The organism is Nannocystis pusilla (genome assembly GCF_020073745.1).
Taxonomy (GTDB): Bacteria; Myxococcota_A; Polyangia; order Nannocystales; family Nannocystaceae; genus Nannocystis; species Nannocystis radixulma.
The window spans coordinates 1-115,343 of record NZ_JAIRAU010000057.1 but is presented as its reverse complement, the minus strand read 5'-3'; the positions used below and the strand labels follow the sequence as shown (position 1 = coordinate 115,343).

Annotated in this window: 86 protein-coding genes and 1 tRNA gene (1 of these 87 running past the window's edge); 41 read left to right on the top strand and 46 right to left on the bottom strand. The window is 71.1% G+C overall.

The window, feature by feature from the left end:
• The 3 genes from K7C98_RS40125 to K7C98_RS40115 form a co-directional block, all read right to left on the bottom strand.
• Positions 1-759 carry the 5' portion of a hypothetical protein gene (locus tag K7C98_RS40125; protein WP_224197226.1) on the bottom strand. 705 nt of this gene lie to the left of the window's left edge, so the window shows 759 of its 1,464 coding nt (coding positions 1-759); its start codon is at positions 757-759; the stop codon falls past the left edge of the window.
• Positions 760-794: 35 nt separating this feature from the next.
• Complete coding sequence (locus K7C98_RS40120) at positions 795-1,409, bottom strand: hypothetical protein (protein ID WP_224197225.1); 615 nt, start codon at positions 1,407-1,409, stop codon at positions 795-797.
• Positions 1,410-1,541: 132 nt separating this feature from the next.
• Positions 1,542-3,344: a hypothetical protein gene (locus K7C98_RS40115; RefSeq protein WP_224197224.1), complete on the bottom strand. Its 1,803-nt coding sequence runs from the start codon at positions 3,342-3,344 to the stop codon at positions 1,542-1,544.
• 51 nt (positions 3,345-3,395) lie between these two features.
• On the opposite strand from K7C98_RS40115, the gene K7C98_RS40110 reads away from it, so the two are divergent.
• Positions 3,396-3,875, top strand: a complete 480-nt coding sequence (locus K7C98_RS40110; protein ID WP_224197223.1) for a hypothetical protein — start codon at positions 3,396-3,398, stop codon at positions 3,873-3,875.
• Positions 3,876-3,971: 96 nt separating this feature from the next.
• Here K7C98_RS40110 and gyrB read toward each other — a convergent pair whose 3' ends face one another.
• The 4 genes from gyrB to dnaA form a co-directional block, all read right to left on the bottom strand.
• The gene (gyrB, locus tag K7C98_RS40105) at positions 3,972-6,443 is read right to left on the bottom strand and encodes a DNA topoisomerase (ATP-hydrolyzing) subunit B (RefSeq protein WP_224197222.1); all 2,472 of its coding nucleotides are present in this window, start codon (positions 6,441-6,443) and stop codon (positions 3,972-3,974) included.
• A 115-nt stretch (positions 6,444-6,558) separates the two neighbouring features.
• Entirely contained in the window at positions 6,559-7,716 is a 1,158-nt protein-coding gene (recF, locus tag K7C98_RS40100; RefSeq protein ID WP_224197221.1) for a DNA replication/repair protein RecF, read from the bottom strand.
• A 35-nt stretch (positions 7,717-7,751) separates the two neighbouring features.
• Complete coding sequence (gene dnaN, locus K7C98_RS40095; protein ID WP_224197220.1) at positions 7,752-8,855, bottom strand: DNA polymerase III subunit beta; 1,104 nt, start codon at positions 8,853-8,855, stop codon at positions 7,752-7,754.
• A gap of 520 nt (positions 8,856-9,375) precedes the next feature.
• Positions 9,376-10,764 carry a chromosomal replication initiator protein DnaA gene (gene dnaA / locus K7C98_RS40090; protein WP_224197219.1) on the bottom strand — a complete coding sequence of 463 codons (1,389 nt, stop codon included), beginning with the start codon at positions 10,762-10,764 and terminating at the stop codon, positions 9,376-9,378.
• 922 nt (positions 10,765-11,686) lie between these two features.
• Here dnaA and rpmH point away from each other — a divergent pair.
• From rpmH to K7C98_RS40060, 6 genes are read left to right on the top strand one after another with little or no spacing between them, the layout of a single operon-like run.
• Entirely contained in the window at positions 11,687-11,836 is a 150-nt protein-coding gene (gene rpmH / locus K7C98_RS40085; RefSeq protein WP_224197218.1) for a 50S ribosomal protein L34, read from the top strand.
• A gap of 26 nt (positions 11,837-11,862) precedes the next feature.
• Positions 11,863-12,291: a ribonuclease P protein component gene (gene rnpA / locus K7C98_RS40080; protein WP_224197217.1), complete on the top strand. Its 429-nt coding sequence runs from the start codon at positions 11,863-11,865 to the stop codon at positions 12,289-12,291.
• Positions 12,285-12,521 carry a membrane protein insertion efficiency factor YidD gene (gene yidD / locus K7C98_RS40075; protein WP_224197216.1) on the top strand — a complete coding sequence of 79 codons (237 nt, stop codon included), beginning with the start codon at positions 12,285-12,287 and terminating at the stop codon, positions 12,519-12,521. The genes rnpA and yidD overlap by 7 nt, the downstream gene beginning before the upstream one ends.
• A 3-nt stretch (positions 12,522-12,524) precedes the next feature.
• The gene (gene yidC / locus K7C98_RS40070; RefSeq protein WP_224197215.1) at positions 12,525-14,138 is read left to right on the top strand and encodes a membrane protein insertase YidC; all 1,614 of its coding nucleotides are present in this window, start codon (positions 12,525-12,527) and stop codon (positions 14,136-14,138) included.
• A gap of 14 nt (positions 14,139-14,152) precedes the next feature.
• A complete protein-coding gene (locus K7C98_RS40065) occupies positions 14,153-14,710 on the top strand; it encodes a protein jag (RefSeq protein ID WP_224197214.1) in 558 nt (185 codons plus the stop codon).
• Positions 14,707-16,032: a tRNA modification GTPase gene (locus K7C98_RS40060; RefSeq protein ID WP_224197213.1), complete on the top strand. Its 1,326-nt coding sequence runs from the start codon at positions 14,707-14,709 to the stop codon at positions 16,030-16,032. The genes K7C98_RS40065 and K7C98_RS40060 overlap by 4 nt, the downstream gene beginning before the upstream one ends.
• Before the next feature lie 121 nt (positions 16,033-16,153).
• On the opposite strand, the gene K7C98_RS40055 is transcribed toward K7C98_RS40060, so the two are convergent.
• A complete protein-coding gene (locus K7C98_RS40055) occupies positions 16,154-17,329 on the bottom strand; it encodes an aminotransferase class I/II-fold pyridoxal phosphate-dependent enzyme (protein ID WP_224197212.1) in 1,176 nt (391 codons plus the stop codon).
• Here K7C98_RS40055 and K7C98_RS40050 point away from each other — a divergent pair.
• Positions 17,313-18,005, top strand: coding sequence for a 16S rRNA (guanine(527)-N(7))-methyltransferase RsmG (locus K7C98_RS40050; RefSeq protein WP_224197211.1), 693 nt, complete (start codon positions 17,313-17,315; stop codon positions 18,003-18,005). The two genes, K7C98_RS40055 and K7C98_RS40050, sit on opposite strands and share 17 nt — an antisense overlap.
• Before the next feature lie 1,693 nt (positions 18,006-19,698).
• On the opposite strand, the gene K7C98_RS40045 is transcribed toward K7C98_RS40050, so the two are convergent.
• Positions 19,699-20,760 (bottom strand): rhomboid family intramembrane serine protease, encoded by a 1,062-nt coding sequence (locus K7C98_RS40045; protein WP_224197210.1) that lies wholly within the window; start codon positions 20,758-20,760, stop codon positions 19,699-19,701.
• 369 nt (positions 20,761-21,129) lie between these two features.
• Here K7C98_RS40045 and K7C98_RS40040 point away from each other — a divergent pair, with 369 nt between their 5' ends.
• The 5 genes from K7C98_RS40040 to K7C98_RS40020 all read left to right on the top strand — a co-directional run bounded on the left by K7C98_RS40040 (position 21,130) and on the right by K7C98_RS40020 (position 27,022).
• Positions 21,130-23,391 (top strand): DUF4388 domain-containing protein, encoded by a 2,262-nt coding sequence (locus K7C98_RS40040; protein WP_224197209.1) that lies wholly within the window; start codon positions 21,130-21,132, stop codon positions 23,389-23,391.
• An 11-nt stretch (positions 23,392-23,402) separates the two neighbouring features.
• On the top strand, positions 23,403-24,446 hold the full coding sequence (tsaD, locus tag K7C98_RS40035; protein WP_224197208.1) for a tRNA (adenosine(37)-N6)-threonylcarbamoyltransferase complex transferase subunit TsaD: 1,044 nt from the start codon (positions 23,403-23,405) through the stop codon (positions 24,444-24,446).
• Between the two features lie 184 nt (positions 24,447-24,630).
• Positions 24,631-25,482, top strand: a complete 852-nt coding sequence (gene rsmA, locus K7C98_RS40030; protein ID WP_224197207.1) for a 16S rRNA (adenine(1518)-N(6)/adenine(1519)-N(6))-dimethyltransferase RsmA — start codon at positions 24,631-24,633, stop codon at positions 25,480-25,482.
• Positions 25,466-26,329: a bifunctional DNA-formamidopyrimidine glycosylase/DNA-(apurinic or apyrimidinic site) lyase gene (gene mutM, locus K7C98_RS40025; RefSeq protein ID WP_224197206.1), complete on the top strand. Its 864-nt coding sequence runs from the start codon at positions 25,466-25,468 to the stop codon at positions 26,327-26,329. Before rsmA ends, mutM begins: the two co-directional genes overlap by 17 nt.
• A 78-nt stretch (positions 26,330-26,407) precedes the next feature.
• Positions 26,408-27,022 (top strand): RNA polymerase sigma factor, encoded by a 615-nt coding sequence (locus K7C98_RS40020; RefSeq protein ID WP_224197205.1) that lies wholly within the window; start codon positions 26,408-26,410, stop codon positions 27,020-27,022.
• A gap of 154 nt (positions 27,023-27,176) precedes the next feature.
• Here K7C98_RS40020 and K7C98_RS40015 read toward each other — a convergent pair whose 3' ends face one another.
• From K7C98_RS40015 to K7C98_RS40000, 4 genes are all read right to left on the bottom strand, one after another.
• Entirely contained in the window at positions 27,177-27,851 is a 675-nt protein-coding gene (locus K7C98_RS40015) for a hypothetical protein (RefSeq protein ID WP_224197204.1), read from the bottom strand.
• Positions 27,852-28,056: 205 nt separating this feature from the next.
• Positions 28,057-31,110 (bottom strand): dynamin family protein, encoded by a 3,054-nt coding sequence (locus tag K7C98_RS40010; protein ID WP_224197203.1) that lies wholly within the window; start codon positions 31,108-31,110, stop codon positions 28,057-28,059.
• Positions 31,107-32,945, bottom strand: a complete 1,839-nt coding sequence (locus K7C98_RS40005) for a dynamin family protein (protein ID WP_224197202.1) — start codon at positions 32,943-32,945, stop codon at positions 31,107-31,109. The genes K7C98_RS40010 and K7C98_RS40005 overlap by 4 nt, the downstream gene beginning before the upstream one ends.
• Complete coding sequence (locus K7C98_RS40000; protein WP_224197201.1) at positions 32,945-33,940, bottom strand: hypothetical protein; 996 nt, start codon at positions 33,938-33,940, stop codon at positions 32,945-32,947. Before K7C98_RS40000 ends, K7C98_RS40005 begins: the two co-directional genes overlap by 1 nt.
• Before the next feature lie 51 nt (positions 33,941-33,991).
• Here K7C98_RS40000 and K7C98_RS39995 point away from each other — a divergent pair, with 51 nt between their 5' ends.
• Positions 33,992-35,746 (top strand): tetratricopeptide repeat protein, encoded by a 1,755-nt coding sequence (locus tag K7C98_RS39995; RefSeq protein ID WP_224197200.1) that lies wholly within the window; start codon positions 33,992-33,994, stop codon positions 35,744-35,746.
• A 299-nt stretch (positions 35,747-36,045) separates the two neighbouring features.
• Here K7C98_RS39995 and K7C98_RS39990 read toward each other — a convergent pair whose 3' ends face one another.
• The 6 genes from K7C98_RS39990 to dnaX all read right to left on the bottom strand — a co-directional run bounded on the left by K7C98_RS39990 (position 36,046) and on the right by dnaX (position 41,670).
• The gene (locus K7C98_RS39990) at positions 36,046-36,894 is read right to left on the bottom strand and encodes a hypothetical protein (protein WP_224197199.1); all 849 of its coding nucleotides are present in this window, start codon (positions 36,892-36,894) and stop codon (positions 36,046-36,048) included.
• A 318-nt stretch (positions 36,895-37,212) separates the two neighbouring features.
• Entirely contained in the window at positions 37,213-37,800 is a 588-nt protein-coding gene (locus K7C98_RS39985) for a GTP-binding protein (protein WP_224197198.1), read from the bottom strand.
• Between the two features lie 15 nt (positions 37,801-37,815).
• Positions 37,816-38,277 (bottom strand): roadblock/LC7 domain-containing protein, encoded by a 462-nt coding sequence (locus tag K7C98_RS39980; protein WP_346660338.1) that lies wholly within the window; start codon positions 38,275-38,277, stop codon positions 37,816-37,818.
• Positions 38,278-38,577: 300 nt separating this feature from the next.
• Positions 38,578-39,183, bottom strand: coding sequence for a recombination mediator RecR (gene recR, locus K7C98_RS39975; protein WP_224197197.1), 606 nt, complete (start codon positions 39,181-39,183; stop codon positions 38,578-38,580).
• Positions 39,180-39,506 (bottom strand): YbaB/EbfC family nucleoid-associated protein, encoded by a 327-nt coding sequence (locus tag K7C98_RS39970; RefSeq protein WP_224197196.1) that lies wholly within the window; start codon positions 39,504-39,506, stop codon positions 39,180-39,182. The genes recR and K7C98_RS39970 overlap by 4 nt, the downstream gene beginning before the upstream one ends.
• Before the next feature lie 91 nt (positions 39,507-39,597).
• Positions 39,598-41,670: a DNA polymerase III subunit gamma/tau gene (gene dnaX, locus K7C98_RS39965; protein WP_224197195.1), complete on the bottom strand. Its 2,073-nt coding sequence runs from the start codon at positions 41,668-41,670 to the stop codon at positions 39,598-39,600.
• Between the two features lie 83 nt (positions 41,671-41,753).
• Between dnaX and K7C98_RS39960 the strand changes: the two genes are divergently transcribed.
• Positions 41,754-42,605 carry a class I SAM-dependent methyltransferase gene (locus K7C98_RS39960; RefSeq protein ID WP_224197194.1) on the top strand — a complete coding sequence of 284 codons (852 nt, stop codon included), beginning with the start codon at positions 41,754-41,756 and terminating at the stop codon, positions 42,603-42,605.
• 209 nt (positions 42,606-42,814) lie between these two features.
• Here the strand turns inward: K7C98_RS39960 and K7C98_RS39955 are convergent, their stop codons facing one another.
• The 4 genes from K7C98_RS39955 to K7C98_RS45315 are packed head-to-tail and all read right to left on the bottom strand — an operon-like array spanning position 42,815 to position 46,791.
• Positions 42,815-44,038 carry a hypothetical protein gene (locus tag K7C98_RS39955; protein ID WP_224197193.1) on the bottom strand — a complete coding sequence of 408 codons (1,224 nt, stop codon included), beginning with the start codon at positions 44,036-44,038 and terminating at the stop codon, positions 42,815-42,817.
• A gap of 58 nt (positions 44,039-44,096) precedes the next feature.
• Entirely contained in the window at positions 44,097-44,783 is a 687-nt protein-coding gene (locus tag K7C98_RS39950; protein WP_224197192.1) for a TylF/MycF family methyltransferase, read from the bottom strand.
• Positions 44,783-45,652, bottom strand: coding sequence for a glycosyltransferase family 2 protein (locus tag K7C98_RS39945; RefSeq protein ID WP_224197191.1), 870 nt, complete (start codon positions 45,650-45,652; stop codon positions 44,783-44,785). Before K7C98_RS39945 ends, K7C98_RS39950 begins: the two co-directional genes overlap by 1 nt.
• Positions 45,652-46,791 (bottom strand): O-antigen ligase family protein, encoded by a 1,140-nt coding sequence (locus K7C98_RS45315; RefSeq protein WP_224197190.1) that lies wholly within the window; start codon positions 46,789-46,791, stop codon positions 45,652-45,654. The genes K7C98_RS39945 and K7C98_RS45315 overlap by 1 nt, the downstream gene beginning before the upstream one ends.
• Before the next feature lie 278 nt (positions 46,792-47,069).
• On the opposite strand from K7C98_RS45315, the gene K7C98_RS39935 reads away from it, so the two are divergent.
• From K7C98_RS39935 to K7C98_RS39900, 8 genes are all read left to right on the top strand, one after another.
• Positions 47,070-50,021, top strand: coding sequence for a PD-(D/E)XK nuclease family protein (locus tag K7C98_RS39935; RefSeq protein ID WP_224197189.1), 2,952 nt, complete (start codon positions 47,070-47,072; stop codon positions 50,019-50,021).
• A gap of 800 nt (positions 50,022-50,821) precedes the next feature.
• Entirely contained in the window at positions 50,822-54,307 is a 3,486-nt protein-coding gene (locus K7C98_RS39930; protein WP_224197188.1) for a UvrD-helicase domain-containing protein, read from the top strand.
• Positions 54,308-54,939: 632 nt separating this feature from the next.
• The gene (locus K7C98_RS39925; RefSeq protein WP_224197187.1) at positions 54,940-55,431 is read left to right on the top strand and encodes a hypothetical protein; all 492 of its coding nucleotides are present in this window, start codon (positions 54,940-54,942) and stop codon (positions 55,429-55,431) included.
• A 93-nt stretch (positions 55,432-55,524) separates the two neighbouring features.
• Entirely contained in the window at positions 55,525-59,391 is a 3,867-nt protein-coding gene (locus K7C98_RS39920; RefSeq protein WP_224197186.1) for a protein kinase domain-containing protein, read from the top strand.
• Positions 59,392-59,615: 224 nt separating this feature from the next.
• The gene (locus K7C98_RS39915) at positions 59,616-60,572 is read left to right on the top strand and encodes an ADYC domain-containing protein (protein WP_224197185.1); all 957 of its coding nucleotides are present in this window, start codon (positions 59,616-59,618) and stop codon (positions 60,570-60,572) included.
• Between the two features lie 64 nt (positions 60,573-60,636).
• A complete protein-coding gene (locus tag K7C98_RS39910; RefSeq protein ID WP_224197184.1) occupies positions 60,637-62,685 on the top strand; it encodes a S9 family peptidase in 2,049 nt (682 codons plus the stop codon).
• Positions 62,686-62,830: 145 nt separating this feature from the next.
• Positions 62,831-63,478 carry a hypothetical protein gene (locus K7C98_RS39905; protein ID WP_224197183.1) on the top strand — a complete coding sequence of 216 codons (648 nt, stop codon included), beginning with the start codon at positions 62,831-62,833 and terminating at the stop codon, positions 63,476-63,478.
• Between the two features lie 150 nt (positions 63,479-63,628).
• Entirely contained in the window at positions 63,629-64,210 is a 582-nt protein-coding gene (locus tag K7C98_RS39900; protein WP_224197182.1) for a hypothetical protein, read from the top strand.
• Between the two features lie 55 nt (positions 64,211-64,265).
• On the opposite strand, the gene K7C98_RS45310 is transcribed toward K7C98_RS39900, so the two are convergent.
• Positions 64,266-65,960, bottom strand: coding sequence for a formylglycine-generating enzyme family protein (locus tag K7C98_RS45310; RefSeq protein WP_224197181.1), 1,695 nt, complete (start codon positions 65,958-65,960; stop codon positions 64,266-64,268).
• A gap of 14 nt (positions 65,961-65,974) precedes the next feature.
• A complete protein-coding gene (locus K7C98_RS39890) occupies positions 65,975-66,490 on the bottom strand; it encodes a TlpA family protein disulfide reductase (protein ID WP_224197180.1) in 516 nt (171 codons plus the stop codon).
• Between the two features lie 234 nt (positions 66,491-66,724).
• Between K7C98_RS39890 and K7C98_RS39885 the strand changes: the two genes are divergently transcribed.
• Genes K7C98_RS39885 through K7C98_RS39875 form a run of 3 tightly spaced genes read left to right on the top strand, consistent with a single transcriptional unit; the run spans position 66,725 to position 71,943 of the window.
• A complete protein-coding gene (locus K7C98_RS39885; RefSeq protein WP_224197179.1) occupies positions 66,725-69,289 on the top strand; it encodes a hypothetical protein in 2,565 nt (854 codons plus the stop codon).
• A 3-nt stretch (positions 69,290-69,292) separates the two neighbouring features.
• Entirely contained in the window at positions 69,293-70,162 is an 870-nt protein-coding gene (locus tag K7C98_RS39880) for a hypothetical protein (RefSeq protein WP_224197178.1), read from the top strand.
• Positions 70,162-71,943, top strand: coding sequence for a hypothetical protein (locus K7C98_RS39875; protein WP_224197177.1), 1,782 nt, complete (start codon positions 70,162-70,164; stop codon positions 71,941-71,943). The genes K7C98_RS39880 and K7C98_RS39875 overlap by 1 nt, the downstream gene beginning before the upstream one ends.
• Positions 71,944-71,991: 48 nt before the next feature.
• Here the strand turns inward: K7C98_RS39875 and K7C98_RS39870 are convergent, their stop codons facing one another.
• From K7C98_RS39870 to K7C98_RS39855, 4 genes are all read right to left on the bottom strand, one after another.
• Positions 71,992-73,173: an FAD-dependent monooxygenase gene (locus K7C98_RS39870; RefSeq protein WP_224197176.1), complete on the bottom strand. Its 1,182-nt coding sequence runs from the start codon at positions 73,171-73,173 to the stop codon at positions 71,992-71,994.
• A gap of 41 nt (positions 73,174-73,214) precedes the next feature.
• Positions 73,215-74,315 (bottom strand): hypothetical protein, encoded by a 1,101-nt coding sequence (locus K7C98_RS39865; RefSeq protein ID WP_224197175.1) that lies wholly within the window; start codon positions 74,313-74,315, stop codon positions 73,215-73,217.
• Positions 74,316-74,718: 403 nt separating this feature from the next.
• Complete coding sequence (locus K7C98_RS39860) at positions 74,719-76,242, bottom strand: phytoene desaturase family protein (RefSeq protein WP_224197174.1); 1,524 nt, start codon at positions 76,240-76,242, stop codon at positions 74,719-74,721.
• 7 nt (positions 76,243-76,249) lie between these two features.
• On the bottom strand, positions 76,250-79,378 hold the full coding sequence (locus K7C98_RS39855) for an SNF2-related protein (protein WP_224197173.1): 3,129 nt from the start codon (positions 79,376-79,378) through the stop codon (positions 76,250-76,252).
• A gap of 409 nt (positions 79,379-79,787) precedes the next feature.
• Here K7C98_RS39855 and K7C98_RS45305 point away from each other — a divergent pair, with 409 nt between their 5' ends.
• Positions 79,788-80,831 carry a methyltransferase gene (locus tag K7C98_RS45305; RefSeq protein ID WP_224197172.1) on the top strand — a complete coding sequence of 348 codons (1,044 nt, stop codon included), beginning with the start codon at positions 79,788-79,790 and terminating at the stop codon, positions 80,829-80,831.
• 226 nt (positions 80,832-81,057) lie between these two features.
• Here K7C98_RS45305 and K7C98_RS39845 read toward each other — a convergent pair whose 3' ends face one another.
• From K7C98_RS39845 to K7C98_RS39835, 3 genes are all read right to left on the bottom strand, one after another.
• Complete coding sequence (locus K7C98_RS39845; RefSeq protein WP_224197171.1) at positions 81,058-82,101, bottom strand: PA0069 family radical SAM protein; 1,044 nt, start codon at positions 82,099-82,101, stop codon at positions 81,058-81,060.
• A 392-nt stretch (positions 82,102-82,493) separates the two neighbouring features.
• Positions 82,494-83,042: a hypothetical protein gene (locus K7C98_RS39840; RefSeq protein ID WP_224197170.1), complete on the bottom strand. Its 549-nt coding sequence runs from the start codon at positions 83,040-83,042 to the stop codon at positions 82,494-82,496.
• Positions 83,043-83,157: 115 nt separating this feature from the next.
• Positions 83,158-83,697 (bottom strand): hypothetical protein, encoded by a 540-nt coding sequence (locus K7C98_RS39835; protein WP_224197169.1) that lies wholly within the window; start codon positions 83,695-83,697, stop codon positions 83,158-83,160.
• Between the two features lie 488 nt (positions 83,698-84,185).
• Here K7C98_RS39835 and K7C98_RS39830 point away from each other — a divergent pair, with 488 nt between their 5' ends.
• From K7C98_RS39830 to K7C98_RS39820, 3 genes are all read left to right on the top strand, one after another.
• Positions 84,186-85,034 (top strand): tetratricopeptide repeat protein, encoded by an 849-nt coding sequence (locus K7C98_RS39830; RefSeq protein WP_224197168.1) that lies wholly within the window; start codon positions 84,186-84,188, stop codon positions 85,032-85,034.
• Between the two features lie 89 nt (positions 85,035-85,123).
• The gene (locus tag K7C98_RS39825) at positions 85,124-85,876 is read left to right on the top strand and encodes an alpha/beta fold hydrolase (RefSeq protein WP_224197167.1); all 753 of its coding nucleotides are present in this window, start codon (positions 85,124-85,126) and stop codon (positions 85,874-85,876) included.
• Positions 85,877-86,083: 207 nt separating this feature from the next.
• Complete coding sequence (locus tag K7C98_RS39820; RefSeq protein WP_224197166.1) at positions 86,084-87,244, top strand: hypothetical protein; 1,161 nt, start codon at positions 86,084-86,086, stop codon at positions 87,242-87,244.
• Positions 87,245-87,361: 117 nt separating this feature from the next.
• Here the strand turns inward: K7C98_RS39820 and K7C98_RS39815 are convergent, their stop codons facing one another.
• From K7C98_RS39815 to K7C98_RS39805, 3 genes are all read right to left on the bottom strand, one after another.
• On the bottom strand, positions 87,362-88,351 hold the full coding sequence (locus K7C98_RS39815; protein WP_224197165.1) for a hypothetical protein: 990 nt from the start codon (positions 88,349-88,351) through the stop codon (positions 87,362-87,364).
• A gap of 631 nt (positions 88,352-88,982) precedes the next feature.
• On the bottom strand, positions 88,983-89,318 hold the full coding sequence (locus tag K7C98_RS39810) for a ComEA family DNA-binding protein (RefSeq protein WP_224197164.1): 336 nt from the start codon (positions 89,316-89,318) through the stop codon (positions 88,983-88,985).
• Between the two features lie 391 nt (positions 89,319-89,709).
• A complete protein-coding gene (locus K7C98_RS39805) occupies positions 89,710-90,321 on the bottom strand; it encodes a hypothetical protein (protein WP_224197163.1) in 612 nt (203 codons plus the stop codon).
• Between the two features lie 69 nt (positions 90,322-90,390).
• Here K7C98_RS39805 and K7C98_RS39800 point away from each other — a divergent pair, with 69 nt between their 5' ends.
• From K7C98_RS39800 to K7C98_RS39770, 7 genes are all read left to right on the top strand, one after another.
• Positions 90,391-91,098, top strand: a complete 708-nt coding sequence (locus K7C98_RS39800) for a hypothetical protein (protein WP_224197162.1) — start codon at positions 90,391-90,393, stop codon at positions 91,096-91,098.
• 34 nt (positions 91,099-91,132) lie between these two features.
• Positions 91,133-91,966 carry a pyrroline-5-carboxylate reductase gene (proC, locus tag K7C98_RS39795; RefSeq protein WP_224197161.1) on the top strand — a complete coding sequence of 278 codons (834 nt, stop codon included), beginning with the start codon at positions 91,133-91,135 and terminating at the stop codon, positions 91,964-91,966.
• A 108-nt stretch (positions 91,967-92,074) separates the two neighbouring features.
• Entirely contained in the window at positions 92,075-92,485 is a 411-nt protein-coding gene (locus K7C98_RS39790) for a hypothetical protein (protein WP_224197160.1), read from the top strand.
• A 315-nt stretch (positions 92,486-92,800) separates the two neighbouring features.
• Positions 92,801-95,167: a TonB-dependent receptor gene (locus tag K7C98_RS39785; RefSeq protein WP_224197159.1), complete on the top strand. Its 2,367-nt coding sequence runs from the start codon at positions 92,801-92,803 to the stop codon at positions 95,165-95,167.
• A 133-nt stretch (positions 95,168-95,300) separates the two neighbouring features.
• Positions 95,301-95,681: a helix-turn-helix domain-containing protein gene (locus K7C98_RS39780; protein WP_224197158.1), complete on the top strand. Its 381-nt coding sequence runs from the start codon at positions 95,301-95,303 to the stop codon at positions 95,679-95,681.
• 163 nt (positions 95,682-95,844) lie between these two features.
• Positions 95,845-96,003: a hypothetical protein gene (locus tag K7C98_RS39775; protein ID WP_224197157.1), complete on the top strand. Its 159-nt coding sequence runs from the start codon at positions 95,845-95,847 to the stop codon at positions 96,001-96,003.
• Positions 96,004-96,091: 88 nt separating this feature from the next.
• Positions 96,092-97,264 (top strand): S41 family peptidase, encoded by a 1,173-nt coding sequence (locus K7C98_RS39770; protein WP_224197156.1) that lies wholly within the window; start codon positions 96,092-96,094, stop codon positions 97,262-97,264.
• Positions 97,265-97,405: 141 nt separating this feature from the next.
• On the opposite strand, the gene K7C98_RS39765 is transcribed toward K7C98_RS39770, so the two are convergent.
• Complete coding sequence (locus K7C98_RS39765; protein WP_224197155.1) at positions 97,406-97,834, bottom strand: hypothetical protein; 429 nt, start codon at positions 97,832-97,834, stop codon at positions 97,406-97,408.
• A gap of 194 nt (positions 97,835-98,028) precedes the next feature.
• On the opposite strand from K7C98_RS39765, the gene K7C98_RS39760 reads away from it, so the two are divergent.
• The 3 genes from K7C98_RS39760 to K7C98_RS39750 are packed head-to-tail and all read left to right on the top strand — an operon-like array spanning position 98,029 to position 101,060.
• Positions 98,029-98,736, top strand: a complete 708-nt coding sequence (locus K7C98_RS39760; RefSeq protein WP_224197154.1) for a Crp/Fnr family transcriptional regulator — start codon at positions 98,029-98,031, stop codon at positions 98,734-98,736.
• 4 nt (positions 98,737-98,740) lie between these two features.
• Positions 98,741-100,183 carry a S41 family peptidase gene (locus K7C98_RS39755; protein WP_224197153.1) on the top strand — a complete coding sequence of 481 codons (1,443 nt, stop codon included), beginning with the start codon at positions 98,741-98,743 and terminating at the stop codon, positions 100,181-100,183.
• 25 nt (positions 100,184-100,208) lie between these two features.
• On the top strand, positions 100,209-101,060 hold the full coding sequence (locus tag K7C98_RS39750) for a hypothetical protein (protein WP_224197152.1): 852 nt from the start codon (positions 100,209-100,211) through the stop codon (positions 101,058-101,060).
• A 92-nt stretch (positions 101,061-101,152) separates the two neighbouring features.
• Here the strand turns inward: K7C98_RS39750 and bfr are convergent, their stop codons facing one another.
• From bfr to K7C98_RS39735, 3 genes are all read right to left on the bottom strand, one after another.
• Positions 101,153-101,617 carry a bacterioferritin gene (gene bfr, locus K7C98_RS39745; protein WP_224197151.1) on the bottom strand — a complete coding sequence of 155 codons (465 nt, stop codon included), beginning with the start codon at positions 101,615-101,617 and terminating at the stop codon, positions 101,153-101,155.
• Between the two features lie 84 nt (positions 101,618-101,701).
• A complete protein-coding gene (locus K7C98_RS39740) occupies positions 101,702-101,914 on the bottom strand; it encodes a (2Fe-2S)-binding protein (RefSeq protein WP_224197150.1) in 213 nt (70 codons plus the stop codon).
• 917 nt (positions 101,915-102,831) lie between these two features.
• Entirely contained in the window at positions 102,832-104,685 is a 1,854-nt protein-coding gene (locus K7C98_RS39735) for a S8 family peptidase (RefSeq protein ID WP_224197149.1), read from the bottom strand.
• Between the two features lie 131 nt (positions 104,686-104,816).
• Between K7C98_RS39735 and K7C98_RS39730 the strand changes: the two genes are divergently transcribed.
• A tRNA-Arg gene (locus K7C98_RS39730) sits at positions 104,817-104,893 on the top strand.
• Between the two features lie 281 nt (positions 104,894-105,174).
• Here the strand turns inward: K7C98_RS39730 and K7C98_RS44270 are convergent.
• From K7C98_RS44270 to K7C98_RS39695, 7 genes are all read right to left on the bottom strand, one after another.
• Positions 105,175-106,953, bottom strand: coding sequence for an FG-GAP repeat domain-containing protein (locus K7C98_RS44270; protein ID WP_263430248.1), 1,779 nt, complete (start codon positions 106,951-106,953; stop codon positions 105,175-105,177).
• On the bottom strand, positions 106,950-108,062 hold the full coding sequence (locus tag K7C98_RS39720; RefSeq protein ID WP_224197148.1) for an FHA domain-containing protein: 1,113 nt from the start codon (positions 108,060-108,062) through the stop codon (positions 106,950-106,952). Before K7C98_RS39720 ends, K7C98_RS44270 begins: the two co-directional genes overlap by 4 nt.
• A 128-nt stretch (positions 108,063-108,190) precedes the next feature.
• On the bottom strand, positions 108,191-109,114 hold the full coding sequence (locus K7C98_RS39715; RefSeq protein ID WP_224197147.1) for a divergent polysaccharide deacetylase family protein: 924 nt from the start codon (positions 109,112-109,114) through the stop codon (positions 108,191-108,193).
• Between the two features lies 1 nt (position 109,115).
• Entirely contained in the window at positions 109,116-110,513 is a 1,398-nt protein-coding gene (locus K7C98_RS39710) for a S41 family peptidase (RefSeq protein WP_224197146.1), read from the bottom strand.
• A gap of 4 nt (positions 110,514-110,517) precedes the next feature.
• Entirely contained in the window at positions 110,518-110,736 is a 219-nt protein-coding gene (locus tag K7C98_RS39705) for a type II toxin-antitoxin system HicB family antitoxin (RefSeq protein ID WP_224197145.1), read from the bottom strand.
• Between the two features lie 84 nt (positions 110,737-110,820).
• Positions 110,821-111,018, bottom strand: coding sequence for a type II toxin-antitoxin system HicA family toxin (locus K7C98_RS45300; RefSeq protein WP_224197144.1), 198 nt, complete (start codon positions 111,016-111,018; stop codon positions 110,821-110,823).
• Positions 111,019-111,170: 152 nt separating this feature from the next.
• Positions 111,171-114,809, bottom strand: coding sequence for a vitamin B12-dependent ribonucleotide reductase (locus tag K7C98_RS39695; RefSeq protein ID WP_224197143.1), 3,639 nt, complete (start codon positions 114,807-114,809; stop codon positions 111,171-111,173).
• Between the last annotated feature and the right edge of the window lie 534 nt (positions 114,810-115,343).

Below are 115,343 nucleotides of genomic sequence, written 5' to 3'. Positions count from 1 at the left end.
GACGCGCGAGAGGTCGTCGTCGAGGCCGACGAACTTCCAGCCGCCGTTGCACGGGTTGGTGTCGAGGTCGAGGCTGAAGGCGCCGATGGCCTCGGGACGCAGGTCGTTCGGGTCGACGACGAGGACCTCGCTCGGGTCGGGCCAGCTGGCGGCGCGGAGGTCGTTGGCGAACACGCCGACGAGGATCTTTCCGCCGGGGTGCTGCAGGAGGAAGATGGCCTCCTGGCGGCCGAACGGCAGCGCCTGCACGCCGCCGATGAACTTGTCGGTGTCGAAGTACCGGTCCTCGCTGAAGAGCTCGCCCTGGCCGAGGCCGGCGAAGGCGCTGCGCGGGAAGCCGACGAGCGAGCCGCGGTCGGTGTCGGGGTAGTGACCGATCGCCGCCCAGAGGTGGCCGTCATCGAGCAAGAGGCCGTAGGGCTCGTCGAGCCGGTTGCCCTCGGTCTGCTCGCCCGAGGGATCGGGCTTGAGGTCGGTGCCGATCCGCCCGCGCAGGTACGGGGCGGCGGTGACGTCGTAGATGTCGATGCGATCGTCGAGGGTCTGGCTGACGACCAGGACGGTGCAGGGCGGAGTGGCGCAGGCGAGGAGGCCGTCCTCGGGGCCGGCCGTCGTGTCGCCGCCGGTCGTGTCGTCGGTGTCGCTGCCGGACGTCGGCTCCGTCGGGTTGTCCTCGAGACAACCGTTCGACGACACGAGGCTCATCGAGCAGAGCGCGAGGCCGAGACCTCGAACACGGAGCGCGCGGGACGATGCCATTGCCCGACACGCTAGCACAGGGCGAGCGCGAGGGTTCAGCCGTCGCGGCGACCCAGCGCGACCTTCATCAGCAGCAGCGCCTCGCGGGCGGCGTTGCCGACCAGCTGGCTCTCTTCGGGCTCGCCGGTGACGGCGACGAGGCCGCCGCGACCCATCGTGAAGTTGGAGTCGAGGACGCGGCCGCGGAGCTGGTTGAGGAAGGCGTCCTGGGTCAGGCCGATGTTGCCGCGGTAGTCGTAGACCCTGATCCGATTGATCTTGCCCTCTGCGTTGACACCGATCCCGACTTCAAGGGTCAAGATGCCGCCGTCGAGGATCTTCGGCTTGGTCCGCGGGTCGATGAAGATGGCGACACCGAGGAAGTTGCCCTGCGCGTCCGAGGCGATGAAGAACTCGGGCAGCTTGTCCTCGGGGTAGAGCTCGAACCCGAGCTCGGCCTCGAGCATCTTCACCTCGGCGTCGGAGTACTGGTAGCGCTTGATCCGCCAGCCGTTCGGGTCGGCGTCCGGAAACAACTTCATCAGGTTCCGGTGCGTGATCTCCCAGCTGCCCCACTTCGCCAGGTGGGCCCGGGACTCCTGAGGCGCGAGCGCGAGGCAAAAGAGCAGTCCCAGACAGACCTTGGCGGCGAGGCGAGTAAGGCGGGTCATGAGCGGTCCTGCGGGCCTTCAAGGCGAAGCATCCCCGCGCCAGGGCCGGGACGTCAAGGCACCTGAAAAGCTTCAGCGAGCCGAACCGCCGCGCCACCGGCCCTGTGCGGGCTCGCACGGGCGCACCCGGCGCTAGAAGTCGGCGACGGCCTGGAGGCTGAAGGCGTCGTTGAACACGCGGTTGCTGCGCCCGCCCTCCTCGAGCACGAACATGTATTCGCCCTTGAGGTTGAAGCGCGGCAGCACCGGGAAACGCAGGCCGACGACGTGCGCCTGCAACGCCTCGTCGTAGAGGTAGCGATCAGCGAAATCGGACAGGACGTTGCCGTTCTGGGTGCGCCGCGGGACGTTGCGATCGGGGTCGGCGAAGTCGAAGCGGTACTGGACGATGAGGCCGGGGAGCCTCGTCTTCTTGCGCCGCCACAGCGGCTGGGCGACCTGGGCGTAGCCGCCGAGCATGTGGCGATCGGCGAGGGCCTGGTCGCCGAACATCATCTGGGTCTTGCCGACCTTGTCGACGCCGTACACGAACTCGGCGCGCAGGTGCGGCAAGGGGAAGCGGCTGGCGACGACCTCGTCGAGGTTGAGGTCGAAGTGCGCACCGACGCGCCAGGTCGGCGCCTGCACGGTGTCGGGATAGCCCTTGCCCATGTACTGCGGCGACGGGAACTGACTCTGCGGGTGCGTGCCCCAGATGTACGAGCCGCCGAAGTTGAGCGCGGGCACCGGACGGATCTGCAGGCGAGCGAGCAGCGACTTGTTGCCGTTGTTGTCGGGCGTGATGCCGAGGACGAAGCCGTCGCCGCGCGGGACCTCGACCTCGCGCAGCTGTCGCTCGCACGGCGGGACCGTCTGGCCGACCGGTTGATAGCGATAGAGCGCGTCCATGGTGCGGGTCTGCGTGCACGCGTCGCCGTTGACGACGCCGAGGTCGATCTCGAGCGGGCGGATCGGGCGGGCGCCGCCGAAGGTCGGCTTCCACTTGATCGTGAGGCCCATGTCGATCCACGAGCCGGGATAGACGCGACCGATGCTCATCGCCAGCGGGCGCGTGACCCACCAGCGCACGGGCGCGTCGTGCTCCTCGTCCTCGAGGCCGAACGGGACGATGAAGACGCCGCCGGAGATTTTAAAACCCTCGGCGAACCACCGCGGGCCCTTCTTGGCCCACGCGAAGGGGTTGACCTCGAGCGCGGCGGCCTCCATCAAGACGATGGGCATGTAGTTCGGCGTGACGTCGGGCGCGACGGGGCTGGCGCGGGGGATCGAGATGAACTCGAAGGCGATCCGGGCGTAGACGACGTCGCTGTAGATCGGGGCGCCGACGTAGAGGTTGGCCGCGCCACCGCCGAAGTACGGCAAGGTCTTGAGCTGGGGGAAGGTGCCGGTCTCGGGGTCGCGCGCGCTGAGGTCGGTGCGCTGGGCTACGGTGAAGTTGAGGCCGAGGTAGCCCCGGACCTGAATGCCGCCGCTGCCGCCCGGGCCGGTGTCGTCGAGCTTGCCGGGGTCGAAGAAGCCGACGCCGCCGCCGCTGACCGGCTTGCGGTCCTTGGGACCGAAGATGCCCGAAAGGCCAGATGGCTTGGCCGCCGGGGCGCGCGAGGGGAGCTCCTCGATCTGCGGCATCGGCGGGGCCTCGCTCGGACCGTCGCTCGCGGGCGGTGGCGTGGTGCCGCCGGAGGCGACGTCGCTGCCGAAGAAGCTGCCGCTGCTCGCCGCGGGCTTGCTCGGGCTCTCACTCGCGGGCGGCGGCGCGGTGCCGGAGGCGACGTCGCTGCCGAAGAAGCTGCCGCTGCTCGTCGACTGCTCGGCGGCGCCGCTGTCGGCGGTGTCGCTGGCGAGCGGGATGTCCTGCGGGAGGCGTGCGCTCGAGGCCGTCTCCGGAGGCGCCGGCGCGAGCCAGAGGAGCCAGAGGAGCGAGGCGGGCACGGGCATGAGGCGGGCCGGACTCTACCGCAAGGTCCGCGCTTGTGGTACGTTGGCGCGATGCACGGGCGTCTTCTGCTCCTGTTCGTCGGGGCTGTGGCTTGCAGCAGCGAGGCCGGCAAGGCGGCGGCACCGGCGGGACCGACCTCGATCGTCGAGCCCTACGTGACGATCCAGGAGACGCTGGCGGGCGACCGCCTCGACCGCCTGTCCGAGCTGTCCGCCCAGGTGGTGGTGGCGGCCGAACCGCTGCAGAAGGAGTCCGGAATCGCCGAGGTCGTGGCCGGCGCCGGACGCGTGGCAGCGCAAGACATCGACACCGCCCGCGCAGGGTTCGAGAAGATGAGCATGGGCCTGATCTCGTACCTCAAGGCCCACGGCGACCTGCGCGCCGGCTACGAGGTGGTCTTCTGCCCGATGGCCTTCAACAACAAGGGCGCGTACTGGGTGCAGAAGACGGGCGAGATCGTCAACCCGTACCACGGGATGATGATGCTCCACTGCGGCGACAAGGTCGCGTGGGACAAGGCGCCGGGCTGAGGCGCCGAGCTCCTCGAACAGGGCGAGCGCAGGCCGACATGTTTCGAGGGACATGCCCTCCCGGACATGTCCCTCGGGTTCAGCGTCTCGGCGCGCTCAGATGTCGAGGTTGCGCGCGTTGAGAGCGTTCTGAGTGATGAACTCGCGGCGCGGCTCGACGTTGTCGCCCATGAGCACGGCGAACACGTTGTCGGCCTCGAGGTTGTTGCCGACGGTGACCTTGAGGAGGGCGCGGCGGCTCTTGTCCATCGTCGTCTCCCACAGCTGCTCGGGGTTCATCTCGCCGAGGCCCTTGTAGCGCTGGATCTGCAGGCCGCTGCGGCCGAGCTCGCCGATGTGGTGGACGATGTCGAGCAGACGCTTGGGGCTGGCGACGACCTCGCCCTTGCGGCGGAGGGCCAGCTCGCCGGTGCCGTAGTCGACCAGCTGGCGGCGGATCTTGAGCATCTCGGTGAGCTGGTAGCTGCCGAGCAGCTCGACGTTGACGAGCTCGTCGTGGCGCACGCCGTCGACGAGGATCTGGACGCGGAGGTGCTTGCGCGCCGGGTCGCTCGGGTCGGCCTCGACGAAGGTCTCGATCGTCGGCTTGTTGGCGATCCGCGGCTTGACCTCGGCCTCGAGCGCGGTACCGAGGGCCTTCACCGCGGCCTCGTCGGTGAAGCCGGCGACGAGGTTGGGGTCGGCCTCGAGCTTCTCGACCAGGAACTCGACGACCTGCGACCGGTGCTCGCGCGCGAGCGACTCGACGAGCTGCTTGTAGCGCGCGCCCTGGCGGGCGATCGCGGCGAACACCTCGGGCGAGACGGCGTGGCCGCCGATGACGAGCTCGAGGTCGCCGACGGCGTTGTTGATGATGAACTCGTCGAGCGCGGCCTCGTTCTTCAGGTAGGTCTCGACCTTGCCGGCCTTGACCTTGTAGAGCGGCGGCTGGGCGATGTAGAGGTGCTCGCGCTCGATGATCTCGGGGAAGTGGCGGTAGAAGAACGTCAGCAGCAGCGTGCGGATGTGCGAGCCGTCGACGTCGGCGTCGGTCATGATGACGATGGTGTGGTACCGCAGCTTGTTGATGTCGTAGCTGTCGGGGCCGATGCCGGTGCCGAGCGCCGTGATCAGCGTGATGATCTCCTGACTGGAGAGCATCTTGTCGACGCGGGCCTTCTCGACGTTGAGGATCTTGCCGCGCAGCGGCAGGATCGCCTGGGTCCGGCGATCGCGGCCCTGCTTGGCCGAGCCGCCGGCGCTGTCGCCCTCGACGATGAAAATTTCGGCGTGCTCGGGGGCCTTCTCCTGGCAGTCGGCGAGCTTGCCGGGGAGCGACAGGCCGTCGAGGATGCCCTTGCGGGTGATGGTCTCGCGGGCCTTGCGGGCGGCCGCGCGGGCGCGAGCGGCGAGGATCGCCCGCTCGACCACGAGCTTGGCCGAGCGCGGGTTCTCCTCGAGGTACTTGCCGAGCTCCTCGGTGACGACGGTCGACACCAGGCTGGTGACCTCGCCGGAGACCAGCTTGTCCTTGATCTGCGAGCTGAACTTCGGGTCAGGGTGGCGGATCGAGACGATGGCGACGAGGCCCTCGCGCACCTCCTCGCCGGCGAGGTTGGTCTTGTGGGCCTTGAGCGCGCCGGTGCTGTCGGCGTAGCTGTTGACGACCTTCGTCAGCGCGGTGCGGAAGCCGGTGAGGTGCGTGCCGCCGTCGCGGTTGGCGATGTTGTTGGTGAAGCAGAGGATCGTCTCCTGGTAGGCGTCGGTCCACTGCATCGCCACCTGGACGCCGAGGGTCTTCTGCTCGCCCTCGTACTCGAACTCGATGTCGCGGCTGAAGGCGATGAGGTCGCCGACGCCGTCCTTGTGCTGCGCCAGCAGCTTGACGAAGCTCGGGATGCCGCCCTCGCCGTCGAACACCTTCTCGCGGCCGCTCCGGAGGTCGCGCAGGTGCATCCGCACGCCCTGGTTGAGGAAGCTGAGCTCGCGGAAGCGGTTGGCCAGGACCTCGTAGTCGATCTCGGTGGTGCTGAAGATCAGCGGGTCGGGGTGGAAGTGGACCCGCGTGCCGCGACGCTCGGTGGGACCCGCCGCCTCGACGTCGGTGACCGCGTCGCCGCGCTCGAAGCGGACGTTGTGGACCGTGCCCTCGCGCCAGATCTCGAGCTTCAGCCAGTCGGACAGGGCGTTGACGACCGAGACGCCGACGCCGTGGAGGCCGCCCGAGACCTTGTAGTTGTTGTTGTTGAACTTGCCGCCAGCGTGCAGCACCGTGAGGATCACGATCGCGGCGTCCATCACCTTGCCGCCGACCTCCATCGGGCCGACGGGGATCCCACGCCCGTCGTCGTCGACGGAGATGGAGTTGTCGGGGTGGATGGTGACCTCGATGTTGCGGCACCAACCGGCGAGCGCCTCGTCGATCGAGTTGTCGACGACCTCGAAGACCATCTTGTGGAGGCCGGAGCCGTCGCTGGTGTCGCCGATGTACATGCCGGGCCGCTTGCGCACGGCCTCGAGTCCCTCGAGCACGGAGATCGAGTCGGCGTTGTAATCGGCGGGAGCTTGCGTCTTGTCGACTTCTGACATGGGAATTCCGAGGGCGCGGGCGACGGCCCTGCGGCTGAAAACAGCGCCCGGATCCTACCACCCGAAGGTCGCGCGTGCCACGCCCAAACGGGCGTTTTTCCCGGTTTTAGGCCGGTTACGGGCCGCTGTCGCCGCCGAGTTTGATGTGACCCTTGTCGACTTCGATGTAACGGCAATCGCCGCCCGCCGGCAAGCCGATGAAGTGCGGGGCAGTGGTCGTGAGAACACACTGGCCAGCCTCGCGCAGGAGGGCCTCGAACAGCTGCGCAGAACGCTGCGGGTCGAGTTCGCTCGAGACGTCGTCGAGCAGCAGGACGGGCGCCTCACCGGCCCGCGCGCGGGCGTCCTGCAGCTCGGCGATCTTGAAGGCGAGGATGAGCGCGCGCGCCTGACCCTGCGAGGCGAAGGCGCCCGCGTCCTGGCCGTCGAGCCGCACGTCGAAGTCGTCGCGGTGCGGGCCGACGGTGGTGGTGCCGCGCACGAGGTCGTGTCGCCGCGCGCCGCGCAAGGCGTCGGCGAGGCAGGTCTGCGGATCGGCGGGCGCAGCCCCGGGCTCGCCGGCGAGCTTGCTGACGTACTCGAGAGCGACGCCGAGGTGCCGGCCGTGGATCTGCGCGAAGGCCTCGGCGAAGGCGCCGCGGAGGTCGGCCAGCAGACGCTCGCGCCTGACCCAGATCCGCGCCCCCGCGGCGGCCAGACCGGCGTCGTAGGCGTCGAGCAGGCCGTCCTGCTGGCTGCGCGAGATGCCGGCGTCCTCACCGCGGAGGACGCGGTTGCGCGAGCGCAGGAGCTTGTCGTAGTCGGCGATGTCGGCGATGTGTGCGCGATCGCGCGCGAATAGCGCCCGGTCCAGAAACTGCCGCCTGCCGGTCGGTGACCCGCGCAACACGCCGAGGTCCTCAGGGGTGAAGAGGATGGCGCGCAGGCGGCCGTAGAAGTCGGGGCCGGAGCGGACGGTCTTGCCGTCGGCGACGGCGAGGCGGCGGGTCTGACGAGCATTGCGCGTCAGGTGGACGGCGAGGCGGGTGCCGAGGCCGAGCTGACGGTCGTGGCCGGTGACCTCGACGCGCGCCTCGGAGGCGCCGTGGCGCACGAGAGGGCCGAGGTCGGCCGAGCGGAACGACCGCAGGGTGGCGATCAGGTACAGCGCCTCGAGGACGTTGGTCTTGCCGACGCCGTTGGGGCCGTACAGCACGGTGAAGCGCGCGCCGAAGTCGAGGTCGCCGGCTTCGAAGTTGCGGAACTCGCGGAGACTGAGGTGTTGCAGCAGCACGCGAGTGAGCGGTGATGCGGAGCCTGTCCGAGAGGTCAGATCCGCATCGGCATGACGACGCCGAGGAGGTCGACGTCGCCGACCGGCCGGACGACGCAGGGGTCGAGCTCGCCCTGGAAGTCGAGGTGGACCTGCTTGGCGTCGATGGCCTCGAGCACCTCGATGAGGTAGCGGGCGTTGAAGCCGGCGACCAGCGGCTCGCCCTCGTAGTCGATCTCGAGCTCCTGGTGGGCGACGCCGAGGTCGGGGTTGTCCGCGGTGAGGTGGAGCGTGCCCTTGTCGAGCTGGACGCGCACGGTGGCGGTCTTCTCGGGGGCCATGACCTCGGCGCGCTTGAGGGCGTCGACGAGTTCGTCACGGGCCGCGGTGACGCGCCGCTTGTGGTCGGCCGGGATGACCTTCTCGTAGGGCGGGAAGACGACGTTGTTGAGCTTGACCGAGAGGGTGAGCTCCGCCGCCTGGACGAAGATGTGCTGGCTGTCGACGGCGAGCCCGACCTCGCCCTGGACGCGGTCGAGCACGCGCTTGATCTCCAGCATGCCCTTGCGCGGGATGATGATGCCGCGCTCGAGCCGGGGCCCCGCCAGCGGGAGGCTGTACTTGGTGAGCCGGTGGCCGTCGGTCGACACCATGGTGCCGGTGGCGCCGTCGCACTCGAACAGGACGCCGTTGAGGTTGACCCGCGCCTCGTCGGTCGAGACGCTGAACTGCGTCCGCTGGATCAGGTCCGAGAAGGCGTGACCTGGGATGGTGATGAACTTCTGACCCTTGGGGTCGGGGAGCTCGGGGAAGTCGGTGTGGACCTGCCCCATGAGCTTGAAGCTGCTGCGCGCGACCGACAGCTCGGCCCAGTGGTTCTCGGCCGACTTCACCCGGATCGGCTTGTTCGGCAAGGTGCGCACGACGTTGTGGAGCGAACGAACGCCGAGAGTGAGCGCGCCCGGGCTCTTCACCTCGACAGGGATGGTCTCGGTGATCGAGATCATCATGTCGGTCGCGCTGCAGACGAGGCGGTTGTCCTTGGTGGTGCGCAGCAGGACGTTCGCCAAGATCGGCATGTTGTTGCTGCGCTTGTCGGCGACGGTCTGCGCCAGCGCGAGAGCGGAGAGGAACCTGGCTTGATCGATCTCGAATTCCATCGAGGCCTCGGGAGGATGTGTGCAGGAGATTTATTAAGGGTTTAAAGAGAATTTTTAAAGCTCGTCCTCGTGATCGTCGCTGTGAGTCGGGGGGAGCGGCGGCGATCGGTCCGAAAAGATTGGCAGATCGGAGAAGTCGAGGGGGGTGAAAGAGCGGGGAACAAAGCGAGAGTTACCCCCGGGGCAGCGGTGAGGCAAGGGTCCCCAGGTTGTTCGCAGCGTGTTCCACAGGTCGCTGTGGAGGACGTGGCCGGAGCCGAGAAAGCACGAAAAGCCGGGCCGCGGGGGGCGGCTCGGCTGAGGCGGAGACGAGAGTGAGTGGGCGGGCGCGGGCGCCGATCGAGACGACGCGGCGGGCCGTCGGCGATCGAGTGCGACGGCAGGTGAGCGAAGCGCCGGCGTCGCCGCGCCGACGGTGAGCGTCGGAGGCGGCGACCTCGGCGTGAACGGAGCCGTGCGAGGGCTGGGGAGACGGAGCGGCCTCGGCGGAGCAGGGGCCGGGCGGTCGCGGGGCGCGGGCTCAGGACGGGAGCGAGGCGGCGTGCGTGGGCTCGTGGGCGAGGAGCTGACGCAGGGCGGCGACGGTCTCGCGCAGCTCGCTGTCCTCGCTCTGGATGCTCTCGATGCGCTTGCAGGCGTTGATGACGGTCGAGTGGTCCTTGCCGCCGAAGCGCAGCCCGATCTCGGGGAAGCTGGCGCCGGTGAGCTGACGGCTGAGGTACATCGCGATCATGCGGGGGCGGGAGATGCCCTGGTGCCGACGCGGGCCCTTGAGGTCGGCGATCCGCACGGAGAAGTGGCTGGCGACGACCTTCTGGACGCTCTCGATGCTGATGGGCGCCGCCTGCGCGGGGGCGCTCGAGACGCCGAGCGCCTCGGACACGAACTCGCGGGTCAGGGGCTGGTTCTTGAGCGAGGCGAAGGTGGAGACGCGGACGAGGGAGCCCTCGAGCTCACGGACGTTGGAGCGGACGTGGGTGGCGAGGTGGAGGGCGACGTCGTCGGGGAGGTCGATGCGATCGATGTCGGCCTTCTGCTTGAGGATGGCGACGCGGGTCTCGAGGTCGGGGGCCTTGATGTCGGCGACGAGGCCCCAGTTGAGGCGGGAGATCAGGCGGTCTTCCATGCCCTGCATGTCGCCGGGCATGCGGTCGGCGGTGACGACGATCTGCTTCTCGGCCTCGTAGAGGGCGTTGAACACGTGGAAGAACTCGTCCATCGTGCGGTCGCGGCCGGCGATGAATTGGATGTCGTCGATGAGGAGGACATCGCAGTCCTGGCGGTAGCGGGCCCGGAACTGGTCGAACTGGTTGAAGCGGACGGCCGAGATGAACTCGTTCATGAACCGCTCGGCGCTCTGGTAGACGATGCGCAGGTGCGGGCGGGCGACGTGGATGTGGTGCCCGATCGCGTGCAGCAGGTGGGTCTTGCCGAGGCCGACCCCGCCGTAGATGAAGAAGGGGTTGAATCGGGCGCCGGGTTCCTGCGCGACCGACCAGGCGGCCGAGGCGGCGAGCTCGTTGGAGCTGCCCTTGATGAAGTTGGAGAAGCGGTAGCGGCTCGACAGGCCGATCGGTGGCAGGGCGGGCAGCGGGGGGAGCGGCGGCGCAGGCTCAGGGGTGGTCTGGGACTCCGCGGGAGCGGGGGCAGCGTTGGGAGAGGCCTCGGCAGCGGCAGAGATTTGAATCTCGATGTGGAAATCCTGCGCCGTGCGCGCGCGCAGCTCGTCGAGGACGACATCGCGGTAGTGGTTCTCGAACCACTCCTTCATGAACCGGTTGGGAGCCGTGAGAAGAAGGCGCTGGCCTTGGACCTGGCGCAATTCGAGCGGCCGGATCCAGAGGTCGTAGGTCTGTGCGCCGAGTCTCGGCTGCAGTCCTTGAATCGCCTCGCTCCAGATATTGCTCATGAAGCCTCCGTCCACAGGTTCCGAAGCCCTGTGGATTGCGTGAATTGCCCAATAGTCTCGGATAGATCGCCGAATCGGCTCGGCGTCTCTCCACATCTGTGAATTTCGAGGCCGCCGGGGAGGCGGGGCTAAAATTCAGGGCCCGGAGGGCCGTGAGGACAAAATGCGGCCTGCCGGGCCGGAGTCGACTAGGGCTAACTGTCCGGTCTGGGGGTGACCGTGGAGCAACTGTCCGGTCTTGCTGTCCGGTCGCTCCGGTCGCTGAGGTTCTGTCGCGTCGCGCGCCGAAGGGGGCCGTGACGCGGGAGGGCTCTTTTACTCGGGTGCCTGGACGGGGGGCAAGGGAGGAACGGCCGGAAAGTGTAAGTGGCGATAATTGTTTGGGAAAGGGGGCGCTCAGCGCGCGGGATCTGCGCGGTATCGATCTGCCGCGGGAGCCAGGTCGACCCTGGCACCTGCGCTGGGCCGAGCGTAATCCCGTGCTGTGGGGGAGGGTGGTAAAGCGGCTCTCCAGGCAAGCGACTTTGCGTGGGTCCGGGCGCGGAAGTTGGCTTGGCGAGCCGACGCGAGGGTCGCACTGAAAGTCAGGTCTCGCGGTGGAGGCCGGTCGCGGAGCCGGCGCGGGCGCTCGTGGGGACTGAACAGATGAGGCGGGGGCCGATGTTCTGCGCCACTTTGGTGATGTGAACTACTGTGGAGACCGAGAGCCGTGACGCGAATGCGAGGCCGCGCGAGTCGAGAGGGAGACGAGAGAGGGGAATGAGAGGGATCGCAGGGCCGCGGACGGGCCGCCGGGCGGGCTTGCGTTTGACAGGAGGGAGGTCCGCTGGTATCGATCCGGCCCCTTGTTCACAGGCGCTCGTCCGGGGCAATTCCCGCCTCCGCGACGACGCAGCCGCCGAGTCACCCAGGGAACATCCCGATGAAGCGCACCTATCAGCCCCACAACGTCAGCCGCGCCCGCACGCACGGCTTCCGTGCCCGCATGTCCACCCGCGGCGGTCGTCAGGTCATCGCAGCTCGTCGCCGTCGCGGCCGCAAGCGCCTCGCGGTCCAGCTCGGCGGCAAGTAGTCGCGCTGGCTCCGGACTGTCGGCGGATGAAGCCAGAAGGGTTCCCTGCGATCTTCCGGTTGCGGAAGCGCAGGGAGTTCTTGCGGGTCCAGAACGGCGGGCAGAAGCACCACACGCGGCACTTCCTCGTGTTCGTGGCGCCGCCCGCCGGCCAGGTGCAGCCGGCCAGCCACACGAGTGATGAAGAGCTCGCTGCGATGGTTCGCCTCGGCATCACGGTCACGCGAAAGGTCGGCCCGGCCGTCGTGCGAAATCGCATAAAGCGCCTCGTACGCGAGGCTTTCCGGCGTAAACGCAGCCTGTTCGCATCCGCGTGCGATATGGTGTGGGTCGCCAAACAGAGCGCGTCGACCGTGCGCTATGCTGAAGTCGTGGCGGCGATGGACGCCATGTCTCGACGAATCTCTCCACGGCCCACCGGGCCTGGAACACTGCCAGGGTCGTCTGCGTGCTAGGGCGCATCATCATCGCGTTGATTCGCGGGTACCAGGTGGCGATTTCGCCGCTGCTCGGGCCATGCTGCCGATTCACGCCGAGTTGCTCGCGCTACGCCTGCGCGTGCATCGCCAACCACGGAGTGCTGCGCGGCGGTTGGTTGACCGCGCGGCGGCTGCTCCGCTGTCACCCATGGCACCCCGGCGGGGTCGATCTTCCGCCGCCGGCACTACCACCCGAAAGCTGCTGAGCCGTGGATTTACAGCGTCGTACCCTGTTGGCGATCGTCTCGTGTGTCCTGATCTGGCTGGTCTACGAGCGTTTCTTCGCGCCGCCGCTCCCTGAGCCGAACACCCAGGAGCTGCAGGCGGACAGCGCCAAGAAAGAAGCCGACGCGAAGGCGGCCGAGGAGAAGGCCGAGGAGCGCAAGGCCGCGGCCGCGGTGCCCAAGGTCCCCGTCGCCGAACACCGGCTGAAGACCGACCTGCTGGCGCTCGACGTCACCAACCACCGCGGGCTCGTGCGCGGCACGGAGCTGCTCAGCAAGCACTTCATCAACCCCGACGGCCGGGGCGAAGACTTCCTGCGGCTCGACGGCAACCGCAGCCTGGTGATCGGGTTCGACGGCTCGGAGACCGACTTCAAGTTCCCGCGCGACCCGGCGTGGGAGCCGACCGGCAAGAGCGACACCGACTGGAGCGTCGCGTTCAAGAACGCCGACGTCGAGGTCAAGGGCGCGCTCGCCGTGACGACCGGCTACGAAGGCACGCTGACGATCGGCGTCGCCAACGTCTCGAGCGAGACGCAGCAGCACCGACTGACGCTGCTCAGCGCGTTCGGCATCGGCGCCGAGAACAGCTACGACGTCCATCGCGGCGTGTGCGCGACGACGGACGACTGGGAGGCCTTCACCCCCAGCGACGTGAAGGACAGCTCGAGCGAGGTCCGCGGCCGGATCCGCTGGAGCGGGCTCGACAGCAAGTACTTCGCGTCCGCGGTCGTGCCGACCCCGGAGGTCGCGGTGCAGTCGTGCCGCGTCGGTCAGACGAGCGACGGCAAGGCGCTGACGACCACCCTGACGGTCGAACCGGTGACCCTCGCCGCCGGCGAGTCGCATCAGTACGTGTTCGGCGTCTACTTCGGCACGAAGGAGCTCGAGCGGCTCGAGAACTTCCAGGCGGTGCCCGGCGCCCACCTCGAGGACATGATCGACTGGGGCTGGTTCGGCGGCCTCAATCGCTTCCTCGGCGAGTGGATGATCTACCTGCTGCGCGCCTTCTACAACCTCACCGGCGTGTGGGGCGTGGCGATCATCCTGCTGACGATCGTGGTCAAGGTGCTGACCTTGCCGCTGACGTTCAAGCAGATGCGCTCGATGAAGAAGATGCGCGAGATCCAGCCGGAGCTGGAGGAGATCAAGAAGAAGTACGGCGACGACCGCGTCCGCCAGGCGCAGGAGATGCAGGCGCTGTTCCAGCGCGCCGGCGTGAGCCCGCTGGCGGGCTGCCTGCCGATGCTCATCCAGCTGCCGATCTGGATCGCGCTCTACGCGACCCTCAACACGGCCGTCGAGCTGTATCGCGTGCCGTTCCTGTGGCTGCCCGACCTGACCCAGCAGGACCCGTACTACATCCTGCCGCTGGCGATGGGCGCCCTCATGTACATCCAGATGAAGGCCACCCCGTCGGGCGTGGACAACGAGCAGGCGCGGATGATGGCGTGGATGATGCCCATCATCTTCACCGTCATGATGCTCTTCCTCCCGTCCGGCCTCGGGGTTTATATCTTCGCCAACGTGTTGCTGTCGCTGATCCAGACCCTCATCCAGGTCCGACCGACGCAGACCGCGGCCGTGAAGAAGTCCTAGGAGCGACCCCCAGCATGCACGAAGCCAACGCCAACGACGCGCAACTCAGCGCCGACGAACGCTACGCCAAAGCCGTCCCCGTCGTCCGCTCCTTCCTCGAGTCGGTGCTCGGGCTCCTCGGCGTCGAGGTCGAGGTCGACATCGACGTCGAAGAAGACGGACTCCACTGCGACCTCAACACGTCGGAAGAGGACGGCGGCCTGCTCATCGGCCGCCACGGCGCGACCCTCGACGCGCTGCAATACCTCACCCTCCGCGTGCTCCAAGCCGAAGGCTTCGAGCGCATGCGGATCACCCTCGACGTCGGCGGCTACCGCATGCGCCGCGAGAAGAGCCTCCGCGAGCTCGCTCAAGGCATCGGTCAGAAGGTGCTCAGCACCGGCAAGCCGTATCACTTCGACCCGATGAGCGCGATGGAACGCCGCGTCGTCCACCTCGCCCTCGTCGACGTCAACGGCCTCCGCACCGAGTCCGAGGGCGAGGGCCGCTTCCGCCACGTGGTCGTGTTCCCCGCCCGCGACGGCGACCCGCCGCGCCGCGGCGGCAACGACTTCGACGACGCGCGTGCGTGACCTCGAAGCGCCCCCCGGCCGACCCTGACTCGACGATCGTCGGTGTCGCCACCGGAACCCCCGACGGCGGCGTGGCGATCGTTCGCCTCAGCGGACCGGAGGCGCGCTCGCTCGTCGAGCCGCTGATCGGCACGCTGCCCGCGCCGCGACTGCTCGCGCGCCGGCGCGTGCTCGATTCGAGCGACGGCTCGCCCGATGACGCCCTCGTGGTGTGGATGCCGGGCCCGCGTTCGTTCACCGGCGAGGACGTGGTCGAACTCCACGTCCACGCCGGCGCTCGCAACGTCGGACGGATCGTCGCGGCGCTGCAGGAGCGCGGCGCGCGAGCGGCAGGACCCGGCGAGTTCACGCGGCGAGCGTTCGAACACGGGCGACTCAGCCTCGAGCAGGCGGAGGGGATCGCGGCGTTGATCGCCGCGCGCACGTCGGCGGCGATCGATCAGGCACGACGTCTCGTCGCCGGCGAGCTCGGTCGCGAGGTCGAGGCGCTGCGGAGCGCGGTGGGAGATCTGCGCGCGGAGATCGAGGCCAACCTGGATTTTCCCGAGGACGTCACGGATGGCGACGTGAGTCGCTGGCGCGAGGAGCTGCTGCGGCACGAGGCGACCGCGCGCGCCTGGCTGGGCAGCTTCGCCGCAGGACAGCGCGCACGCGAGCGGGCCCGGGTGGTGATCGCAGGACCCCCCAACGCCGGCAAGAGCGCGCTGTTCAACGCGCTGCTCGGCCGCTCGCGCGCGATCGTGTCGCCGACGCCGGGGACGACGCGCGACTACGTCGAGGCGGAGCTGGAGCTCGATGGGCTCGAGGTGGTGCTGGTCGACACGGCGGGCCTGCGACAGGCGACGTCGGACTCGATCGAGCACGAGGGGATCGGTCGCAGCCGCGAACAGATCGCCGGCGCCGAGCTGGTGGTGTGGCTCGAGCCGGCCGACACGGCGACGGCGGATGCGCCGCCGTCGTCCGGGCTGCGCGTGGAGAGCAAGCGCGATCTCGGCCGTCGTCGTCCGGACTGGCTCGGCGTGAGCGCGCAGACCGGTGAGGGGCTGGCGGCGCTGCGGTCGGAGATCGCGGGGCTGGTGCGGGGCGACGAGACCGCGCCGTGGATCGGCCTGGCTCGACATCGCGATCGCGCTTCCGATGCGGCGGCCGCGATGGCCTCGGCGAGCTCGCTGCTCGCGACCGCGGCACCGCTCGAGCTGGTGGCGTTCGAGCTAGGCGTGGCCGAGCGCCAGCTCGCCGAGATCACCGGGCGCGATGCGCTGGGGCCGATCGGCGAGGACGTGCTCGCGCGAATCTTCAGTCAGTTTTGTATCGGCAAGTGACGCGAGAGGCCTTCGCGACTGACGTCGCGTGGGTGTGAGACTCGGCGGTCCAGATCTCGCGCGAGGATGTCACAAGGTACATGTCGTTTAGGGCATGTCGTAAGGGGCAGGGAATTGTGGCTCAACGGGAGCTCGAGGTCGGTGCGGTGTCACGGAGCTCGAGGTCGAATTGCCGGAGCAGCTGGCGAAGGTCGGCGACGAGCCCGTGGATCTGCGTCTCGTCGTGATCGGAGGTCACGGTGACCCGCAGGCGTGCGGAGCCGGCGGGGACCGTGGGGGGACGGATCGCCTGGACGTGCCAGCCGCGATCGAGCAAGGCGCGGCTGACGGCGACCGCGAGCTGATTGGCGCCGACGAGGATCGGGAAGATCGGCGAGACGGGCGGCGGACGCTCGAGCTCGGCGGCGAGCAAGCGCGCGTTCGACCACATGCGCGCGCGTCGCTCGTCACCGTCGCGGCCGGCGAGGAGCTCCGCGGCGAGACGCGCCTGCTCGGCGAGCATCGGCGCGTTGCCGGTGCTGAAGACGAAGCTGCGCGCGCGGGTGCGGATCCACGTGCAGACCTCGCGGCTGCCCGCAGCAAAGGCGCCGGCGAGGCCGAACGACTTGCCGAGGCCGCCCATCAGCAGGCTGGGGGTGATGCCGTGAGCGCGAGCGAAGCCGGCACCACCAGGGAAGAGGCCGAGGCTGTGGGCCTCGTCGAGGTAGAGCATGCCGCCGCGGGCGGTGAACTGGCGCAGCAAGTCGGGATCGGCGGCGTCGCCATCCATCGAGAAGATCGACTCGGTGACCCACCAGGTCGGACCGGCGTCGCCAGTCGGCGCGCTTCGATGCGGGAGGATCGTCGGACGCGAACGGGCGAGACGCAGGCCGTCGATGAGGCTGGCGTGGTTGAGTGCGTCGCTGAAGACGGCGTCACCCGGCTCGATCAAGGCGGGCAGGACGCCGAGGTTGAGCTGAAAGCCGCTGGGAAACAGTACGGCGTCGTCGCTACCGACCAGAGCGGCGAGCGCTCGCTCGGCAGCGCGATGGGCCGGGAGATCGCCGGCGACGAGGCGCGAAGCAGTGGCGCCGGCTGCGTCCGGGGCGTGGTCGCGGGCGGAGATGGCTGTCGGACGCAGGTGCGGATGGTTGGCGAAGCCGAGGTAGTCGTTGCTGCAGAAGCCGGTGACCCACTTGCCGTCGAGCTCGTAACGAACGCCGTCGCGTCGGCCGATCCGCGGCAGCTCGCGGGCGAGGCCCTCGTCGCGCAGGGCGGCGAGCTGATGGCGGAGGCGCTGGTTGAGCAGCTCGGACATGCTTGACAGAATCGAGGGCTCTTCTTACTCCGCGAGCGTGCAGGGGAGCAACGCTGATGTTGAACAGCGCCTCGCGGCGGCCGCGACGCGCTTCGGGTTCGAGCTGGAGCCGCGGTCCGTGGACCGGTTGCGGCAGCTGCTCGAGCTGTGGAGCCGGTTCGGTCGCGCGTTCAACCTGAGCGGGGCGACCGATGAGACAGGGCTCCTCGAACATGTCCTCGAGGGCTTGCAAGTCGTCGGCCTGGCGCATCGTATCGGCTGGCGCGCGGGACAGATCTGGCTCGACGTGGGTTCGGGGGCGGGCTTCCCGGGGCTGGTGGTCGCGGCCTGTCTCGAGGTGCAGGTGACCCTGGTGGAGCCGCGAGAGCGGCGGGCGTCGTTCCTCGACCTGGCGCTGAATCAGGTCGGGCGTCGCGACTGTCGGGTGATCCGCGGGCACATCGAAGGGAAGTCGTGGCGGCCGATCCGCACCGGCGAGACGCTCGTGGCGGGGGGCTTCGACTGGTCGAGCGCGCGGGCCGTGTTCGCGCCGGACGCCTGGGTCGAGGTGGGTAGGCAATGGGTCCGGAAGGGCGGGATCGTCGTCGCGCACGTGCGGGCGGAGACGGAGCAGTTCGAGGGCGAAGTGGCGCGAGTGGATGGCGAGCGGTGGTCCATTCGCGGGGTGCGAGGCTGAGTGTTCCACGTGGAACGGTCCGGCGTGGGGCGGCGAGACTCGAGGGCTTCGATCGCCCGTGGGGCAGGGGCGCAGGTGGCCCCTCGCTCTCTATCCACTGCGAGCTCGGCAGCCAGGCGGGCAGGCCCCCAACGCCACTGTCGGCGCAACAGGGGAGTTCCACGTATGTCCATGAGCTCGTCGCCGATAGCTCGCGGTGAGTCGAGCGCCTAGCCTCGTCCGCCGGAGGCTTGCGTGTCGGAGCAGTTGACCAGGCTGATAGAGGAGAGACCGCACGGCTGGGCCCCGGAGGGTCGGGCGAGAGGGGACTTGTTGCTTGAGATTTTGAAGGGCTGACTTCGGTTGGTCTGGGTGCGACCGTGAGGCGGGGTGAGGGCCGCCGCTTGAGGCGAGAGGCGGCGGTCCGGCTGGCTTGGCTCAGCACGCGCGGGCGGATGCGGCTGCTGAGGTGGCGATCTCGGGAGATGCTTGGTGGGCCACGTGGAACACCAAGCGGCGAGCTCCTTGGCTGACGGGGGAGCTGCGGGCCGGAACGGCGAGGCCGGAGGTAGCCGCCAAGTGTTCCACCTGGAACGCTCGGCTTCCCGTGAACTCGTGGGGCGGAGTAGGGAGCAGCGGGACTTGAGAGATTGCGGCAGGCTCAGGATGGGCGGGGCCCGAAGGGGGCAGCCGCCGCCGGGCCGGGGTAGCCGGCAAGTGTTCCACGTGGAACGCTCAGATTTTCGTGAGATCCCGTCGGACCGGGAGGGCAGCCGGACGCTGGAGGGATAGCGGCAGGCCCAGGAGTGGCGACGACGCACGAGAGGAGCCGCCGCCACTGGGCCCGAACGCCCGGTCGGAGTAGCTGCGGAGCGTTCCACGTGAAACGCTCGGCTTTCCCGTGAACTTCGCGCGGCGGGAGGACAGCGCGGCCCGGGAGGGGCAGGTAGGTCCCGGGCGGGCAGCGGGGGCCCTTGGAGGGATTGCGGCGGGCTCAGGAGGGGCAGCGGGGTCGAGGAGGGGCAGGTGGGGCCCGGGCGGGGTAGCGAGGGCCCTTGGAGGGGCCGGCGCTGCGGGCCGAGATAGCGAGGCCGGAGATAGCTGCCAACTGTTCTACGTGGGACTCTCAACCTCCCGCGAACTTGCGCGCCGGACCCGGGGCAGCACCCTCTGCAGCGATTGCGTCTCGGGAGGGGCCGCCGCGGCGGGACGGAGGTCGCGGCCAAGTGTTCCACGTGGAACGCTCGGCTTCCCTGAACTCGCGCGGCGGATTCGGGAGGGCAGCCACCACCGGCCGCAACCGGGAGGAAGCTGCCAAGTGCTCCACGTGGAACGCTCGGCTCTCGGTGGCTCGGGCGACGGACCGGGGGCCTGGAGGATGCGTGTCCCAGGAGCGGCAGCGGGGCCCCGAGGGCAGCCGCGCGAGCGGAGGAGCCAGGCGGAGGGCCAGCCAAGTGTTCCACGTGGAACGTTGACCCTCCGTGACCCGCGCGGCGGACCCGGCAGGCCGCGGCCTGAGCTATGGTGGCACTCTCAGGAGAGGCGCGGCACCGGAGGGGAGCGGGGGCCCGGATGGCAGCGGTGCCGCGATGTACACGGCGCGCTCGTCCAACGATCACCGGTCTGCCCAGACCAGCTAGCTGGCCGAGGTTGAGGTACCCCCCCGGAGGGTGCCTCGATGGTCTGGGCCGCGCCGGAGTCCCGGTTGCCAGGCTCAGGGGTCGAGTGTTCCACGTGGAACATCGGCCGCGGCTGTGGCGCAACCCTCCAGGTGCTCGACCAGCTCAGGGAACGCCTCCCGGGCCAGCCATCCGGCGGCGTGGAGCACCCGGGTTCCGGAGTCGACGAGGCCGCGGCGGCACCAGATCCATCCGAGCGTGTCGAGGTAGCTGGCGTTGAGGCTGTCGGACTGGAGTGCGCCGAGCGAGAGGGCCTCGGCCCGCTCCAGCTCCACCCCGTCGAGGGCGAGCTGATAAGCGACGGCGTTGCGGAAGCTGGTGTTCTCGGGATCGCGCTCGAGTCCCCTATTAAAGAGGATGAGGGCGTCGGCGGGGTGGTCGTCCGCGAGCATGCGGAAGCCGAGGATGGCGTAGTAGTTGGTGCGATGGGTCGGTTGCGCGCCGAGCCATGCGAGGCCGCCGAGGAAGAGGGCGAGGGCGAGCGAGAGGGCGAGCCTCAGCGGACGCGTGCGAGCGACCCACGCGGCACCGAGCAGCAGGCCGGCCGCGAGGCCGCCGAGATGACCGGCCTGCGCGATGCCAGGAATCGCCAGGCCGAGGGCGAGGCAGATGACGATGAGGATCCCGAGGCTGGTCGGGGAGATCGGCTCGAGGATCTCCTGAATTTTTGCGGTACCCCAGCGCCGCGCGAGCCAGAGCGCGCCGGCCTGGCCGAGGATCCCGCCGGACGCGCCGAGCACGATCGGCGACTCGCACCAGGCCAGCGAGGCGAGCGCGCCTCCGATGCTGGCCAGCGTGAACAGCGCGAGCGCCCGAAGATGACCCCACGCCTGCTCGACCCACTCGCCGACCGAGAGCAGGGCGATGCTGTTGAGCACCAAATGGAGCAAGCTGCCGTGCAGCAGGCCGGTGGTCACGACGCGCCACCACTCGCCGTCGAGCCAGATCCGCGAGAGCTCGAGGGCGCCGAGCCGGCGGAAGACATCGGTGCTCTCCTCGAGGCTGAGGCTCCAAACGCTGCGGAGAGCGGTGTCCAGCGGGTCGGGGGCGTGGGCGAGGGTGACGACGAAGGTGATCGCGTAGAGAACGATGCACACGCCGAGCAAGCCGGCGGTGACGGGGACGCGACGCAGGCGAACGCTCAGCGGCTCCGGCGGCGGCGGGAGAGCGGCGGGCGGGGGCTTCGCGCGCGTGGATCGGGGGTCTCGTGGCGACGTGTCCTCTGCGACATGTGACGGCACCCCGACCACCGCGGACAAGCTAGCAGAGAAACGCGGCGCGCGGGAACGACGTGGGCGCACTAACGTCCATGGCCTTTGGGACATGTTGCTCCGGCAGCGCGCGGCGCGGCCGCTTGCCGCCCGGTTCGCCGGGTTGCTATCGTTTGGGGCCGTCGTGGGGAAGTCGGGAGAAGCGGATCCGTCGTCGAGGCGGGGAGCCGGGGGCTCTCGCGCAGGTGAAGGCACATGGCCCGGCAGAACCTGCTGATCGTCGACGCGGACGCGCGCACGCGGCGGGTGCTCGAGGTCAGCCTCCGCAAGGCGGGCTACAGCATCACGGCCGCCGAGAACATGCAGCAGGCGCTGCAATTCCTCGATCTGACCGACCCGGAGCTCATCGTGTCGGATACGCGGCTACCCGACGGCAGCGGCTTCGAGTTCTGCCGGATCGTCAAGAGCCACGCGAAGTGGGGCCAGATCCCGTTCATCTTCCTCACCAGCGCGACCGAGCTGGAAGACAAGGTGCACGGGCTCGAGCTCGGCGTCGACGACTACCTGACGCGGCCGATCTACGTGAAAGAGATCATGGTCCGCGTGAAGATGCTGCTGCAACGAAAGCAGCAGGAGCGGATCGGCAAGAAGGACGCGCGCACCAAGTTCAGCGGACAGCTCGCCGACATGGCGATCGTCGACTTGATGCAGACGATCGAGATCTCGCGCAAGAGCGGGACGATCGAGTTCGAGACGGACCTCGGGCCGGCGACGGTGTGGTTCCGCGACGGGCGACTCATCGACGCGCAGATGGGGCGCCTGCAGGCCGAGGCGGCGGTGTTCCGGCTGCTGGGACTCAGCGACGGTCGCTTCGAGGTCGAGTTCAAGCCGATCAGCCGGGTGCCGACGATCGAGGAGTCGACGCAGAGCCTGCTGATGGAGGGGATGCGGCGCGTCGACGAGTGGGGCCGCCTGCTCGAGGGGCTGCCGCCGCTCGACCACGTGCTGATCGTCGACACGACGATGGCGATGAAGTCGGAGGAGGAGATGACGCCGAAGCAGGTGGCGATCCTCCGTCGCTTCCACCAGCGCCGCACGATCATCCAGGCGGTCGACGACTCGGGCCTCGACGACCTGGAGGCGCTCGAGCTCGTCAGCGAGCTGTATTTCAAGGGGCTGCTGCTCGAGCCGCTCGAGTCGCCGCTGGAGCGGTCGCAGGAGACCCCGGTCGAGGGGAATCTGGAGCTGTGGGACCTGCACAGGGCCACGTCGATGGCGATCCAGGTCCCCCCGTCGCTGGCGACCCCGCCCAAGATGGCGAGCGACCTGCCGCCGCTGCCGACGTACCCGCAGCCGTTCCCGGGGGCCTCCGGCGCCGAACACGAAGACGTGCTGGTCGGAGGGATTCCCGACGAGGCGCACGGCCCGCACGACGCGGTCGAGGAGCACGGGCCGGGGCCTCATCCCGACCGCGTGACCGATCGCCTGGGCCCGTTCACGATCGCGTCGCCGATGGGTGCGCCGAGCGCGGAGGCCGTGGGCGAGCTGGTGATGCCGCGCGACGTGCCGATGCCGCGGGCGCGGCCGTCGTCGTCGGTGATCGTCCGCAAGCGCGAGCAGAGCGGGGCGATGCCGGTGGTGAACAACAGCTTCGAGCCGTCGCACAGCGGGGGCTCGTTGCTGTCGGACAGCGACGCGGACATGGGGCGCCTCAGCGATCTGGTGGCGCAGACGCTGGCGCTGCACTCGGGGGTGCGACCGGCGCCGGCGCCGTCGCCTTCGCAATTGTCGGCGGCGGACTTTGCGATCGCGAGCGAGGAGAGGCCGCGGCCGCGCGCGCTGTGGCCGTGGGGGCTGCTGGCGGTCGGCACGGCCGCGGTGGTGGCGCTGCTGTGGCGCGGGCCGAGTGCGGCGGATGTCCCGAGGGACAGGTCGATCGCGGGGGCGACGCCAGCCGCGAAGCCGAGTGCGGCGGTCGCCGCGGTGGAGCCGCCGAAGGCCGAGGGGGCGCCGGAGGTGGCGAAGGGCCCGCTCAAAGTGGCGAAGGCCGAGCCGCCGAGGCAGGAGCCGGTGAAGACGGAGCCGGTCGCGCCGACGCCGCCGCCGGAGACGTCGCCGCCGGTCGGCGAGACGACGATCACGCCGGAGCAGCAGCAGAAGCTCGAGCTGGCCGAGAAGCACTACAAGAACGGCAAGGCGAAGGAGGCCGAGGCGACGCTGGTCGAGCTGGTGACAGAGGCGCCGCGGTTCGCCAAGGCGCAGGCGCTGCTGGCCAACGCGCGCCTCGATCAGGGCAAGTTCGCGGAGGCCCTGCCGGCGGCCCGGGCCGCGGCCGAGGCCGATCCGTCGCTGGCCGACGCGCAGCTGGCCCTCGGGGTGGTGGCGCAGGAGCTCGGCGAGGTCGCGACCGCGGTCGCCGCGTACGAGCGCTACCTTGAACTCGACCCGAAGGCGCGCTACGCCACCACGGTCCGCGCGCAGTTGCGCTCGCTCCAGCGCAAGCTCCCCGCGCCGTGACCCCGTGCTCGATGGCAGCTCCTCGCATCCTCGCGCTCGAATCGTCGTGTGACGAGACGGCCTGCGCCGTGGTCGAGGGGCTGTTCGTGCGCGCGAGCGTGGTGGCCTCGCAGGTCGAGCTGCACGCGCAGTTCGGCGGGGTGGTGCCGGAGCTGGCGAGTCGCCACCACCTGACGGCGGTGGTGCCGGTGGTCCGCGAGGCGCTGGCCCGCGCAGGCGCGGGGCTGGACGAGTTCGACGCGATCGGCGTGACCGAAGGGCCGGGGCTGGTGGGAGCGCTGCTGGTCGGGGTGCAGCTGGCGCGCGGCCTGTCCCTTGCGACAGGTCTGCCGCTGGTCGGGGTGCACCACATGGAAGGGCACCTGGTGTCGCCGTTCCTCGGCGACGCAGACACGCCCGCCGGCGAGTTCGTGCCGCACCTGGCGCTGTCGGTGTCGGGCGGGCACAGCGAGCTCGTGCACGTACAAGGGCTCGGCCGCTACGAGGTGCTCGGGAGCACCCGCGACGACGCGGCCGGCGAGGCGTTCGACAAGGCGGCGAAGCTGCTCGGGCTCGGCTACCCGGGCGGGCCGGTGATCGATGGCCTGGCGGCGGAGGGCGACCCGGAGGCGGTGCCGTTCCCGCGGGCGATGCTGGGGTCGCGCGAGAACCTCGAGTTCTCGTTCTCGGGCCTCAAGACGGCGGTGGCGGTGTACATCGACCAGCACGGGCAACCGTCGTCGCGGCAGGCGCTCGCCGACGTGTGCGCGTCGTTCCAGGCGGCCGTGGTGTCGGTGCTGGTGGCGAAGCTGCGGGTGGCCCGGCGACGCGTGGGCGCTTCGCTGGTGACGATCGTCGGCGGAGTGTCGGCGAACCGCGGGCTGCGTGAGGCGCTGGCGGCGGCGGCGGCGAAGGACGGGTTCACGCTGCGGGCGCCGCCGCTGCGCTACTGCGGCGACAATGCGGCGATGATCGGCGGGGCGGCAGCGCTCCGCTGGGCGGCGGGGGCGCGGCGCGAGCCGCCGGTCGAGGTCTACGCGAGCCTGGCGCTCGACGAAGGACGGGCGCGCGGATGAGGCAGGCGGGCGAGCCGGGACGTATTCGTGGTGCGAGACGAGGGGCGCGCGCGAGATGTCCGACGGGACAGGTCGAGGTCGAGCCGAGGCGGCGCGAAGTGAGCTGTGCGAAGGGACTGGTGAGTCGAGGATGTCCGCGAGGACAGGCCGGCCGGCGCGCCCCTGCGGCGGGCGAGGTGCGGAGATGACGATCGACTCGCCGGGCGCGCTGCTCCGCCGCTACGGGCTGCAGGCGCGGCACAGCTGGGGGCAGAACTTTCTCATCGCGGCCGAGGTGCACGCGGCGATCGCGATCGCCAGCGAGGCACGACCGGGTCGCAGGGTCATCGAGATCGGTGCAGGCCTCGGGACGCTGACGGACCGGCTGCTGGCGACGGGGGCCGAGGTGTGGGCGATCGAGCGCGACCGCGATCTGTGCGCGGTGCTGCGGGCTGAACTCGGAGACCGGCCGAACTTCGTGCTGCACGAGGCCGACGCGGTGCGCTTCGACTACGCGGCGGCGATCGCCGGGCAGGCCGAGCCGGTGGCGATCGTCGGCAACCTGCCGTACCAGCTCACGGGGCCGCTGCTGTTCGCGCTGCTCGAGCAGGCGCCGCACGCGGGGCCGTGGGTGGTGATGGTGCAGAAGGAGGTCGCGGACCGGCTGTGCGCGCGCCCGGGCGAGGACGACTACGGCGGCGTGACGGCGGTGCTGTCGCGCATGCGGACGATCGCTCGCGTCCGCAACGTGCCGCGCGGCTGCTTCCTGCCGGCGCCGCGCGTCGATTCGGCGGTGATCCGCCTCGATGCTCGACCCGAGCCGCTCGGCGGGCCGGTCGCCGACGAGGCGGGGCTGCGGCATCTGGTCCGCACGGCGTTTCAACAGCGGCGCAAGGTGCTGATCAACTCGCTGGCGGCCCTCGGCAGCCGCGCGGAGGCGCAGGCGTGGTGCGCGGCGGCAGGCATCGACCCGGGCGTGCGGCCCGAGAAGCTCGGACCGGAACAATTCGCGGCGCTGCAGCGCGCGCGGGAGGCTAGCGGTGCCGGAGCTGCCTGAGGTCGAGTCGGTCCGCCGCGGCCTGCAGGCGGCGCAGCTGCGCGCGCCCGTGGTCGAGGTGTGGCGCAGCGCGTACAAGCTGCGGGTCGGCAAGAGCTGGGCCGCGGAGAACTTGAGCTGTCTGAAGGATAATGTCCCAAAAGACATCCGGCGGCGCGGCAAGTACATCGTGTGGGAGTTCGCCGGCTCGGGCGGCGAGACGAACGGGCTGGTGATTCACCTCGGGATGAGCGGGCGCTGCGGGGTGACGACGGCGGCGCAACCGAAGGTGGTGCACACCCACTTCGCGCTGCGCATGGCCGACGCGCGCGAGGTCAGGCTGGTCGACCCGCGGCGCTTCGGCGGGCTGCGGGCGGGGCCGCTGGACGAGTTGATGGCGAGCGAGCCGATCGGGACGCTCGGGCCGGAGCCGCTCGACCCGGGGTTCGGCGGCGAGCTGCTGGCCGAGCGGCTCGGGGCGTCGCGCCGACCGATCCGCGACGCGTTGCTCGACCAGGAGGCAGTCGCCGGGCTCGGCAATATCTACGCGGTCGAGGCGCTGTTCGCGGCGGGGATCTTTCCTCTGGTCGAGGCGCACCGGTTGCACGCGAGCGCGTGGGCCCGCCTGGCCGGGACGATCGTGACTGTGCTGCAGCAGGGGATCGACAACGGCGGGACGACGCTGAAGGACTTCCGCAACGTCGAGGGCGAGGTGGGTCGCAACCAGGACGACCTGCGGGTCTACGGCCGGGCCGAGGAACCTTGCCCGCGCTGCCGCGCGACCCTGGTCGGCTTCGTGTCGGGAGGCCGCAGCGGGGCGTATTGCCCGCGTTGCCAGCCGCGACCGCGCACGCGCACGATCCGCTGAGCCGCGGGGCAGCGGCTCTGGCCTGAGTCTTGCCAGAGCGCTGGCCCTGGGCGCACACTGAGGGCCGCCATCGAAGGCATGGACGACCCGCACCGCAACGGCCGCCCGCCCGAGGCGCGCAGCGACGAGGCGCTGATGCTGAGCTTCCGCGACGGCGACGCGCGGGCGTTCGAAGAGCTGGTCGCGCGCCACCGCCGCGGGCTGTTCAACTTCCTCCTGCGCAGCGTGCAGAACCGCAGCCGCGCGGAAGAGCTGCTGCAGGAAGTGTTTCTCCGGGTGGTCCGCTCGAAGGACCGCTACGAGCGCACGGCCAAGCTGACGACCTGGCTCTACACGATCGCCCGCAACCTGTGCGTCGACGAGAGCCGCCGCGCGAAGTTCCGCCGCACGACGTCGCTCGACACGCCGCGCAAGGGCGCCGATGACGAGGGCCCGGCGATGGTGGAGACGGTCGCGGCCGACGAGGTGCCGACCGACGAGCGCGCAGCCGCGCCGCAGATCCGCCAGCGGATCGCCCGCGCGATCGACCTGCTGCCCGAAGACCAGCGCGAGGTGTTCTTGATGCGCCAGATCAACGGGCTCTCGTTCAAAGAGATCGGCGACATCGTCGGCGCGCCGGAGAATACGGTCAAGAGCCGCATGCGCTACGCGCTCGAGAAGCTGCGGCAAGATCTGGCCGACTTCAATGTTTAAAAATGGAGCTGTCCTTCGGGACAGAAAACTGGACATGGCCCAAGGGCATGTCTTGAAGGCAAAGTCTTTAAAAGACCTTGCCAGGAGGACATGTGCTTGGGGGCATGCCCTTGGGGGCAGATTCAACGCATGTCCTGGAGGACATGTCGCTCGCTCACTCGGGCATGAGCGCGAGCTGAGCGCCTGCGTCGACTTTCTCGGCGCCCCAACTCTTGCGAGCCTCGGGGGGCAGGCGGGCGTGGACCTTGTTGTAGGCGTCGAGGAAGCGGCGGGTGGCGGCGTTGAGGTAGCCGCCGCCGGCGATCGGGCCGAACTCGGGGGCGTAGCGGGCGGCGATCGCAGCGAAGGCCTCGTCGCGGGCGTGCTTGGCGATGATCGACGCCGCGGCGACGGCGACGTGGGCCGACTCGCCCTTGTCGACGGCGCACAGGCGCGGGTAGCTGCGCTGGAGCGGGGTGAAGATCCGGCAGCCGTCGGCGATGATGTGCGCGTCCTCGGGGGCGCCGGAGTCGGCGAGCAGCCTCAGCGCGGTGCGCTGCTCGAGCACGTTGAGCTGGCCGCGGAAGGTGTGCTCGTCGATGACGTCGACGTGGATCTCGACGTGCACGCACACGCGGGCGAGGCGGCGGATCTCGAGGGCGAGGCTGGCCCGAAGTTCCTGTGCCTTGGGACCTGCCCCGAAGCGCTTGCTGTCCTGGACGCCGAGGCTGCGCAGCTCGGCGGCCGGCTCGGCGTCGAGGGCGACCAGCGCGAGAGTCATCGGTCCGAGGATCGGGCCGCGACCGGCCTCGTCGAGGCCCCAGGCGGGCCAGGTGTGTTCAAGGCTCATGGCTCGAGGCCGGACGATAGCGCATTGTCGCGCCCGTGGTTCGGTCGAGGTGGTTCGACGGCATTCGCGCCCGCCGTTAGGCCGCGAAAGGCCGCGCTGCGTGGGGCGGCCCGGACGGCTCCACGAGTGCGCCCCAGGGAAGACGCGGCGCCGGGGTCGGCGTGGGCCTCGCTCCGCGAAAAGGCCGCGCCGGACTTGGCCCGGCTCAGGGGGCGACCTGTTCGAGGCCGGAGAGCAGGGCGTCGACGCCGGCGAGGGTGGTGGCGCGCAGGCGCAGGGCCTCGGCGCTGGGGGCGGAGGCGGTGCGGTGCTGCATCTGGGCGATGCTCTGGCGGATCGCCCGGACCTGGCCGCGGATGAACTTGCGCCAGCTGGCGGCGACCGGGGCGAGGGCGCTGCGGTAGCGCTCGCGCAAGGCGGCCTCGCCCTTGGCGACGCCGTGGCCGTGCTCGTGGATCAGCGAGGCGATGAAGCCGGACGACTCGAGGCTGTCGAGGTAGCCCTGCGCCCACGGGACCAGGCGCGCGGCGAGGATGTCGGAGAACGCGTCGGAGTCTGGCTCTTGGGACAGCTCGCCGAGGTCGGCCTGGAGGGCGCGCAGGATGCTGTCCCGAAGGACAGCCGTCAGGTACGTGACGTCCTGGTCGGTGACGAGGATCTTGCCGCCGGCGCCGGCTCGCAGGACGCCGAGGGCGAGGCACTCGCGGGTGAGCAGGTCGTCGAGGGCGAGCAGCTGGCCGTAGACCTTGTCGCCGAGGGCGACGAGGCGGGCCTCGAGGTGAACGGGGTCGGAGCCGACAGGGCCGCTCCGGCTGGCCTTCTCCTCGAGGCCGGCGATCGCCTGGCGGACGGCGGCGCCGGTGCTGGCGAGCGCGTCGCCGAGGCGGCGGGCGGCGAGCGAGCGCTTGAGCTCGCGGGCGTGGGCGAGGAAGTGGGTCTCGAGCGCGTCCTCGACGGCGCGGAAGGGGTCGTCGTGGCGTACGGCCGGATCGGCGATGCCGGTGCGTAGCTCGAGCGCCTCGCTGGCGCACACGGGGATGATGTCGAGCAGGACGTCGCCGAACTGCTGCTTGAGGTAGTCGGTCAGCTCGGCGCGCTCCTCGGGGTCGAGGGTGTCGACCTTGTTGAGGACGCCGAGGACCTGGCGGCCGTCGGCTCGCATGGCCTTGAGGACACCCGCCTCGGAGGCCGCGCCGCCGCGCGTGGCCGAGAAGATCCAGATGATCGCGTCGGCCTCGTCGACGAACTCGCGGGCGACCCGCTCGTGGAAGCCGTCGAGCGCGTTGAGGCCCGGCGTGTCGACCACCGCGGCCTCGCCCATGCGCGCCGAGGTGCGCTCGATCTCCATGTGCCGCACCCGGCTCGCCGCGACGTCGTCGAGGCCGCGCAGGAAGGTGTGGACCTCGCCGCGCGCGATCGTGCCGATGCTGCCGTCGCGGTAGTGCACGCGCCCGCCGCCGGTGGGGCCGCGGCGGAAGAAGTTGATGGTGGTGGTGGTCGGCAGCACGCCCATCGGCGCGACGACCTCGCCGAGCAGGGCGTTGACGAAGGTGCTCTTGCCCGAGGAGAACTCGCCCATGACGGCGATCGTCAGCGGGCGCGCGAGGCGTTCGCGCGCCGCGATCACGCCGGTGAGCGCGTCCTGGACGCCGGAGATCGGGACGCCGAGGACGCGGCTGGGGATGGCGGCGAGCAAGGCCGTGGCGGCGGCGAGCAGGTCCTCGAGGCGATGGCTCTGAAGCGGCTGCGCGAGCTGGGCCAGCAGCGCCCGCGCCCGCTCGTGCTCGGGCGCCTCGGTGAGGACCTCGACCAGGTACTCCTGCGCGGCCTCGTGCAGGTTGACTGGCTGGCTGTCCCCAGAGGCATGGCTCTTGAGGCAGAACTCGGCGGAGGCGAGGGCTCGCTGGCCGCGCAGGACGCCGAGGCGCTGGCTGGCGTCGCGCAGGGGGGAGATCTCGTCGGGGCCGAAGGGGCCGCCGAGGTCGGGCTGGCTGCGGAAGCGCGGCGGCGGACCGGCGAGGAAGTCGTCGGCGGCGCGCTCGTCGTTGTCGTGCAGGCGCCGGCGAGCGTTGACGAGCCGCAGCTCCTCGGGGGCACTGGCGGCGCCGTCCTGCAGGCGGCGGCGCATCAGCGCGACTGTCCCATCGGACAGGAGGTCGGCGCGCAGGGCGACGTGGGCCAGCTCGTGGAGGTGCCGCTCCTGCCGCTCGCCGGCGGCCGACGAGGCGGCGTCGACGAGGGCGTCGAGGACGGTGGCGCGGGTGGCCGGGCTCGCGTCGCAGCCGCCGACCGGCCAGGCCGCGACCTCGCACAGGGCCCACAACCGCTTGCGGCGCGGGTTCTGCGGGTCCTGCTGGAGGTGGCGCAGCGCGAGCGGGCGCGCGTCGGCACCTGTCCCGAGGCACAGGTGGACGCGGACGAGGTGCTCTTCCCACTCGGGGCGCGCGGGGATCTTCGGACGCACGGCCTCGGCGCCCGCGCGGTCGCCCTTGGCCGCGAGCGCGACGGCGAGGTAGGCGCGGGCGGTGGCGGTGCCCTGGTCGACCTCGGCGGCGGTGTTGCCGAGGTCGGCCTCGCCGGTGAGCCAGGCGATCGCCTCGTCGACGTGATCCTCGGCGAGGAGCAGCTGCGCGCCCTCGCGGACCAGCAGCGCGCGCAAGGGACCACGTGTCCCTTCGGGCAGGCGGGCGCGCGTGCGCTGGAACTCGAGCAGGCCGCGCTCGAAGCGGCCGCGCTGGATCTGGAGGAGGGTGGTGAGCAGGTTGAGCAGGAAGCGCGCGTCGAAGATCGCCGGCTCCGCGGCGTCCTCGACCAGCTTGCGCCCGCGGCGGAGCTGGTCGAGCGCGGCGTCGTAGTCGTCGCGCAGGAGCAGGCGCGCGGCCTCGGCCAGGGTCTCGGGCAGGGCCCGCTCGCCGCGCTTGTTGTGCGGCTCGGACAGCTCGAGAAGCACGCTCAGGTGGGCGTTGCCGGTGAGGACCTGAGCGACGCGGGTGATCGCCAGCGCGAGCTTGAGGTGCGCGTCGTTGGGCCGCTGGGTCAGCGGATCGCGCAGGCGCGCGGCGGCGCCGGCGTAGTCGCCCACCAGGCTGAGCTCGCGGGCCTGGGCGATCGCTCGCGCGACCTCCTCCGGCGGGCCTTGCTGCGCGACCTCGCTGAGGATCGTGCCCATGCGCTTGGCCCAACCCCCGAGGGCGGACCCCATCGAGCGCAGCGGGTTCTTGTCGTCGTCCTTGGGCTTCTTCGTGTGGTCGTCGCTCATCGCGCTTGCTCGGGGGCGATCGGGACCGCGGCGATCTGGGCGCGGAGGTCGGCGAGCCGGGGCTCGAGCGCGCGCAGCTCGGCGGCTGCGGTCTTGCGCGCCTCGCTGACTGAAGAGACAGGTTGCGGGGCAGGGTCGCTCGTGGGAGCCGCCACCGGCGGCGTGGCCTCGGGCAGCGCGACGTGGTCGTCGAGGTCGACCACGCGCTGCAGGAGCGACTGCAATTGATCGCCGAGCTGGCCGTGCGCGAGCACGAGGATCTCCTCGAGCGTGGCGACGTGATCGTCGACGGCGCGGACCAGCGCGGACTCGAGGTCGCCGAAGGCGGTGGCGAGGGCGCTCGGGACGCTGGCGCGGGCCGCCGCGCGGACCTCACGCACGCTGCGCTCGCGCAGGACCATGGTGGCGAGCGGGGCGGCGACGGTCATCACCAGGCCGGTGACGATGTTGCCGAAGTACATCACCGCGGTGCCGGCGATGCCCACAGCGAGAGTTCCGGCCTCGACGAACACCGAGGGCGGGCGCAGGTGGATGACGGGGCCGCGCAGGCCGAGGCTGAGCATGGCGGCCGCGAGGCGCCGCTGGGCCTGTTCGCCGCAGGTCTGCAGGACCTCGCGCGTGAGGCCCTCGAGGGCGAGGCGCAGGCGCTCGGCTTCGCCGTAGACGAAGTGCATGAGCGCGTCCTGCGAGGCGGTGGGCAGCAGCTCGGCGGTGATCCGCAGGTCGGGGCGGTCGAGCTGCTTGAGGATCGCGTCTTCCAGCTCGCCGCGGAAGTTGGCGAGGTGCTCGCGCGTGCGCGTGACGATCTCGGCGCGCTGGGTGGCGATGGTGGCCCGCTGCTGCTCGACGTCGAGGCGCTGCTCGATGAACGCCTTCTGCACCGCGGCCAGCTCGGCGCGCACCGCCGCGTGCTCGAGCCGGAGGGCGCGGGCGAGGGTGGCGGCGTGGTGCGCCAGCAGGTCGGCGCTGCGCAGCAAGTAGGTGCGGGCGCGCGGCGGCGACAGGGTGCGGGTCTGGCCGGCGAGCTGCTTGAGCCGCTCGCGCAGGCGCAGGACCTCGCGCACGCCGAGCGTGTCCTTCGCCGGATCTTTGCCGGCGGTGCGCGCGTCGGTCTGGAAGATCTCGAGCGGGCCCGGGATCATGCTCGCGAGCTGGGCCTGGATGTGCGAAAGGACAGCCGGTCGCTCGGCCTCGGGGATCAGATCGACGCGGTTGAGCGCGAGCAACAAGGTGGCGCCGCTGTCCCCGAGCCCGCCGACGGCGATCAGGGCGTCGCGCAGGAAGGCCAGCTCGGTGCGCTTGAGCACCTGGGTGGCGTCGAGCACGAGCAGCAGGGCGTCGCCGCGGGGCAGCTCGCCGCGGCTGATGAGGGTGCGCAGGCGGAGGATGTCGTTGATGCCGGGGGTGTCGATGAGCTCGAGCTCCGGCGGGAGCTGCTCGCTCGGGGTGGTGACGATCAGCGAGCCCTCGATCGGCGACTTGCCGCGCGCGAGCTCGGCGAAGCGCGCCGGCTCGAGGACCTCGGAGCCGCCCGGGCGCTCGAGGCGGTGCTCGAGGGCGTCGCCGCGGACCAACTGCACGACCGCACCGGTGGTCGGCGTGACGCCGGTGGGCAGCAGGGCCTCGCCGAGGAGGGCGTTGATCAAAGTGCTCTTGCCCTGCTTGATCTCGCCGAGCACGAGCACGCGCAGGCGCGACTCGGTGAGCCGGCGGGTGGTCTCCTGCACGACCTGGGCGCCGAGCCGCGGCAGCCCGAGTTGGTCGGCGGCCTGGCGCAGGCCCTCGGCGAGGTGGAGGAGTGCGGAGGGAACGGGATCCGTGGGAGAGCTCGTCATCACAGGAGCCTCAGTCGCGAAGTGAGGCGCTGATCACAGCGCGCGAGCGGCCAGGCGTCGGCCGGGACTTCGGCGGCGGGCGCGTCCGCCGGCTGCGCAGGCGCGCCGGTCGCCTCGCCGGGTTCGAGCGCCGCGACGATCTCCTCGGTCGAGACCTGCTCGCGGCGGTGGCGTTGCTGCGAGCGAATGCGCGCGACGACGCGGCTGCGGTCGAACTCCCGCAGGGCGCGCTCGCGCTCGGCTCGCGGTGAGAAGGCCGGCAGCCAGTCGGGCCGGGGGCGGCCGCGCGGGTCGAGCGCTTGCAAGGCCGGCTCGAGCTCGCCCGCGGCGAGCAGGCCGGCGCGGTCGGCCGAGAAAACGGCGACCTGACTCCACGAGCGCAGCGTGGCGCGGACGAGGCCGTGCGTGATGCGGTCGCGCGCACTCATGAGATGCGCCATGAACAGGCCGCCGTGGCCGCACTGCAGGTGGGCGAGGCCCTGCGCGAGAAAGAAGGCGCGGACGGCCGGGCTCTCGGCCTGCAGACCGTCGCGGTCGAGGACGAGCCACGCGTCGCCGCCGCGAGAGTTGGCGATCGGCGCCACGAGCGGCCACACTCCCGACGCGCGGCCCTTCGCAGTGACGAAGCGGATGCCGGGTAAGCCCGCCTGCAAGAGCTCGGCGATCTGGATGAGCTCTTGCAGAATCGGGAGACTCTCGGCACCTTCGGGGTACTGTAGGTCCCCCGCGGTCATCAGCGACGTCGCATGTTCACTCCACCGCAACTCGAGCGCACGCATGGCGGTTTGGGCCGAAAGCGAGTGGCTGAGCCACTGGAAGCGGCGGAGATCGACGCCGTAGGCGTAGGTGGCGCGGGCGAGGTCCTGCTCGTAGCCGCGGAGCTGACGGCGCTGGACGAAGCGGCCGAGGTCGAGTGGGGAGCTCACCGGAGCGATTCTAGCAGGCGTGTCACGCGATCTGTCGCGGGTCCGGCCGAAAAGCCGGACGGCGCGCAAACCAGCTTGCAGGCCTGCGCCGATCTAGGTATGCCCGGCTGCGGATAACTCATGGCAGGTCCCAAACACAGCGAGCTTCCGGCCGTCGTGGTCCCGCAGCACCTCTGGCTGCGGAGCGCCCGCCCCGTCCAGGGGAAGGCCGTGCAGTGGGCCGTGCCGGGGGTGCTCATCGTCGTCGGGCTGCTGATGTCGTCGACCGCGCTGCGGGTGAGCTTCGTGCTCGCCGGCTTCGGCGTGTTCCTGCTGCTGCCGGGCCTGGTGACGAGCCGGCTCGAGCAGCTCGGCCGCGAGGTGCTCGCCGCCGATCGCTCCCGCGCCGGCGAACTGCTGAAAGAGCTGCCCGAGCGGCCGATCGTCCGCCTGTTCGCGCCGGCCGGCTGGCGGTCCCTGCAGACCGCGCTGCTCAACCTCAAGCTCGGCGACGGGCACGCCGCGGCGGCCGGGTTCGCCGAGACGGCCGAGCTGTGCGGGCAACCCGAGGCGGTGATGCTGATCAGCGCCCAGGCCCACGCGCACGTGCTCGCCGGCGAGCGCACGAAGGCCCGCGAGCTGCTGCAGAAGCTGACGCAGGCCAACCTGCTCGGTCCGCGCGACCAGCTCGACCTCGGCATCGTCCTGCTGATCGAGAGCAAGAAGTTCAAGCAGGCGCTGAGCTACATCGAGGCCGCGCGCAAGACCATCGGCGAGCACCCGCGCATCGTGGCGGCGCAGGCGCTCGCGCTGCAGAAGCTCGAGCGCATCGACGAGGCCTCGGTGCTGCTCGAGCAGGTGCAAATTGCGATCAAGGACGCGGCGACCGACACGGTGACCGACGACCTGATCAAGCGCGCCCGCAAGGGGCTGCAGGACTACCTCGAGGCCCAGCTCCGCCGTGAGCGTCGGGCCCGCTCGCGCCGCACGACGATCGTGGTGTCGAGCGAGGCGGCGGCCAGCGAGATCGTGTCGGGCGAGATCAGCGGCGGCGGCGAGCCGACGGCCACCGAGGCGGGGATGAACGACGCACGCTCCGAGTCGGAGCCGATGCGGAGGTTCGCGTCGGTCGAGTCGCCGACGCCGCCCGCCCCGGCACCCGCGCCCGTGGCGGCGCCGCCGAAAGCAGCCCCGCCGGCCGAACGCGATCCCGACGCGCCGCGTCCGGGTCTCGAGATCGATCTGTTCTCGGCGCCGCACACCTCGGCGCCGCCGCTGTCCGAGCTGCTCAAGGACAGGAGCGAGGATTCGAAGCCGCGGATCGATTCGGTCGCCGCGGCCCTGGCGAGCGAGGTGCCGGCCGCGGCCCCGGTCGCGCCACCGAGCCTCATCGTGCCCGACATCGGCAGCGCGCCGATGAAGGGCGCGGCGCCCGTCGTGCCGGCGCCGCGGGTCGGCGGAACGATGCCGTTCACGCCGTCTCCGCCGGTGGTCGACGCCAAGCCGGCGAGCGAGAAGCCGGCTCCGCGCGCCACCTCGCTGTTCATGGCGGGCCCGGCAGTCACCCCGCCGGCGCCCGCCCCCGAGGTCAAGCCCGACAGCGACGCGCCCGTCGTCCGTCGCCGGCAGACGCTGCTCGGCGTGTTGCCGACCAACGAGCCGAACAAGCCGCCGGCGCCGAGCCTGCCGTCACTCAACTCCGTCGGCGGCCCGCCGCCGCCGGCAGGTGCTCCGTTCGCGCCGGCGATGCCCCGCACCGGCCTGCCGACCCGCGGCACGACGCGGCTCGATCTGCCGGCGATCGGCTCGCCGCCGCCGAACCCTGCTGGCCCCGCGCCGGTGTTCCGCGCGCCGCCGAAGCCCGGGGCGCCGAAGAGCGACGACAAGAAGGAGTGAGTCCCGCAGCGACGCGAGCCGAGAGCGGCTGCGTCGTCGTTCGTTGGCAAGCGCTTGCTCGGTGTCGCCGACCGCTCGTGAGCGCGGGACCCCGGTCGACGAGGTCGAACCAGCTCGTCGCGGTGCGACCGCCCCTCGACGTGAATCCGGCGAGCCTTGTCTGTCCGGAGCGCCCGAACCGCGACACGCGGCGTCGCGCTCGCGAGGGGACGTCGCAGCGCCATGCGTTACGTTCGTAAATGTACGAAGGGCCATGTCGCAAACGACATGGCCCTTCAGGCAGGCGAGCTACGCCGGGCTCAGCGGATGCCGGCCAGCGGATCGTCGGTCGACTCGATCTTGGTCGCCTTGTCTTCCTTCTTCTTCTTCGGCTCGGTCGAGGACGGCGGGCTGCTGCTGCCACCGCCGCCACCGCCACCACCGCCGGTGCGGCGCTCGGTCTCCTTGATGTGCGCGCCGTGGGTCGCGTCGATTTCGCCGCCCTTGGCGGCGCGCGGGCCCTGGGTGTCGGGCGGAACCTCGCCGCTCTTGATCACCTTGATCTCCGTGGGCGGGGCCGGCGGAGGCGCCTCTTCGACAGGCTTGCGACCGAACGCGAAGTAGGCACCGACGCCGCCGAGCACGAGCACGAGGCCGATGATGAGGCCGATCTTGCTGCCGCCGCCGCCCTCGTTGTCGTCGCCGGCGTCGAAGGACGCCGCGGGCATCGAGGAGAATGCCGGCGACTCGGCGGGCGCCGAGCTGAAGGGAGCCGCAGCGGGGGCATCGCCGAAGGGCGAGGGCGCCGAGCTGAACGGTGCGGCGGCCGGCGCCGAGCCGAACGGCGAGACCGCGGGCGAGTCGAACGAAGCCGGGCGAGCCGGTGCGGGCTCCGGGTCGCTGTCGTCGAGGTCGTCGTCGCTGCCGGCGACGGCGTCGGTGCCGTCGTCGTCGGCCTCGTCGGTGCCGTCACCGTCCTGCGCGGCGACGGCTTCGAGCTCGGCGTACAGCGCCCTGATCTTCACCTCCAGCCGCTCGACGGCCTGCGTGTGCATGCGGAGCGTGGCGGGGTCGCTGGCGGTCTCCAGCGCGTCCTCGTGCTTCTTCCGCTCCTCTTCGAGGCTCTCGAGCCGCGCGAGGGACTCCTGAATCCATTCTTCCGTGGCCATGATTGGGCTTCCGCTTCGGTCAGGCGGGTCGCGCGAGGCTGCGCGCGGACCTCACGATGGGATAATACACAGCGTTAGAGGCGCTCCAACTGATTAATTCTGGCCTTTCGCGGCCGTATGGCGGAGAACGCGTCGTTCGACCGGCCGGTGTGCCGCCGCGGATCGGGTGACTCGCTCCGGCGGCCGCGGCCTGGTGGTCGTGACTTTAATCTCTCGATGCGTGCGCAGCGGGGCGCCAGCGATCGCCATCGACTGTCGAGAGAGACCTGTCCGATCCAACATGTCTCGACATACAGATGGCGAGCGACGCTCGCCCGCTCAGGTACCCTTGCGCAGCTCGGCGAGCACCTGCTTGGCGAGCGCCTTGAGCGTGTCGAACACGCCCTGACCGTTCGGCGCGACGGCCTCGAACTCGGGGACCCGGGTCGGGTTGAGCGCGGCCGACAGCTCCTCGATGCTCATCGCGTTCGGGAGGTCGCGCTTGTTGTACTGCATCACGTACGGCAGCTTGTCGAGGTCGTAGCCCTGCTCTTGAAGGTTGATGCGCAGGTTCTCGAGGCTCTCGATGTTGGCGTCGTAGCGGGCGTCTTGCGAGTCGGCGACGAAGCACACGCCGTCGACGCCCTTGAGGATGAGCTTGCGGCTCGCGTCGTAGAACACCTGGCCCGGGACGGTGTACAGGTGGAAGCGAGTCTTGAAGCCGCGGATCTCGCCGAGGCTGAGGGGCAGGAAGTCGAAGAACAGAGTCCGCTCGGTCTCGGTGGCGAGCGAGATCATCTTGCCCTTCGCCTCCGGGCGCGTCTTGTTGTAGATGTACTGCAGGTTGGTCGTCTTGCCGCAGAGCCCAGGCCCGTAATAGACGAGCTTGCAGTTGATCTCGCGCGAACTGTAGTTGATGAACGACATCGGTAGCGGCTCTCGCTAGTCGTTGAACAGGTTGTCGATGTCCTGATCGGTGATCTCCGCCCCGAACGGGCTGGACGGCTGCGTGGTCGCCTTCTTCGCCAGCAGCTCAAAGATCGGCACGAGCTCCTCCTGGGCCTTCTTCACGCGGAGGCGCACCAGGCCCTGCGTCGTGTTCTTGTCGAACAACACGACGAGGATGATCCGCCGCCCCACGAGGGACATGTGGATCGACATGCCCTTGCCCTCGTGGAACTGCGCGGTGAACTCGTCCTCGCGCAGCAGCTGGGCGATGCCTCCGGTCGCAGCGACGTTGCCGGCCACGAGCGAGCTCAACGAGGTCGTATCGAGGGCGGCGCTGTCGCCCGCGGCTGCGACGAGCTGCCCGTTCTTGTCGATGAGGAGAATCGTTCTCGCTCGCGAGTCCTGATGGAGCCGTTCAGCGATCGCTTGGATCTGCTTCTGCTCCTCTTCATACATCACGAGCTGGGGATTCAGCGGGTTCAAGGGTGAGACTCCTGATGCTCGACGTGGGGACCCGGACCTATGTCCATGGGCGCCAAAACCGTAACAAAGTCATCCGGGCAAGTCCATCACGGATGGCGTCTTCGAGGGCCGCGGCGTGGATCTTCTTCGTGACCATGGCCCGACGTTCAGGGTCGTCGCATGCTCACGCGAGCGCGCGGCGCTCCGACCGCGTGACGCGGCCATGGCGCGCGTGGCATCGGGACCCCGCGAGGCCGGGCCTCGATGACGAGTCGTTCCGCGCGCCCTCGGGCCCTACAGCGCGCGGCGATCCGCGAGCGCCCGATTCAAGGTGTTCATGTCGGCGTACTCGAGCTCTCCGCCGACGGCGACCCCGCTGGCGATCCGTGACACCTGTACGCCCAGCGGCCGCAGTAACTTTGCCAGGTACACCGCGGTGGCGTCGCCCTCGACGTTGGGGCTCGTGGCGACGATGACCTCGCGGACGCTGTCACCCTGCAGGCGCCGCAGCAGCTCCTTGACCCGCAGCTCGTCGGGCCCGACTCCGCCGAGCGGGTCGAGTACCCCGTGCAACACGTGGTAAAGCCCGTGATACGCGCCGGTGCGCTCGATCGCCATCCGGTCCTGAGGCTGCGCGACGACGCAGATCGTACCCGCGTCGCGGCGCGAGTCCCGGCAGCGCTCGCACGTCCCGCCGGTGCACAGGTCGAAGCAGACCTCGCACAGCCCGAGCTGACGATGCACCCCCGCGATCGCGTCGGCCAGCGCCGTCACGTAGTCGTTGTCGGCCTTGACCAGCGACAGGGCCAGGCGCATCGCCGTCTTCTCGCCGATCCCCGGCAACCGGGTCAGCAGCGCCGCCAGGCGCTGCAGGGGGTTGTGCGCGTCGTCGCCGTTCACAGGCCAGGGAAGCCGCCAGGGCCCATCATACCCGGGGGGATCAGGTTGCCGACCCGTTGCTGTTGCAGCGACTTGGCCTTGTCGAGCGCGTTGTTGACCGCCGCGACGATGAGGTCCTGCACCATCTCGCGGTCCTCCGTCATCGCCGCCGGGGCGAGCTCGATGCTGATGAGCCGCTGGGTCCCCGACGCCTTCGCCTTCACCAGCCCGCTGCCCGCGCTGCCCTCGACCACCTCGTGGTCGAGGTTCTGCTGCATGCTCTCAAGCTGCTGGCGCAAAACCTGCGCCTGCCGCATCATCGCTCCGAGGTCGAACTCGCTCATGATGGTTTCATCCTACCCCGGAAATCGCCCCCGCACAGGCCCAAAGGCTGCCCGGACGCAGGCGAGCGCGTGAACTTCCGGCCCGGTCGCCTCACTTGGGCTGCGGCGCGACCAGCGGCCGGACCTGCTTGAGCTGGCCCTCGAATTGGGCCAGCAGCGCCTGGATCTGCGGGTGCTCCCGTGCCTCCTGCAGGACCTCGGCCTGCAGCGCCTCTTGCCGCTGGCGCTCGATCTGGCGCAGCGACGGCGTGTCCGGCAGCGTGGGCTCGCCCTCGACCAGCTCGAGCCGGAACGGCATCCCCATGTGCAGATGGAGCGCCTCGTCGATCTGCCCCCGGTGTTGCTGGAGCATGTCGCGGTAATAGTTGCTGCCGACGAGGCGGACGACGCCCTCGCCGACGCCCAGGAGCCCGAACTCGGCCAGCAGCGCGAAGATCGCCATCTCCTCGCGGCGCATCCTTCGCAAAAACTCCTCCCAGGCGGCGAACGGCGGCAGCGTGGCCCAGGGGATGACCTCGCTCGAGGTCGACTCCCGCGGCGTGCCGGGGCAGACGGCGCAGGCCTCGGCGGCGGGAGCCGGGGCGGCTGCTTGCGGCGGGCGAGGGGCCTGAAACGCCGGGGAAGGCGGGGGCGGGGCCTGAAACGCTGGGGTCGGTGGGGGCGGAGCCTGAAACGCCGGGGTCGGCGGAGGCGGGGCCTGAAACGGCTCGGCACGACGGGCGGGGGCTGGAGCCGGTGCCGAGGCCGGCGGCCGCGGGGCGGATTCGCGCGGAGCCTCGAAGGCCCGCGGCGGGGGGCTTGCCGACTGCGGCGGAGGCGCCGATTGCGGCGGGACGCTCGCTGCCGCGCTCGGAGGTTTCAGCTGCGCGAGAAAGCTGTCGAATTGGTCAGCTCCGCCGGCGCGCTGGGGTGGTCGCGCCGGGAAGTCCGGGGTCGAGCGCTGAGGTCGAGACGCCTCACCAGAACCGCGCGAGGGTGCGCCGCCGAAGCCGCCCCCACCGCCCGATCCGCCCGGACCCGGGGCCGAGATCTGCTCCAGGCGGTCGATGAGATCGCCCAGCGGCATGAGCGGTTCGGTGTGCACGAGGTCGAGCAGACCCATCTCGAGCACGAGCCGCGGCACCCGAGTCCGCGGGAGGGCGTCGACCACCCGGGTGAAGCGATCGAACAGCTGCGACAGCGCAGTGGCGTCGACGTCGGCGGCCTGGCGCCCGAGCTGCTCGAACTCCTGGTCGGAGGCGTCGAGCAGGACATCGCGGCTGCCGGTCAGCTTGACCACGGTGAGGTCGCGCAGGTGCTTGAGCAATTCGAGCGCAAGAGCCAGGAGATCTTGCCCGGAGGTGAAGATCTCGTCGAAGCGCCGCAGCGTCAAGGTCGCGTCGCGGGCCAGCACCGCCTCGACCAGCCCGGCGACCGCGAGCGTGCTCGGGACCCCGAGCACCACGCGAACTTCTTCGGCGCTGATCTTTCCGGTGTCGCTGGCGAACGCGATGACCTTGTCGAGCAGCGTCAGCGAGTCGCGCACCGAGCCGTCGCCGGCGCGCGCGACCGTGTAGAGCCCGGCCTCCTCGACGCTCACGCCCTCGCGGGCGAGGATCGACTTGAGGTGACCGACCAGCTGCGCGCTCGACAGCCGGCGGAAGTCGAAGCGCGACACTCGCGAGAGGATCGTCGCCGGCAGCTCGTGGACCTCGGTGGTGGCGAAGATGAAGGTGACGTGCGGCGGAGGCTCCTCGAGCGTCTTCAGCAGGGCGTTGAACGCCGAGCCGGTCAGCATGTGGACCTCGTCGATGATGTAGATCTTGCGCCGGGCGGTCTGCGGCAGGTACCGCACCTGCTCGCGGATGTTGCGAACGTCCTCGACGCGGTTGTTGCTGGCGCCGTCGATCTCGATGACGTCGACCGAGCGACCCTCGGTCACCGCGACGCACTCGCTGCAGACGTTGCACGGGTCGATCGTCGGCCCCTTCACGCACACCAGGCACTTGGCCAGGAGGCGCGCGGCGGTGGTCTTGCCGAGGCCGCGCGCGCCGCAGAACAGGTAGGCGTGGTGGACGCGGTCGTGGGCGATCGCGTTCGCCAGCGTGCGCGTCACGTGCTCCTGACCGACCAGGTCGGCGAAGCGCTGCGGGCGGTACTTGCGGGCGAGGACGACGTAGGCCACGGGCGCACGAACCCTAGCACGCCCGCGCGTCGGCGGTCGCCCCGGGCTGGCGAGCCCTCGCCGCCCGTGTTACGCAGGAGGCCGTGAACCCCGCGGTCCGCCCGTGCCCGGCCTGCGACGGCCCTCACGCCGACTTCGTGTTCCGCGTCCGCGACTACGACCACGTCCGCTGCCGCCGCTGCGCCACCGTGTTCGTCACCCCGCTGCCCGAGGCGCAGGCGCTCGAGGAGCTGTACCTCGCGCCCGACTATCACCCCAGCGCCGAGGGTCAGGAGACGCGCATGCGGGCCGAAGGCGACGCCCGCGCCGCCGTGCTGCGCCGCTTCGGCGTGCGCTCGGTCCTCGAGGTCGGCTGCGGCCCGGGGCACTTCCTCGATGCCTGCCGCGACCTCGGCATGCAGGTCGAGGGCGTCGACCGCGCTCGCACGGCCGAGGGACCGCGCCGCCGCGGTCACACGGTCCACGACGTCTGGCTCTCCGACTTCGGCCCGCCCGCCCCGCGCTTCGACGCGGTCGCTATGTGGGAAGTGGTCGAGCACGTACCTGACCCGAAGGACATCTTGCAGCAGGCCCGCGCGTGGCTGCGACCCGGCGGCTTCCTCGCCCTGTCGACCCCGTCGAGCTCGGGCCTGCCGGCGCGCGCGCTGGGCCCCCGCTTCCCGATGGTCATCCCGCCCGACCACCTGTCGCTGTTCAGCCACCGCGGCCTGCAGGCGCTGCTCGCCGTGACCGGCTTCGACCCTGTCCGCTGGACCAGCTTCTCCGGCCTCGACCGCGCGGCCCTCCGCCGCGGCTTCCAGCGCTTCGTCCTCGGCAACTCGCTGCCGGCCCGCGCCGTGTCCGCCGGCCTCGCCGTCGCCGCCGAGCCCGTCGCTCGCCTCGTCGATCGCGCCGGCCTCGGCACCGGCTTCGAGGTCTACGCGGTCGCGTGCTGATCCAGCGATCCGTCGCAAGACGAGCCGCCGCTCTGTAAAAAGCGGCCGAGAGGACCGCCGGGCTCGCCTGAGAACGGTCGAGCTCGCGATAAGAACGGCGAGCTCTCGCGGTGCCGCCGTTCGGCGATCTTTCGCCCGGCCCGAGTGGCGCGTCGAACTCTCCCGCGCCTCGGATCATCTGAAGCGCTCGCTCGCAGCTCTTTCGTCGCTCACGCCGCGCCGCGCCGCGGCGCCCGCCACCACGCGCCGAGCTGCACCAGCTCGGCGAACGCCAGCCCGATCGGCGACGCGATCAGCCCGATCGTCGCCGCGCCGAAGCCGAGGATGAGCGCCCGCCCGGCGATCCCCGCCAGGTCCCACGCCACCAGCGCCCGCGGGTCCGCGGCGACCTGCGCCTGGCGACCGATCGTGTTGGCCAGGCGGAGCCCGGCGAACGGCGCGCTCCACAGGATCAGCAAGCCTGTCTGTTCGGACACGTTCCAGCCGATCGCCCGGTCGACCGCCGTGGCCGCCGGTGGCCACGCGAACAGCAACCCCACCACCGCGACCGCACTCGCGCCGGCGAGGCCGCCGAGCACCGCCCAGCGGCGCAGGCCGGCGTGAGCCCGCACCGGGTCGCCCGCCGACGCCCGCAGCGCCACCACCGTCGCCGCCGCCGAGGGCACCATGATGGCCGCGTTGACGAACAGGTAGGCGTAGTTCAGCCGCGCGAACCCGCCGACGGGGAACAGGTGCGACAGCGCCGCGTCGAGCAGCCCGAGGTTGGCGTACACCAGCGCGTCGATCAGCAGCGCCGCGGTCCGGCCGCGTGTCCCATGGACCATGTCCTTCGTGTCATGCCCTCCGGGACATCGCACGACCGGCCACACCCCCGCCACGCCGACGGCCAGCCCGACCATCAGGCCGAGCGCCGGCCCGAGCGCGCCGCCGGGCAGCAGCGTGGCCCCGGCGATCGTCCCCAGCGGGATGCCCCACTCGAGCGCGAAGCCCCGCCGCTCGCGTCCGGCCCGCTCGGCCAGCGCCCGCATCGCCGAGCCGTGGACCGCCAGCGTCACGCTGACCGCGAACACCCACACGGTCGGGTCGGTCCAGGCGCGCGGCCCGACGATCGCCAGCAGCGCGGCGATCCCCGCGCCCGCCATCGCCAGGGTGAGCCATCGTTCCTGCCGCAAGAGCGCGGTCCCGAGGACCTCGCGCGGCGCGGGGATCCACCGCGAGCGGTACAGCGACAGCCCGACCACGCGCGCGGCCGAGACGGCGACGAGCCCGCGGAAGAACAGGTCCGCCGCGCCGCTGGCCCGCAGCTCGCGGGCGATCAAGAACTCGCGGGTGGCCCCGAGCAGCAGCGTCACGACCGACAGCCCCGCCATCCACGCGAACGCCGACGCGTGGCTCCGCCGCGGCCGCGCCGGCTCCTGCCCCGCGGCGCTCACGGGCCGCGCGCTCGCCTCCCTGCCCCGAAGGACAGATACGACTCGCACCGCCCGCCCACTACCGGACCCTCTCGAACGCGACCCGCGCGAGGATCCGGTCGCAGCCGGCCAGGCGGAAGCCCCACTCGGGGTGGGCCGCCCAGAACTCGTCGAAGGCGCGCAGCTCGTGGTTACGATCGGCGAACTCGTCGAACAGCAAATATGTCCCGACGGACATGTGCTGCTCGAGCGCCAGCAGGGCGGTGCGCGTCGAGCTGTAGAGGTCGGCGTCGAAGTGCAGCACCAGTCGCTCGTGCGGCGGGACCACGAACGCCGGCAGCGTCGCGTCGAACCAGCCCTTGACGAACGACACCCGCGGGTCCTGCACGGCCGGCGCCGCCCCGCCGGTCGAGAACGTGCCCTTGCGGTCGATCGCCGTCCAGTCCTCGGGCAGGCCCTCGAAGCTGTCGAAGCCGACGAACCGGCAACCTGTCCCCGGGAGCAGCTCGGCCCAGCGCGCGATCGACTCGCCGCGGTGGACCCCGAACTCGAGGTACAGCACCCGCGCATCGCCGAGCGTCGCGGCGATCTCCGCGTAGGTGTCGAAGCGGTGGGCCGCGCGGCGCGAGGTGTCGAACCCGCGGGTCGCCATCCACCGCCCGGCCTCGAGGTAGTTGAGCGCGGCGTTGAGGTTGTGAACTGTCCGCGAGGACAGGTGCGCCCCGACCCGCGTCAACAGCTCCTTCAGCCGCGCCGGCGCCCCCACTACGCGCCCTCCCCGCCCCAGCGCGGCTCGAACTCCTCGTCGAGCTTGCCGGCGCGGCGCAGCAGCTCCTCGTGGATCAGCAGGTCGATGAGCATCGGGTACCACAGCGCGTGCATGCCGGCGTGGATCAGGCCGGGGATCCCGTCGCGCCAGGCGCCGAGGCCGATCGCCCGCGAGAAGTTGATGAACGGCCGCACGAACAGCGGCAGCTTGTTGTAGATGCGCCGCAGCACCGCCACGCGCCCGGCCTTGGTGCGGACGTGCAGCTCCGACAGCCGCTGCTGCTGGCTCAGGCCGTCGACGTAGACCCGGGCCTCGCGCGCGGCGTAGCCGACGTGCTTGCGGAACAGCTCCGACATCGGCTTGGCGTCGCGGTGGATCATGCGCGCCTTGAGCAGGGTGATCCGCAGGTCGCGGTCGTCGACGCGCTCGTTGATCCCGCGGGTGAAGCGGGCCACCCTGGGCCGCATCAGCCGCAGCATCATGGCGTGGGTGAACTCGCCGTGCTTGAGCCGGCGGCCGAGGATCCGCACGTCCCAGCGCACGTAGGCGCCGTCGATGTCGTCGCGCTGGATCGTCCGCTGGACCTCGTCCCACAGCGCCGGCGTGAACTCCTCGTCGGCGTCGAGGAAGTAGATCCACTCGAACCGCTCCTGCACCTGCTCGAGCGCCCAGTTGCGCTGCTTCGAGTAGTCCTCGAACCGGTGGACCACGAACTCGGCCCCGTACTCGCGCGCGATCGCCTCGGTGCGGTCGACCGAGTTCGAGTCGACGATCACCACCGGGCAGCGGCCCGCGATCGACGCCAGCGCCTTCGGCAGGTTGAGCTCCTCGTCGCGCGTGAGGATGACGACGGCGAACGGTGACACTAGCTGGCCTCCGGGACAGGTTGATGCGCCGCCGGCGACGGCACGACCGGGCGGCGCGGCAGCGACACCTGCAGCGCCGCGCCGACGACGATGCCGACCATCGGCACCAGGATGTAGCTCTTGTACGACGCCGCCGTGACCACGTAGAACAGCACCGCGACCGCCCCCGAGAGGATCGTCGCGCGCAGGTGGACCGGGGTCCGCAGCGCCTGCCGCGTCAGCGCGAAGATCGGCAGGGCGAACAGCGCCGAGCCGAACAGGCCGAACTTCCACAGGTGGTAGGCGACCATGTTGTGCACGTAGCTCGCGTGATGGCCGTCGACCTCGAGCTCCGCGCCCAGCCCCGCGCCGAAGATCGGGTTGTCGGCGAAGATGCGCAGGCACTCCTCGATCTCCCGCACCCGCGCGTCGACCGTGCCCTGCTGCCCGAGCCGCAGGTACGTCACCGCGAAGTCCGACAGCACGGTCGCGAACAACACCACCGCCAGCACCGCGAGCCCGACCACCAGGGCGCCGCGCCGCGGGGACCGCACCGACAGGCTCGTGAGCCACCCGAGCAGCATCCCCAGGATCATCCCGCGGCTCACCGTGGCGATCACCACGACCACCAGCAGCGCGTGCGATAGCGAGCAGATCCGCCGCAGAGACCGCTTGCGGGCGAAGTGCAGCAGGAACGCGGCGCAGAACAGCCCGACCAGCGGGTGCCCGATCGCCATCTTAAAGTAGTTGTAGACCGACCGGTAACGGCTCAGGTCCCAGCTTGGCAGCAGCCACAGCGAGGCCAGGCCGTCGGCGACGGCGACCAGCAGGGCCGCGGCGAACAGCAGGTTCGGACGACTCGCCGCCCGGCCCGCGCACAGGCCGAGCGCGAACAGCAGGTAACAGAGGATGTCCTCCAGCGACTGCCCGAGCGAGTTGCCGCCGACGGTGCCGACGCCGAGCCCCACCACCAACGCCAGCGCCCACGGGATCAGCAGGGTGACCTGCGCCCGGGCCGCGGACGAGCGCAGGAACCCGCCGAAGCCCGCCAGCACCACCAGCAGCAGGAACATGGTGATCGGGATCGACAGGCCCTGCGGGAAGGGCGGCAGGGCCAGGGTCAAGACCATGGCGGCCGCGGCGAAGACCGTCGTGAACACCCGGTCCTCACGCTACCACGCCGACCCCGCCGGGCGGGCGTGAGAGGCCGGTTACGGCGCCGACGCGGCGGTTGTCAAATTTTCGGCAGATCGGGCGGAGGCCCGTGAGAAACCGGAAATTTCCGGCGATCGGCCGCCATTCCGGCCCTCGCGCGGGCCGCCGCACCTGGCCGATGGATCCAGCAGCCCCCACCGCGGTCTCGAGTGATCTCCGGCGTCCCGCGGCCCTTGCACGCCCCCCTCGCGTTTATTAGGTTGCCTGTCTCCGCACGAGGCCCATGCAGCGTCAATGGTTGGACTGGCAAGGGCCGCTGCTCCCGGCGGCCGCCGCCTGGCTCATCGAGCGCCACGCCGAAGGTCGCCGCTGCGACCTGCGGGCGGTCCGCTGCGTGCTGCCCGGGGCCCGCGCGGGTCGCGTCCTGCTGCACCTGCTCCTCCGGCAATGCGCCGAGCGCGGCCTCCGCCTGGTCCCGCCGCAGGTCCTGACGCCCGGCGCCCTCGCCGAGCTCCTCGTCCCCGGCGACGCCCGCACCGCCTCGACCCTCGAGTGCACCCTCGCGTGGATGCACGTCCTGCGTGAGGCTCGGCCCGAGCACATCGCGCCGCTCCTGCCGACGCGGCCCGACTTCTACGACTGGCCGGCCTGGCACGAGCTCGCGGGCACCGTCGCCGGCGTCGTCGACGAGCTCTCGGCCGAGCTGCTGTCGCTCCGCGACGTCGCCCGCGTCGCCGCGCGCATGAACATGGAGCGCGAGGCCGACCGCTGGGCCGCGCTCGAGCGCCTCGAGGCCCGCTACCGCGAGCGCCTGGCCCGCGAGGACCGCGTCTGTCCGCACGAGCGCCGGCGTGAGGTCATCGCGGCTCTCGTCGACGGCGCCACCCCGGTCGACCCCGACCACCAGCTCGTGCTCGTCGGCGTCGTCGACCTCGCGCGGGTCCACCGCGCCATCGTCCGCGCCTACGGCGACCGCGCCACCGCCCTCATCCACGCCCCCGAGTCGTTCGCCGCCGGCTTCGACGTCGACGGCTGCGTCGAGCGCAACTTCTGGTCCGGTCGCCCGATCGAGATCCCCGACGACCAGCTCATCATCGCCGACCGCCCCGCCGACCAGGCCCAGGCCGTGATCCGCTGCCTCGCCGACCTCGGCGGCGCCTACCGCCCCGAAGAGGTCACGATCGGCCTCGGCGACGAGAAGCTCGCCCCCACCATGACCCAGGCCGGGCAGTGGGCCGACATCGCCGTCCACGACCCTCGCGGCCTGCTCGCCCGCCACGGCCGCCCGTTCCGCCTCCTGCAGGCCGGCCTCGATTGGGTCCGCGACCCCCGCTTCTTCGCCTTCGCCGCCCTCGTCCGCCACCCCGACGTCGAGGGCTTCGTCCGCCGCCTGCTCGGCAAGGCCAAGCCGCCGGCCGGCCCCGCCCCCGAGTGGGCCGAGGCCAAGCCCGTCGAGCATGTCCCCGAGGACGTGCCCTTCAATGCAGGTCTCGAAGGACAGGCCCCAAAAGACAGCAAGGACGACGTCGCCGCCGACGACCACACGATCGTCGAGTGGCTGACGGTGCTCGACCGCTACCACACCGAGCACCTGCAGGACGACCTCGGCAGCGCCTGGCTCGGCGACGAGAAGGCCGCGCGGCGGATGCAGATCCTCCACGACATCGTCGCCAAGCTGTACTCGCCGCTGGTCGGCGACCGGCGCCCGCTGACGCAGTGGTTCGAGCCGATCCTCGAGGTCCTGCGCAACGCCTACGGCCACCTCGACGTCCACGCCAAGGCGCTGAGCGACGCCCGCGTCGCCAACACCTGCATCGAGATCGCCAAGAACCTCGGCAGCCTCACCGGCGCCGCCCCCGGCCTCCAGCCCGACGTCGACGGTCCGACCGCGCTGCGCCTCGTGCTCGCCCAGCTGGGCGGCCTGCGCGTCCCCGAGGACCCGCGCTCCGGCCAGATCGAGATGCTCGGCTGGCTCGAGCTGCACCACGACCCCGCGCCGGTCCTGGTGCTCGCCGGGTGCAACGACGGCGCCGTGCCGCAGGCCGTCACCGCCGACGCGTTCTTGCCCGACGGCCTGCGCGAGCACCTCGGCGTGCTCAGCAACGGTCGCCGCTACGCCCGCGACGCCTACCTCATCGAGGCGATCCGCCGCAGCCGGGTCAAGTGCACCTTCATCGCCGGGCGTCAGGCCGCCGACGGCGAGCCGCTCACGCCCTCGCGCCTGCTGCTCGCCGGCGACCTCGAGCTGCTGCCGTCGCGGATCCTCCGCCTGTGCGATCCGAACCACGCGCGCCGCTGGGCCCTGCCGTACGGCGCCCCGCCCTCGGGCGCCACCTCCGGCTTCCGGATCCCCGAACCCGGCCCGCCGGTCGAGCCCGCGGCGATGACCGTGACCGAGTTCGGCTGGTACCTGCGCTGCCCGTTCCGCTACTACCTCAAGTACGTCCGCCGCCTGCGCCTCGTCGACGACAGCGCCGTCGAGCTCGACGCCCTGCAGTTCGGCAACCTCACCCACGACGTCCTGCAGCGCTTCGGCGAGGACCCGGCCGTCGCCGACAGCACCGACCCCGAGCAGATCGCCCGCTACCTCGAGGAGGTTCTGGACGACCGCGCCCGCGCGACCTACGGCGCCCGCCCGCTGCCGGCGATCCGGATCCAGATCTCCCGCCTGCGGCAGCGGCTCCTCGCGTTCGCGCCGCACCAGGCCCGCCGCCGCGCCGACGGGTGGAAGATCCGCCGCTGCGAGTTCGAGCTGCCCGAAGCGACATATCTGCAGATCCCCGATCAGCCGCCGATGCGGATCAAGGGCAAGATTGACCGCATCGATCAAAACGTCCGCGACGGCTCGTGGATGATCATCGACTACAAGACCAGCGAGTCGGGCCACAGCCCCGACAAGACCCACCGGGCCGCGCGCGGCTCGGCGAGCCAGTGGAGCGACCTGCAGCTGCCGCTCTACCACCACCTCGCCGCTCAGCACGGCTACACCGGCGCGGTCCAGCTGGCCTACATGAACCTGCCGAAGAAGCCCGAGCAGGAGGCGCTGCACGTCGCGCGCTGGACCCCGGCCGACCTCGACGACGCCGTGGGCACCGCCCGCGACATCGTCCGCAGCGTCCGCGCCGGCCGCTTCGACATGATGGCGGACTTCGCCGCCCGCTATCAGGACGACTACGCCAACATCTGCCAGACCCGCGTCTTCGGCGGCGCCGACGACCTGGAGACCGAGGCGTGAGCGACCCCGAGAAGCCGCCGCGCTCCGGATCGCTGTGGCTGTTCGGCGAACCCGAGGCCGAGGCAGGGGCTCCACCACCTGTCCGCAAGGCCAGACGCAACCGCGCTGCCCCCCGCCAGGTCGCCCGCCCCGCCCGCGACCTTTTTAATGCCGTCGCCGGCGCCTTCGCCCGCAGCGCCGAGGCCGCCGCACGCCCGGCCCCGCCCGCGCCCGAGCCCCCCGCGCCCGAGCCGCGCAAGCGCGGCCGCAAGGGCGAACCCGCGAAGGCACGCGGCGAGCAACCTGCCCCCGCGGAGGCGCGGTCACAACCTGTCCCCGCGGACACGCGAGACGTCGCCGCGGAAGCACGATCGCAACCTGTCCCTGCGGACACACGACCCGTCGCCGCAGAAGCGCGGTCGCAACCTGCACCCGCGGACACGCGAGAAGTAGCCGCGGAGGCGCGGTCGCGACCTGTCTCGACAGACACCAGCGCAGTCCCCACAGAACCGCTGTCGCACCAGATCCTCCCGGGCGCGCCCGTGGCCCCTCCAGGAGCGCGAACACGCGAGCAACCGGTCCCCGCGGACGCGAGGGCACCGGCCGCGGACGCGCCGTCGTTCGAGCGACCTGTCCTCGAGGACACGCCGGTCGGGCGCTCGGCCCCGAGGGCAGACGAGCACCATGTCCTCGAGGACACGGACACGCGCGAACCGCATGCCCTCGCCGACACGCGGAGCCTCCTCGCTGACGAGCCCGCCCTGGACCCGGGCGACGAGCCCGTGTTTTCGTCGGACCTCCCGCCCGAGCCGCATGTCCTTGTGGACAGCCCGGGCCCGGCCGCCGGCGAGCCCCTCGCCGACGGCCTGGTGCCCGAGCCGCCTGTCCTCGCGGACAGCCTCGTGGCCGTCGCGCCCGAGCCGCGCCGCGAGCGCGCCGGCCGTCCTGTCCCCGCGGACAGAGCCCATGTCCGCCAGGACAGCCCGCCCGCCCCGCGGCAGGACGTCTTGGCGGTGATCGCCGAGGCCGAGCGGGTCGCCGAGGCCGCGCTCGACCTGCCGCCGGACCCGCGGCTCGCGGGCGGGCATCAGCTGCAGCACATGCGGATCCTCGCCTCGGCGGGCTCCGGCAAGACCTACCAGCTGACCAACCGCTACCTGCAGATCCTGAGCCGGGGCGCCTTCCCCTACTCGATCCTCGCCAGCACCTTCACGCGGGCGGCCGCCGGCGAGATCCGCGACCGAATCTTGCGCACCCTCGCCGAGGCGGCCGACGACGCCGCCAAGCGCGAGGAGCTGGGCCACCGGCTCCACCGCGAGCTCGCGCGCACGCGCGTGCTCGACCTCCTGGCCAGCCTGGCGAACAACCTGCACCGCCTGCAGATCCGCACGCTCGACAGCTTCTTCGGCACGATCGTGCGCTGCTTCTCGCTCGAGCTCGGCTTGCCGACCGACGCGCGGATCGTCGACGAGGACGAGGCGTTCCGCCTGCGCCGCGAGGCGATCGGGCTCATGCTCGAGGAGGGCGACACCGAGGCGATCATCGAGCTGCTCGCCTCGCTCACCGAGGGCAGCTCGGAGCGGGCGGTCACCGACACCATCGACAACACCGTCAGCTCGCTCTACGACCTCTACCGCGAGGCCCAGGACACCTCGGCGTGGGAGGCCATCGCGCCCGAGCCGGTGCTCGGCGAGGCCGAGCTCGACGACGCGATCGCGGCGCTCAAGTTCGCCGTGCCGACCGACCTCGGCAAGCGCGGCATCGAGGCCCACGCCAAGGACTGCCAGCGCGCCGAGCAGTGCCGGACCGGCAGCTCCGACGACTGGATGGAGTTCTTCACCACCGGCCTGGCCAAGAAGGTCGCCGAGAACGAGCTCGTCTACTACAATAAGCCGATCGCGCCGACCACGGTGTTCGCGTATCGCCGGCTCCTCGGCCACGCGCGCGGGGTGTTCCGCCGCCGCGTCATCGAGCAGACGCGGGCCACCTGCACCTTGCTGCAGCTGTTCGACAGCTGCTACCGCCGCGTCAAGCGCGACCACAAGGTCCTGACCTTCGCCGACCTGACCGTCGCGCTGGCCCAGGCCGACCTGTCCGGCCACCTCGACGAGATCTGCTTCCGCATCGACGCCCGCCTGCGCCACGTCCTCCTCGACGAGATGCAGGACACCAGCATCCAGCAGTGGAACGCGCTGCGGCCGATCGTCGACGAGACGGTGTCGTACGCGACCGACGAGCGCAGCTTCTTCTGCGTCGGCGACGTCAAGCAGTCGATCTACGGCTGGCGCAACGCCTGCCCGGAGATCCTCTCGCGCCTCGACGATCTGCTCCATCGGCCAGGTGGCCAGGTGCTGCACAAGGAGACCCTGGCGACCAGCTTCCGCTCGTCGCCCGCGGTGATCGAGGTCGTCAACAAGATCTTCACCGACCTCAAGGACAACCCGTCGCTGCTGCGTTACCCGTACGCGACGCGGCGGTGGGACGCCGAGTTCGAGCAGCACACGACCACCCGCAAGCTCCCCGGCTACGTGCAGCTGCGCGCGGTCGGTCGCTGCGAGGACCAGGGCAAGCGGCAGGCGCTGCGCCTGCAAGAGGCCGCCGCGCTGGTCGCCGAGCTGTACCACCGCCACCCGGGCAAGACGATCGGCGTGCTCCTGCGGACCAACGGCGCCGTCGGTCGCGTGCTCTACGAGCTCGGGCCGACCCGCCTGAAGATCCCCGCCACCGGCCGCGGCGGCGGCCCGCTCACCGACGCCCCGGCGGTCAACGCGATCCTCGACCTGCTGCGCCTCGCCGACCACCCCGACCACTCGATCGCCGGCTACAACGTCTTCGCCAGTCCTCTGGGACAGGTGGTCGGCTTCGACAAGGACGACCGCAACCTGCAGCGCCGCGTGGCCGCGCGGGTGCGCCGGCAGATCGCCAGCGACGGGCTGGCGCCGACGCTGCAGCAGTGGATCCGCGCGATCGCCCCGCAGGTCGACGAGCGGCAGTACCGCCGCTGCATGCAGCTGATCCAGCTGGCCCAGGTGTGGGACGAGCGGCGGACCCTCCGCTGCGACCAGTTCGTCGCCATGGTCGAGACCCGCCCCGTCGCCGACCCGGCCGCCTCCGCGGTCCAGGTCATGACGGTCCACCAGTCGAAGGGCCTCGAGTTCGACATCGTCATCCTGCCCGAGCTCGAGACCGAGCTGGCCTCGACGCGCACCCTCAAGGTCGTCTACGAGCGCGACGGCGACGCCGGCCCGGTGATCCGCATCGCCCGGCATGTCTCGAAGGACATGTGGCAGCAGTTCGACGACCTGCGCCCGATCTTCGAGCAGCACATCGACCGGCTGGCGCACGAGAGCCTGTGCCTCCTCTACGTCGCCGTCACGCGCGCGCGCGAGGGCCTGTTCATGCTCGTCGACCCGCCGAACGAGGGCAGCCGCAACGCGCCGGCGCGGGCCTCGGCGCTGCTGATCCACGCGCTCCACGAGGGGCCGGTCGAGCCCGACAGCGTCCTGTTCGAGCACGGCGACCGCAGCTGGCTGGCGCCGCACGCCTACGTCGCGCCCGGCGTCGTCGACCCCTCCGACCCGCACCTCGAGTCGACGGGCGCGCCGCGTCCGTCCGGGCCGGCGAGCAGCGACACCGCGAGCGAGCCACCGAGCCTGAGCTTCCTGCCGTCGCAGGGCCCGCTGGTGCGCGCCGCCGTGCTCGCGCAGGACCCCGGCCGCACCGTCGCCGACCACATGCACCTGGCCGACGCGCCGCTCAGCCACTGGGGCGCGGCGATGCGGGCGCTGTTCGCCGAGATCGCGTGGTTCGAGGAGTTCCGCCCGAGCACCCCGCAGCTCGAGGCGATCGTCCGCGCCGCCGCGCCGAGCCGCGACGAGACGTGGGTGCGCGCGCGCGTGCAGGAGTTCCTGCGCGTGCTCGAGGGCCCCAACCTGCGCGCCGCGCTGTCCCGCGGCGACCGCGACCCGGACGCGCTGCGGGTCGAGCGGCAGGTCCCGTTCGCCCGCCTCGACGGCGGCGCCCTCCAGACCGGCGAGATCGCCCGCCTCGTGCTCGAGCTCGATCCCAACCTCGTTCTCGACCTGTCCGAACAGACAGGCTCCGAAGCACATGTCCGCAAGGCCACTGTCTACGGCCTCTGCCTCGACAACATCGAGAAGCTGGCCGAGGCCGAGGAGCGGGCCCGCCTCTACCGCGAGGCGGTGTCCGCCTGGCGCGCCGCCGCGGCCGAGCAGGCCGGCCTCGAGCGCAAGCAGGTCGACGCGGTCCTGCTGTTCCCCGCCGCCGACGTGGTGCTCGCGGTGTGAAGCCTCGAAGTTACCGTTCGGACATGTCCCAAAGCGCTACGGCCTGGCGAGCTCTGCCGGCGCAGAGGCCTGCGTAGGCCCGCGCCTGCCGGCCTCGCTGCCGCGCGCGCGCAGGAGATCTCCTCGCATCGACCTGTCCCCAGCGCCAGGAGCGATCACGCTCGGCCCGCGAACTTTGCGCTCCACCGCAGCCTCGGCGAGCGCCGCGGACAGCATCGACGTGTGGATGGGCCTCGACCTCGCAAGGACGGAAACCACAGGTCGTGGCGGGATCCGTCGCTCTTGGTGAAGTGCTTGAGCGGATGACTGAAGATCCGTTCGGACCGCACTTGCGCCAGCGTCGCTCGCCGGGTCGCGGACAGATCGTTGTCTGCGGAAGCTGCGCCGTCGCCGACCGATGTAGCTGCAACCGCGAGCGCCGCGGTCGACCCGGACGCGACGGCAGCCGCGGCCGCTCGGCGGCGCGCGCCGGAGGGCCCGCAGATGCGGCGCAGGCGGCTCGTACGGGCGCTTTGCCGGCGAGCAGGGTCAGCAGTGTCGGCGCCGACGAGCGGCGAGGAGGACCGACCACGACGGGCCGGGCCGCCGCGCTTTCTCGCTCCTGGCGGCGGCGGTAGCATGCCGCGACCGTTATGAACCGCAAGCTGTTGCGCGGCGAGCACCTGATCTCCACCTGGCGGGACATCACGCTGACATCCCACCGGGTCTGGCAGGACGCGCGCGAGGGCTCGTCGGCGGCGCTGACGTCGATGCCGGTCGACGCGGTGCAATGGGTGCGATTGGGACGTCATCATCTGCCGTGGCTGCTGTGGCTGGCGGCCGTGACCGCGGTGCTCGGGATCGCCGCCCTCGAGTACGACCGCATGATCACCTACGGGCTGTTCGGCGTGGCGCTGCTGTTGATGCTGCTGTACGGCACCACGCGCCGGCTCGTGCTCGAGATCGGCGCGGGGGCTGGCAAGATCGTGGTGCAGGTCGTCGGCGAGGGGGCGAGCTTCGACGCCGCGCTCGAATTCCTGTACCAGGTCGAGGGCCGCCGTCAGGTGCACGTGTCCGGTGCCGACGCCCGCAGCGGCGCATCCGCGAGTGGCGCATGGCCCGGAGGGGCCGGCGCCGGCGGGTGAGCAGAGGGCCCACGAGGGCTCTGAACGCGAGGTCCGCCGTATATACTTGTCAGCATCGCCGAAGCGATAAATGGAGGGGTCGACGCTCGACCGATGAACACTGGCGAGTGGACGCTTCCGCAGCAGTTCGATGAGTACCGCCTGGTCCGCGTGCTCGGCAGCGGCAGCATGGGCGTGGTGTTCCTGGGCCACGACACGATCCTCGACCGGCCCGTCGCCATCAAGTTCATCAACGCCCGCGAGGCGAACCCGCGCACGCGCGAGCGGTTCGTCATCGAGGCGCGCGCCGCGGCCCGGATCGCCCACCCGAACGTCATGGCGATCCACCGCATCGGCGAGCTCGAGGGGCGGCTCTACATCATCTCCGAGTACGTCCGCGGCGAGCCGCTGTCGGAGATCCGCGGCGCGCTGCCGTGGCAGGAGGCGCTGACGATCGCGGTGGGCCTGGCCCGCGGGCTCGCGGCGGCCCACCGCCAGGGCGTGCTCCACCGCGACATCAAGCTCGCCAACGTCATGCGCAACGAGCTCGGCGAGGTCAAGCTCCTCGACTTCGGCCTGGCCAAGCTGGTGCCGCAGGGCCCCGGCAAGCTCCGGCCCGACGCCAAGACGCCGCTGCCCGCCGTGATCGACCTCTACGGCCGAAACGGCGACACCCAGGAGTACGGCAGCCCCAGGGTCGACGTCGTCGCCCAGCTCGACAGCACCATGACCGGGCGCCTCGCCGGCTCCCCCGCCGACGACGAGAGCTCCGAGGTCATCGTCGGCACGCCGTACTACATGGCGCCCGAGCTGTGGCGGGCCGAGCCGGCCACTCGCAGCTCCGACATCTACGCCCTCGGCGCGCTGCTCTACATCCTCTGCGCCGGCCACCCGCCGCTCGAGGCGAGCAGCACGCTCGAGCTCGCGCGCCTGTCCCAAGAGACAGCTCCGCGCGCGCTGCAGGACGTGGCCCCGGGCGTCGACGGCCGCTTCGCCAAGCTGATCGACCGCTGCCTGGCGCGCTCGCCGGCGGCCCGCTTCGCCTCGGCCGACGAGCTGTGCACCGCGCTCGAGCTGCTGCTCACCACCGGACCGATCGCCGAGGTCATCCACGGCAACCCGTACCGCGGCCTGCAGGCGTTCGAGGCCCGCCACCGCGCGGTGTTCTTCGGCCGGGTCGCGGAGGTCCGCGCGGTCGTCGACCGCCTGCGCGTGCAGTCGTTCGTGCTCGTCGCCGGCGACTCCGGCGTCGGCAAGTCGTCGCTGTGCCGCGCCGGCGTGCTACCGCAAGCGAGCGAGCCGCCGGGCGTCGGCGGCCGCACGTGGAGCAGCGTGGCGATGATCCCCGGCCGGCGCCCGCTGCAGACGCTGGTGTCCGCGCTCGCGTCGCACTTCACGCTCAAGGAGGAGGCCCTGCGCACGCTGCTGATGGGCGAGCCCGAGGGCCTGGTGCGCCTGCTCGCCCGCCGGCAGGGCAAGGACCGCGGCTTCATCCTCTTCATCGACCAGCTCGAGGAGCTCGTCACCCTCAGCGAGGCGCCGCAGGTCGAGCCGTTCGGCCGCTTCCTCACCGCCTTCGCCTCCGGCGTGCCCAGCCTGCGCCTGCTCGCCAGCGTGCGCGGCGACTTCCTCACCCGCGCCGCCGCGCTGCCGCTGCTCGGCCCGTTCATCAACCCCGCGGTCTACCTGCTCACGCCGCTCACGCGCGAGGGCATGCGCGAGGCGATCGTCGGCCCGGCGGGCCTGCAGGGCGTGCACTTCGAGTCGGAGGGCCTCGTCGACGAGGTCATCCAGGCCGGCGTCGAGGGCAGCCTGCCGCTCTTGCAGTTCGCCCTGGCCGAGCTGTGGGAGGCGCGCGAGGCCGGCAGCAAGATCATCACCGCCAACGACCTCGAGAAGATCGGCCGGGTCACCGGCGCTCTCGCGCGCCACGCCGACAACGTCGTCGCCGGCCTGCCGCCGTCGCAGCGGATCGCCGTGCGGCGCCTGCTGATGCGCCTCGTCACGATCGAGGACACGCGCGCCAGCCTGCCGCTCGAAGACCTCGTCAGCAGCGACCCCGCCAGCGAGGCCGCGCTCGAGGCGCTGGTGCGCGGCCGCCTCGTGGTCGCCCGCGAGGCCCAGGACGGGACCGTCCACGAGATCGCCCACGAGGCGCTGATCCGCAACTGGGGCACGCTGCAGCGCTGGATCAACGAGGAGCGCGAGTCCCGGGAGATCCGTCATCGCCTCGAGCAGGCGGCGGTCGAGTGGCAGCGCCTCGGTCAGGGCCGCATCGGTCTGTGGACGGCCGAGCAATTGATGGAGGCCGACAAGCTCGAGGCCGCGAGCCTGCGGGCGCGCGAGCGCGAGTTCATCGCCGCCAGCGCGGCCGAGCAGCGGCGACGACGATGGGTGCGCCGCGCCATGGTCGCGACCCTGCCGCTCGTCGCCGGCCTCGCGTTCACCGGCGTGAAGATCCAGGAGGCGCGCGCGCTCGCGGCGAAGGTCGACGACCAGCTGGCGCGCGCGCGCCAGGCGTTCGCCGACGCGCACGCCCACGACCTCGCGGCCGAGACCAGCCGGGTCGAGGCGATGCGCAAGTTCGACGCGCGCGACGTGCCCGGCGGCGAGGAGGAGTGGGCGCGCACGCAGCAGCGCATCGAGGAGGCCGACCGCACGTACAAGGAGGCGATCATGGCCTCGGAGGTCGCTCTCGGCTTCGACCCGGCGCAGGCGGAGGCGCGGCGGCTCGTCGCCGACGCGCTGTACGAGCGGGCGCTGCTGGCCGAGGAGCGCCACGAGCCCGAGCTCGCCGAGGAGCTGATCGCCCGCCTCAAGCTCTACGACGACGGCAGCCGGCAGGCCCGCTGGAGCGCGCCGGCGTCGCTGTCGGTCGCGGTCACGCCCGACGCCGCCCGCGTGAAGTTGTCGCGCTACGAGCGCGACGACGCCCACCGCTGGGTGCTCGTCGACCCGCGCGAGCTGGGGCCGGCACCGGTCGCGCCGCTCGAGCTGGCGGCGGGCTCGTACTTGCTCGAGATCGAGATCGCCGACCGCGAGCCGATCTTCTACCCGGTGCTGCTGCGGCGCGCAGAGGAGCGCCGGCTCGCGCTCGACATCCCCCCGGCCGCGGCGATCCCCGCCGGCTTCGCGTTCGTGGCCGCCGGTGCGTCGCAGTTCGGCAGCGCCGACGAGGACACGATCCGCCGCAAGTTCTTCTTCGCCGCGCCGCAGCACGAGGTCGTCACCGGCAGCTACGTGATCGCCCGGCGCGAGACCACCTATCGCGAGTGGATCGCCTTCCTCGACGACCTGCCCGCGACGGAGCGAGCGCTGCGGACCCCGGGGGTCGAAGCCGACAGGTTCCAGGGCGGCGTCCGGCTCGAGCCGATCGACGACAGCTGGCGCCTCGTCATGAAAGCGGGCGAGGCGACATATGTCGCGCGCGTCGGCGAGACCCTCAAGTACGCCGGTCGCGAGGCGCTCGTCGAGCAAGACTGGCTCGACATGCCGGTCTCGGCGATCTCGTGGGACGACGCGCAGGCCTACCTCGCCTGGCTCGATCGCACGGGCCGGGTGCCCGGAGCCCGGCTTTGCTCCGAGTGGGAGTGGGAGCGAGCGGCGCGCGGCGCCGACGCCCGCAACTTCCCGCACGCCGACGCGATCACGCGCGACGAGGCCAACTACGACGAGACCTATGCTCGCGTCGCCGAGCACGTCGGTCCCGACGTCGTCGGCGCCCACCCTGCCTCGCGCAGCCCGTTCGGCGTCGACGATCTGGTCGGCAACGTGTGGGAGTGGACGGCTTCGTCCCTCGCCGACGACGAGGGCATCATCCGCGGCGGGGCCTATTATTACGACGAGGTGACCTGCCGCTCGGTCAACCGCTATCCGTGGGCGAAAGCCGTCCGCGAATCGACGCTGGGGTTGCGAGTCTGCGCCTCGATCGCGACCGATGCGGTCGCGATTGCGGACAGAAAGCCGACGAGCGGATCGTAAAGAGGTCGTCGGCGCGGAGCCGCGATCGTCGTCGCGACTGACGCGTGTCGGGCCGCCAATTGATGGGGCGCGGGCGGGCGCCCGGAGGGCACGGCGCGAAGATTTCGCGGCCCCGCTTCGCCTCGAAAATTCGCGGCGCCCGCGTTATGAAGGGAGGGTGAGGCCGGATTGTCCGGCCGATTGGGAGGGGGACATCGATGTTTTCGGGTTTTAGGAATGTTTTCATGGTCGCGGGTTTGTGCGTCGGTCTCGTCGGGTGTGACGGGGCGGTCGAGCAGACGCACGCCGGCACGCCCGTGGACGACAGGATCACGTTCCGCGAGGTGGTCGACAACGGCGTCGAGCTGAACGGGCCGCTGGTGAACGGCATGCGGGTGAACGGCATGCGGGTGAACGGCATGCGGGTGAACGGCTTGCGGCTGAACGGCATGCGGGTGAACTCGTCGGAGATGACCAACTTCGCCATCACCGCGGGCAGCCTGATCAGCGCGCTGCTCGACTCGATCCAGCGCTCCGGCGCCGACCTCGTCGACGCCGAGTACGACTTCGACTACGAGATCGCGCCCGGCAACTACGAGCACAAGAAGCTGAAGATCGCCGGCGTGGTGCAGAGCAGCACCGACCCCGACATCTACTTCAACGACGTGCGCTATCAGGTCGACGAGACCACGTGGGACTATCTGTGCCGCGACGGCGCCAGCAACCCGACCGAGGCGATCGCGCTCCAGTTCGCCTGGGACGAGAGCACCGGCAGCCGCCTCGAGTACCCCGACGCGTTCACCTGGGCCTGCCGCGGCGCCGCGCTGGCGAAGGCGGTCGAGTGGGGCTACGCGCCGTGGCGCACCGCCGGCGGCACCTCGCTGAAGGACGCCCACCAGGCCGGCGTGCGCATGATCCGGGCCGACTACTGCGGCAACGGCACCACGCACACCGTCAACGGCAACCCGATCGACGTGTCGGACAAGTGGAGCATCCAGGAGCCGGGCACGGTCTGGCCGGTCGAGGCCAAGTGGGGCCCCGACGGCGCCGTCTGCCTCAACACGCCGCGCCGCGCCGCGTGGAGCCGGGCGACGGTCATCGCCGAGTGCGTGGCCGCCGGCAAGGGCGTGCTGCCCTACTGCACCACCAGCGACCCGAGCGAGTTCGGCGGCTTGCTGATGACCCAGGCCAACGCGCTCTGACCCGCGCGTCGCCGCCCGCGCCCCCTTGCCTCGGGCGCGGGCGGGCTGCTAGCAGGGTAGGGCCATGCGGAGCCCCCTCGTCGCGTCGCTCACCCTGATGGCCGCCTGCGCCCCCCCCAACGCGGCGCGGCCCTATCCGAACACCGAGCCGCCGGCCGGCGAGGCGGCGGTCGCGAGCGAGGGCGTGGTCCACTATTTCGACCGCGCCGTCGACCTCGCGCCGTTCCTCACCGGCTTCCCGTATGTGCAATGGATGCCGAGCCTGCGCACGGACCGGATGTTCGTGCTCAAGACCGGCGACCGCTACGAGCTGCAGGCGCTCGACCTCGCCGGCGCCGGGGGCCTGGCGAGCGCGGTCACGGTGTCCGACGTCGACTGGTCGCAGCGCAGCCTGTGGCGCGTGCACCACCACAGCGCGACCGACACGCTGTGGCTGCACGCCGACGCTCGCAACGACGAGCACATGAATCTATGGACCATGAATCTGAAGACAGGGTCTTTGGAGCAGGTCACCGACCACGACTACGTCTACGGGTTCGGCCTCGACGAGGCCGAATCGCAGGTGGCCTACCTCCCGCGCGCCGGCGCGGCGCCGCCGTACCGCACCTGCCTGCGGGTCATGGACGTCGCCAGCAAGGCGGCGCGTGAGGTGGTCTGCGACACGCCTGCGCTCGCGTTCACGTGGTCGACCCCGCGGTTCTCGCAGGACGGGCGCGAGGTGTTCTTCGCCGCGCAGGTCGACGGCGACCGCAACCGCGTGCAGCTGGTCGCGGTCGACCTCGCCGCGGCGCGCCCGAGCGTGCGCGTCGTCACCGACGCCAGGGTCCCGCGCACCGACGTCGAGCTGCTCGAGGGCTGGCTCGACGCCGACACCGCGCTCTTCATCGCCAACGACGACGGCTTCCGCAACCTCTACAGCATGTCCCGCAAGACAGGTGCGGCGCGGCAGCTGACGCGCTTCACCGAGGACCTGACCTCGGCGTCGCTCACCGACATCGGCGTGGTCGGCGTGCACCGCAGCCCGCTCGGCTCGTCGCTGGCGGTGATCGACCCGCGCACCGGCAAGGTCGCGGCGGCGCGTCAGCTGCCGGGCGCGGCCGACGTGCTCGACGGGCGCGGCGGGCGGGTGGTCTGGTCGCACGAGGCGCCGGACCAGCACTTCGAGCTCAACGTGCAGCAGGTGTGGGCCGACGCGCAGGGCCCGGCGTTCGGCCGCGGCTGGAGCCTCGGCCTCGACGAGGCGGTGCGCGGCGCCGTCGTCCAGTGCAAGGCCGAGCGCGTCGCGATCCCGACCTTCGACCGCGACAAGGCCACCGGCAAGCCGCGCGAGCTGCACGCGTTCGTGCTCACGCCGCTCCGGCCGCCCGCCGACCCGAGCCGCCGCCTCGCCCTCATCGAGGCGTTCTACGGCGGCGAGAACCACTACAGCACCTTCGCCCACGTCATGTGCGCCGCCGGGCTGACGGTCGTGTCGCCGACGGTGCGCGGCGGCGACGGCTTCGGCAAGGCGTTCGCGGCCCTCAACGACCGCGACCTCGGCGGCGACGAGATCGTCGACCTGTTCCACGTCGCCCGCTGGGCCGAGCGCACCCTCGACCTGCGCCCGGCGCAGATCGGCGTGTTCGGCGGCAGCCACGGCGGCTACGCGACCATGCGTGCCCTGACCTTTCCGCCAGGTACCAAGGGACATGACGACCGCTACGAGTTCGGCTTCGGCCTGGCCCACGCCGGCTTCTCCGACATCAAGAGCTTCCACGATCAGTGCAACATCCCCGACTGGGTCGTGCTCGAGAGCGGCGACCCGGCGCGCCCCGACGACCTGGCGCGCATGAAGGACCGCAGCCCGCTGTCGCACGTCGACCTGCTCGCGGCCCCGCTGCTCCTCACCCACGGCAGCAACGACTGGCGCGTCCCCGTCGGCGAGTCGCGCGCCTTCTTCGAGAAGGCCCGCGCGCTCGGCAAGCCGGTCACGCTCGTCGAGTTCGAGGGCCAGGGCCACCACATCGAGGGCATCGAGCGGATCGCCCGCCTGTACCAGGCGCGCTTCGACCTGCTGCAGCGCGTGGCCGAGTCGCCGCCGGCGCCGGGGTCCGCAAGCGCAGCAGGCCGCTGAGCGAGACAGCGAGCGCAGTGTGGAGTGCGTCACACTCTTGCCGCGCGGCGAGGAGCTTTTTCGCTCATTTCTGGCTCGAGCCCGGGGAACGCGTGTTAGGGTGCGGCGGCGGGGACGCCCGGAGACCCCTGAAAGGCACTGACCTATGATTCGCAACTTCTTCTTCAGCTCGATGACGGCGTTCAGCCTGCTCGCTCTCGGCGCCTGCGGCGACGACGGCAAGGGCACCGACACCAACGTCCAGCAGACCGACGGCACGGACACCACCAACAACAACACCACCGAGCCCGGCACCGAGAGCGGCACCGGCACGTCGATCACCGGCGACGACCCGACCGCCGCGACCGGGCCGCTGGACTCGACGAGCGAGCCGCCGACCTCGACGGGCGACCCGCCGAACCCCACGTCGGCCACCGACCCCGGCACGACGACCGAGGAGCCGGGCACGACGACCGAGGAGCCGGGGACGACCACCGAGAGCACGACGTCGACCACGAGCACCACCTCCACCACGGGCGACCCGTTGATGGAGTGCCTCGAGAGCGTCAACCCGGGCGACCCGTGCGGCGAGTGTGCCTGCACCGAGTGCCTCGCGGAGCTGCAGGCCTGCGAGGCGGACCCCGGCTGCACGGAGATCCGCGAGTGCGCCCAGGAGTCCGGCTGCGGCGGCATCGACTGCCTCGGCCCGTGCGGCGACATCATCACGGAGCACGGCGGCCCGTTCAGCCCCTCGGGCCAGCTCGCCCAGGCCATCGGCACCTGCGTCGACCAGCAGTGCAACGGCCAGTGCTGAGCCCCGCAGCAGCCACGCACCGGCCTGAACCCTCCCGGTCCCGCCGGCACGGTGTTCCGTGCCGGCGTTTCGCGTTTCTGGCGTGAGGTCGGATTCGCCCATGCGGCGCGATTTTGACCGGCGCGCAATTGAGCGTATCGTTCGAGCTGCATGGCTCGGATGCCGCCCGTCGTCCTCGTCCTCGCCCTGGTCTCGTGTCGCGACGACGACGGCCCGGGCGGAGTCACGATCGTCACCGGGGTGACCAGCAACGTCACCACGCTCACCCCCGAGACGACGTCGACCACGACGTCGACCACCGGCGGCGCGAGCGGCAGCGAGGGCGCGAGCGGCTCGACCTCGACGACCACCGATCCGGTCGACGCCACCGGCGCGAGCAGCAGCACGACCACGACCACCGGGTACGAGACGACCGCGGGCGACGTCGGCAGCAGCACGACCGGCCCGCCCGATCCGGTCGAGGCCTGCCTCGAGAAGGTCGACCCCGGCGACGAGTGCAGCGCGTGCATCTGCACCGACTGCCTCGAGCTGTGGGACGCCTGCCACGACGATCAGGCCTGCGCGATCATCCAGGAGTGCGCCCAGGAGAGCAGCTGCTACGGGATCGACTGCCTCGAGGCGTGCGAGACGACCATCAACCTGTGGGGCGGCATCGGCGGCACCTCGTTCGGGCTGTGGCTGCCGATGACGAACTGCCTCGAGGCGTCCTGCCGCCGGCTGTGCCCGTGGTGAGGCGACCTGAACCTCGGGACATGTCACATGTCCGTGCGGACAGGCGCCGCCGCGCTCACGGATCGTAGGCGCACCTGAACCCGAGGTCAGGTCGCCGGTCCTTCACGTCTCGCAGCCGGCGCGCGGTGGTCCGCACGTCGGCGTCGTCGGTCGACAGGAAGCCGCCGCCGCGGGTGGCCCTGCGCCCGGAGTCGGGGCCGCCCCAGCCGATCTGGCCCTCCTCGCCGGTCTGGTACGAGATCTCCGCGCTCGCGGTCCACTCCCACACGTTGCCCGCGAGGTCGGCCAGCTGGCCGCGGCCGCGACCGGCGGCGTAGCTGCCGACCTTCGCCGTGGCGACGTCGCCGTCCTTCTTGTCGTGCAGCTTCAGCCATGTCCGTGGGAGCATGTCCTCGGGGACATCCTTGAGCTCCGGCTGCAGCCGCGCCCGCGCCCGCGCGCACTCCTCCCCGCAGGCGTTGACGAGCCGCGGCCCCGGCTCCTGCTCGCCCCACGCGTAGGTGCGCTCCTGTTCGCCGCCGCGGGCCGCCCACTCCCACTCGACCTCGGTCGGCAGGCGGCCGCCGGCCCACTGGCAGTAGGCCGCCGCCTGGTTCCAGCTGATGCAGTTGATCGGGTGGCGGCGCTTGCCGGCGCGGTCGCCGTTGCAGTGGGCGCTGGCCCACGCGAGCTCGGCGATCGAGCTCTTGAAGCGGGCGCTGGTGGCCGCCTCGGAGCAGGGGCCCCTGGCCGCGCAGGCGGCGTAGTCGGCCACGCGCACCTCCTGGCGGTCGAGGCAGAAGTCGGCGACCTCGCTGAGCCCGCCGACGCTGGCGCGGAAGCGGCCGCCCTCGACCAGCGCCGCGTCGTGGGGGCAGACCTGGCGGGCCCGCGCCGCCGCGACCTCGGCCGGCTCGCGGATCGCCTCGACCTCGACCCGCAAGAGCGCCCGGCAGCCGTCCGGCGGGCTGTCCTCGCGCCCGTCGCCGCAGGCGTCGAGCTCGCCGTCGCTGCGCGCCAGCCCGCGCGCCGCCGACGAGCCGGCGCCGGCGCCGGCCTTCATCCACCCGACCTCGCCGCGGATCTCCGCACCTGCCTCGGAGGACAGGCGGAACGCCCCGACCGACAGGCCCGCGATCACATGGGTCGCGCGCTCGCAGTCGCCGCGCAGGTCGACCCGCGCCGGCCGCCCGTGGCCGCCCTGCCAGCGGCCGACCACCGTCATGCCGAGGCTCAGCGCGCCGTGGCGCTCGAGCTCCGCCTCGAGGTTGGCGGCGCCGAGCGGGATCTTGGCGTAGAGGTCGTCGGCCCGCTTGAACAGGTAGTCCTCGCGCTTGGGCTGCACGCCCTGGTAGCGGTAGCTGCCCGGCGCCGTGCAGCCGCGCAGCAGCTCCATCTCGCAGCCCTCGTAGCGGACCGCGACCATCCGCCCGCCCTCGGCCACCAGCGTCTCGAGCTCGCTGCGGTCGTGCGCCGGCCACTCGATGATCAGCGGGCGCGAGTGGCTGCGCGTGACCCCGCAGCGGGTCTGGTCGGCCGGCTCGTAGCTCGGCGTCTGCGCCAGCGTCGAGGCGAGGTTGGCGTTGCGGCAACCTGTCCCCGGGGATAGGAGCACGCCGAGGCCGAGCGAGAGGCCGACGCCCGGGAGGCGCGCAGCGAACCACGAGCGGCGAGGTCGGAGCGAGCTCGCCGAGCCCTCCGTGTCGCGCGCGCCGCCGGTCGTGCCCCGGGGCGCTCGCCAGGATGTCGCGGCCGGCTGGGGGGCGGGCACGCCGTCAGCGTACCTCAATCGCGGGCGCGGCGGACCGCCGCGACCGCGCGGTCCATCGCGCCGATGCCGTCGCCCGGGAACGACCGCCAGCGCACGCGACCCTCACGGTCGAGGACCAGGGTCGCGGGGATCTTGTCGACGCGGAACCTGGCGGTGAGGACGAGGCCCGCGTCGTGCACGACCGGGAACGCGACCCCGAGCGCGCGCACCATCGCCAGCGTGTCGCCGGCGAATTCGTCGGCGCCGATGCCGATCACGGCGACGTCGCGCTGCCGGACCGTCCAGCGCTGCACCTTCGGCAGGTGCTTCCAGCACGGCTCGCAGTAGCGGGCGAAGAACTCGACCACCACGACCTTGCCGCGCAGCCCCGCGCTGTCGACCGCGCGGCCGTCGAGGCCCCGCCGCGAGAACTCCGGCGCCTGCTCGCCGAGCAGACTGGTGGGCGCCGAGGGCGGCATCTCCGGCGGGCGGCACCCGGCCGCCAGCGCCACGAGCCCCAGCCACCGACGCCTGCTCCACGGCTCGTCCACCGCCTCCATCTACCGCGAACCCGCCCGCCGGCGATAGCCTGGAGCGCCGGATCGGCCGGCGAGGCTGTCTCTTCGGACAGCCTCACGGGGCCCGCGCCGATCCTGACCCTCCGGCAGAATCACCGGTTCATGGCGCCATAGACCCCTCTAGTTCGCACATCGCGCAAAATTTGCGTCAACCCGTCCCGCTCTGGGGACGGGCCCCGGCGTGCTAGTGTCGGCGGCCTCACCCGCATGTTGTTGGCACCCGAGGCGCTCGACTACAGCCGCGTCCCCCCCGAGCTCGGCAGCCACGTCGGCTGGCTATGTCTGGCGGTGGTGGTGGCGACCCTGGCGTGGGCGGCCACGCGGATGGAGTCGGTGCGGCGCAGCCTGCTCGCGCTCGAGGACCCGCGCATGTTCGCGGTCCTGCGGATCGGCACCGCGCTGATGACGATCCAGTGCTTCTGGAACCTGCACCCGTACTGGCGGATGCTGTGGAGCGACGAGGGGCTCTACGACCTCGAGGAGTCGCGCTCGCGGTTCGGCAGCTCGGCGCTGATGGGCTGGACCCCCGAGGACGGCTTCCTCGACAACTGGGCTGTCCTCAAGTACCTGTGGGGCAAGCACTCGCTGTTCTACTTCTGGTCGGCGCCCGACGACGTCGCGTGGGTGATGTACGCGATCTTCGGCGTGCTGCTGCTCTACGCCGCCGGCGTGTTCTCGCGCGTCACCGGCGTGATCAGCTGGCTGCTGGTGTGCAGCATCTACAACCACAACGGCCTCTACCTCGAGGGCACCGACACGGTGTACCGCACGCTGTGGTGGGTGCTGATCTTCGCCCGCACGGGCGACGCGTGGAGCGTCGACAACTGGGTCCGCTGCAAGCTGCTGCGCCGGGCCGGCAAGCTGCAGGAGGTCGGCGAGCCGGCGCAGCCGGGCAAGCAGCCGGTCTACCGCCTGGTCCCGAGCTGGCCGCGCTACCTCATCATGGCCCAGCTGGTGGCGATCTACACCGCCACCGGCATCGTCAAGACCGGCAACGTGTGGGCCCAGGGCGACGCGCTCTACTACGCGCTCAACATGGACCACTTCTACCGCTTCGAGGACTGGACGCAGCAGGTCTCGGCGGTGTTCGGGACCAACATGTTCCGGCTGATGACGTGGGTGACGCGCTGGTGGGAGGAGCACTTCGCGATCGCCATGCTCGGGGCGATCGTCGGCTTCAACCTGCGCCACCGCGACCAGCCGTGGTTTGTCGCCCAGGACCGCCCGTGGCGCCGCTGGCTCGGCCGCCTCGCGCTCGTGCTCGGCTACCTCGCGCTCTACCGGATCGCCGTGCTCGCCTACCCCTACGTCGGCGAGCTGCCGAAGAACCAGCCCGAGCAGGTCGCGATCATCGTCAGCGAGGGCGTGCGCCGGGTCCACCTGTACATGGGCGTGGTGGTCCCGATCCTGGTCGCCGTGTGGTTCGCGCTCGGGCGCTGGCCGCTGCGCCTGCGCAAGCTGACCGTCGATCAGGCGTTCGTGCAGCGGTGGCTGCTCGGGCGCCGGCTGTGGCTCGGGCTCGGGCTCATCTTCCACGGCTTTTTGATCCTGTTCATGAACATCGGCATGTTCCCGTTCATCATGCTGATGGTCTACGTCGCGTGGCTGCGCGGCGAGGAGATCGCCGCCGCGCTGCACTGGGTGTGGCGGCAGGCCCGGCGCACCGGCCTGCGGCGGGTCCTGCCCGCGAGCGGCGAGCGGTGGTTCGGCCCGGCGCAGCGGCCCGAGGACGCGCCGGCGCGCGGTCGCACGATCCCGAACGCCCTCGTCGTCGCCCTCGGCCTGCTCCTGCTGGCGATCGTCTACAAGCGGATCGGCGGCGACCGCGAGGTCAAGGGCCTGGTGTACGCCTGGCTCGGCCTCTGCGCCTTCGTCGCCCTGGTGTTCCGCTTCCTCGCGCCGCTGCTGCGACGTGTCTTCAAGAACATGTCCGAAGTGCCACGCAGCGCCGCGCCCGGCGGCGCGCCGGGGCTGGCCGGCGGCGCGCTGTACCGCTCGGTCGCGCTCGGCCTCGTCGTGTGGCACTTCAGCGCCGTGGCGCTGCACCTGTTCCCGAGCAGCAACGTGTTCAGCTCGTGGCGTTCGGCCGCGCGGGCGGTGTTCGGCAGCTACCTCAGCGTCACCGGGACCACGCAGAGCTGGAACATGTTCGCGCCCAACCCGCCGCGGGCCAACACGTTCATGAAGACGGTGGTGGTGCTGGCCGACGGGACGCGCTGGGACATCGGCTACAACAGCTACAGCTACCGGCCGTTCCCGTGGATCTACAACGACCGCATGCGCAAGATGCATCGGCGCATGATCGGCAAGGGCAAGTCGTACCTGCGGCCGTGGTCGTTCTTCGTCTGCCGCAACTGGTTCATCGACTACGGGACCCCGGCCGCCAAGGTCGAGACCTGGCGGATCACCACGAAGATCCCCACCCCCGAGCAGGTCGCCACCAAGGGCTGGTACCGGCCGAAAGACCTCAAGGCCACCTACGAGCTGCTCGAGACCCACGCCTGCCTCAAGGGCGGCCAGCTGCCCGCGTTCATGAAGCAGCGCTACGGCGTCGAGCTCGACGAGGCCGACCTCAAGGAGCTCGAGACCGCGCGCGAGAAGGCCGCTCGCCTGTCCGAGCAGCGCCGCCGCAGCTGGGCCGCGCGCCGCGACTGGGGCGGCGAGGCCAAGCCGCGCGCCGCGGCCATCGGAGCGCCGGCCGCGGTCGAGCCGGCGTCGGCCCCCGAGGCGCGCGGGGCCGAGGACGAGGGAGGTGGCGGGGATGGCGAGTAGGACATGTCACAAAGGGCATGCTCGATGAGCCAGGAGCTCCACCCGCGCCTCGCCGACGCCCTGCTGCGGGCCCCGCCGGCCGAGGACCCCGCGGAGGAGCCGTGGGCCTACCGCGGTTGGCCCGCGCTGCTGGTCAGCCTGTTCATCCTCTACCACCTGCTCGCCTTGCTGCAGCACACGACGCCCTCGGGCGGGCTGGCCGAGCGGTTCAACCGCCGGCTCGCCGAGACGCTGCGGTCGGGCGCGTACATGCGGGCCACCTCGAGCGTGCAGAGCTGGGCGATGTTCGCCCCCAACCCGCACCGCACCAACATGTTCTTGCAGGTGCGCGTGGTGACGAGCGACGGCAGCGAGTGGGACCTGCTGCACGACATCTACGGCCGCCGCGACTACCCGTACTTCTTCTACGACCGCATGGGCAAGATCAACCGGCGGCTCATCGAGCAGGAGCGCTACCAGTCGCCGTACGCCGCGTGGGTCTGCCGCGAGTGGGCGCGCACCCACGGCGGCGAGGCGCCGGTGCGGGTCAACTTCACCAAGCTGTGGACGAAGTTGCCGCACCCGTCGAAGGTGATCTCGACGATGGGCTTCGACCCGTTCGCGCTCAAGCTGCACAAGGAGGACCTGCCGGGCTTCGACTGCGCGACCACGCCGCACGCCCAGATGCCTGACGCGATCCGGGCCCGCTACGGCTTCGCGCCGCTGCCCGAGGGGGCCTTCATCGACATCGAGACGACCACCTGGCACGACCGGGCGACCGCGAAGGCGCGGATCCTCCAGCGCCGCCGGGCCGTCGAGGTCAAGCGCGCGGCGGAGGAGCCGGTCGAGGGCGGCGGGGCCGAGGTCGGCGGCAACGACGGGGGAGGCGATTGATGCTGCTCGCGCTGCTCGCCCCCGCCAAGGGTCCGGTCATCGACGTCTCGGGGCACCTGTCCGTTGCGACAGGTGTGCTGTGGCTCGGCCTCGCCTGCGCGCTCGCCTTCTTCCTCGTGCGCCCCGAGCTGTGGCGGCGGCTGTGGCTCGAGCGCGTCGACCCGCGGCCGGCCGGGCTGTTCCGCATCGTCTACGGCGTCGTCGTGCTGTGGACCCTGCTCGACCTCATCCCGCTGCTGCGCTTCTTGTTCACCGACGAGGGCTTGTGGCTGCCGGCGATGGCGCGCAAGAACTACGGCGGCGAGCTGCGGCGGCTGTGGGACCCCGAGCACGGCTTCGAGCACTGGTGGAGCGTGATCCCGGCGCTGTGGAGCAAGTTCTCGCTGTTCCACCTGCGCGCCGACCCGACCTTCGTGTGGGCCGTGTTCGGCCTGACCTGCGCCAGCGTCACGGCGATGATCCTCGGGATCAAGACCCGCCTCAGCACGCTCGCCAGCTGGTTCCTCGTCAACACCTTCTACTCGTACAGCCCGGTCTTCTACAGCGGCGGCGACACCGTCCTGCGCGTGTTCCTGTTCCTCGGCCTGCTCACCCGCTGGGGCGAGGCCTACTCGCTCGACGCCTGGTGGCGACGCAAGCGCGAGCTCCTGGCCGGCTCGGTCGTCGTCCCCGCGCTGCGAAAGATCCCCGCCTGGCCGCTGCGGATCATGATGCTGCAGCTCGCCATCATCTACTGCGCCACCGGGGCGCTCAAGAGCGGCTTCACCTGGTTCGACGGCACCGCGCTGTTCTACGCCCTCAGCCTCGACCACTTCTACCGCCACCCCGCGCAGATCCAGGTCGCCACCTTCCTGCACATGATCGGCTTCCTGCCGCTCTCGACCTGGGTCACCAAGGCGTGGGAGACCCTGTTCCCGCTGGCGCTGGTCGGTGTGGCGCTGCGCCGGTTCGAGCGCGAGGCGTCCGCGGGGACATGGCCGAAGGTACAGATGTGGCGGAGGCTGCTGTCGTACGCGCTGGTGGCCGCGGTGATCGGCGCGCTGGCGTACGTCGGCGGCCTGGCCGCGTACTACTACCATCGCCCGACCGAGGGCCCCGTGCCGCTCACGCGCGAGCAGGCGCAGGCGCTGGTCGTGGCCGGCGCGCTGGCGTTCCCGGCCCTGCTCGTCGGATGCTACCTGTGGCTGCGCGCCCGCCGGCCGCAGGCGCACGCGTGGGTGCTGCGGTGGCTGTGCGGCAAGCGCCTGTGGCTGTCGATCGGCCTCGTCATGCACCTCGTGATCGACGTCGTGATGAACGTCGGCACCTTCGTGCAGGTGATGCTCGCCATCTACATCCCGTGGCTGTCGGCCGCCGAGCTCGACGCGATCTGGCGGACCTTGATGTCGCGCCCGCTGGGCGAGGGCGAGGGCGAGCGGCCGAAGCGGAAGGCGGGCTGGCGCGACGCGCTGCTGCGCCCGCTCGACCGCCTGCGCTACCGCGGCCCGCGCGAGCCCTACGTGATCCACCACGCCGCCGACGAGGCCTCGGTGCGCCGCGTCGCCCTGCTGCGCATGTGGGACCTCGGCAGCCGCCTGACCTTCGAGACAGATCCGTCCGTGCCCGCCGGGGCGCTCGCCGTCACCGTGCCCGGCGACAAGAAGCGCCTCGCCGGCGTCGAGGCCGGCCGCGCGCTGGTGGCGATCCTGCCCGGCTTCTGGTGGCTCTACCCGTGGTGCCTGGCGCCCGGTGTCCGCACGCTCGCAGGCCGGACGGTGCTCCGCACCTTCGAGCTGCGGTGAACCTTTGGACATGACCGCAAGGGCATGTCCTGGGAGCTATCCGACGGATCAGGCGAGCGCGTCACGCAGGCGGGCGGCGAGCTCGAGGCCGGGCGCCCAGGTCTGGCGGACGCCGCGCTCCAGCATCGAGTTCGGGAGGTTGCGCAGCAGCAGGTCGCGCAGCCAGCGGGCTGCGGGGTGGTGCAGATGGGCCATCTGACCGATCCGCCAGGAAGAGCGGTGGATCGGCTCGACCCTCGCGCGTCGCACGGCGGCGAGCGCCGCGGGGAGGTCAGCGGGCGGACCGCCCGGCGTCCACAGCAGGGCCAGCGCGCCGGCGTCCTCGATCGCCATCGCGGCGCCCTGACCCATGTTGGGGGTCATCGCGTGGGCGGCGTCACCGAGCAGGACGACGCGCCCGCGTCCGGTCGAGTACACCGGCAGATCGACGAGGTCGCCGTGGTGGACGAGGACCGACGGGTCGCCGGCGGCGCGGGCCAGGAGAACGTCGAGGCGCTCGTCGAGGCCCTTGAAGCCGCGCTGCACGTACTCCACGGTGTCGGTGCCCGGGCCGACGGCGCCGCGCGGGGCGCTCCGCACCAGGTAGACGTAGATGCCGCCGCGCGACAGCGGGATCACGCCGACGCGGTGGCCCGGGGTCCAGCGCTCGAGGCTGGTCGCGGGCGCGAGGTCGGGGGCTTCGAGCTGGAGGCGCCAGCAGGTCTGGCCGGTGTAGCGCGGCTCGCATTGTTCGGGCGGAAGGATCGCGTGACGAACGGCGGAGCGCAGGCCGTCGGCGCCGATCACGAGGTCGAAGTCGTCCTCGTTGCCGTCGCTCAGACGGACGCGCACGCCGTCAGGCCGTGGCTCGAGCGCCGTGAGCTCGACGCCGAGGCGGACGCGTTCGCGGCCGCAGGCGGCCAGCAAGGCCTCGTGGAGGTCGCTGCGGCGGATGTTGAGGGCCGGGAAGGCATCGTCGGCGCGGGTCGCCGCGCCGCCGACGAGCGTGCGGCCGCGGGCGTCGACCATCGAGCCCGAACCCATCGGCAGGACGTCGGCGGGATCGAAGGCGACGCCGAGGGCGTCGAGCACCGCGGTCGCGTTGGGCTGCAGGGTGATACCGGCGCCGGCCGGGGCGAAGGTCGGTGCCCGCTCGATCACGCGAGCCTCGACCCCGCGACGGGCCAAAGCGATCGCCGCCGTCAGCCCGCCGATCCCGGCGCCCACGATCAGGACCTTCACAGCACTCATGACGGCTCCGCCTCCCTGCCGGGCTCGCGGCGCGTGCCCGGTCACTGCGGAACAGTACAGAAGTTCTGCGGCGACAGATACGCGAGGATGTTGACCCAGAACTGCTTGATCTGCGGGATCTGCTGCCACTCCGAGTCGAACTCGATCCACTCGTCGCCAAAGATGAACAGCTTGCCGTCGTTGCGGACCTGCGCCACCGCGACCGGCCCCTGGGGCAGCGTGCCGACGACCGTGTTCATGCCGACCCCGTCGTCGACGATGTCGACGTAGAGCCCGCCGTAGAACGACACCGAGGTGATGCCGGCGGTGATCGGGTGCGGCGTCCAGTTCGTCACCGGGCCGCTGAAGAAGCCCTGGCTCGCGTTGTACGACAGGCCCATCGACGAGATGATCGAGTTCGGGCGCTCGACCACCGTCTGATTGTTGGTGTGGCCGGTCATCGACATCAGGCCGCCGCCGCTCTCGACCCAGGCCTTGATCAGCGCGGTCTCCTCGGGGCTGTACGTGCGGACCAGCCAGTCGAGGATGACGATGTCGTAGTTGTCGAGGAGCTCCTGGGTGATCGGGGTGTTGTCGAGGGAGATCCGGTCGACCTGGGTGCCCTGGGCTTCGAGCCAGGTCTGGAACTCGGCCGAGGGGTTGGCGCCCTCGTTGCCGAACAGGGCGATGTCGAGGCAGTCGCAGATGCCGTCGCCGCCGACGTCGACGTCGTCGATGATGTCGTTACAGTCGTCGTCGAGGTCGTTGCACACCTCCTCGGTGGGGATGCAGTCGGGGCCGGTGGTCGTTCCGGTGGTGTCGGGCCCGATCGTGGTGTCCACCGGTTCGGTGGTGCTGGCGGGGTTCGTGGTCGACGTCGTGTCGGGATCGCTCGTCGCCGTCATCGTGCCGTTGCTGGTCGACGTCGGCGGATCGCCGGTGGTCGGCAGCGAGGTCATGCTGGCCGAGCCGGTGCCCTCGGTGGCTTCGCTGGCGCTCTCGCTGCCGCTGTCGGTGACCGTGCCGTCGGTCAACGACGGCAGGCCGGCGGTCGCGCCGGAGTCGGAGCCGGACTCGGTGACGTTGTTGTTGGTGTTGCCGCAGGCGGCGACGAGGACCGCGGCGCCGAGCAGCGCAGAGAGAGGACCAAACCAGGTTGTCATGCCCGACGATGGTAGCGAGTGTGCCGCCGCGTTGCGACGCGCCGGCTGGCGCGCGGACGCGCGAGTCCGGGGAGATACCCGCGACGTCCTCGGCGTCGCGCTTGGTGCGGCGTGGGAGGCCCGCGCCGCTGCAGAAGTCCTGCGGTGACGACCAGCGAGGCCGCGATTTCGGAGGCGGACTCGAGCACGTCGGCGAGCGCGAAGAGCTTGTCTTGAGTGACGAGGACGCGATGAGGGGTCGCGTCGGCGTCGAGGATGTCGCTGAGGTCGCCGCCCTCGCACGCCCTCGCACGCGATCGAGGTGATACCCGCGGGTCGAGTTCGCGCGAGCGCCGGGCGTGTCGTGGACGCGGCCGGGCAGGCCGATCGGGCCGCCGCCGACCTCGCCTGCGGAGTGATTCGCTCAGCCGAGGTCGCGCAGGACGATGCCCGCGGCGTTGTACCCGCACATGCCGTGTACGCCCGCGCCGGGGTGGGCGTAGCTCGAGCACAGGTAGAGACCCTCGACCGGCATGCGGTGGCGGAAGTAGGGGAAGAGCGGCCTGAACACGAGCTGGCGGTGCCAGGCGTTCGAACCGCCACCGAGGTCGCCGCCGACGAGGTTGGCGTCCATGGCCTCGAGGTCAGGTGGCGCGACGATCCGGCGCGCGAGGATCGTCGAGCGGAAGCCGGGCGCGAGGCCCTCGATGCGGGCGTCGACGCGGTCGGCGAACGCCTCGGCGTGCGCTTGCCAGCCGCCGGTGGGTCGGCTCGGCACGCGCGAGTACGCCCACAGCGTCTGCTTGCCGGCCGGTGCGCGCGTCGGGTCGACGAGGCTCTGTTGGCCGACGACCAGGTACGGGTTGTCGGGCAGCTCGCCGCGGCGCACCTGGGCGGTGAAGCGCTCGAGGTCGTCGAGGCTGTCGCCGGCGTGGACGACCGCGGAGCGCCTGGCCTCGGGGACAGACCAGGGGACCGGCGAAGACAGCGCCCAGTCGACCTTGAAGGTGCCCCAGCCCTGGGGGAAGCGCTCCATGAAGCGGACCACGCGCGCGGGGACGAGGTCGCGGGCGACGAGGTCGAGCAGCAGCGACGCCGCGGCCGTGTCGGCGATCACGGCGCGTCGGGCCGCGCGCAACTCGGTGCCGTCGGCGAGGCGGACGCCGACGGCCCGCCGGCCCTCGGTGAGGACCCGTTCGACGCGGCTGGCGAGGCGGATCTCGCCGCCGTGCCGGCGCAGGTCGGCGACCATCGCGTCGGCGAGCGCCTGGGCCCCGCCGCGCGGGATCGAGTAACCGCCGGTGGTCGCGGTCATGCTGAGCATGAAGCCGAGCGCCGCGCCGATCGGGTCGCGCGGGCCGACGTCGACGTGCAGCGCGAGGCCGGGCATGACGCGGCGCGCCGCCTCGCCGCGGAACATCCGCCGGGCCAGCCCGCCGCCGCTCGAGAGCAAGATCCGCGCGAGCTTGAAGATCCCGAACGGCAGTAACTTCAGGACAGGCGAGAGCGTCGGCAGCGTGTTGAGCAGGATCCCGAGGACCGACGGCTCGACGCTGCGGTACCAGCGGGCCAGCGCGGCGAAGGCCTCGCCGTCGCGCGGGTCGCCGAAGTTGCGCGCGCAGACGTCGAGGTCGCGGCTGATGCAGGCGACGCTGCCGTCGAGCGCGGGGTGACAGCTCTCGAACTCGGCGAAGCAGAGCTCGACGCCCTGCTTCTCGAGGTCGAGCGCGCGGAAGGCCGGGCTGATGCGCGGGAACGGGAAGAACGCGGCGCCGACGTCGTGGACGAAGCCGGGCAGGGTGGCCTCCTCCGAGCCGAGCGCGCCGCCCCAGCGGCGCGGGTTGGCCTCGCACACGAGCACGCGCAGGCCGGCGCGGGCGAGCATGCAGGCGGCGACGAGGCCGTTGGGCCCGGAGCCGATGACGATCGCGTCGGGGTCGCCGGCCATGGTGCGCTCACTGGTCCCAGGTGGCGACGCTCGGGGTCTCGAGCAGCGCCTCGACGTCTTCCATGGTGAGCTTCTTGCCGGCCGTCACGTCGCGGCCGAGCGCGCTCTCGGCGACCTCGCGCTTGCGGGCGCCGAGCTCGACCATCTTCTGCTCGACGGTGTCCTCGCAGACGAGGCGGTAGACCATGACGGGCTTGTCCTGGCCGATGCGGTGGGCGCGGTCGGTGGCCTGGTCTTCGACGGCCGGGTTCCACCACGGGTCGAAGTGGACGACGGTGTCCGCTTCGGTGAGGGTGAGGCCGGAGCCGCCGGCCTTGAGGGAGATGAGGAACACCGGCGGGCCGGCCTTGGACTGGAACTGCTGGACCAGCTCCTCGCGGTTCTTGGTGCCGCCGTGCAGCCAGAGGTAGGGGATCTTCAGCTCGCCGAGGGCGTCGCCGAGGAGCTTCTGCATCTCGACGAACTGCGAGAACACCAGGACCTTGCGGCCCGAGCCGACGCAGTCGGCCATGAGCTCCTTGAAGGCCTCGAGCTTGGCCGAGGGCGGCAGCGTCGACGCGTCGGGCAGGCCGAGCAGGCGCGGGTCGCAGCAGACCTGGCGCAGGCGCGTGAGCGCGGCGAGGATCGTCATCTGCGACTTCTCGAGGCCGACCTCCTCGATGCGGCCCTTGATCTCGTCCTTCGCGGTCTTGAGGATCCGGTTGTAGAGGCCGAGCTGGCTGCGACCGAACTGGACGAACAGCGTCTGCTCGGTCTTCGGCGGCAGCTCCTGGGCCACGTCCTCCTTCTTGCGCCGCATGACGAACGGACGGATGCGCGCGCGCAGGGCCTCGAGCGTCTTGGCGTCGTTCTCCTCGATCGGGCGGACGTAGTTCTTCTGGAAGTCGGACAGCTTGCCGAGGAAGTTGGGCGCGAGGAAGTCGAAGATGGCCCAAAGGTCAGCCAGGTGGTTCTCGACCGGGGTGCCGGAGAGCGCGAGGCGGTGGTCGGCGGTCAGCTGCTTGGCGCTCTTGGCGGTGGTGGTGGCCCAGTTCTTGATGTACTGCGCCTCGTCGAGGATGGCGTAGCGCCAGCGGATCTTGCTCAGCTCGTCGATGTCGCGCCGCAAGATCGCGTAGGTGGTGACGACGATGTCCGCCTTCTTGAGCATGCGGCGGTTCTCGGCCCGGTCGGCGCCGTGCCAGGTGGTCAGCGTCAGGCTGGGCGCCCACTTCTTGACCTCCTGCTTCCACACGCTCAACACCGAGGTCGGGCAGACGATCAGCGACGGCTGATCGCCCTCCTCCTCCTTGGCCTTGGTCAGCAGCGCCAGCGCCTGGACCGTCTTTCCGAGGCCCATGTCGTCGGCCAGGATGCCGGTCATCTGGTTCTCGTGGAGCTGCCACAACCACGCGAAGCCGGAGCGCTGGTACTCGCGCAGCTTGGCGGTGAGCGTCTTGGCCCGCTTGGGCGCCTTGGCCGAGCGCTCGCCGGTCATGTTCTCCATCAAGCGCTTGACCTCCTTGGCGACGTCGGCCGAGGGCACGGCGCCGAGCAGGCGGGTCAAGGTGCCGAGCTCGAGCGTGCTGATCTCGGCGTGGCCCTGCTTGTCGAACTCGATCGCGCCGGCGGCCTCGGCGATCGGCTGGAGGATCTGCGGGTCGAGCTTGGCGACCGAACCGTCGGCGAGGGTGATCCAGCGCCGGCCCTCGTGCAGCCAGCGCAGCAGGTCGCGGAACGAGATCAGGTCCTCCTCGCCCTCGACGTCGACCACGGCGTCGAGGTCGAGCACGCTGCCCTCCTTGCTGCGCACGGCCAGCCGCGGGGTCGGCGACTTGCTGCGCACGCGCGGCAGCTGCGGCACGCGCCGCTCCCACGTCTCGGGCAACAGCGGCAGGCCGACGATCATGAACTCGACGGCGGCGTCGCCGCTGGCGATGAAGCCGTCGGCGTCGGGGTTGTACTTGAGGCCGAGGTCGGTCAGCGTCTTGCGCGCGGCGGCCTCGCCCTCGAGGTCGCGGTAGAAGCTGAGCGGCTGGTCGCCGAGGTTGATGGTGTAGCGGGCGGTCTCGGGCTCGCTGCCGGTGATGCCGAGCGTGACGTTGCCGTAGCGGGCCGCCAGCGCGACCTTGATCTGCGAGGCGTCGCCCTCGACGGTGGCGATGATGGCGTCGATCTTGCGCGAGTCGGAGGCGAGCGCGAACAGGTCCTGGTGCGGGACGCCGACGGTCTTGAGCGACTCGCTGAGGGCGTCCATCGCCTGCGCGCTGACGCGGGCGTCCATGACGATCCGCGGCTGCTTGGCGACCGCCTCGAGCACCCACGGCGGGGTGTCGGGCACGAGGAACACCTCGGCGGTCTCGGGCACGAGGAACCAGGTCGGCGCGCCGACGATGATGCGACCGGCGGGGACCTCGAGGTCGCGGCCGGTGCTGCGCTGCTCGAGGAAGGCGTGCAGGACGACGCTGTTGTCGCCGGGCCGCGGCTCGGCGCGCACGCGCAAGGTCAGCGGCTCGGCGGCGAACTGCAGCTTGCCGACGCCCTTGAGGCTGACGGTGCTGCCGCCGCGCGCGAAGTAGAGGAGGCCCGACAGCGCCATGTCGTCGATGACGTGGCCGCCGTCGTCGGCGTCGTCGACCTCCTGCGAGAGGTAGTGATGGATGACGCGGTCGGCCGGGCTCATGCCCTCGTAGCGCCGGCGACTGACGACCGGCGTGCCGCCGCCGCGGAAGGCCATGACGTGCCAATTGCCGCGCCGGGCCTCGATCGTGTAGCGCTGCGCGTTGGCGCCGGTGCCGGCGAGCTCGGCGGTCCACGGGTTCTGCGTCAGCGTGATCTCGCCGCCGGCCTGGTACTGCTTGCGCAGCGCGAGCGCCAGCGCGACCGCGTGGTGGCAGAACTTCTCCCAGCCGTCGGTGTAGGTCGGGCAGTCGCACTGCGCCTCGACCATGCCCGACTCGAGCAGCTTGATGACCGTCGCGTGCGGCTGCGGGCTCGACCCCTTGACCTTGCCTTTGAGACAGTTCCCGGCGAACACGATGTCCGAGACGGCCTTGGCTTCGAACAGCTCCTGGCCGGCGCTAAACGCCTTCTTGCTGGCGATCTTCGCCAGCGACTCCGGCTCGAACAGGGGGAGGAACGCTTCGAGTGTGGACACGCAGATCCTGGGACGTATGGACTGGTCGGGCCGCGGACGGCCGCGACTCGGCAGCCGGACCCGCGCGACGACCCGCGGAGGAGTCGCCGGAGCTCCAAACAAGCACGTGGGCCCAACAACGACCGCGGCGAATACACGCCAGGCCGGCGGAGGGTCCGCAGGTGCTTTAACACGGGCCGTATCGCGGGTCCACCCCCAATCGCGCAATCGGCCGGATTTGCCGCGCCGCCGACGGCGATCGCGCGCGGGGCCGCGGTCCAGAACGCGTTCAAGGGCCGCTCCGGGGGCGAATCGGCGAGGGCCGAGACGGCGCCCCGGGCGTGTGCGCTGACGCGGGCGAAGCCGTGGCCGGCAGGATGTCGGGGTGCCGAATTGCGCGCCAGGCGCCCCGCTGTTATCCCTCCGCGCCGTGCAGGGCGAGAACCTCTTTAACCCCTCCGACCCCGGCGTGCGCCTGCTCGCCCAAGCCGTGCAGGCGGTGCCGCCGGAGGCGCTGGCGCTGGCCTACGGCGGCCCGCTGCCCGGTCTGCGGCCGGGGGCCACGCGCTGGGCCATCGATGTCCGCGAGCAGTCTGCCGACGAGCCGGCGACGCTCGCAGCTCCGTGGTCGGTCGACATCACCCCACGCTTCCGTGCCGCCGCCGTGTGGCCGCGCGCGCACCTCGGCAAGGACTTCTCCGAAGCCAGCCTGGCGCTCGCCGCCTCGGTGCTGCTGCCCGGCGGCCGCCTCTTCTGCGCCGTCCGCAAGGACAAGGGCGCCGCCTCGCTGGCGCGCACGATCGCGGCGCTGCTCGGCGGGTGCGAGACCGTCGAGCGCGACCGCGGCTATCACTTGCTCGCCGCCGAGAAGTCCGACCGCTTCGACGCCAGGGCGGCCGCCGAGCTGCTGGCAGTGCGCTACGAGATCGCCGAACCACTGCTCGGCGAGGTGCCGCTGCTGTCGGCGCCCGGCGTGTTCTGCCGCAAACACCTCGACGACGGCACGCGCGCGCTGCTGACGGCGCTCGCCGAGGCGGAGCTGCCGACGCCGCGACGCGTCGTCGACCTCGGCGCGGGCATCGGTCCGCTGGCGCTGTGGGCGGCGCGGAGATGGCCGAAGGGACATGTCCTGGCGGTCGAGAGCAACGTGATCGCCGCCGGCCTGGTGCGCGAGAACGCGGCCCGCCTCGGCTGCGAACGCGTCGAGGCGCTGCTGTCCGACGGCCTGCCCGCGGCCCACCCGTGGCGCGGGACGGTCGAGCTGGCGCTGGTCAACCCGCCGACGCACGCGCCCCCGGAGGCGTTCGCGGCGCTGGTCAAGCCGCTGCCGCACTGGCTGCGCGACGGCGGCGAGGCGTGGTTCGTGGTCAATCGCTCGGGGCGCCTGGTGCAGGTGCTGAAGGACACGCGGGCGCAGATCGAGACGCACGAGGCGCCGGGGTTCTGGATCGTGCGCGCGCGCTGGGGCGGGTGACGCACGAGACATGTCCTCGGAGATATGTGCGCGAGGCAATGCGCCTGTTCGGTCGCCGCCACGCGCCGGCTCGGCAGCGGACGCTGATGCCCGGACTCGCGGGCGGCCTGGGTGCGCACCGACGCGATCCTGCGCGCCGGTTCGATCGAGGCGCGCCGCTGCTGCGGCCTGGCTTTGAGAGGGAGAGGCGGCTCGGTGCGCGCCGATTCGGGCGACGCGCGCAGCGTCAGTCGTCGCCGAACAGCGAGCGCTGCTGCGGCCTGGCCTTCGGGGCAGGTTCGGCGCGCATGGTGGCCTGGGCCGGCAGCCGCGGCGGGTCGGTGTTGAAGCCGAGGCGACGCGCGTGCACCTCGAACAGCTGCTCGATGGCCTGCCAGCGCGGGCCCTGACCGTCCATGCGCTGGCCGAACCGCGAGTCGTTGAGGCCGCCGCGGCGGACGTCGCGGATGGCCGAAAGGACATGTGTGTGGCGCAGCGGCTCGGCCTCCTGCAGGCGGGCGTCGAACACCGGCAGGACCTCGGCCGGGAGGCGCAGCAGGGTGAGGAAGGCGTTCTGCGCCCCGGCCTCGCGGGCGCGCGCGAGGATCTGCGGGATCTGGCTGTCGTTGAGGCCGGGGATCACCGGCGCGACCGCGACGCCGGTACGGATCCCCGCGGCGCTCAGGGTCGCCAGCGCCTGCAACCGCTTCGACGGGCGCGCCACCGAGGGCTCGATCCGCCGGGCCATCGCGTCGTCGACGAACGGGACGCTGATCGTGACCGAGACGCCGGCGCGGCGGTTGAGTGCGACCAGGAGGTCGACGTCGCGGGCCACGAGCGGCCCCTTGGTGATGATGCCGACCGGGTTGGCGAGATCGATGCACGCCTCGAGGCAGCCGCGCGTCAGCGCGTAGTGGGCCTCGAGCGGCTGGTAGCAGTCGGTGACGCCGCTGAACGCCAGCAGCTCGCGGGTCCATTTGGGGCGGGCCAAGAACTGGCGCAGGAGCGCCGGGGCGTTGCGCTTGACGACGATCTTGCGCTCGAAGTCGGTGCCGGCGCCCCAGCCGAGGTACTGGTGCGTGGGCCGGGCGTAGCAGTAGGCGCAGCCGTGGTAGCAGCCGCGGTACGGGTTGACGCTGTAGCGGAACGGGATGTCGGGGCTGTCGTTGGTGGCGACGACGCTGCGCGCATCCTCCTCGTACACCTCGAGCCCGGCGTCCGGCGGCTCGCCGAGGTACTCGACGTGGGTCGACAGCCACGGGTTCGGCGGGTTGTCGACGGGACGCGGCACGGCGCGTGAGCGTAGCAGGCCGGAGCGGGCGGGGAAGTCGCAGGGCGTGAGCCCGGGCGCTCGCGTGCTTTTTATTAAAAAGGGGCGCGGGTTCCGCCGAGGCGGGAGCGGGAAGTTGTGCCGGCGTGCTCGGGCAGAACCGTGCGAGACGAGTGCGAGAGGGCATGTCCTCACGGACATCTGCGGGGGGCGGAGATGTCTTTTCGGACATGGCTGAAAGCGGGTGTCGCAGGCCAGCCGCGTGAGGCGGACGGACGTGTTGGTGGTATGTCCTCATGGACATGTGCGTGCGTGAGCGCGACGAACCTCGCGCTCACGGGCGGCTGATCATCAGCAATATGGTCGAAGAGACATGTTTTTCGATGGACCTCGCCGGATCCGTCGGCGTGGGTTCACGCGCTGCTGAGCACCAGGCGGGCCAGCTCGCGCGGGAGGTGTGAGAGGCCGAGGTCGCCGAGCACGCTGAGCTTGCCGTGGTGGTGCCAGTAGAGCAGCGGCGAGACCGGACCGGGGAGCGTGCGGTAGGCGTCGCGCGTCCAGGAGGAGATGAAGCGCAGCGCGTCGCCGAGGCGCAGCGGGGCGGCCTCGGGCTCGGCGCACCAGAACTGACGCAGACCCCAGGCCACCAGCGAGCGCCGCAGGCGGCGGGCGCCCGGGGCGAGGAAGATAGCGACGCCGCGGGCAGGGAACGCGACGACGGTGCCGACCGGGCCGGGCGGTTGGCCGAGCAGCGCCTCGAGCTCGAGCACGGCGGCCGTCGTGTCGGGCCGACCTGGCCCTCCGAGCATGTACGCATAAACACCTTCGGACGGGGCGGCGAGCCCGAAGTCGAGGTGCTCGGTGCAGGTGCCGAGGCGAGCGCGATGAAATAGACCGGCAGGCCCGAGGCCGACGGCGGTGAGCTCGCGACGCGCGGGGATCTCCACGCGGCCGTCCGGCACGGCGCAGGCGACCAACTCGCACAGGCCGGGCGCGAGCTCACGGGCGAGGGCGTCCGGATGACGCGCGCACTCGCCCGGCGAGACGAGGAGAGCGCGCAGGGCCGGCAGGGTGCAGTCACGAGCGGTCGGCCGTACCCGCCGGGCCGGCGCGGCGCCAGGAGCAGCCGAGACGAGTGCGAGCGCGGAAGGGGGCGCAGAGGCCGGGAGCGGGGCGACGGACAGGCGCGGCGTCGGCGAGGCGCTCGAACTCGAGGCCGGAGGTCGCGCCGAGGTCGACCGCGAAGGGGGGCTGCTGCGCGCGGAGGGTGAGGCGGCCGAACTCGCGGCCGGAGGTCGCGCTGAGGTCGCACGCGAAGGGGGGTCGCTGCGCGCGGAAGGTGAAGCGGTCGAACTCGGGGCCGGAGAACGCGCTGAGGAGGTTGACCGCGAAAGGGGGCCGCTGCGCGCGGAGGTTGAAGCGGTCGAACTCGGGGCCGGAGAACGCGCTGAGGAGGTCGACCGCGACGGGGGGCCGCTGCGCGCGGAGGGTGAGGCGGCCGGAGGTCGCGCTGAGGTCGCACGCGAAAGAGGGCCGCTGCGCGCGGAGGGTGAGGCGGTCGAACACGAGGCCGGAGAACGCGGGGTGGAGGTCGACCGCGAGAGGGTGCCCCGGCACGCGGAGGGCGAGGCTGCCGGAGAAGCGTTCGAGGTTGGAGTTCGCGGGGAGGAGGCCGGCGGCGAAGCGCCACGGCGCGCGGAGGGCGAGGCGGCGGGCGGTGAGGCCGAGACGGATGCCGGCGCAGGCGCGGGCAGTCGCGCGGACGAGGCCGGCGGACGCGAGTTGGCGGCCGGCGGGCGCGAGTTGGCGGCCGGCGCTCGCGCGGACGAGGGCCGGTCGCTCGACGGCGAGGTCGCGGCTGGCGCTCGCGCACGCACCGATGCGGAGGGCGGCACGACCACGAGCGGGGCGGGCGGAGATGGTGCGGCGGCGGGTGCGGGGGAGCGAGCCGAGAGCGGCGCCGACCGACGCGGTCGTGAGGCAAATTCAGGCGGGGCGTGCGACATGGTCCCCCTGAGGTCGATGCGAGCCGGGCTTCTTTTGCACGGCGAGCAAAAAAAATCGCACCCTCACGCCTGGCCGTCGCGTCGCGCTATTGTGAAGTGGTGCGCGACGCGTGGATCTTCCTGCCGACCCTCGTGCTGCTCCCCGGCTGCTCGGGCGAGGTCACGGCGATCGCGGCGCTCGTGTTCAGCATGTCGTTCGGGGCCTGGCTCGTCGGGCGCGACCGACGACGGCGGGCGATGCTCGAGGCGGAGGTGCTGCGGCGCGCGATCGCGACCGGACGTCACCGGGAGATCGAGCAACACCTGCGGCGCGAGCTCGCGCTGGCCGCCGCGGGCGAGGCGGTGAGCGTCGAGCGGCAGTGGTTGGCGCGCGCGCAGCTCGGCGGCCTGCTGGTGGCCGAGTGGCGGCTCGACGAGGCCAACGCGCTCTACGACGATCAATCGACGAAGTTGTCGCCGCACCTGCAGGCGCTGGCGGCGTTCGGTCGCCACGAGATCGCCTGCCTCGCCGAGTCGACGTCGGCCGAGCGCCTGGCGAAGATCCGCGGCGACCGCGACGCCTGCCTCCGCTTCGTCCCACCGGCCTACCAGCCGACCGTGGCGCAGGCCTGGAACGCGCTCGAGGGCCTGTGCCTCGCGCGCATGGGTCGCGCACGCGAGGCCGCGGCGCTGCTCGAGCACGGGCTCGAGTCGCTCGGCTACAACCCCGCGCGCGTGGTCTACCTGTTCCACCTCGGTCAGGCGTACGAGCAGATCGGCGAGCGCAGGCAAGCCGTCGCGCGCTACGAGCAGGCGATGCAGTCGTTCCCCGGCACGCGTCTGGCCAGCGAGGCGCGCGCGCGCTGCCTGGCGCTCGGGAGCGGCGGACGCGACGAGCTGTTCCGCGGCATGTTGCCGGAGTCGCCGACGCCGGCGCTGGCTCTGTCGCGCCCCGAGCGGACGCGCTGACACCAGGGACGCCCGGACACGTGTACGAGGCCGGGGCGCCGCGCCGAGTCTTGCGACCCTGCCCCCTCGTCCTGCTAAGGTAGGAAGCAGTGGCGAAGCGACGAGGAGTGATCCAGCACGCGGCGGAGACGATCAGCCACGGCTTCGGCTACGCGCGTCACCTCCTGCGCGGGAATCGTGTCGCCGGAGACATGTCCTGGGTCGAACCCGGGAGCCGCCCGGTGGTGCTGGTGCACGGGTTCCTCGGCACGCGCGGGACGATGTTACCGCTGACGCGCCGGCTGCAGTCGGACGGCAAGGTCGTGTTCAGCTACCACCACGGGATGCTGCAGCTCGGCTCGCTCAGCCGTTCGGCCGAGGAGCTGGCGGTGAAGCTGCGCGGGTTGACCGAGAGCCTCGAGATCGACCGCGTCGACGTCGTCGGCTTCAGCATGGGCGGCCTGGTGGCGCTGCACGCGGTCAAGTTCCTGTACGCCCACCACCACGTGCGGCGGCTGGGGCTGATGGGCACGCCGCTCGGCGGGACGTGGATGTCGCTGGCCGGCATGGCGACCGTCGGGCTCGTCAGCGCCTCGGTGTGGCAGGTCCGTCCCGGCAGCCGGTTCATCAGAGAACTGCGTGCCGCCCCCCTGCCCGCCGGCGTGCGCCTGCGGCAGATCCACGCCGACGCCGACGCCCTCTGCCCCGACCCGGGACCCATCGAGGGCGTCGACCGCGAGCGCGACTACGTGGTGCTGCCGGGCGGCCATTCGTCGCTGGTCATCGCGCAGCCGTTCTATGCCGCCGTCCGCGAGTTCCTCGACGAGCCCGACGAGCCGGCCCGCGCGGTCCTGTCGCGCTGAGCCGCCGCGGAGGGCCGCAGGGCCGCCGGGCGCAAAGGCCAGGTCGCCGGGGTCAGGATGTGACGCACGCGTCATGAACTGCGATTTGCCGGTTTGCCGACCAGCGTGAAGCGCGCCCTGGAGAATGTGCGAATTCGCGCTTAAGGTGTGGCTTGAAGACAGCAGCAGTTTTGCCGCGCGCGAGGCGATCTGCGTATAGTAGAGGTCATGCGTCGCTCTGTTCTTGCTGTCGCTTGCGTGTTCGCGTTGACGCCCCAGCTCGCCCTCGCAAACCCCTACGCGCGCGCGAGTTCGCTGTGGGCGCAGGCTGCAGCGACGCAACCGACGCAACCGACGACGACGGCGACGCAGCCGGCCGCGGACAACCCCGACTGGCAGCCGACCAGCTCGAAGGCGCCGAAGAGCGACGAGATCGTGATGCCGGAGAAAGCGGAGCCGGCACCGGAGGTGAAGCCCGAGCCGACGCCGGAGCCGGAGCCGCCGCCGCCCGAGCCGGAGAAGCCGAAGTGGACGCGTCACGGCTTCGGTATCCGCGGCGGCATCTCGGTGATCCCGACCTGGGCGGTCCGCGGATATGTGCAGAGCATGACGAACGCGCTGTGCCGCGGTGACTCGATCCCCGGCGGCAAGTTCGGCGCCGGCCTGACGCGCGTCGACGGCTGCAACTTCTACATCGGCGGCGAGTACATCTACCGCTTCTCGAAGAACTTCGACATCGTCCCGGCCGTCGCCTACCACCGCCTCAAGGCGCCCGACGGCCTGTGGCTCGACGACAGCGAGAAGGACGCCAACGGCAACCCGAACCTCCAGGCGGCCGACTACACGCAGGTCAACTTCAGCTTCGTCGCGCTGCAGGTCGACTTCATCGGCCGCGGGACGATCGTCGAGACGCCCGACTTCGCGTTCCAGCTCGGCGGCGGCGGCGGCCTCGGCATCGGCATCATCACCGGCAAGGGCCTGTGGCAGACGCCGCTCGGCAGCCCGGCCCTCGGCTCGACCGACGGCAACCCGCAGAACACCTGCAACTCGGTCGCCGACTACTCCGATTTCACCAAGTGCACGCCGCACTGGTCGCCCGACCCCGACAACCCGGGCGGCGCCCCGCCGGCCCAGGGCAGCCTGCTGCTCGACCAGAGCGGCGCGAACGTCGGGCGCTTCGCCAAGTGCACCAAGGACAGCTGCGCCGAGTCCGACCTCAACGCCCTCGGCCGCGAGAAGGGCATCAACCTGCCCGTCATCCCCATCGTCAACCTGCTTCTCACCGCCCGCTTCCTCATCAAGGACACGTTCGGCATCAACCTCACCGGCGGCTGGAACACCGGCTTCTACTTCGGCGGCAGCCTGCAGTACTTCTTCGGCTCGAAGTGAACGAGGGACATGTCCTGCGGGATATGTCTCAGGGGCTCGGTCGAGAGGGACATGTCCTCGGGGGCATGTCCCGAATGAGCGAACGGCAGGAGCTCCGGCCGTGCGGAGCGAGTCGCCTCAGCGGCACAGCTCGCCGCGCGGAGCGAGGCCGGCGCCGTCGAGCGTGAATTGCGGCGGGATGGACGGCTCGGCCTGAGCGGGGGATTGCGAGGCGCTCGGAGCCGGAGGGGTGTCCGCCGGGGCAGGTGCATCGGGCGCGTCGCCCTCGCCCTCCGAGGGCGCGGCGGCGGTGTCCTCGTCCTCCCAGCCGGCGTCGTCGTCGTTGGCCTGGGCGACGGCGCTGTCTCCGAGGTCGGGATCGACGGTCTGCGCGCCGTAGGTGATGATGACGAGGTCCTGCCGACGCGTGCTCGGGCCGGCGAGGCGGGTGCGGCGGGGCAGCACCGTGCCGTCCACCGGGTGCAGCTCCTCGTGCAGGAGCGACCACATGCGCGCGAGCTGGCCGTCGCTGCGGCGCTGCCACAGCGTGCCGCCGGCCGGCCACCAGGCGCCGTCGACGTGGGCGAAGCGCAGCTCTTGCTCGTACCCCGGGGCGCGCAGGCGCAGGACTTCGTGGCCGTGGCGGGCGTCCCAGCTCTGCGACACGACCTCGTAGGGCGGGGCGAGCACGGGAGCGCCGCCGAGCACCAGGGACACCAGCTCCTGCGCGGCGAACGGTACACCGAGCAGCCGCTGGATCGCACAGTCGGCGGGAGGCCCGGCGAAGAAGCCGCTGGGCAGGTTGTCGGCGGCGACGTTGCGCAGGGTGTAGCCGCGCTCGTGGAAGGCCAGCGAGACGAACTCGTGACCGGCGATCTGGATCTGGCCGGAGAAGCGCCCTGGCTTTTGGGCCAGGAACATGAGGTTGCCGCTGGGCGCGCGACCGATCCGGATCTTGGCGACCGGGACCTGCAAGGCGGAGATCTTCGGCGCCGCAGTGCCGAGCAGCTCGTCAGGCTTCGGGGCCTGGCCCGCCGCGTAGGGCGGGAGGATCTCGGGCGGACGGCACCCGGTCGCAGCAGCGGCGAGGAGGGCGGCGAAGATGGGGGCGAGGAGACGCGAGCGCACGCCGGGGAACCTTAACCCGTCCGCCCGGGACGTGCACGCGCCAGGAGCCGGCCGGGCTGCCATGTCGCGCGACGAAAAGCGCGCCCGGGGCTGGTGCAGGAGCGTCGATGGGCCGCGAGAGGTCGCGAACTGCTGGAACTCGAGGTGCATGCGATCGGCAGGTCCGTGCGAGTGCACGGAGGGCTCGGAAGAGCGGGGGAGGGGAATCGAGGGCTCGGAGAGACCGTGAACCGGCCGCTGTGTCGCCGAGACGAGGTGAAGGAGGGACGTACGCCGAGGTGACGCGTCGGAATCACGGAGTCTCCGAGGCAAGAGGGAGGAGAGGGCACACCGGGGCAGTGGAGCTTGATGCGGATCGCGTGGCCGGACAGGTCCGGCTGTTTCATCCGGAGCGAGCGATCACGCGTGTGGCAGGACGACCGTCTCCACGGCTACCGCCGTGCGGTGATGATGGATGTCTCTACGGACAGGTGGTGAGGTGCTTGAAAGCCCGGAGAGTCGGAGCACGGGCACGGGCGCGACGCGCGTCATCGCCGTGAAAGGAGTGCAGACCGTCGCGATGAGCGGGGCCACGGAGGTGCCCTCGCGCGTCGCGCCCGTGCCCGTGCCCCGGCTCGCCGGGCTCACGCGCTCAGGGCTTGGCGGCCTGCTCGTCCTTCGGCACCTCGCGCAGGGTGGTCTCGCCCTTGAGCACGAGGTACTGCTTGAACTTGGCGTAGGTCTTGGGGCCGATGCCCTTGATCCGGATGATGTGGTTGGTCTCCTGGAACGGCTTGTTGGCGCGGTAATCGACGATCTTCTTCGCCATCGCCGGGCCGATGCCGGGCAACAGCTCGAGCTGCTCGACGGTCGCGGTGTTGAGGTTGACCTGGCCCTCGAGGGTGGGCGCCGCGAAGGCCGGCGATGCGACCAGCAGGGTGGCGGCGAGCGTGGACAGGGAGAGGAAGGTGCGGATGCGCTTGAACATGGTGTCTCCGTTCGGCGTTGCGCCGATGCACCCTCTTGAGCAAGCCGAGCGCCGCGATCGTGAGCGAAGCATTTCAACGACTTGCGGACGTGACCCGGGTGCCAGGTGGCCCGCCCGCTGGACGCCCTGTCGGCCCGCGGGACACGCCGCCTGCGCGAGGCCCTCTCATTCACGAGCGGCCGCGACGAGGCAGCAGCAGAACATCGGCGCGGTCGCTCGCTCACCCGGCATCGGCGGCGACGCCCTGGCCAGCCCGCCGGACACCGCCGCTCGCGGGGCGCGGCCGGCGAAACATTTCAACGACTTGCGGACATGTCCCGAGCGCCAGGCGACCCGCCGGCAGGACGCGCCCTGTCGGTCGGCCGGACAGCCCTGCCCCGCGAGCGTCCTGCTACTCGTCGGCCTTGGGCTCGATCGGCATGCAGATCGACTCGATCGGCATCGAGTGCGGGTTGGTCGGCGAGAACGCGACGTAGACGCCGTTGCTGCCGGTCTGTCGGCACTCGTAGCCGTCACGGCAGCCGCGGTCGGTGTTGCACTCCTTGCGGCAGGAGACCCGCGCGCTGAACAGGTCGGCGCACAGGCCCTCGGGCAAGCACAGCTCCTGATCGGTGCAGCGGTTGTAGATCGTCGGATCGCCGAGCTCGCGGCACTTGTACTGGGGATCGCTCTCGCTGATCTTGTCGTCAGGCCCGACGGGGCGGCGATCCTCGCAGTCGGGGTCGCAGGCCACGCTCAGGAACTCCGTGTTGAAGACCTGAATGCAGGCGCCCTCTTTCGGGCACGAGCCGGGGGTGCAGCCCTCGATCGTGCACTCGCCCTTGCCGTTGGGGTCGGGGTTGCCGTTGCCGTCGACGAGGTACGAGAGGTCGCAGATTCGCTCGCCGCGGAAGCTGCAGTCGGTGCTCACCCGGCACGCGCTGCCGATCTTTCGCTGACACGCGCCGAGCGCGACGACCTGCGCGAGCAGCGCAATGACGAATAGGAGGCGGCGGGAGGCCATGGGCGCGCGCGGAGCATACACGGCCGCCTACTTTGGGTCACGCCACGATCCGTGGCACCCTCGTAGGCCGTGCACCCGACCCTCGACGAACTGCTGGCCCAGTTCCGCGGGCTCCTCGACGCCCACCGCGCCGGTCTCGCACCCAGCCGCGCCGGCGAGGGCAACCTCCGCTGCGACGGCTGCCTCGATTGCAACCGCTGCCGCTTCTGCGTCCAGTGCGTGCGCTGCAACGACTGCAGCAACTGCGAGCAGTGCCACGACTGCCGCGCCTGTACCCGTTCGCGCATGAGCCGCTCGTGCGTCCGTTCGGGCCACCTCGAGTTCTGCGAAGGCTGTGAGGATTCGCAGTACCTCGTGCTCTGCGTCGACTGCATCGGCTGCACGCAGTGCTTCGCCTGCGTCGGCCTGAAGAACGAAGAGTTCTGTATCCTCAACCAGCGCTATTCGCGCAAGGACTACTTCCCGGCGGTCCAGGCGCTGAAGAAGCGGCTCGAGGAGGCGATCTTCGCCGGCCACGTGCTCCCGGAGATCGCGGTCGCCGGCCGCGGCATGTGGCCGCCGCGCGGGTCGGAGATCCCGAAGGAATTGCCGGGCGAGGCGGCGATCGCCGCGCCGGCGACCGAGCCGGCCGGCGACGAGGCCGAAGCCGTGGCCTTCGTCGACGACGCGGTCGACCCATGGGCCGACGATGTCTCGCCGAGCCGCGAACCGGGCCTGCCGGTCGAGCGCGACCCGGTGGCGGTGTCGTGGGTGCCACAGCCGTCGCGCCCGATTTGAGGCGCGACCGCCGGGCCTGTGGTAAGCGCCCGCCATGCTGCTGGCAGGTCGGACTCTGGCGATCATCGGTTGCGGGACCATGGGCGAGGCGATCGTCGCCGGCCTGCTGCGGGCGGGGTTGCTGGCGCCGACCCAGATCGTGGCGACCACGCGCCGCCAGGAGGCCGCCGAGGCCGTCCGCCAGCGCCACGGCGTGCGCATCACCACCGACAACCTGCAGGCGATCGGCGAGGCCGACGCCGTCGTGCTCGCGGTCAAGCCGCAGCGGGTCAGCAAGGTGCTCCACGAGGAGGGCGTCGGCGCGGCGCTGGTCGGCAAGACCGTCATCAGCATCGCCGCTGGCGTCACCCTCGCCCAGCTGCAGAGCTGGTTGCCCGAGAGTCCTGTCGTTCGGGCCATGCCCAATACGCCATGTCTGATCGGACAGGGCATGACGGTGCTGGCGCGCGGCTCGCGAGCGGGCGACGCCGAGGTCGCGCTGGCCAAGAAGTTGTTCGACACGGTCGGCCTGTGCCTCGAGGTCGAGGACAAGCTGATGGACGCGGTGACGAGCCTCGGCGCCAGCGGCCCGGCGTTCGTCTACGTGATGATCGAGGCGATGGCCGACGGCGGGGTGATGATGGGCCTGCCGCGCCCGGTGGCGCTGCAGATGGCGGCTCAGGTGTTCCAGGGCGCGGCGCGCATGGTGCTGTCGACCGGCTTCCACCCGGCCGCCCTCAAGGACCAGGTCACCACCCCCGCGGGCTGCACGATCGCCGGCATCTTGACCATGGAGGACGGCAGGATCCGCTCCGTCCTCGCCCGCACGATCCAGGAGGCCGCGCGGGTCGCCAGCGAGCTCGGACGCGACAGCTCGGCCGAGAAGTGACGGCGCGCCGGCGCCGACCCGAGGGCCGCCGGTCGAAAATTTGCCTCGCGGCGGCGCGGGCTCGAAGATCGCGCGCGCGCGCCTCGGGCGGACCGCGCACCCGGCCTCATGCGCACCCTGCTCAGCCTCGTGTTCCTGGTGGCGATCCTGTGGGCCAGCTGCACGGTCAAGCTCGGGGCCTTCACGCTGTCGGAGCACGTCGACCGGATCGGTGAGACCCCGCAGGCGAAGGAGCTGCTCGACGGCACGCGCGGGCGGATCTCCCCGATGCTCGAGGACATGAAGCAGCGGATCTTCGGCGAGTACGTCGAGGCTCCCACGCGCGCCACGAAGGAGCCGCCGGCCGAGCGCCGGCGGCCGCCGCGACCGTCGCAGGCGGCGGTGCGCAGCGCGACGCCCGTGGAGGCTCCGCCGCGGCGCGAGGTCGAGGCTCAGCCCGGTCGCGGGCCCTCCGCGAGCGCCGAGGACGCTCGCCTGCCGGGCGGGCGACGTGCAGCGATCCGGCGCGACGGCGCGTGATCCCGTCGACCGCCACGGTGTGCGTGGTTGCGTCGAGGATGTTCGTCTGCCGCGGGCCGCAGCGACGGCGCCGCCGCGGTTTGCGGGCGGTCGACGACGCCTGAATCGGTCGCCGTGGTTTGCGGCAGGTCGCGCGCGGGCAACGATCCGCAGCGACGGTACGTGAACCATCTGGCCACCGCGGTGGAGATCAGGACGGCGGCGGCGCAGCGGCGCGGCGGCGCTCCGGTTCCCTCGTCGAGCCCGCGAGGCGCCGGCGGTGCTTCGGGTCTCATTCGCGTCCGCGAGGCGACGCTCCTCCGATATCCTGCAGGCGTGCCGCTCGCACTCCTCCTCGCGCTCGCGCTGGCGTCGGCGCCGGCGAGCGCGTCGAGTGAGACGAGCCCGCCCGCGAGCGCCCCGGACGAGGCGACCGCGACGCCGACCGGGCAGGCGCGGCTGCGCGGGCGCGTGATGGTGTACGGCAGCCGCGACCCCGTGGCCGGCGCGCGCCTGCTCGGCGACGCCAATTCGGCCGAGACGGACAAGACCGGCCACTTCGAGCTGTGGTTGCCGCCGGGCGAGCACAAGCTGCTGATCCGCGCGGCTGGCTTTCAGGACATGTCCGTCTCGATTAAACTCGAGGACCGCCAGGATCTGGTCTACGAGTACCGCCTCGCGCCCGACGTCGCCGGCAACCGCTACCGCACGGTGGTGAGGCAGCAGCGGGAGGTCGCGGTGTCGAGCACCACGCTGCGCGACGAGGAGCTGCGGGCGGTGCCGGGGACCTTCGGCGACCCGTTTCGCGTGGTCGGCAGCTTGCCCGGCGTGTCGCAACTGGCGGGCTTCTTGCCGTACGTGGTGGTCCGCGGCGCCGCGCCTGGCAACACCGGCTACTACCTCGACGGCGTGCGCGTGCCGATCCTGTTCCACGTCGCGCTCGGGCCCTCGGTCATCCACCCGTACTTCATCGACCAGGTCGACTTCTACGCCAGCGGCGCGCCGGTGCGCCTCGGTCGCTACGCCAGCGGCATCATCGAGGGCCGCACGCGCGCGGCCCGGCGCGACCGCGCCTACGGCGAGTTCGACGTGCGCCTGACCGACGCCGGCGGCCTCGTCGAGGTGCCGCTGAATTACAAGTACGATCGGGCATGTCTCGCAGAACAGCGACGAAAGGCCAGGTCCAACAAGACAGGTCGAGTCAAGCGCGAGGACTGCCGGCGCGGGCCCGCGCGGGGATCGCTGACGCTGGCCGGCCGCTACAGCTACACGGCCGGCGTGCTGACGCTGGTGCAGGCCAACATCAAGCTGCGGTTCTGGGACTACCAGGCCCGCTTCGACCACGCGCTCGGCAAGCGGGCCGCCTACACCGCGTTCGCGCTCGGCAGCTTCGACGAGCTGGGCGAGAAGTCGAGCCCGACGCCGCTCGTGCGGTTCGAGTTCTATCGGCTGGTGCAGAAGATCCGCCACGAGCTGCCGCGCGGCGGCGTGGCGACCTACAGCCTCGGCCTCGGCCTCGACCGCACCGGCCTGTCGCGCACGCGCAGCAACGAGTGGCTGATCGCGCCGCGCGTCGACGTGCGCGTGCCCGTCGGGACCAGCGGCAACGCGGAGTTCGGGGCGGGCATCGATCAGGAGGTGCAGATCTTCCGCGGGGCGACGGCGGCGATGGCGAGCGAGGGGTGGAAGCTCGAGAGCCTGACGCAGCTGTTCAGCGACCGCGTGGTCTCGGCCACCGGCGTCTACGCCGAGCTGCTGTGGCGCAAGGGCCGGTTCGACATCCGCCCCGGCGTGCGCGCCGATCTCTACGCGCAGGTCGGCCACTCGCCCGTGCTGCCGCAGGCGCGCACGGTGACGCACGCGTTCGGCATCGACCCGCGGATCCTCGTGCGCGAGAAGATCGGCGAGCGCTGGACGCTGCGCCAGAACGTCGGCGTCTACCACCAGCCGCCGAGCTTTCCGGTCCCGCTGCCGGGGCTCGAGAGCTTCGGCTTCGAGCGCGGGCTGCAGCGCAACATCCAGGGCAGCGTCGGCTACGAGCTGGTGCTCGGCGGCAAGCTGGCGATCACCCAGGACGTGTACCTCGGGCGCCTGTCGAACCTGCAGGACTACGACCTCGCGTCGCTGTCGTCGGGGAAATTGCAGGAGATCGACGACCTCGTGATCTCGGCCAGGGGCTGGTCGTACGGGCTCGAGACGATGGCGCGACTGCTGCCCGGTCAGCGGGCGTACGGGTGGGCCGCGTACACGCTGTCGCGCTCGACCCGCGAGTACGAGTACGGCGGCCGCGCCCCCTCGAACTGGGATCAGCGTCACATCGTCAACGTCGTGCTCGGCTATCGCATCAGCGATCGCTGGAGCTTCGGCGGTCGCCTGCACTTTCATTCAGGTCGCCCGTACACCGTGCAGATCGGCGATCAGACCGCCTCCGAGGCGCTGCTCTACAACCGCAACAATCGCCGCTTGCCCGCCTACTTCCAGCTCGACCTGCGCGCCGAACGAACCTGGCGCTTCCGCGCGTGGAGCCTTCACTTCGTCGCCGACATTCTCAACTCGACGTACTCGAGCGAAGTGATCGCGTGCGTGCTGCAAGGCGACAGCTCGGCAGCGTCCGGCGCTGGTTCGATCGTCAGCGACACGAGTTGCGGCTCGCGTGGCTTAAGGTACATTTTGCCCTCCCTGGGCCTTCGTGGCGTGTTTTAGCGGGGGTCCACTAGCCCCGAGAGACAAGTTCTATGAGACATGCTCGTGTGAGCATCCGCAACGGCGGACTGTTCGAAGCGCCAGGTAACTTGTGTCATGATGGGGCTCGGGACATCCGACCGAGGAGCTCAAGATGAACGAAGTTGCACAGGAAATCGGACGACGGATCAGGCTGTGGCGCACCGCGACTCCGCCGCCCAAGACCCGCCGCAAGCGCGAGGGTGAGACCGGCTGGCGGCCGCACCTGACGATCGAAGAGCTGGCCAAACAGACAGGTCTGACGGTCACCACGGTCAACAAGCTCGAGCTCGGCTACAAGGCCCCGCGCATCGAGTCGCTGCTGCTCCTCGCGCAGGCGTTCGGCTGCGAGCCGACCGACCTGCTGCCGAAGACCAAGTCCAAGAGCGGTCCCAAGGGCGAGCTGCTCGACGAGCTCCACGCAGTCGCCGCCCAGTTGTCGCCGAAGCAGATCCGCGACCTCGTCAAGGTCGCCCGTACGCTCGAAGGCGGTTGAGTCCCACAAGGCCCGATCGGCCGGTCGGTCCAGGCCGCGGGCCGAGCCGCAAGTTGGCAACGGTCGCCAAGCGCCGTTGCCATTTTTTCTTGGGTCCCTCCCCTCCTGTCCCCGTAGCTCCTCGACATCGCGCTGGCCCACGACGTGCATGGTGATCGGCACCATGCGTCTCCGCTCCCGCCCAGCCCTGTTCACCCGCGTATTCGTCGATGCCGCCACCACCCGCCCGCTCCTCCGCGAATTGCTGGAGCAGCGCCGCGCGGCCGAGCCCGTGACCCGCGAACCGGCGACGAACCCGGCGGCCCTGCCGCAGGCCGCGTGACGGCGAAAGACACGAAGTGTAGCGGCGCGCGCGGCAGTATCGTCCGGGACGGGAACCAACCTGGACCCTCGCGCGTCTTTCGGCCACGATGATTCCGATGCCCTGCTGGCGCTCGTTCCTGGCCTTCTCGCTCGGTGCCGCCGTGATGTGGTGCATCAAGGCGGGCCCGCCCGAGGCCCAGGCCGGCAACAACCTCGGGACCGACGCCTACGGCAAGGCGCTCCGCACGGTGATCGACCGCTATGTCGACCCGGTCGAGCCGAGCCGCGTACTGGCAGAGTCGCTGAAGCGGATCGTCAGCGGGCTCGATCGCCACAGTCACTATCTCACCGCCGACGAGCGCGCGCTGCTCAAGCAGCGCAGCCGCGGCGGCTCGACCGGGATGGTCGTCGAGCTGCAGCGCGCCGAGCCGGGCACGCGCAAGCCGGCGCGGCTCGAGGTCGTGGCCGTGCTGCCCGGCTCGCCGGCGGAGAAGATCGGCCTGCAGCCCGGCGACTCGATCTTGAAGATCCGCGATCAGGACGTCGCCTTCATGCTGTCGCGCGCCGAGGTCGACGTGCTGCTGCTCGGCGGCGACGGTGAGACCATCGAGCTCACCGTGCAGCGGCGCAACGACGCGGCACCGACGGCGCAACGCCTCGTGCTCTCGGGCCAGGCGCTGCCGGTGGTCAGCGGCGCGCTCGTCGAGCACGCCGGCCGCAAGTTCGCCCACGTGCGGATCCGTGCGTTCCGCTCCGGCGTGGCCGACAGCGTGCGCTCGACGTTGAAGGAGCTGCGGCGCTCGGCCGGCGCGGCGGGCCTCGGCGGCGTGGTGCTCGACGTGCGCGGCAACCCGGGCGGCGACGTCGGCGAGGCGGTGCTCATCGCCGACACGTTCGTCGGCGAGGGCGTGCTGGTGCGGACGCGCGGTCGCGGCGGGCAGATCCTCCGCGAGGAGCGGGCGACGCAGGCGGCCACCGACGACGCGACGAAGGTGGTGGTGCTGCAGGACCACCGCTCGGCCTCGGCCTCGGAGCTGCTGGCGGTCGCGCTGCAGGACCACGGGCGCGCGAAGGTCGTGGGCGAGCGCAGCTACGGCAAGGGCACCGTGCAGGACGTCATCGGCCTCGACGACGGCTCGGTGCTGACGCTGACGATCGCCCGCTACTTCTCGCCGAAGGACCGGCTGATCGACGGCGCCGGGGTCGAGCCCGACGTCGTCGTCCCCGACATGACGACCCAGCCGGAGGCCGCGCTGCGCGCGGCGCTCGCGGCTCTGTGAGTGTAATCGAGGAGTCCAAGCGGACAGGGTCTTTCGGCCCTGTCCGTAAGCACATGTGTTAAGTGGAAGTCGTGAGACGCGGCTCACCCCGCCGGGCGGCGGTGCTCCGGACGCGGCGGGACGAGGGCCACCCGGTCCGCGCTAGCTGAGGAGGATCCGCTTGGCCGCGGAGGCGCTGGTGGCCAGCTCGCGCTCGCGCGGGCCGAAGTTGCCGCCGAGGCAGGCGACGTAGAGGGTCTCGCCGAGGACCTCGATCGCCTTGACGCTGAGGCCGCGCTCCTGGCCGTCGCGCTTGACGGTGGCGCGAGCGCGTCCGCGCCCGATCAGCGGGGTGACGGCGGCGAGCATGGTGAGGTCGAGATCGGTCGAGCTGTTGGAGACGACGAAGCCGCTCTCGTCGGCGACGACCACGAGGTCGAGCTCGCCGCGGCTGACCGCGCCGTCGAAGGCGGCGATCAGCGCCGACTTGGTGTCCTGGAAGCGGTTCCGGCGCCGCTCATAAAGAGGCTTGCCGGGTCGCGGGAGGGGGGGCAGGCGCAGGGGGCGCTTCTCGATCTGCTGGGCTTCCATGGGTGGCTCCTTCTCTGGCGCGAGGGGTAAGTTGGCGAGAGTGTATGTCCTACATGTGGGCGCTCCAAAAGATCGGCGAAGTCGTGCTTGCCGGGCCCGCGGCGGTTGCGCAAAACCGCTGACGGCCCCGGATGAACTCACTTCGGCGTTAAATGAGAGGGTCGTCATGGGCGCAAAACGGCTACACTTGCGCCATGCCGATCGAGGGCGCGGAAGTCGAACAAGTCCGCCAGGCGCTGCTGCGCTACGCCGGTTGGGACCAGGTCCCGGAAGAGACGATGACCGAGCTGTGTCTCGGCGCGAACCTCGTCGAGGTGAAGCGCAAACGCTCAGTTTTCCGCCGCGGTGAGCCAGGTCCCGGCCTGTTCGTGGTCAAGTCGGGCGAATTCAAGCTGAGCCTCATCTCGTCGGAGGGGCGCGAGCAGATCCTCTACCTCGCAGAGCCGGGCAAGTTGATCGGCGAGGGCTTCCTGCCGCGCGACGTGCAGTGCGCGGCCTCGGCCTTCGCCATGCTCGACTCGGAGGCGTGGCAGTTCGAGACGGATCCGGTGATCTCGCTGATAGGGCGTTCGCAGCCGCTGGCGTTCGCGTTGATGCGCCACATGGCCTTCCGCGCCAACCGCCTGATCGACCTCGTGCTCGACCTGTCCCTTCGGTCAGTCGAACGCCGACTGGCGTCGTTCCTGCTGTCGCTGGCGATGCGCGCCGGGGCCGAGCCGGGCAAGCCGTGCGTGATCCCGCGGCAACTCGACATGAACACTGTTGCGGCCCGGCTGGGCACCGTTCGAGAGGAGATCTCCCGGGCCCTGAACCGCATGCAGCGCGAGGGGATCCTGAGCCTCAGCCGCCAGGAGATCGTGGTCCTCGACCTCAACGCCCTCGAGCGCGTGACCTACGAGTGAGCCGATGCGCGATCCGAGGTTGATGGGCGCCGCCGTGGTGGCGCTCGTCTGCGCGTGCGGCCAGGACGCGACGTCGGGCAAGGCGGCGCCGGAACCCCTCGAGGCCCGAACCACGGCGCCCGCTGCGGCGCCCTCGGGACCTGCCGTCGCGACACCGGCGGGGAGTCGAGGCGACACCTGCCGCAGCTGGGCCGAGCTCGACCCGGCGACGCTGCCGCCGCTGCCCGAAACGCCGTACACGGCGACCTTCGATCGCGTGTGGCGGACGGTGCTCGAGAAGCACTTCGACCCGACGCTGGCCTGCAAGGACTGGCCGGCGCTGCGCGCCGAGTACGGGGCCAAGCTCACCGCGGTGGCCGACGCGCCAGCGGCCTACAAGGTGATGAACGACCTGCTCGAGACGCTCGGGCAGAGCCACTTCAAGGTCGTGCCGCCGTTCAGCGGCGCCGAGCCCGACGACAAGGCCGGCGGCCCGGCACGCGTGCCGGTGCACGTGCGCATGATCGGGGAGCAGCTGGTCGTGGTCGACCCGAAAGTCGGCGGCGTCGCCAGCGGCGTGCCGGCCGGCGCGGCGCTGGTGAAGATCGGCGACAAGACCGCCGAGGCGTTGATCGAGCGCGCGCGCAGCGAGGCGATGCGACCGGGCGAGGTGGCCTACCACGCCGCGTTCGAGGCGAGCCGCGCGCTGTCCTGCCAACCTGGCCAAAAGCGCAGCCTGACGTACCTCGACCCGGGCGCGGGGGACACCGCGGTCACGAAGGATGTCACCTGCGTGACGCCGCCCGGCGAACTGGTGTCGCTCGGCAACCTGCGCGACCTGCCGACCACGGTCGAGCACCGCATGCTGCCGAGCGAGGGCAGCGGCGGGAAGAAGATCGGCTACATCGCGTTCAACTACTGGATGCTGCCGATGGTCGAGCGCGTGAAGGCGGCGATGACCGACCTGCGCGGGCAAGGCATGGAGGCGCTGGTGCTCGACCTGCGCGGCAACCCGGGCGGCGTCGGGGCGATGTCGATCCCGGTCGCGCGCCTCCTGCTCCAAGAGTCAGGTAGCCTGGGCAAGCTGCAGTTCCGCGAATTCGCCCAGGAGTTCAACGTGGCTGGCGATCCGGACGCGTTCGCCGGGCCGGTGATCGTGCTGGTCGACGAGGGCACGGCGAGCACGTCGGAGATCTTCGCCGCCGGGCTGCGCGACCTCGGGCGCGTGCGCGTGGCCGGAGCGCGGGCGTCGGCCGGGGCGGCGCTGCCGTCGTTGCTCGAGCGGCTCGACAACGGGGCGCTGCTGCAGTACGTCGTCGGCGACTACCACTCGGCCAAGGGCACGGTCGCCGAGGGCGACGGCGTGGCCCCCGACATCGCCGCGGTCGAGACCCGCGCCGACTTCGTCGCCGGCCGCGACCCGGTGCTCGCGGCCGCGATGGCGGCGTTCGACAGCAAGAGTCCCTGAGAACATGTCCCAAGGAGCTACTCGCATGCGACGGCTGCAACTTGTGTGTCTGACCGGCTGGATGGCGCTCGTCGGCTGCGGCGGGGAGGCGAAGAAGGCCGAGGCGGCCAAGGCGGCGCCGGCGGTCGAGGCGACGCAGGCCGACGCGAAGGCGCCGCCCGCCAGCGACCTGCCCGACGCGACCGAGCTGCTGGCGAAGGTGGTCGAGGCCAGCGGCGGCGCGGCCAAGCTCGACGAGATCAAGAGCTTCTATCAGGAGATGACGGTGGAGATCCTCGGGGCGGGGATCTCCGGCGCCGGCAAGACGTGGTCGAAGGGCGACGACTTCTATCTCGAGATCACGCTGCCCGGCGTGGGCGTGAGCACCGGCGGCGGCAAGGCCGGGAAGTTGTGGACGCTCGACCCGATCCAGGGCCTCCGCGAGCTGACCGGCAAGGAGGCGGCGATGGCCGAGATGGGCACGTCGCTGAACATCGCCCACGACTGGAAGCGCTTCTTCGACAAGGCCGAGACGGTCAAGGTCGAGGAGGTCGGCGGGAAGAAGTTCGCCGAGGTCGTGCTGACCGCGTCGAAGTCCGGCAACACGGTGACGCTGCGCATCGACCTCGCCGACAACCGCGTGGTCAGCCAGAAGCTCAAGCAGTTCAGCTCGATGGGCGAGATCCCCGTGGAGGTGACGCTGGCGGACTACCGCGAGCAGAACGGCGTGTGGTTCGCGTTCGAGCAGGTCGCCGACATGAAGCTGCAGAAGCTCAAGACGACCACGACCAAGCTCGAGCTCAACGTGCCGGTCGACGAGTCGAAGTTCGCGCTGCCCGGCTCCGAGCCGCCGGCGGACGCGAAGGCGCCCGCGGAGGCCGACGGGGCGAAGAAGTAGCGGCTGTCCCGAGGGACAGCCCTCGCGGTGGTGGCGGCTGTCCTGCGGGACAGCCGCCGAGAATTCGGCTGTCCGCGAGGACAGCCCGGCGCTCACAGCTGCTGGGCGCAGTACATCGGCTCGCCGAGGGCCTGGATCAGGCCGAGCTGGGTCTCGAGCCAGTCGACGTGCTCCTCCTCGGAGATGAGCATGCGCTCGAGCAGCTCGCGGGTGGCGTTGTCGCCGAGGTCGCGGCAGAGGGCGATGCAGGTGTTGAAGCGCTGGACGGCGTCGTACTCGAGCTTGAGGTCGAGCTCGAACTGCTCCTTCACCGACTCGCCGATGTTGACCTTGTTGTAGCGCTGGACGTTGGGGATCCCATCGAGGAAGAGGATCCGCTCGATGAGGTCGTCGGCGTGCTTCATCTCGTCGATCGACTCGTCGCGCACCTTCTTGGCGATCTTGTGATAGCCCCAGTTCTTACACATCTTCGCGTGAATGAAGTACTGGTTGATCGCCGTCAGCTCGGCTGTCAGCACGTCATTGAGCGCATGGAGGATCTTGTCGTGGCCCTTCATCGTGGGCGCACGCTAGCACGGGCTCGTGCCGACCGCCGGCCGTCGCGCCGCGGTGAAAAAGACGTTCAACTTCGGCGCGGCGCTTCAGGTCGCTTCGCCGCCGCCGACGCTGCCGTTGTGGTGCTCGTGTCGCGCCGGCGCGGCGCTCTCGAGGAGCTGCCGGATCTGCTGCACGCACGCGCCGCACCCCGTGCCCGCCTGACACGTCTGACGGATCTGCTTCAGCGTGCAGGCCCCGCGGCGAGCCTCGGCGAGGATCGTGCGACACGAAACACCCTTGCACAGACAGACGATCATGATGGCGTACGGGTCCTGGTCCTGACGTTGGCGGTGAAATTCATTGTCAGAACGACACCTTCAAGGTGCCCAGGCTGGGCCCGGAGCGCAAGGAGTTTGAAAGTGATTTTCAGGTCCGATTCCGCTCGCGCGGCCCACGCGCCGACAGATCGCGAAGTGCGGAGGATGCGCTTCCGCGAATTGGGCCCCAGAGAGGGTCTGTGTGAGGGTGGACGAGTCCGCTCGGCGGACTGCGATCCTGGCTCACACCGGGGAGTGTCGATCGCCACAGGTCGCGGGCGGCGAGCAGGCGCGCGATGTCGAGCGGATGCGGGCGAGAGGGCGGCGTCCTCGGAGGCTCGTCAGGCGTGATGCTGCCGCGGCGCGACGTGAAGTCAGGAGCTGCGTGGAGGGGCCGGACGCAGCGACCACGGAATTTTCGCGACGCGGCTCGAGCCCGACGCGTGCAGCCGATGTGGCGCTTGGGACATGTCCGAAGAGGCCGGCGCGTCCGCGGGTGATGCGTCGAGCCAGTACGGCCAGCCCGAAGTTCTCCAAGGGATGGTGACGCCGCAAATTCGCTGCTCTCGTCGCGCGGCCGCGAAGAGCCGCCGACACTGCCGGCGAGCAACGCCTGGGGAGTTTTGAAGCGGCTGGTGCCGCGACCGGGTCATTTCGAGTGGTCCTCGCGTCGGGCTCGGACAGGCTGGCAAGGCACGAGACCGACGAGCATCGCGGCCAGCGTGGCGGAGAACTTGCGGCACCAGCTGGGGCTGCCGGCTGCGCGCGCGAGCTTCGGCGGGCGATGGAGGAGTTCGAGCGCTTGCTCGTCTCGAGGTTGGGCGCGCGGAGGAGAAGCGTTCGTGCGAGCGGGTAGATGCGGACGTACGAAGCCCGCGCCGGCGCGAGGCGGGCGCGGGCTTCACGGTGAGGGCGGCTCACATCCGCGAGACGCGGCGGGCGAGCGCGAGGGCCACGAGGGCGTGCGCGGCGAGCCACAGGCGGTCGATCGTCGGGCCGCCGGGGAGGCCGTTGAGCAGGGTCGGCAGGACGATCGCGCCGTGGAGGAGCAGGGCGGCGTAGCCGAGGTTGAGGCCGACGAGCACGCCGCGGAGCGGGCGGACGCCGACGAGCAACAGGGTGGCCAGCACGGGTAGCAGGGCCGAGAGGAACAACGGCGAGCCGACGGCGGTGACGCCGGCGAGGTCGGCGGCGGCGTAGGCGATGGGCGCCAGGCCGAACGCGCCGGCGGCGAGACCTGCCCCGAGGAACATGCTCGCAAAGGCAGCCAGGCGCGCGCGCCGACCGGCGAGGCCGGCGATGCCGAGGCCCGCCAGACCGCCGAGGCCGAGCAGGCCGAGCAGGCCGCCGCGCTCGACCTGGTAGCTCTCGATCGCGGCGTCGACGGCGGCCACGGCGTCGATGATGCCGGCGCCGTACTCCTTGTCCCACTCGAGGTTGTTGGGGTGCTTGGCGGTCTTCTTCAAGATCCGCTCGACCTCGGGCGGGTTGTTGACGCCGCGCGAGACGACCAGCGCGGCGACGCCGGCGGCGTGCGGCGAGGCCATCGAAGTGCCCTGCAGCCACATGTAGTCGTTCTTCAGCGGGTCCTGCAGGAGGATCGTGTTCTGCAGGACGCCGTCGGGGTAGCCGTCGCCGTTCTTGTCGACGCGGGTGTCGCCGCCGGGGGCCGAGACGTCGAGGTCCTTGCCCCAATTGGAGTACCAGGTGCGCACGCCCATCGCGTCGACCGCCGCGACCGCGACCGAGCCGTTGTTGGAGGCGGGCCAGCCGACGCGGCCGCGGCTCTCGTTGCCGGCGGCGCAGACGACGGTGACGCCCTTGTTGTTGGCGTAGTCGATGGCCTTGGCGAGCACGCTCGAGGGCATCGGCCCGCCGAGGCTCATGTTGATGACCTGGGCGCCGTGGTCGGCGGCGTAGCGGATGGCGTTGGCGATCCAGGGGATCTGGCCGCGGCCGTCGCCCGACAGCACCTTGAGCGGCATGATCGTGCTCTTGAAGGCGACGCCGGTGACGCCGAGCGCGTTGTGGGTGGTCTGGGCGATCGTGCCGGCGACGTGGGTGCCGTGGAGGTGATCGTCGAGGCCCTCGGGCAGCGAGTTGGGGACGAAGCTCTGGCCGTGGGTGAAGGCGGTGCCGGCGAGGTCGGGGACCTGCTTGGCGACGCCGGGCAGGTCCTTCCAGGCGACGCCGGTGTCGATGACGGCGACGACGACGCCCTCGCCCTTGGTGACGCCCCACGCCTCGGGCGTGTGGATCATCTGCATGTGCCACTGGCGGCTGTACATCGGGTCGTCGGGCTCGAAGCGCGGGCGGCGCTCCTTGCTCGGCTCGATGTCGCCGGCGGGCTCGATGGTCACGTCGCCGACGAGCGAGAAGACGAGCTCGGGCTCGACGACCTCGACCAGAGGATGGTCGGCCAGCGTGGTCTGCAGGGCGGCCAGCTCCTCGGGCTCGCCGAGGACGCGGAACAGGTGCTCGCCCTCGCTGTAGAAGCCGGCCGGCTCCCAGGCGAGGCCGAGGCCGTCGAGCAGGGCGCGCAGCTCGCCCTCGCTGCCGCCCTCGCCGTCCCCGGGCTCGACGAGGTCGAGCAGCAGCGCCCCGGTGCTCTCCGCAGCGTCGAGGTCGGTGATGGAGAGGGGCGTGATGTCCGCGGCCCGCACGCCCTCGTCGCCGGAGCGGTGCTCGACCGCCAGCCAGACGCTGGCAGCGGCGAGGCCTGTGGCCGAAAGGAGGGTGCGATGACGCGAGAGGGCCGAAACGAGACGCATGGGTGCTCCTGGAAGGGGCCTGAGGCCGGCGGTCAGTTGGTTCGTCAGTATAAAAGGGCGGCATGGCCCATGCACGGCGCGCCGCGCGTGCGCTTTTCGCCCGGCGCGAGATCGGGTATGGTCGACCCGCCGCGTTCGTAGCTCAGCTGGATAGAGCATCGGGCTTCGAACCCGAGGGCCGCAGGTTCGAATCCTGCCGAGCGCACCAACGGCGGGGCCCGACGGCCTCGCCGACCTCCGGGTCGTCCGCGTAAAAAAAGTGTGGCTCGGGCGGCGTGAGGCGAGTCCGCGGATCACGCGCCGGGTCGCGCTGCCGAATTTTACGGCGCGCCGGCGCTGCAGCGGGCGGGCGTTCGGGGGCGCCGGTCAGGGGTCGGTGAGCCGTCGAACGGACATGTTCGATCGCGCATGGCGCGAAGAGCATGTCCTGCAGAGCATGCCCGATCGGGCCTGCGCTGCAGGACATGTCCGAGCGGGCAGGTCGAAAGCTCAGCGCCGGCGGCGGCGGCCGAGCAGCGCGAGCAGGCCGAGCGCGAGCAGGCCGGACGGGGGGGGGGCCTGCCGGCAGCCGCAGCCCTCGTCGCCGCCGCCGCCTCCGGTGGCGCCGCCGGTCGAATCGTCGCCGGTGCCGGGGTCGGTGGTGCCGGGGGGGTCGTCGGTGGTCGCCGCGCTGGTGGTCGGAGGCTCGCTGCCGGTGGTCGGCGCGTCGGTGGTGCCCGCGGTGGTGGGGTCCGGGCCGGTGGTGCTGGTGCCGTCGGTGTCGCTCGGCTCGCCGTCGCCGAAGGCGACGCAGGTCTCGTTGCCCGCGGCATCGACGGCGCACAGCTGGCCGCTCTCGGCCTCCGGAGTGCCGCGCCACAGCGCCTCGCCGTACCAGTACATCGGCGTCTCGGTGCCGTCGACGACCAGCAGGACGGACTGGAAGTCGTGCGGCATGACCGGGCTCTTGTTGTCGTGGATCCGCGCGTACACGACGCCGTCGACGAGGGTGACCTGGGTGACGCGTGGACCGGCGGTGTCCTCCGGGACGTCGACGCCGAGGAACACCCGGTCGGCGCTCTGCGGGGCCTCGCCCTCGGACAGGACGACGTCGATCTTCTTGTCGCCGTCGAGGTCGGCGACGGCGATCCCGAGGGTGCCCTGCGAGTTGGCGGGCATGAAGGCGTCGTTGACGGTGAGGTGGCCGTCGCCGCTGTTGATCATCAGCCGGTCGTCGCTGCCGAACAGGCCGGCGATCACGAAGTCGACGTCGCCGTCGGACTCGACGTCGAGGAAGGCGACCATGTTGTCGTCGCCCGGGATGTTGTCGGTGTCGGGCCACAGCTCGGCGGTGGCGTCGGTGAAGCCGCCCGCGCCGTCGTTGACGAACACGTGCTCGCGGCCCTGCGGGCCGTCGTTGATCGTGATGAGGTCGATGAAGCCGTCGCCGGTCAGGTCGATCGGCTCGAACTCGTAGTTGTTGGCGAACTGCGGCAGCTTGTCGGAGGCGTCGGTGAAGTTGCCGAGGCCGTCGTTGACGAACATGTACGAGCCCGTGCACGACTTGCACGAGACGAGCACGTCGAGGTCGAAGTCGTTGTCGACGTCGGCGAACTCGAGCTCCCACGACCAACCGACCAGCACGTCGGGCATCTGCGCCTCGGTGGCGTCGGTGAAGCCGCCGGCGCCGTCGCCGAGCCACAAGCGCGTGCGCCCGGAGCTCTGGTTGGCCTGACCGGGGCCCCAGTCGGCCAGCACGGCGTCGAGGTCGCCGTCGCCGTCGACGTCGCCGAACTCGACGTCGCCGAAGCTGTGCGGCGCCTGCGGCAGCTTGTCGGTGGCCTCGATGAAGCCGCCCTCGCCGTCGCCGAGGTAGAGCCGGCTCTGGGTCTCGAAGGTGTTGGCGACCAGGATGTCGACGGCGCCGTCACCGTCGAGGTCGCGGACCTTGATCGCGCGGGTGAAGTCGAGATCGCCGCTGAACACGTCCTCGCTGACGTCGAGGAACGGCATGCCCGCGCCCTGGTTGAGGAAGGCCCGGTTCTGCTCCGGCGCCTCGGGCGAGGCGTAGCCGGCCCCGTTGGCGAACAGGATGTCCGGCCGCCCGTCGCCGTCGATGTCGGCGATCTCGACCTTGTTCGACCACTCGGCCGTCTGGCCGATCGTCTGGGCCGTCGCGTCCTCCCACGGCGCCGCGCGGGCAGACCCGGCGACGAGGCCGAAGCCCGCGACGGTGATGAAGAAGTAAGACATGCTCTTCGGGACATGTCCCGAAGAACGCCAGCTCATTCGAGCATGATCCCGCGCTCGCCGCATACCGTGATCATCTGCTTCTGTCGGTTCGGGTCGGTCAGCTTCTTGAAGACCGACTTGGCCTTGGCCTGATCGCCCATCTTGCACGCCGAGGCGCCCATCAGCGCCAGAGCGTTGGAGTTCTTGTCGATGTCGTAGCTCTTCTTCGCCAGGTCGTACGCCTGCGTGGCGTTGCCGGCGAGGTTGGCCTTGCGCGCGTCCTCGAGGAGCTGCACCGGGTCGCCCTTGGGCGCCGGCGGCTTCTCGGTCTTGGTCGGCGGCGGCGGCGGCGGCTTGACGACCTTCTCGCCCTTCGGCACCACGGGCTTCTTGATCGGCTCGCTCGGGTCGGGTTCGACGGGCGGATCGCTCGGCGCGACGCCGGTGGGCTCGGGCACCGGATCGTTGGGCAGCGGCGGGTCGCTCGGCGGCGGCTGCTCGGGCGCCTTCGGCTCGGTCTTCTGTTCGACCGGCTGCGGCGACGGCTCCTCGACCTTGGCCGGCGGGTCGACCTTCGTGCCCTTCGGCGCGTCGGTGCTGCCGCCGCCACCGGTGAACTGGTAGGCGAGGAAACCACCGCCGATCAGGAACACGGCGAGCAACGCGAACAACAGCCCGCGCCCCTTGCCGTCGCTGCCGGGCTCGGTGTGACGCTCTTCGTCGCGCGGCGTCTCGCTGAGCGGCGGCGGCGGAGCGATCATCGCCGCGGCCTCGGTGGCGGGGATCCGCGGCAGATCCATGCTGGGGGCGGCGCGCATCGGATCGGTGCCGGGTCCGCCACCCTGACGGTCGATGTTGAGGGTCGTCTGCTCGGCGTTGTTGGTGATGGCGAGGTGGTAATCGCCGATCTGCACCACGTCGCCCTCGTTGAGGTTGACCGTGCCCTCGATGAGGACTCCGTTCACCCGGACCCCGTTGTAACTGTCGAGGTCCTCGATCACCCACCCATCCGAACCTGGGGTGAGTCGCGCGTGCTGCCGGGAGACGTTCTGTTCGGTGAGCTGGATGGTGTTCCCTGGCTCCCGACCGATCGTGATCTCCTCTTCTCCGAGCGGCACGATCGTGGTCGCGCCCTCTTCGTCCTCGATGATCAGTCGCAGGGCCATCCGTGTGAGCTTCAGGGTAGGAAGTTCGGCGAATTACTGTCAAGCGAGCCCGCGGCGCCGCGGCTCCGCGTCCGCACGTTCCGGAGCAGCCAACACAGCCGTTGCTGGCCCTCGGACAATAACAACGTTCAGTCCCGCACTTTGTCGCCGCCACCGCGCGCGAGGATCTCGCGCAGCGGATAGACGCCGATCCCGTCGGCCCAAAGCCGTGGAAGCTCGACCCGCAGGGCCTCCACGACCTCCTGCGACGGATGGGCAATGACGACGGTCGGGGCCTCGCGCGCGCGCACGGCGGCCGCGTGGAGCTGGGCCAAAATCGCGTCCGGGCGCGGATCGTGGTCCAAAAACACGTCGCGCCCGAGCGCCGGGACCCCCGCGGCGGCGGCGGCTGCGAGGGCCTGGCTGTGCGGGGTCGTGCGCGAGTCGAGGAAGAACAGCCCGCGCTGGCGCAGCTCGGGCATCAGCGCGTCCATGGCTGCCCGGTCGGCGGTGAGCCGCGAGCCCATGTGATTGTTGACGCCCACGGCGACCGGGACTCGCTCCAGCGCCGCCCGCAGCGCCGCCCGCAGCTCGTCGGCCGAGGCGCCCAGGCGGAGGAATTGTTCCCGCGCCTCGAGCTCGGTCTGCATGGCCGCAGGATCGACCGGCTCGCACGGGAGATGGAGGAGGATCTCCCGCGGCCGCCGACGGTCGGCGCGCAGCCGCAGCTGGGCGCCGACGGCGTAGACGCCGCCCGGGACGACGCTGAAGGTCAAGGGGAAGCGCAGCGCGAGCAGCTGGTCGAAGTGGTGCAGTTCGCGGCCGATGTCGTCGATGACGATCGCAAGGTGACCGCGCGCCTCGTGCCAGGGGATCGTCAGGTCGCCGCGCGAGTCCTGCCAGCGACGCGTGCGCGCGACGGTCTCGTCGAGCTGGCGCTGGAAGATCGCCTCGTCCTCGGTCCGCCCGAGCGGGGCGACCGGCGGAGCGGGGGCGAGCCAGAAGAGCGCGGCGGCGACGACCCACCACCCGACCAGCGTGGCGCGGGCCCATCGCGGCGCTGCGACGTCCAAGCTACCTCCGCCGACCGCCGCGCGAGGGGACGCGCACCATGCCGCGCAAGTGCTGGACGGCGACGCGCAGCTGGGCGTCCTCGCCGGCGGCGCGCACGGCCTCGCTGTCGTCCTGCAGGGCGCCGGCGGGGTAGCCGAAGTCCTCGGGCTTGAGGTGGCGCGGCTGGGCGCGCTCGGGCTCGAGCTCGGGCTGGCTGTCCTTGTAGGGCCGGAAGTCGGCGCCGGCGAGGACGTCGGGCTGGATCCCGCTGGCCTGGATCAGGCGATCGTTGGGGGTGTAGTAGAGCGCGATCGTCAGCTTGAGGAGGGAGCCGTCGCCGAGCTCGAAGGGGGCCTGCACCGAGCCCTTGCCGTAGGTGCGCTCGCCGACGATGAGCGCGCGCCGGTGATCTTGCAAGGCGCCGGCGACGATCTCGGAGGCGGAGGCGGACGACTTGTTGACCAGCACGACGAGCGGCAGCTTCGACCAGGCCTGCCCGGGGACGGCCCGCGCCTCGTCGAGGAGCTCACCGCGACGGCCGCGGGTGCGCACGATCGGGCCCTCGTTGACGAACAGGTCGACGACGGCGATCGCCTGGTCGAGCAGGCCGCCGCCGTTGTCGCGCAGGTCGAGGACGACCCCGCCGAGGCCGTCGCGCGACTGGTCGCGCAGGGTCGCCAGAGCGTCGGAGACCTCGCGCCCGCTGGTCTCGGAGAAGTCGCGCAGGCGCACGTAGCCGAGGCCCTCGCCGAGCACGCGGCTGGTGACCGCGGGGCTGTCGATGTACTCGCGGGTGACGACGACGGTGCGCACGCTCGGCTTGCCGGGCTTGCCGTCGACCTTCGGCGCGGGCCGCTCGAGCACGAAGCTGACCTTCGTGCCAGGTTGCCCGCGCATCGCCATGATGGCGCGCCGCAGGTCGAAGAAGTGGCTGATCGGCTTGCCCTCGATCGAGGGGATGAGGTCGCCGACGGCGACGCCGGCGCGCTCGGCCGGACCCTTGGCGACGACCTCGCGCACCTCGAGCACGTAGCGCGCCTGCGGCTCGGTCTCCTGGCGCAGGACGACGACCATGCCGACGCCGCCGAAGCTGCCCTCGATGTCCTCGCGCAGCAGACGCGCCTCGCGCGGCGGCAGGAACTCGCTGTGCGGGTCGAGCTCGGCGACGAGGCCGGCGATGGCGCCGTAGATCAACTTCTCGCTGTCGACCGGGCGGACGTAGTGGTTCTCGAGGATGGTCAGCGCCCGCGCGAACATGTCGAGCTTGCGGTAGCGCGAGTAGTCGGCAGGGGCGGGCCGCGGAGCCTGGGCGACCGCGCCAGGCTGGGCGATGGCCGATTGGACATATCCCGAAAGACCTGCCCCGAAGAGCATGCCGAGACCGACCAGCGCAACGGCGCGGAGCTTCGACCGCGTCATACCGTCACGCTGCGACTTCGACATCCACCATCTCAACGTCGCTTGGCAAAGGCCAGGTAGCACCGTCTTCTTCGCGCGTCTCAAGGCAAAGTTGGATCGCTTCCTGGATGTTGGCGAGAGCCTCTGCTCGTCCCTTGCCCTGGCTGATGCAGCCGGGAATCAGCGGGCATGTCGCCACGAACCAGCCGTCTTCGTCCGGCGTCAAGACCACGGGGAAACGCATAAGTGGAAGGGTATGCCACCCACACCAGGATGCAACGGGCCGGCGCACCTGCCTCCGCAGAGGGCCGCGGCGCAAAGGGCGCCATCACAGATCGCGCATCACCGCCAGAAACTCCGCAAGCGAGATATTCCCCTGCTTCAAGATCTGGTTCAGCGTCCCACGCCGGAGTTCTCGGTGATTCGGAACCGTCACGTAAGACGGTCCTGGACCTACGAGACGAATGTGGCTGCCTGTCTGACGCAGCTCGACAAAACCGATGCGCTTGAGAACCGCGTGATGCACTGTTGACCGGAAACAACTGGAAGCGCTGGCATGAGTCACTCCGGACCCGAACGCTCTGCGCTCGGGTCAGCACTACTCACCGTACTACTCGGCTATTTTCTCGGCCGAATTCGCATACTTGCCGGTCTAGTTCGGTTACTTGAAGAGGTCGCTCACGAGCAGCCGCTGGTGGCGCCGCAGCTGACGCACTTCAGGCACGAGCCGTTGCGGACCATCGTGAAGCTGCCGCACGAGCCGCAGGCGTCGCCTTCGTAGCCGGACATGCGGGCGACGCGGACCTGTTCGCTGACGGTGGGGGCGGCGGAGGCGGGGCGGGCCTTGGCGGCGGGGCGAGCGGCTTCGGCGGCGGCGGTGCGGTCCTCGACCTCGATGGCGTGGCGCTTCTTGGCCGGGACCGGGCCGCGGGGGAGGTTGGCGCTGAGCTTGAGCGGGCCGGGGGTGACGATGCGCTCGGAGACGACCTCTTCGTCGGCGAACTCGACGTTCTCGGCCTGGCTCTGGTCGCCGAGGGCGTCGGGCTCGAGGTCCTCGGGGTTGACGTGGGCCAGCTCGTTGCGGTCGAGGTAGGTGACGGCGAGCTCGCGGAAGATGTAGTCGATGATCGAGGTCGACATCTTGATCCGCGAGTTGCCGACCACCGGACCGGCGGGCTCGAAGCGGCTGAACACGAACGCGTCGACGTACTCCTCGAGCGGCACGCCGTACTGCAGGCCGAGGCTGATGGCGATGGCGAAGCAGTTCATCAGGCTGCGGAAGGCGGCGCCCTCCTTGTGCATGCCGATGAAGATCTCGCCGAGGGTGCCGTCGCCGTACTCGCCGGTGTGGATGTAGACCTTGTGGCCGCCGATGGTCGCCTTCTGCGTGTAGCCGCCGCGGCGGTCGGGCATGCGCCGGCGCTTGGCCAGGTAGCGGTGGACGATCTTCTCGGTGACCTTCTCGATCACCTGCGGCTGCGTGGTCGACAGCGCGTCGCCGGCCTCGTCCTCGGCCTCGACGGCGAGCGCGGCGCTCAGCGGCTGGCTGAGCTTGCTGCCGTCGCGGTAGAGGGCGTTGGCCTTGAGCGCGTACTTCCACGAGGCGAGGTAGACGCTCTCGACCTCGCGCACGGTGGCGTCGCTCGGCATGTTGATGGTCTTGCTGATCGCGCCGGACAAGAACGGCTGGGCGGCGGCCATCATGCGCACGTGCGCCATCGGGGCGATGTAGCGGGTGCCGTAGCGGCCGCACTTGTTGGCGCAGTCGAACACCGGCAGGTGCTGCGCGCGCAGGTGCGGGGCGCCCTCGACGGTCATGGTGCCGCACACGTAGTCGTTGGCCCGCTGGATGTCCTCGGCCGAGAAGCCGAGGCCCTCGAGGATGTTGAAGCCGGGGTCGTTGAGCTGGGCGTCGCTGAACTTGAGGACGTCGCGGCAGAAGTCGTCGCCGAGGACGTAGCGGTTGAACACGAAGCCGATCTCGAAGGCGCCGGCGAGCTCCGACTCGACGCGCGCGAGCACCTCGTCGGTGAAGCCCTTGCGCTTGAGGTCGGCGTGGGAGATCCGCGGGCTGCCGACGAGGGTGCCGGCGCCCTTGCAGTAGCGGACGATGTCGGCGATCTGCGTCTCGGTGTAGCCGAGGGTGGCGAGCGCGGCGGGCACCGACTGGTTGATGATCTTGAAGTAGCCGCCGCCGGCGAGCTTCTTGAACTTCACCAGCGCGAAGTCAGGCTCGATGCCGGTGGTGTCGCAGTCCATCAGCAGGCCGATGGTGCCGGTCGGGGCGATGACGGTGACCTGGGCGTTGCGGTAGCCGTGCTGCTCGCCGAGGCGCAGGGCGGCGTCCCACTCGGCCTGCGCGGCCTTGAGGAGGTAGCTCGGGCACACGTGCTGGGCGATGCCCATCGGCGCGATCGACAGGCCCTCGTACTCGCTGCGCGACGCGTTGTAGGCGGCGCGGCGGTGGTTGCGGATGACCCGCAGCATCGGCTCGCGGTTGGCGGCGAAGCCGGGGAACGGGCCGTGCTCGCGCGCCAGCTCGGCGCTGGTGCTGTAGCAGGCCGCGGTCATCAGCGCGGTCACGCCGCCGCAGATGGCCACCGCGAGCTCGCTGTCGTAGGCGATCCCGCGCAGCATGAAGTAAGTGCCGAGGTTGGCGTAGCCGAGGCCGAGGGTGCGGTACTTGTAGCTGCGCACCGCGATCGCCTCGCTCGGGAACTGGGCCATGAGCACCGAGATCTCGAGCACGATCGTCCACAGGCGGCAGGCGTAGCGCACGCCCTCGACGTCGAGGTCGATGTCGCCGGCGCCGCCGGTGGTGGTGAGGAACTTGGTCAGGTTCAGCGACGCCAGGTTGCAGGCCGTGTCGTCGAGGAACATGTACTCGGAGCACGGGTTCGAGGCGTTGATCCGGCCGTCGTTCGGGCAGGTGTGCCACTCGTTGATGGTGGTGTCGAACTGCAGGCCGGGGTCGGCGCACGCCCAGGCGGAGAAGGTGACCTTGTCCCACAGCTCGCGCGCCCGCACGGTGCGGTGGACCTTGCGGTCGCTGCGGCGGATGAGGTCCCAGGTGCCGTCCTCCTCGACGGCGCGCAAAAACTCGTCGGTGACGCGCACCGAGTTGTTCGAGTTCTGACCCGAGACGGTGGCGTAGGCCTCGCTGTCCCAGTTGGTGTCGTACTCGGTGAACTCGATCTCGCGCGCGCCCTGCTTCGCCAGCGAGATCGCCCGCTGGATGTAGCTCTCGGGGATCTCCGCCGCGCGCGCGGCGTGGATCGCCTTGCCGAGGCCCCGGTTCTTGCGCGGGTCGAAGCGGTCGTCGCCGGTGAGGGCGACGTCGTGACATGCCCCCAAGACCAGGTTGAGGTGGCGGCTGCACAGCCGGCTGCCCGCGACCAACGCGGCGACCTTCTGCTCCTCGACGACCTTCCAGTCGATGAACTTCTCGACGTCGGGGTGGTCGACGTCCACGATGACCATCTTGGCGGCGCGACGGGTGGTGCCGCCGCTCTTGATCGCCCCGGCGGCGCGGTCGCCGATCTTCAGGAAGCTCATCAGACCGCTGCTGCGGCCGCCGCCCGACAGCGGCTCGCCCTCGCCGCGCAGGGTGGAGAAGTTGGTGCCGGTGCCCGAGCCGTACTTGAAGAGGCGGGCCTCGCGGACCCACAGGTCCATGATGCCGCCCTGGCCGACGAGGTCGTCGCTGACCGAGGAGATGAAGCAGGCGTGCGGCTGCGGGCGCTCGTAGGCGTTGTTCGACAGGCCCAGCTCACCGGTGACCGGGTCGCAGTAGCTGTGGCCCTGGGCCGGACCGGTGATGCCGTAGGCCCAGTGCAGGCCGGTGTTGAACCACTGCGGGCTGTTCGGCGCGACCATCTGGCCGGCGAGCATGGTGGTCAGCTCGTCGTAGAAGGCGCGGGCCGAGTCCTCGTCGCTGAAGTAGCCGTGCTTGAAGCCCCAGTAGGTCCAGCAGCCGGCCAGGCGGTGGAACAGCTGCCGGCTGTCGGTCTCGCCGACCATCCGCTGCTCCGGCGGCAGGGCGGCGAGCGCCTCGGTGTCGGCCTCGCTGCGCCACAGCCACTCGGGGACGCCCTCCTCGGCGACCTTCCGCAGGCGCGCCGGGACGCCGGCCTTGCGGAAGTACTTCTGCGCCATGATGTCGACGGCCACCTGCGACCAACCCTGCGGCACCTGGATGTCGCTCGCCTCGAACACCACCGTCCCGTCAGGGTTGGTGATCCGCGAGCCACGGCGCTCGAACTCGACGCCGGAGAAAGGACGGGGTTGATCCTTGGTGAACAGCCGGGACAGCTTCATGACGGGGCGGACTCCGGGGGCAGGAGGCGAGTTGTCGGGGAACAGGGGGGGGGGCGTGAATTGCGCGACCGGCCTTGCGAAAGCAAGACCCGGCCAGCCGCGACCAGGCTCCGCGCGCACGGGCAGACCGGGCGAGCGAAGACGAGCAGCAGGGGCGAAATTGTAAAGTCGGGCAGAGATGGACCGAGGAGCGCCGGGACGCAAGCGTGACGCAAGCGCTCGTCGACCCCCACATCTTGTGGGTGAGGGGCCTTGTAGCACGACATGTTGGGGTAGAGAACTTCCGCGCTCCGCGCGATTCGCCCCGTTACCGGCTCTAGGACGGGGGCCAGCGCCCCTTCCGCATCCACAGGAATTCCGCTGTCGTGCCAGCCTGTCCCGCGCGAATCTGGAATGGTGTTTAGTCGCGCGTCGAGGTGGCTCGGGGCGTTCGCGCGGTCCGCACAAGGCGGTACCGTCGCAGAACGGCGGAAACCGCGCGGAAGCCGTCCACAGGGGGCCTGGGGGCGTCAGGACTCGTACCTGGGCGTGGGC

Coding starts and splice junctions, on each gene's coding strand:
- gyrB (WP_224197222.1), bottom strand. CDS start 6,443: ATGTCAGAAGTCGACAAGACGCAAGCTCCCGCCGATTACAACGCCGAC.
- K7C98_RS39990 (WP_224197199.1), bottom strand. CDS start 36,894: ATGGCCACGGAAGAATGGATTCAGGAGTCCCTCGCGCGGCTCGAGAGC.
- K7C98_RS39710 (WP_224197146.1), bottom strand. CDS start 110,513: ATGACGCGGTCGAAGCTCCGCGCCGTTGCGCTGGTCGGTCTCGGCATG.
- K7C98_RS40010 (WP_224197203.1), bottom strand. CDS start 31,110: ATGAGCGACGACCACACGAAGAAGCCCAAGGACGACGACAAGAACCCG.
- K7C98_RS39755 (WP_224197153.1), top strand. CDS start 98,741: ATGCGCGATCCGAGGTTGATGGGCGCCGCCGTGGTGGCGCTCGTCTGC.
- K7C98_RS40110 (WP_224197223.1), top strand. CDS start 3,396: ATGCACGGGCGTCTTCTGCTCCTGTTCGTCGGGGCTGTGGCTTGCAGC.
- K7C98_RS40065 (WP_224197214.1), top strand. CDS start 14,153: ATGCACGAAGCCAACGCCAACGACGCGCAACTCAGCGCCGACGAACGC.
- K7C98_RS40120 (WP_224197225.1), bottom strand. CDS start 1,409: ATGACCCGCCTTACTCGCCTCGCCGCCAAGGTCTGTCTGGGACTGCTC.
- K7C98_RS39860 (WP_224197174.1), bottom strand. CDS start 76,242: ATGGCCGGCGACCCCGACGCGATCGTCATCGGCTCCGGGCCCAACGGC.
- bfr (WP_224197151.1), bottom strand. CDS start 101,617: ATGAAGGGCCACGACAAGATCCTCCATGCGCTCAATGACGTGCTGACA.
- K7C98_RS39870 (WP_224197176.1), bottom strand. CDS start 73,173: ATGAGTGCTGTGAAGGTCCTGATCGTGGGCGCCGGGATCGGCGGGCTG.
- K7C98_RS39705 (WP_224197145.1), bottom strand. CDS start 110,736: ATGCGTTTCCCCGTGGTCTTGACGCCGGACGAAGACGGCTGGTTCGTG.
- K7C98_RS39980 (WP_346660338.1), bottom strand. CDS start 38,277: ATGTATGAAGAGGAGCAGAAGCAGATCCAAGCGATCGCTGAACGGCTC.
- K7C98_RS39820 (WP_224197166.1), top strand. CDS start 86,084: ATGCGTCGCTCTGTTCTTGCTGTCGCTTGCGTGTTCGCGTTGACGCCC.
- K7C98_RS39920 (WP_224197186.1), top strand. CDS start 55,525: ATGAACACTGGCGAGTGGACGCTTCCGCAGCAGTTCGATGAGTACCGC.
- K7C98_RS39885 (WP_224197179.1), top strand. CDS start 66,725: ATGTTGTTGGCACCCGAGGCGCTCGACTACAGCCGCGTCCCCCCCGAG.
- K7C98_RS39770 (WP_224197156.1), top strand. CDS start 96,092: ATGATTCCGATGCCCTGCTGGCGCTCGTTCCTGGCCTTCTCGCTCGGT.
- K7C98_RS40020 (WP_224197205.1), top strand. CDS start 26,408: ATGGACGACCCGCACCGCAACGGCCGCCCGCCCGAGGCGCGCAGCGAC.
- K7C98_RS39695 (WP_224197143.1), bottom strand. CDS start 114,809: ATGAAGCTGTCCCGGCTGTTCACCAAGGATCAACCCCGTCCTTTCTCC.
- K7C98_RS39925 (WP_224197187.1), top strand. CDS start 54,940: ATGAACCGCAAGCTGTTGCGCGGCGAGCACCTGATCTCCACCTGGCGG.
- K7C98_RS40040 (WP_224197209.1), top strand. CDS start 21,130: ATGGCCCGGCAGAACCTGCTGATCGTCGACGCGGACGCGCGCACGCGG.
- K7C98_RS39900 (WP_224197182.1), top strand. CDS start 63,629: ATGGCTCGGATGCCGCCCGTCGTCCTCGTCCTCGCCCTGGTCTCGTGT.
- K7C98_RS39775 (WP_224197157.1), top strand. CDS start 95,845: ATGCGTCTCCGCTCCCGCCCAGCCCTGTTCACCCGCGTATTCGTCGAT.
- rsmA (WP_224197207.1), top strand. CDS start 24,631: ATGACGATCGACTCGCCGGGCGCGCTGCTCCGCCGCTACGGGCTGCAG.
- K7C98_RS39810 (WP_224197164.1), bottom strand. CDS start 89,318: ATGTTCAAGCGCATCCGCACCTTCCTCTCCCTGTCCACGCTCGCCGCC.
- tsaD (WP_224197208.1), top strand. CDS start 23,403: ATGGCAGCTCCTCGCATCCTCGCGCTCGAATCGTCGTGTGACGAGACG.
- K7C98_RS40005 (WP_224197202.1), bottom strand. CDS start 32,945: ATGACGAGCTCTCCCACGGATCCCGTTCCCTCCGCACTCCTCCACCTC.
- K7C98_RS39995 (WP_224197200.1), top strand. CDS start 33,992: ATGGCAGGTCCCAAACACAGCGAGCTTCCGGCCGTCGTGGTCCCGCAG.
- K7C98_RS39915 (WP_224197185.1), top strand. CDS start 59,616: ATGGTCGCGGGTTTGTGCGTCGGTCTCGTCGGGTGTGACGGGGCGGTC.
- K7C98_RS39735 (WP_224197149.1), bottom strand. CDS start 104,685: ATGCGTCTCGTTTCGGCCCTCTCGCGTCATCGCACCCTCCTTTCGGCC.
- K7C98_RS39880 (WP_224197178.1), top strand. CDS start 69,293: ATGTCACAAAGGGCATGCTCGATGAGCCAGGAGCTCCACCCGCGCCTC.
- K7C98_RS39760 (WP_224197154.1), top strand. CDS start 98,029: ATGCCGATCGAGGGCGCGGAAGTCGAACAAGTCCGCCAGGCGCTGCTG.
- K7C98_RS44270 (WP_263430248.1), bottom strand. CDS start 106,953: ATGAGCTGGCGTTCTTCGGGACATGTCCCGAAGAGCATGTCTTACTTC.
- K7C98_RS39865 (WP_224197175.1), bottom strand. CDS start 74,315: ATGACAACCTGGTTTGGTCCTCTCTCTGCGCTGCTCGGCGCCGCGGTC.
- K7C98_RS39740 (WP_224197150.1), bottom strand. CDS start 101,914: ATGATCGTCTGTCTGTGCAAGGGTGTTTCGTGTCGCACGATCCTCGCC.
- dnaA (WP_224197219.1), bottom strand. CDS start 10,764: ATGAGCAATATCTGGAGCGAGGCGATTCAAGGACTGCAGCCGAGACTC.
- K7C98_RS40015 (WP_224197204.1), bottom strand. CDS start 27,851: ATGAGCCTTGAACACACCTGGCCCGCCTGGGGCCTCGACGAGGCCGGT.
- K7C98_RS39750 (WP_224197152.1), top strand. CDS start 100,209: ATGCGACGGCTGCAACTTGTGTGTCTGACCGGCTGGATGGCGCTCGTC.
- K7C98_RS39805 (WP_224197163.1), bottom strand. CDS start 90,321: ATGGCCTCCCGCCGCCTCCTATTCGTCATTGCGCTGCTCGCGCAGGTC.
- K7C98_RS39765 (WP_224197155.1), bottom strand. CDS start 97,834: ATGGAAGCCCAGCAGATCGAGAAGCGCCCCCTGCGCCTGCCCCCCCTC.
- K7C98_RS39970 (WP_224197196.1), bottom strand. CDS start 39,506: ATGAGCGAGTTCGACCTCGGAGCGATGATGCGGCAGGCGCAGGTTTTG.
- K7C98_RS39720 (WP_224197148.1), bottom strand. CDS start 108,062: ATGGCCCTGCGACTGATCATCGAGGACGAAGAGGGCGCGACCACGATC.
- K7C98_RS39910 (WP_224197184.1), top strand. CDS start 60,637: ATGCGGAGCCCCCTCGTCGCGTCGCTCACCCTGATGGCCGCCTGCGCC.
- K7C98_RS39780 (WP_224197158.1), top strand. CDS start 95,301: ATGAACGAAGTTGCACAGGAAATCGGACGACGGATCAGGCTGTGGCGC.
- K7C98_RS39905 (WP_224197183.1), top strand. CDS start 62,831: ATGATTCGCAACTTCTTCTTCAGCTCGATGACGGCGTTCAGCCTGCTC.
- rnpA (WP_224197217.1), top strand. CDS start 11,863: ATGAAGCCAGAAGGGTTCCCTGCGATCTTCCGGTTGCGGAAGCGCAGG.
- K7C98_RS39985 (WP_224197198.1), bottom strand. CDS start 37,800: ATGTCGTTCATCAACTACAGTTCGCGCGAGATCAACTGCAAGCTCGTC.
- K7C98_RS39875 (WP_224197177.1), top strand. CDS start 70,162: ATGCTGCTCGCGCTGCTCGCCCCCGCCAAGGGTCCGGTCATCGACGTC.
- K7C98_RS39790 (WP_224197160.1), top strand. CDS start 92,075: ATGCGCACCCTGCTCAGCCTCGTGTTCCTGGTGGCGATCCTGTGGGCC.
- K7C98_RS40115 (WP_224197224.1), bottom strand. CDS start 3,344: ATGCCCGTGCCCGCCTCGCTCCTCTGGCTCCTCTGGCTCGCGCCGGCG.
- dnaN (WP_224197220.1), bottom strand. CDS start 8,855: ATGGAATTCGAGATCGATCAAGCCAGGTTCCTCTCCGCTCTCGCGCTG.
- rpmH (WP_224197218.1), top strand. CDS start 11,687: ATGAAGCGCACCTATCAGCCCCACAACGTCAGCCGCGCCCGCACGCAC.
- proC (WP_224197161.1), top strand. CDS start 91,133: ATGCTGCTGGCAGGTCGGACTCTGGCGATCATCGGTTGCGGGACCATG.
- K7C98_RS39935 (WP_224197189.1), top strand. CDS start 47,070: ATGCAGCGTCAATGGTTGGACTGGCAAGGGCCGCTGCTCCCGGCGGCC.
- K7C98_RS40055 (WP_224197212.1), bottom strand. CDS start 17,329: ATGTCCGAGCTGCTCAACCAGCGCCTCCGCCATCAGCTCGCCGCCCTG.